This is a genomic window from Alcaligenes sp. Me129, assembly GCF_050487245.1.
In the GTDB taxonomy this organism is placed as follows: domain Bacteria; phylum Pseudomonadota; class Gammaproteobacteria; order Burkholderiales; family Burkholderiaceae_B; genus Alcaligenes; species Alcaligenes phenolicus.
Genome location: NZ_JBKQGX010000001.1, coordinates 57,394 through 168,934 on the forward strand (window position 1 = coordinate 57,394; position 111,541 = coordinate 168,934).

Here is a 111,541-nt window from a genome sequence, read left to right on the forward strand (position 1 = left end):
TTGCTGATCAGTGGTGAACCCATTGATGAGCCCATTGTGGGACACGGCCCCTTCGTCATGAATAGCAAGCAAGAGATTTTGCAGGCTATGGATGACTTCAGCAGTGGCCGCTTTGGTTCGATGGCACCAGGGTCGGCATCGTAGTGCAAGGCCCGCGGGGGCCGCATTCAGGTGGCCCCCGTCTCTCATCCACAGGAGAAACATGATGACTATCCCCAGCAATGTAGCCAATTTCAATGGCGCCGCCCCGGTAATTGATCCTGATGACGCAGTCATGCTGCTGATCGACCACCAAAGCGGTCTGTTCCAGACCGTGAAGGACATGCCCATGACCACCTTGCGTGACCATGCGGCAGCACTGGCCAAAATCGCCACCTTGAGCAAGCTGCCCGTGATTACCACGGCTTCCGTGCCCCAAGGCCCGAACGGTCCTCTGATTCCCGAGATTCACCAGAATGCTCCCCACGCCCAATACGTGGCACGCAAGGGTGAGATCAATGCCTGGCACAACGAGGACTTTGTTGCCGCTGTCAAGGCAACCGGCCGCAAGACTTTGATTATTGCCGGCACCATTACCAGCGTGTGCATGGCTTTCCCTGCGATCAGCGCGGTGGCTGAAGGCTACAAGGTGTTTGTGGTTATTGATGCCTCCGGCACCTACTCCAAGATGGCCGAGGAAATTACCCTGGCTCGCATGATGCAGGTCGGTGTGGTGCCTATCGATACGGGTGCTGTTGCCTCCGAATTACAGAGAACCTGGAACCGCCCTGATGCCCAGGAATGGGCCCAGGTCTACACCAAGATTTTCCCCGCCTATCAGTTGCTGATCGAAAGCTATGCCAAAGCACAGGACGTGCTCAAGAATCAGGAACAGCTGGATTCGCAGCGTTAATCAACGCCGCGCTCTTGCAGTACCGGGTGCAGTCCCGCACCCGCCCCTTTCAATCATCGTTAAGGAAGACTGAGATGACTACGCCTTACAAACGTCTTGATAAAGACCAAGCCGCTGTACTTCTGGTTGATCACCAAACGGGGCTGCTGTCTCTGGTGCGTGACATTGATCCAGACAAGTTCAAGAACAACGTTTTGGCTCTGGCCGATCTGGCCAAGTACTTCAACTTGCCCACCATTCTGACCACCAGCTTTGAAGAAGGCCCTAACGGTCCTTTGGTCCCCGAGCTGAAAGAAACCTTCCCGGATGCGCCTTACATCGCTCGCCCTGGCCAGATCAACGCCTGGGATAACGAAGACTTCGTCAAAGCCATCAAGGCAACGGGCAAGAAGCAGCTGATCATTGCCGGTGTGGTGACTGAAGTGTGCGTGGCTTTCCCGGCCCTGTCGGCTTTGGAAGAAGGCTTTGACGTATTCGTGGTGACGGATGCGTCGGGCACATTCAATGAACTGACGCGTCACTCGGCATGGGATCGCATGTCCTCGGCCGGTGCTCAGCTGATGACCTGGTTTGGCGTGGCTTGCGAACTGCACCGCGACTGGCGTAACGACGTGGAAGGTCTGGGTGCCTTGTTCTCCAACCATATCCCCGACTACCGCAACTTGATCAATAGCCACACCAAGTTCACATCCGGTAAGTAAATCGCTTCGGCGCTGCGCTGGTCACTTGAGTGGCCAGCGCTTTTGGCTGTTTGAAACCCAGCCCCCAGATCTGTTTTCAGGAGTTCGACCCATGAGTACACACAGTTCCGAAGTCTCTTCATCCTTTGATTGTTCCGAAGACATCAACGGCGAAAAACGTGTTCAACGTGTTGCCGGGCGCGGCGCACAAGTGGGTGGGGGCATTACCGTCAGCCGGATTCTGCCTTCCTCGCAACGGCGCATGGTGGGGGCCTGGTGCTTTCTGGATCATGCAGGGCCCGCCGTGTTCACGTCGGGATCCGGCCTGCGTGTGGGCCCTCATCCACATATTGGCCTGCAAACCTTTACCTGGATGATTCAGGGCGAGGTTTTGCACCGTGACAGCCTGGGCCATGTGCAAGTGGTCAAGCCTGGTCAGGTGAACTTGATGACAGCCGGACGCGGTATCAGCCATACCGAGGAGTCTTTGCCCGGCGAGGACAAGCTGCATGCGGTTCAGCTCTGGATTGCCTTGCCGTCCAAGGACGCCACCTGTGAACCCGCTTTTGACCACCATCCTGACTTGCCTCATTGGCGTGAGGGCGAGTGCGACTTTACCCTGCTGGCCGGTACCTATGCACAGCATCAGGCACCCAGCAAAATGTATTCGCCTATGGTGGGGGTGGATTTGAGCAGCTCCAAGGCTGGGGAAGTGGGACTGAATTTGAATCCCGAGTTTGAGTATGGCTTTTTAGTCGTGCAAGGCACCTTGGGTATTCAGTCCGAGCAGTTCGAGGCCAATGAACTGGCCTATGTGGGCCGTGGCCTGACGCAGTTGAGCGTGAGTCTGAGCGCCGGCAGCCGAGTCATTGTGCTGGGTGGCGAGCCGTACACCGAGGAGCTGGTTCTGTGGTGGAATTTTGTTGGTGAAAACAAGGATGTCATCGGCCAGGCACAACGCGATTGGCGTGCGGCCCATGAGCGCTTTGGTGTGGTGCATGGCTATGACGGTGAACCCTTGATTGCGCCGGATCTGCCATGGGAAAGCAACTGATTTTCAGTGACGGCTGCTGGTTCTGATCGTCTATTGCGATGACGCTGGCGGTGGTTTGCTGGCTGCCTGTCCTGGTTTCCGAGCAGGGCTATGGCGCATGTGTATTTCGCCCTTATCCCGTTGTTCAGATGGCCCCTTTCGGGGCCATTGTGTCTGTGTACAGTTTGCCTACCGTGACTGGCGGTCTGCCTGTGATCGGAGTACAAAACAGTGTGCTGGTGCAAGCAAGGCCACAGGAAAAGGTCTGTACGGCTGCGGTCAAGCCCTTTTGTTTGCACAACAGCGTTGAACAATTTCTAAAAGGTAGCTGGAATGCGATTGAAAGATAAAGTGGCCATAGTCACCGGTTCGGCAGCTGGAATTGGTTTGGCAACAGCCAGGAAGTTTGCCCAGGAAGGGGCGATTGTGGTGTTGTGCGATCGTAATGCGGATGCCGTCAATCAAGCAGCGCAGTCTTTAAGTGGTAATGGCGTTACCGCCGTAGGCTACACCGTGGATGTGACGGACCGTGCACAGATTGACGCCATGGTGGCGGATGTGAAGCAAAAGTTTGGCCGCATTGATGTGCTGGTGAACAATGCCGGGATCACCAAGGACGCCAAGCTGGTGCGCATGACCGAGCAGCAATTTGATGATGTGATTGATGTGAACCTGAAAGCGGTTTTCAACTTCACTCAGGCCGTGGCCGCGGTGATGCTGGAGCAGGAAAGCGGTTCCATTCTGAACGCTTCCAGCGTGGTGGGTTTGTACGGCAATTATGGTCAAACCAATTACGCGGCCAGCAAGTTCGGGGTGATAGGCTTTACCAAAACCTGGGCCAGGGAGTTGGGCCCCAAGGGGATACGCGTCAATGCCGTCTGTCCCGGTTTTATCGAGACAGACATTCTGAAAACCATCCCCGAAAAAGTGCTGCAAGGCTTTCGTGATCATTGCTGGCTGCGCCGCATGGGCAAGCCTGAAGAGATCGCCAATGTGTATGCGTTTTTGGCCTCGGATGAAGCCAGCTTCATCAATGGCACGACGCTGGAAGTGTCGGGCGGTTTGACGGTTTAATACCGTGTTCTGAACGATGGCTTGGAGGATTCCTGTTTGAATCCTGAGCCGCCACAAAAAAGCCTGAATCTGACTTGAAGCAGATTCAGGCTTTTTCTACGGGAACAAGCGGTTTGGCGTTGCCGCTGTGAAAGTTGCAGGGGGCGGTTCAGGCCCCCCATCCGACAGCACCTACCCTCTATATAGAGAGGACTGTTTTATTAATCCAGCTCGGGGTGGCGGTCCACCAGACGCTGGCGTTTTTGCTTCAAGGCTTCCAGTTCTTCCTCGGCCTTGGCAATGGCTTCTTCCACATCTTGCACGCTTTGTTCGATGTGGTCATACGCTTCTTGCAGCAGTTCCTTGGCTTCCATGCGGTTGGAGGCGGTAGGTGTATCGCCGCGCAAGGGGCGGTTCGCCGTTTCGGGCAGGAACAGGGCGGTAATCAAGCCGATGACACTGGCAAACATCAAATAGTAGGCAGGCACCAGCAAGTTGTTGGTCTGCTCCACCAGCCAGGCGGCAACCGTAGGCGTCAGGCCCGCCACAATAATGGCGATGTTAAAGGAGGCGGCCAAGGCACTGTAACGTAGCCGGGTCGGGAACAGGGCAGGCAGGGTAGAGGCCATGACCCCGGTCAGGCAGTTCAGTAAAACGGCCAGAATCAGCAGCCCCAGGAAGATCTGCACATTGCTGTCGCTACCAATAAAGTGAAAAGCGGGAATCGCAAAGATCAGCAGGCCCAGACTACCGGCCATCAGAAAGGGTTTGCGACCTATCTTGTCGCTGACAAAACCCACCACCGGTTGCACGAACAGCATCCCTATCATCACCACCACAATAATGAAGACACCATGTTCTTCGGCATAGCCCAGGCTGCTGGACAGATAGGTAGGCATATAGGTCAGCAACATGTAATAGGTGATGTTGGTGACCAGCACCATGCCAATACAAATTAGCAGGGCTTTACGGTACTTGGAGAAGATCTCGCCAAAGGAAACCGTGGGGCGCTCTGTCAGGGCGGCGCGGTCTTCTTTCTCCATCTTTTCCAGTTGCTCGGTAAAGGCGGGAGTCTCTTCAGCGGCATGGCGCAGGTACAAGCCCAAAATACCCAGTGGACCGGCAATCAGGAAAGGAATGCGCCAGCCCCAATCCTGGAAGGTCTCTTCGGTCAGGGACGTTTGCAGCAGCACGACCAAACCGGCGCCCAGAACAAAGCCCGCGATAGAGCCAAAGTCCAGCCAGCTACCCAGGAACCCGCGCTGCCGGTCGGGCGCGTATTCGGCCACAAAAACTGCCGCGCCAGTGTATTCACCGCCTACGGAAAAGCCTTGGGCCAGCTTGCACAGCAGCAGCAAAATGGGTGCCCAGATGCCGATGGATAGATAAGAGGGAATCAGGCCGATCAGGAAGGTGCTGATGGCCATGATGATGATGGTCAGGGAAAGCACTTTCTGACGCCCGAACTTGTCCCCCATCAGCCCGAAGAACACTCCGCCCAGAGGCCGCACCAAAAAGGGCACCGAGAAGGTACCCAGGGCGGCGATGGTTTGTACTGCGGGAGAGGCATCGGGGAAAAAGACTTTACCCAAGGTGGCGGCCACAAAGCCGTAAACGCCAAAGTCAAACCATTCCATGGCGTTGCCCAAGGCAGCGGCGGTTACGGCTTTTTTAAGTTTGCTGTTGTCTACGACGGTAATGTCGTCAATGTGAAGCGGCTTGGCGTTGCTGGATGCCGCGGAGGACTGCGTCATATGGCTTCTCCTGGAGAGCAGGACAATGACCTGCAGGGTCGCCCTGTGTGCGATCGATACCAGAGAAGAAGCACTGGCATGACGGCATTCTGATCAGGCGAGGCTTGAAGGCGATTCTACGTCCGGCTTTGCTGTTCGTCTATCGAAGGGAAAGGGTCGAGCAGTCAGGGCCAAGTCGCGAGAAAAACGGGACGCGACTTGCCGTCCTTATTGTTACTGAGCCCAAGCCTGTCTCCCACCATATTTGCACATGCTTACAGAGCGCGGCATCCAGGCGGTAAAGGAGCTTTTTTCACGTAGGCTCGCACCTCATCGACCAATGCCGCTGCCGCGGGCGTCAAGTCATGTTCTTGGTGAAACATCAGACATAAGGTACGGACCAGCGTGGGGGCCTGCAGCAAGGAGAAGCTCAGACCGGGCATCAAGACCCGTTGTGCAGCCAAGGCAGGCAGCAGGGCAATGGCCAGACCACTTTGCACCAGCGCTGCTTGCGAGGTGGTGCTGGAGGCTTCATAAAACGGGGCCGAGGTTTCGATGGGCAGGTCCGGACGGGACTGCAGCACCGCCATGATCCCGGTTTCGTCTACGACGCCGACCAGTTTGCGTTCATCCAGAGCAGACCAGCTGACCGTGTTGTTGGCATCCGGTTTGATCAGCTTGTCGTCGCTGCGATAGAGCACGCCAAACTGGTCTTCCAGCAAGGGTTGACTGTCCAACCCTTGGACATCCGCCCAGGGACTGGTCAGACCAAAGTCGATCTCCCCGGCCACGATCTGGCGTTGAATGCGTCCCGAGTTGTCATCCCGTAAATACAGACGGACCGCCGGATGCTGCTGGGAGAAATTGGCGGCTGCCGGTGCTATCAAATCCGTAATGGCCGACGGCGCTGCGGCCACACTGACCCGCCCGCTTTTCAATTCCCCATAACGCATGACATCGCTGATGGCGCCATCAAAATCTGCCAGCAGGCGGGTGATGCGCGGCAGGAACTCCTGACCAATAGGCGTCAGGGATACACGCCGACTGGTGCGGTTGAACAAGGTGGTATTCAGGGCAACTTCCAACTGCTGGATCAGGCCCGTGACCGAGGATTGTGTTTGAAAAAGACGACGCGCGGCATGGGTGAAACTGGCCTCCTGGGCCACGGCGACAAACGCGTTCAAGTGCTTGAGCGTGATGTGCTTGGGAAGTCTGTCCATATCATTTTTTGATTAATCAATTAACTTAAACAATTTTTCATATTAATAATACCTTTGGATAATGCGGTCAACTCCCCTATTTGTGGGAGGGTTAGTGGAGACGTAGATGCAGACAGACGACCGCAGGCTGGACGTCAAGATCAGCAATGGCTGGATTATTGATGGCTTGGCCACCCCGCGTTGGCGTGGTGATGTGGGTATTCGAGAAGGACGGATTGTCGCCGTGGGCGACTTGAGCGCCTGGCACGCCGATCAATCGGTGGACGCCAGCGGCCATGTGGTGGCTCCCGGGTTTATTGATACTCACGGCCATGATGATTTGATGTTCATCGAGCGGCCTGTTCTGGACTGGAAAACCAGCCAGGGCATTACGACGGTTGTGGTCGGCAATTGTGGCGTCAGCGCTTTCCCGGCTCCTTTGCCCGGTAACTCGGCAGCGGCTTTGGCCTTGCTGGGCGATTCTCCCTTGTTTGAAGACATGGCACAGTACGTGCAAGCCGTGCGCAAGCTCAAGCCCATGATCAACGTGGCGGCTCTGGTCGGTCACGCGAATTTGCGCATGGCCGTGATGCAGGACCCCTTGTCCCAGCCGAATGCCGATGAACAAAAGGCCATGGAAGCCTTGCTGGCCCAGGCACTGGAAGAAGGCGCCGTGGGCTTTAGCACCGGCCTGGCTTACGAGCCCGGCTGCATGGCCGAGCCGGCCGAACTGGAAGGTCTGGCCCGTGTTGCCGCTTCCAAAGGCTCTTTGCACACCAGTCATATTCGCAATGAAGGCGATACGGTGCAGGAGTCGGTAGAAGAAGTGCTGGCGGTAGGCCGCCAGACGCAGTGCGCCACCCTGGTGTCGCACCACAAGTGCATGATGCCGGCCAACTGGGGCCGCAGCAGCCATACCTTGGCCAATATTGATCGGGCCCGCGCCGATGGCGTTCAGGCCACCCTGGATATTTATCCCTATTCGGGCAGCTCCACGATCCTGATCCCCGAGCGCGCCCACACCATAGACCAGATTCGTATTACCTGGTCCGAGCCTCACCCCGAGTGCAATGGCCTGTATCTGGCCGAGATTGCCGAGCAGTGGGGCTGCGACCGGGAAACTGCCGCACGGCGTTTGCTGCCTGCTGGCGCGATTTATTTTGCGATGGACGAGAAAGAAGTCCAGCGCATTTTCAGCCACCCATGTTGCATGGTGGGCTCGGACGGATTGCCTGCGGATGCGCATCCCCACCCTCGTTTGTGGGGTAGTTTCACGCGCATTTTAGGGCGGTACGTACGCGAAGATGGCCTGATGTCCCTGGAGCAGGCGGTTGCCAAAATGACAGCCATGCCTGCCTCGGTCTTCGGGCTTGAAAACCGCGGCGTGTTGCAAGTCGGCGCCTGGGCGGATCTGGTGGTGTTTAATCCCGAAACGGTGCAAGATTGCGCCACCTGGGAAGAGCCCACCTTACCGTCTCAAGGTGTGCAGACCGTGTTTGTGAATGGCGTACAGGTTCACCCTGTTGCCCCGGAGCAGCGGCCCGGCCAGGTGCTTGATCGCGCCTTTGCCGCTCAGGCACAAAGCCTGGATGCGCCGATTATCCCGCTATAAGCGGCGCGTCGGACAAGAAAACAGTCGCTGTGATCTGGGGCGGTCAACCAGGGCAGGGCGATTGCATCACATGCAGGCCGGTTTTTGAAAACTGGCCAGGAAGGATCGTTAAGGAGACGACATGAGTGTCATTCAGCAACAAATGCCAACGGGCAAGCGCAATGCTGCCATGGTGGTGTTTTTAATTGGCATGGCGATTGCCTTGTACACCCACTTTTACATGCCGGGTGAAAGCTCCCTGTGGGGCTTGACGCCGGTAGTGGTGTTTGCGCTTATCGCCTTGTTGGGTGTGGATATTGTTCTGGCCACGATTGGTGCGATTGTATTGGGCGCCATCATGACCAGTACCACGCCCATTGCCATGGGCAAACTGCTGGCCGAGTCCCTGGGCTCGTTCATTGCCGTGGTGGGTTTGATTATTGTGCTGGGCGCCGGGGTGGGTGAAGTGGCTGCCCGTACGGGTGCCGCCGAGCAATTGGTGCGAGCCATTGTGAAGCGTATTGGCTTGTCCAATCCGGTGCGTGTGCGTCTGGGCATCATGGTGGCCTCCACCTTGATCTGTGGCGCTCTGGGTACGCTGGCTGGCGGTAACGCCATTATTGCTGCGGTGGTGATTCCAATTGCTGCGGCCGTGCGTCTGTCCCCTCCTGCTGTGGCTGCCTTGTTCCAAAGCGCCGGTTCCGCCGGTCTGGTGCTGGGCCCATTCACCCCTAACGTGGTGACCGTGACGGGTCTGACCGGTTTGAGCTACACCGATTACCTGCTGGTTGCCGGTCTGCCCATGGCTGCTGCTACCTTGCTGACGGGCTGGTTCATGTCCGGTCGTATTCAGAAGATGACCAAGGATCATTTCCAGTACGAAGAAGCCTCGCAAGGTCAGGCTGCTTTTGACGTGAATGCCAAGGCCTCCCCCAAGGCCGTTCGTGCTGCCTGGGCTTTCTGCATCACCATCGTGGGTCTGGCTGCAGTGGGTATTGCCTCCAAAGCTGGCTTTGCTTACGCCATTATTGTGATGGTGTCCCTGGGTGCCACCACCGGTCTGGCCGGTGGCATGAACCCACGTGAAATTCTGCAGGCCATGTATGCCGGTGCGGGCAAGCTGATCTGGATTTTCTTCCTGTTCTGGCTGTTCAACCCGGTGCTGGTGGATCAGTTGAACGCCTATCACGCCTTGCTGGATTCGGTGCAGCCCTATCTGGTCGGTATTAGTGGCGCCGTGCTGTGCATGTTGATTGTGGCCTTTAACGTGGTCGGTCACATTCCGGGTGCTGCCGTGGCGCAGATGACTTTCACCGCCAAGATCTTTGGTCCTGTGCTGGCGGCCGCCGGTGTGGGCCCCGCAGCCACTGCCGCCGTGATTCTGGGCAGTTCGCAGATTGACTGGTTTGGTCCTTTCCCTTCTTCAGATATGTTCGGCCAGATGGGCCTGGCGCGTTCCACTCAGCTCAAGTACATGTTGTATAACGGCTGGGCGGTCATGGCGGTCAACTTGTTGATGTTCGTCGGCCTGTTCCTGATTCTGGTCTAAGTATTGAAGGAGTGTTTGTATGTTTACCTTAGGAAGCGAGTTGCTGGATGCGCCACTGGTTCGGGAGCGCCTGCAGGAACGACTGGAGCCTTTGCTGACCCAGGAGTCCGCCCGTATTTCGATGGCGGTCTACGCTACCGACGGTACCTCCTTGTTCGAGTGGCAGGCGCAGCGCGTCATGCCCTCGGCCAGCCTGATCAAAACGCCCATGCTCCTGTGCCTGCTGGAACAGGTGGCACAGGGCAAGCTGTCGCTCGATACGGTTTACCCTCTGCCCGAGGGCGACCGTACCCCTGGCACCGGCATTTTGAGTCAGCTGCCCGGCGTGCCCAGCCTGAGCCTGCGCGAGTTGGCTCTTTTAATGATTATCCTGAGCGATAACGTCGCCACCAATGCCCTGATCGATTTGCTGGGCATGGATAACATCAACGCCTGGAGCGCACAGGCCGGCTTGAAGCACACGGATTTGCAGCGCCACATGATGGACATGAAGGCGCGCGAGGCCGGTAAAGACAACTGGACGACTGTTCAGGATGCCTGCTCGACCTTGCTGTATCTATTGCATTCGCCTGCCCTGCCGGAAAACCTGCGTCAGCAGGGGCTGGACATGCTGGCGGATCAGCGCGAACGAGGTCACTTTGCGGCAATTTTGCCTTCTATCGCCCAACTGGCGCACAAGACCGGCTCCTTGCCCGGCTTGCGTCACGATGCCGGTATCTTGACGATGGGCGAACGCAGTGTGGTGCTGGCTGTGATGGCCGATGGCTTTACCGATGGCCGCACCAGCACCTCTTTATACGGTGGCCAGGGAGCGGGTGTCTTGTCCCGTCTGGCCTTGGAAACGGCCCGCGCCCTGCAGTATTGAGCCGGTCCGAAAGGATAAAAGTATGTCTACGACACGTGTTGCCCTGGTTCAATTGGATAGCGGCCGCGACCGCCAAACCAATCTGGACCAGCTGGAACATTGGGTGCTGGCCGCTGCCAAAGACGGCGCACAACTGATTGTGACTCCCGAGTACAGCGATGTACGTGGTGATACGGAATGGTTGCAGCAAAATGCCACGCCCATTCCGGGTCTGGTGACGGATCACATGGCCAGCCTGGCGCGCCGCACCGGTGCCTGGATTCATCTGGGTTCCATGCACGAGCGCCGTCCTGATGATCATCGCCTGGGCAACACGAGCGTGACGTTTTCACCAGAGGGTGAAATCGTGGCGCAATACCGCAAAGTGCATTTGTACGATGCGGTGGTGAACGGTCTGGAATACCGCGAGTCCGACGATTTCTGCCACGGCCAGCATCTGCAAAATGTGCAGGTCGGGGATCTGAATCTGGGCCTGAGCATTTGCTACGACATGCGCTTTGCCGAGCTGTTCCGTACTTTGCGTGCCCGTGGCGCGAATGTGCTGGTAGTGCCCGCCGCCTTTAATGTGCATACCGGCCGTGACCACTGGGAAGTGCTGTTGCGCGCCCGAGCCATTGAAAATCAGTGTTACGTGCTGGCCGCCGCGCAGATCGGCGGTCCCGGTCCTGCCATGCCGTGCTTGGGTCGCAGCATGATTATTGACCCTTGGGGCACCGTATTGGCCTGTATGCCTGATCATCCAGGCTATATCTGCGCCGATCTGGACCCCGCTCGCGTGCAGCGCATGCGTGAATCACTTCCGGCCTGGCAGCACCGCCGGGGTGATCTGTATCCTATTCCTTCTTGATTGTGTGCTGAAACAGACTGGAGTCTGCCATGACCGTACCTGCTGCCTTTGAGTTTTATCCGGGCACTGCCCCCTTGTTGATTTCCATGCCCCATTCGGGCACCTACGTGCCGTCGGACTTGCTGGCGCGTTTTACGGAGTCAGCGCGTCAGGTGCCGGATACGGATTGGCATATTCCCCGCTTGTATGAATGTGCCCAGAAATTGGGTGCGTCCGTGCTGGTGGCGACGTATTCGCGGTTTGTGGTGGATCAGAACCGCCCGCCGGACAATGCCAGCCTGTATCCCGGTCAAAGCGTCACCAGCCTGTGTCCCGTGGACACGTTTGGCGATGAACCCATTTACCAGCCTGGCCAGGAACCGGACGAGCGTGAGGTTGCTCAGCGTCGCGAGACCATCTGGTTGCCGTATCACCAGAAGCTGGAAGAAGAGCTGACGCGTTTGCTGGCCCTGCATGGCCGTGTGGTCCTGTGGGATGCGCATTCGATTCGTTCGGTCGTGCCGCGCTTTTTTGAAGGCCGTCTGCCGGATCTGAATTTCGGGACTGCCAATGGTCAGAGTTGCGATCCAGCCTTGAGCGAACGTCTGATGAAAACCGCCTCGGCCAACAAAGATTACAGCAGCGTGTTGAATGGTCGTTTCAAAGGTGGTTACATTACTCGCCACTACGGACGTCCCGAGCAGAACATCCATGCTGTGCAGCTGGAAATGGCACAGTGCTGCTATATGGAAGAGCAGTGGCCCTTTGAGTACAAGGAAGAGGCGGCCCGCAACATCCAGCCCCTGATCGAGGCCTTGCTGCGCGACGCGCTGGCTTTTGCGACCGAGTCGTAAATTCATCCTGAGCCCCGGCACAGACAGGCCGGGGCGCTACACTATCGCCTTGGCCACGGTGGCCGTAGAGCGATTCATTCATGTCTGACCTTTCCCCGCCCCTGTTCGAGAAACTGTGCTGTCCTTTGGACGGCTTGCCGCTCTCGTTTGAGGCTCCCAGCTGGCGCTGCCCCTCGGGCCATTGTTTCGATACGGCCAGCCAGGGCTATATCAATCTGCTTCCTGTACAAAACAAGCGCTCACGCGATCCGGGCGACAGCAAGGACATGGTGGCGGCGCGGCGTCGTTATCTGGAGTCCGGGGTATACGAGCCAATCGCCGCCGGCGTGTGGCGTGTCTTGATGGATGGCCTGGAAGGAGAGGCGCCTTATGCCTGTCTGGATGCGGGCTGTGGCGAAGGCTATTACCCGCGTTATTTGCGTCACCAGGATCAGGATGGGCAGTTGGCTCTGATTGGTCTGGATATTTCCAAGTGGGCCGTCATGGCAGCGGCGCGCAGTTCCTCGGACATACGTTGGCTGGTGGGTAGCAATGCGCAATTGCCCGTGCCGGATGGTGCTTTGGATGCCTTGCTGTGCATGTTTGGTTTTGCCGTGCCCGAGGAGTTCTTGCGCGCGCTGAAGCCGGGCGGTATCTGGGTGCAGGTTGAAGCGGGCCCAGACCATTTGCTGGAGCTGCGCCGCATTATTTATCCGACCTTGAAAGCCGATAAGGACGAGACTTTGCAGTCCCCGGTCGGTTTCAGTCTGGAAGCTGTTGAACGTGTTCGTTGTCAGATCAGCCTTGATTCACAAGAGAAAATTGCCGATCTGCTCTTGATGACGCCCCATTTGTTCCGAGCCAGCGCGCAAGGGCTGGAGCAGGCTCGCCAATTGACGAGCCTGGATCTTCAGGTGGATGTGCGTATCAAGGTCTTGCGCCGTCTTTAAACTGATCTGCTCTGAGCGTCGCTGGCGACAGGATCGCAAATTTCTACGCGGTTGCGTCCATTGCGCTTGGCCTTGTAAAGCGCTTCGTCCGCCAGTTTCAACACTGTGCTGTGTTCTCGGGCATGCAAGGGCCAGTGCGCCAGCCCAATGGAAATCGTAATGGGTGAGCCAGTTGGGCTATTGGTTTCGCTGATCAGAATGCGCAGGCGCTCGGCCAGTTGCACGGCCTGGTCTACATCCTGATCGGGCAGGAAAATACAGAACTCTTCACCCCCGACCCGACAGATCAGGTCCGTATCGCGGGTGCAGGCCCGCATGGTGTCGGCCAGAAAGCTCAGCACCAGATCGCCCACATCGTGCCCGTAGGTGTCGTTCACGCGTTTGAAGTGGTCAATATCCACCGTCAGCACGGAAAAGGGGGTGTCCGTTTCCTTCCATTGTTGCAGCACAACAGCCATGCCCCGGCGGTTGTTCAGGCCGGTCAGCGGGTCGGTATTGCGCTCCACATCCATGACGCCCATTTTGCGATTAACACGTTTCAAGCCCAGCAACATGGCCAGCTTGATCTGGCGGGACTCAAAATACCAGGCATGAACTTGTTCGATGCGCGAGCTGGCCTTGGCTGAATCCAGATGCGGAGCCTGGCGAGCCAGTTGTCGCAAGGGTTTGGCGATCAGCATGGCCAACATCCAGATCAGGATCTGCACGGCCAGGAAAAAGGGGATGGAATTGCGCAGTACTTTGCCCAGCAGGACCGTTAATTCATCCAGCACCACTTTGGTGGGGCTTTGCACCACGACTCCCCATTTCACATCGTTGCTGGGCGCGAAACCGGCCAGCATGTCTACGCCCTTCACGTTGCGCAGGGACAGAGCGTCACTCTCGCCCTGGCTGACAGCGTCAATGGCCGGGTTGCCGTGTATGACTTCGCCAATCCGGGCGACGTCACGGTGGAAAATCAGCCGTTTGTGCTGGTCGACTACATAAATGTAAGAACCATCACGGTAAAAGTGCTCGCCCAGCAAGGCGTTCAGGCTATTGGGCTCGTGCAGGTAGATGGAACCACCTACCAGGCCTTTGTAATTGCCTTCTGCATCAAAAATCGGGTGCGACAGAAAGATCAGCAAACGTCCGGTGGCGGACAGATAGGGTGGGCTGACCACGGGTTTCCGGGTTTTCAGTGCCAGTTGCGTGCCTTCCCCCCGCAGTGTCGTGCCAAGCAGGTTGAGCTGTTGGGGAGCATTGGCCAGAACCCGGCCCTCGGTATTCAGAATCAAAACCGAGTTAAAGCTGTTGTTTTGTTCTTTCAGGCGTCTGACTTCGTCACGTAGCATGGGCTCGTTGCCCTGATTCAGGGAACGGGAGAGTTCGTTGGCGCTATAACGAAGTTGCTGTTGCAAATTGGCGATGAAGGCATCGGTGCTGCTGGCCAGTTTCAGCGCGTAGGCGCGGTTCTTTTCCAGAGCTTGCTCGATCAGCAAGGAACGCTCCGCTGAATAGGCTCCATACAAGGTGTAGCCCATGGTCAGCAGACTGCTGGCAGTAGCCAGCAAGAGAATCAGCCGGCGCAGATCAACAAAAAACATGAGGATGGGCGAACGCTCGAAGTAAAGGGAGGGGCGGGGGAGGCCGAACAGACGGGCGTAAGACGCCTAAAACATTATACGTAAAGAATGTTTCCGAGTTTGAGGAGGTGTGACCTAAGGCCACAGGAAGGACGTCGCGCAGGGCAGGGGATTACGCCAGAGTGTAAGATGTGGAATGGTCTAGACCAATAGACAGTTACCACATGTGTATCGCTGGCTGGGTAGATTGGATGGTATCGGCCGGCACTTTTCCATGGAGATCCCGATATGAAAAGCGTAGATAGTTTTAAGGCTTTGCACCAGTTGGATGTCGGCGGGCAGTCCTACGACTACTATCGGTTAGATGCGGTTCGTGGAGATGGCCTGGATGTTGCCAGCCTGCCTTATGGCTTGAAGATCCTGCTGGAAAACTTGCTGCGCACTGAAGATGGTGGCGATGTCACGGCCGATGATATTCGCGCCCTGGCCGCCTGGGACCCTGCTGCCGAGCCCGATCGTGAAATCGCCTTTACCCCCGCACGCGTTGTGCTGCAGGACTTTACCGGCGTGCCAGCCGTTGTGGACCTGGCCGCCATGCGTGAAGCCATGCAGGCCTTGGGTGGTGATCCGCAAAAAATCAACCCCCTGGCACCGGTAGAGCTGGTTATTGACCACTCGGTGATCGTGGACGACTTTGGCAAGCCCAGCTCGTTTGAACGCAACGTGGAAATCGAATACGAGCGCAATATGGAGCGCTACCAGTTCCTGCGCTGGGGCCAAAGTGCTTTTGATAACTTCAAGGTCGTGCCACCGGGCACCGGTATTGTTCACCAGGTGAACCTGGAACATTTGGCCCGCGTGGTCTTTACGCGCGATGAACAAGGCCGTCAGCTGGCGTATCCCGATACCTGTGTGGGCACGGACTCGCACACGCCTATGGTGAACGGTCTGGGCGTGGTGGCCTGGGGCGTAGGCGGTATCGAGGCCGAAGCCGCCATGCTGGGCCAGCCCATTTCCATGCTGATCCCCCGCGTTGTGGGCTTCAAGCTGACGGGTCAAATGCCTGAAGGCACCACGGCTACCGACCTGGTGCTGACGATTACCGATATGCTGCGTCAGCATGGGGTGGTCGGCAAGTTTGTGGAGTTCTACGGCCCCGGCGTCAGCGCTGTGCCGTTGGCCAACCGTGCCACTATCGGCAATATGAGCCCTGAATACGGCTCCACCATCTCCATGTTCCCGATTGACGAGGAAACCCTGCGTTATATGGAGCTGACGGGCCGCAGCAAAGAGCAGATCGAACTGGTGCGTGCCTACGCCAAGGCTCAGGGCCTGTGGCACGATCCGCAGCATGAGCCTCGCTACTCCGAGCGTCTGGAGCTGGATCTGTCCACCGTCGTTCCTTCGATTGCCGGTCCCAAGCGTCCTCAGGACCGCATCGCCCTGTCTTCGTCCAAGCCGGCATTCCGTACTGCGGTGCGTGATTTGTTGGGTGATGATGTGGCCACCTATGACGAAGCCGTCGAAGAGAGCTTTCCTGCCTCGGACGTGCCGTCGCACAAACCGCCAGCACCCCGGAAAGCGGCGGTGGAATTTACGCTGGCCGATGGCAGCCAGTGCACACTGGATCATGGCTCGGTCGTCATTGCCGCGATTACTTCGTGTACCAACACCTCCAACCCCAGCGTCATGATGGCGGCGGGTCTGCTGGCCAAGAAGGCCGTGGAAAAGGGCCTGAGCCGCAAACCTTGGGTGAAAACCAGTCTGGCCCCCGGATCGCGCGTGGTCACGGACTACTACCAGCGCGCAGGTCTGACCCCCTACCTGGACAAGCTGGGTTTTGATCTGGTTGGCTACGGGTGCACCACATGTATTGGTAACTCAGGCCCCTTGATTCCGGAAGTCAGCCAGGCCATTAACCAGAATGATCTGGCTGTAGTGTCCACACTGTCCGGCAACCGCAACTTCGAAGGCCGTATTCACCCCGAAGTAAAGATGAACTATCTGATGTCGCCACCACTGGTGGTGGCGTACGCCCTGGCTGGCACCATGGATATCGACCTGTACCATGAGCCGCTGGGACAGGGCAGCGATGGCAAAGATGTGTTCCTGAAAGACATCTGGCCGTCTGCCGCTGAAGTGCAGGATGTGATCAGCAAGGCCATCGCCTCGGATATGTACCGTGATGGTTATGCCGATGTGTTCGCTGGTGATGAGCGTTGGCGCTCTTTGCCTACCCCCAAAGGGGATCGTTTCGAGTGGCAGGAAGACTCCACCTACGTGCGCAAACCGCCGTATTTCATCGACCTGAAACGCGATCCAAGCCCGGTCTCGGACATTCGTGGTGCCCGCGTGCTGGCCAAGCTGGGTGATTCGGTCACCACCGACCACATCAGCCCGGCTGGTTCGATTGCACGTATGTCGCCTGCCGCCACGTATCTGATGGATCACGAAGTCAAGCCGCAGGATTTCAACTCCTACGGCTCGCGTCGCGGTAACCATGAAGTCATGATTCGCGGCACCTTTGCCAACGTGCGTTTGCGCAACCAGTTGGCCCCAGGCACGGAAGGGGGTTATACACGCGACTTCACGCAAGACGGCGCGCCCGTGGCAACGATTTACGATGCCTCGCGCAATTACTTGAGTGCCGGCGTCCCGCTGGTGATTCTGGCAGGCAAGGAATACGGTTCGGGTTCCTCGCGTGACTGGGCCGCCAAAGGTACGGTGCTCTTGGGTGTGCGTGCGGTGATTGCCGAGTCTTACGAGCGTATTCACCGCAGCAACTTGCTGGGCATGGGCGTGATGCCTTTGCAGTTCCCGGCCGGCCAAAACGCTGAAACTCTGGGTCTGATGGGAGATGAGGTCTTTGATATTGAAGGCATTACCGCCCTGAATCAGGACAAGATCCCCGAGAAGGTCAAAGTGCGTGCGGGCGATATCGAATTCGAGGCCCTGGTCCGAATTGATACGCCTAGCGAAGCGCATTACTACCGTCACGGCGGTATCATGCAGTACGTTTTGCGGGGCTTGTTGAAAGCGTAAGCTCGGCAGCAGGTCAAGGCGTGGTTTGACACGCCAGCAGGTGCGTCAGTGGTGTCATGCCCCTGGCGCACTTGTGTGTTTAGGGGCCGGCTCCTGCGCCGGCTTTTTGCTTGGATACAGAAAAATGGCGAATACCCAAGAAGCTTCTTGGTCCGAATTACTGTCTGGCCGCAATGGCTTGCGTTCGCTGGCGTTGGCCGGTGGCGTGGCGGTTCACGCGATCAACGTGTATGTGGCGACCACGATTTTGCCCTCGGTGGTGGAGGATATTGGCGGGCTGGAGTACTACGCCTGGAACACCACGCTCTTTGTGGTGGCCTCGATCCTGGGCTCGGCCCTGTCGCCACAAGTTCTGGAAAAACTGGGTCTGCGACACAGCTTTCTGGTGTCGCTGCTGTTTTTTGCCATTGGTACAACCTTGTGCGCGGCAGCACCTTCCATGCCTTTTCTGCTTTTTGCCCGCACGATTCAGGGCTTGGGCGGCGGCCTGCTGCTGGGTCTGAGCTATTCCTCGATCCGGCTGGTGTTTGAAGAGCGCCTTTGGCCGCGCGTCATGGCTTTGGTGTCCAGTATGTGGGGCGTGGCCACTTTGTCAGGCCCGGCGATTGGCGGGGTGTTTGCCCAGATGGGGCAGTGGCGTCTGGCCTTCTGGAGCGTCCTGCCGTGTGCCGCTTTGCTGGCGATTCTGGTCTGGACGCAATTGCGCGACGCGCGTGCGCCCGAATCGCGTCAATCGGGCTCCACCCTGGGCAAGGTCTTGCTGCTGACGGCCTCTGTGCTGGTGATGTCGGCAGGGAGCCTGTCGACTTCCTGGATGATCAATCTGGCCGGTGTCGCAGGTGGGGCAATTCTGGTGTATTTGATGGCGCGTGCCGACAGCAAGTCTACCAGCCGTCTGTTTCCGCAGGGCACCTACTCCATCAGGACGGCCTTGGGCAGTCTATATGCCGGTATTGGCCTGGTCAGCGTGGCCGTGGCAACGGAAATCTTCATTCCGTATTTCCTGCAGATCATCCACCACATGAGCCCCCTTAAAGCAGGTTACCTGACGGCCTTGATGTCAGGTGGCTGGACCTTGGGTTCTATTGCCAGTTCCAGCCGGGAGCTGAAAACCGGGGATCGCATGATTATTGCCGGGCCTGTGCTCTCGGGCTTGTCCTTGGTTGCCTTGGGCGTGTTTATTCCATGGGAAGGCTTGAGTGAAGGCACGGATTATTCCTGGGCCTTGTACCTGTCCTTATTGGGAGTCGGGGTGGGGATTGGTCTGGCCTGGCCGCATCTGCTGACGCGGGTGTTTCATTCCGCACCCAAGGGGCAGGAGAATATTGCCTCGGCTGCCATTACCACCTTGCAGCTGTTCACGATGGCATTGGGGGCCGCTCTGGCCGGGATCATCACCACGGCCTCGGGCTTTGTAGACCCCGGTGGGGTGCAGGGCGCGCGCCAGTCGGCGCAGGCTCTGCTGTGGCTGTTTGCCCTGGCGCCCCTTCTTGCCGCCTTCTTGTCCGGCCCTGCAAGACGGGTGCGCCCCAGGGCTTAGTCTTGGACGGTGCTTTTGGGCAGGCGGAACAGTTCTGGATCCGGGCCAAGACGACCGTCGGCCTGGTCCAGACTGGCAATGGCAGCCATATCCTGTTCGCTTAGCTCGAAGCTGAAAATGTCCATATTGTCGCGCTGACGCTTGGGGGAATTGGACTTGGTAATCACCATATTGCCCAGCTGAATCTGCCAGCGCAGCATGATTTGCGCCACCGAACGGCCATGTTCCTTGGCGATCTTGTTCAGCACCGGATTGTCCCACAGCGTACCCAATCCCAGCGGGCTCCAGGCCTGGGTCTGGATGGCGTGGTCTTCATGGTAGTGACGTGACTCGGCCTGCTGAAAGCCGGGGTGCAGTTCGATCTGGTTCAGCACGGGCAGCACGCCCGTTTTGTCCAGCAAGGTTTGCAGGTGCTGGGGCAGGAAATTGCACACACCAATGGATTTCACGCGGCCTTCGTTGCGCAGATTGATCAGTGTTTCCCAGGTCTGGATGTACTGACGGTTCTTGGGCACGGGCCAGTGGATCAGGTACAGATCCACATAATCGAGCTGCAGCTTGTCCATGCTTTCTTCAAAGCCTGCACGGGTGTTGTCGTGGCCATGCATGTCATTCCACAGCTTGGTGGTCACAAACAGTTCTTCGCGTGGCACCTTGGACTGACGAATCCCTTGGCCGACTTCGGCTTCGTTGCCATAAATGGCGGCAGTATCGATCAGGCGGTAGCCCGCTTCGATGCCACTGCACACCACATCGGCCGTTTGCTCGGCAGGTACCTGCCACACGCCCATGCCCAGTTGGGGCGCACGGTTATCGTCGTGGAAGGTGATGGTTGGGGGGGTAGTCGACATAGGTCTCTCCTCGGTAGAGTGCATGGCAAAACAGCCAGGACATGGCTGATGAAACCACCGCGCATTGGGAACGATCGGGCTCTAGAGTACAGGCGATGTCAAAACAAAAGTCCTTAAAAGGACCTGAATCCGCACGGGATGGACACGCGAAGCTTGTACGTAGGCAGGAAATTAGCTTATTGTTTTTTGTCCTGCGGCGATTATAGAGGCGTCGACTGGATTTTTGATTAAGATGTTGCAATCTGCATCATTCATAATCCCATATAAGCTTTTGCTTATGGGGTTCCAGCTGGAGTAAGTATGAGCGTACATACCACGCAGGTTCGCATTAGCGTTCCCGCTCTGACCGCCTATAAGGGCAAACAAAAAATTGCTTCGTTAACAGCCTACATCGCGCCTATTGCACGAATGCTGGACGAGCACATGGACATGATCCTGGTGGGCGACTCGACCGCGATGGTAGGTTATGCCATGCCTGACACCCTGAGCATTACGGTGGATATGTTGGCTGCCCATGCCGCGGCCGTGGTGCGTGCAACTAAACACGCTTGTATTGTCGTGGATATGCCTTTTGGCAGCTATCAGGAATCACCCCAGCAGGCATTTGCCAATGCATCGCGTATGCTCGCGGCCAGCGGCGCCCAGGCGGTGAAGATGGAAGGCGGCCAAGCCATGGCTGAAACCACGCGTTTCCTGGTTGAGCGCGGCGTACCTGTGCTGGCCCACGTGGGCTTGATGCCCCAGTACGTCAACACCATGGGCGGTTACAAAGCTCAGGGCATGACCGATGCCGCCGCCCAGCGCGTGCTGGACGATGCCGTCGCCCATGCTCAGGCAGGTGCCTGGGGCGTGGTGCTGGAAGGAGTGGCCGAAAGCGTAGGCCGCCGGATTACTGAAACCATCGCCATTCCTACCATTGGTATCGGCGCTTCACCTGCATGTGATGGCCAGGTTCTGGTGACAGAAGACATTCTGGGCCTGACAAACGGCAAGATTCCCAAATTCGCCAAACCCTACGCGGATGTGGGTGCCCTGATCTCGCAAGCAGCGGCGCAATATGCGGCCGAGGTGCGTGATGGCTCTTTCCCCACGCTGGATCAATGTTTCGGTGTGAAACGCTAGTCCGCCTAACTATTCCGCATTAGAATATTCCATGTTGATAAATGCGGCATCCACATAGAACGACATGGAAATTCGCCAATTAGAAGCTTTTGCAGCTGTGATGTCCGCAGGCAGCGTTACCGCTGCCGGCCGCTTGCTTGACCGCTCTCAGCCAGTGGTTAGCCGCCAGATCCAGGAGCTTGAGCAGGAGCTGGGGTTCAGACTCTTTACTCGCACCCGTCCGCAAGTCACCCTGACCGAGCAGGGGCGCGAGTTTTATCTGGAAGCCCGGCCTGTGCTGATGAATCTGGAGGTGCTGCAAACCCGCGCTCTGGAAATCGCCCGTGGGGGGCTGCGACCTCTGCGTATCGTGACTACTCACGCCTTGGCGATTGGCCTGGTGCCGCAAGCGCTGGGCATCATGGAGCAGCACGATCCGGCCTTCAAGCAAAAGCTGATTATTGATACGGTGAAACCGGAAGAAGTGGTGCAAGCCATCGACGAAGGACGGGCAGATCTGGCGGTGACCAGTTTGCCGCTGGACATTGATGGCTGCACCTTGCATTGGTCGGGTCAAAGCCCGTGCCTGTTGGGCATGGCCGTGAACCATCCCCTGGCCAAACAGGAACTGGTGCGTCTCAGCGACATTCAGGGCACTCCCCTGATTTCCATCCAGAACCGCCACCGCTTGCGTCATACCCTGGCCACCGCCTTGCTGCGTGCCAGTCCGCAAGCCCCAGAAGATATCCGTCACATCGAGGTTGCCTCGTCTCTGGAAGGCCTGGTTCTGGCCAGCCAAGGGGTAGGCGTGTCCTTGATCGATCCCTTCACCGCCCACGGCCTGCCGCTGCCTAATGTGGTGCTGCGCCCGATTGATATCCACGTGCCTTATATGGTCGGCGTGGTGTCCTTGCGGTCTCGCGAACTGCGCCCCGATGCGCAGCGTCTGGTCGAAGCCATGCGGCAGTACGTGCTGCAATTCATCCCGCGCTTTGTGCTGGGGGATGACACAGGCTTGCCCAGTACGCAGGACCCGTTCGACTCGCTGTAATCCGGCGGGTGCGGCCAGGTTTTGACTGCAGCTTCCCGCCTTTGTCAGCCTCAAGGAATCATGGCGTAAGCTACCACCTCCAGCTTCATGCCCGGCTCCACCAAGGCCGCAACGCCCACACTGGCGCGGTTGGGGAAGGGCGCGGAGAAAAACTCCCTGTACACCTTGTCGATGATGTCCATGTCGGCAACATCGGTCATGTAGATCAGCACCTGGGTGACATTTTCCAGGTTGCCACCCGCCGCTTGCGTGGCCCGCTGCATATTCGCGAAAGTCAGGCGAGCCTGCTGCTCGATACTTCCCGTATCGATGCTGCCGTCCGGCCGAACAGGCCCATTCACCATGAACAGCATTTCTCCTTGGGCTTTGACGGCCCAGGAAAACGCTTGCTTCAGGGGCGGAAGCCCGACGTCGACAACTTGTTTCATCACTTGCTCCGAGTAGAGGTGACCGGCAAGGACGCAACGAGCGCGTGCGTGGCATCGCCCAAGCGGGTGTGGGGACGAGCCTGGTCAAGAATGACATCGAAGTGGTTGCGTGCTGGCACTTCGATGGGGGGCAGATACAGGGCACCCTTTGCGTTCAGCGCATCGGCAAAAGCCTGGCTCTGGCGCTTGAACTCCGAGGTTTCGATTTCTCCCCAACTGATGATGGCGGGCGGAAACCCTGTCAGATCAAGCAGTTGTGGGCTGATCGCTCGCGCACTTGCCACGTCCAGGGACAGTGCCTCATTGATACTGGTGCCAATCAGAGGTTGCAGCTCGTAAATGCCGGAAACCAGCACTGCTGCTGCGGGTGCGCCTGCAGGCAAATCGGCATCATCCTTCCACCCACGCAAGCAGCACATGGCCGCCAGATGCGCCCCGGCAGAACTGCCGGAAATGACGATGCGTTGTGGGTCAAAGCCCAGTTCTTCGCCATGTTGATGCAGCCAGCGCAGAGCCTGGCGGCACTCCAGCACCATGTCGTGGACAGAGGCTTGCGGCGCCAAGGTGTAATCAATAGCGGCAAAGGCGATGCCCGTGTTGGTGCAATCCGGGGCTGAGAACAAAGAGGACGCCTTGGAGAGCTCCTGCCAGTAGCCGCCGTGGATAAACAGCAGCAAGGGCGGAAGCGCCTCCGAATCGCGGGGCTCAGGCAGGAACAGGTCAAGCCGGTGCGCGGCAGCGCTGCCATAGGCATGCTCGGTATGCCGTGATCCGCTTGCCAACGCCGCTGCGCTAAGCGTGGCGTAGTCCTCGATGTAGGGCGCGTAGTTCCCGCCTATACAGGAGCTGGGCGAATATTCGCGCTCGCGCTCCTGCGCGGAGAGGGAGTCGTGGGGAGCCTGCATTACAGCGCGGTCCGAACAGCCCAGATCTCGGGGAACAACACAACATCCAGCATCTTGCGCAGGTAGCTGACGCCGCCTGTGCCACCAGTGCCGCGCTTGAAACCGATAACGCGTTCCACCGTCGTGACATGACGGAAACGCCAAAGACGGAAGGCGTCCTCAATGTCGGTCAGTTTTTCGCCCAGTTGGTACAGATCCCAGTGCGCATACGGGTCACGGTAAACCTGCAACCAGGCGGCTTCGACCTCGGGGCTGGCCACGTAGGGCTGCGTCCAGTCACGGTCCAGATAGTCAGCGGGAATGTGGAAACCCTGGCGGGCCAACAGGCGCAGCGACTCGTCGTACAGCGAAGGCGCTTGGTAGGCAGCTTCCACCTGACGGAGCAGGTCAGGGCGGTGCGCATGCGGCTTGAGCATGGCGGCGTTCTTGTTGCCCAGAGCAAACTCAATGCAGCGATATTGCGCGCTTTGAAAGCCGCTGGAACTGGCCAGATAAGGCCGCATGGCGGTGTATTCCGGCGGGGTCATGGTCGACAGCACAGTCCATGCACTGACCAGTTGCTCCATGATGCGCGAGACACGCGCCAGCATCTTGAAGCTGTCGGCATAGCGGTCGGCGGCGACCGATGCGGTGGCCGCATTCAGTTCGTGCAGCATCAGTTTCATCCAGAGTTCGCTGGTCTGGTGCTGGATGATGAACAGCATTTCGTCGTGGGCAGGCGAGAGCGGGTGTTGGGCGCCCAGCACCTCGTCCAGGTGCAAGTAGTCGCCATAGCTCATGGATTGGCTGAAATCCAACTGCGCTTTTTCTTCCGAAACAATGCGCTCTGTCTCGCCGATTCCCTTGTCAGCCGATGCTTTGGAAGCATTCATTTGTTCTGTTCCCGGTACGTTAATAATGACCTGTGCGACGTGTGGAACAGGTCGCGTGAGTCGATAAAAAACCAAAGTCGCGTTGCGCGCCGAGGGGAGCTTGCAGTGCATCCTGCCCGAAGGTCTCCATCAGCGGCAGGATGCGGTCACCTGAGTAGGCGGGCATAGGGGTAAAGCTGAAATGGGTCTGTGGTTTCATAATTTCATCCCACTTAAATTTATGCGTTGATCTTATGGATTTAAGGGTCTTGCGCCAAGCTGTTTTTTATAGAAGCATAACTTTTTCTGAAAAACTTAAAAAACGGGTTTTTTTATGCAAATAGAACTGGATCAGGTGGATGGCAGTTTGCTGGCCGAGCTGCAAGGAAACGCTAGGCTGACAACAAGCGAGCTGGCGCAAAAAGTGGGTATATCGCAGTCGCCTTGCTGGCGCCGGATTCGACGCATGGAAGAAGCCGGGCTTATTTCAGGCTACCACGCCCGGCTGGATCGGCGTGGCCTGGGTTATGGCGTGGTGGCCTTTGTCAGCATCAGTGTGGACTTTCAAAATGAAGAGCGTTCGGTGCAATTTGTAGAGGCTGTGCGCGATATTCCGGAGGTGGTGATGTGCCACGGCATTGCCGGTCCGGCGGATTTTTTGCTGATGGTCGTGGCCAAGGATCTGGACAGCTATTCGGAATTGTTGCAACGAAAATTGCATCGTTTACCCGGTGTTCGGCAAGCGCAGACCAGTTTTTCCTTGCAGGAATTCAAGGGCCTTAACGCACTGCCAATCCCAGCAATGGCCGGCCCTGCAGCCTGATCAAGTGCTCTGCAAAAGCTGATGCGCGGCTCGCTCACAAAGCGTGTCGAGTCGCTCATCACGAATCAGGTGGCTAAGGGTTAGCTCTGATTTGTTGTCGTAGAAGTCCGTCCTTAGAATTGATCAAAAATCACAAATCTTTGCTCGAATTCACGTTGTGACGGAATTTAATGAAACATTCAGATGCTGCAAGCACAAGCGCTCCGCTCGAAGCTTTTCAACCCATCGTTCGGCAATCCGTCAACGAAGCGGTCTATCAAGCCCTACGTAACAAGCTGATGCACGGTGAGTACCGTGCGGGCCAAGTGCTTGGCATTCAGTACCTGGCCGATGCGCTGGGTACCAGCACCATGCCCGTGCGCGAAGCACTGCGCCGTCTGGTGGCACAGCAGGGGCTGGAGCCTTTGCCTAACGGCACTACCCGTGTTCCTTTGATCACCAAAGCCTGCCTGAGCGATATTCGCCGCGCCCGTGTTTTGATCGAAGGCACCGTCACCGAATGGGCGGGGCCTTTCCTGACTCCGTCCGTGCTGGATCAGCTGGAACAACTGGCGCAAGAAATCACCCAAGAGCGCCGCACGCCCAAAGGCGTGGCCAGCAGTCTGGAAAAAAACCGGATCTTTCATTTCACGATTTACGGAGCCGCTCAGTCTCCCGTCATGCTCGCCATGATCGAGAGCCTGTGGCTGCAGTCGGGCGCTTACTTGCGTGAAACCCGCGAGCAGCTGCACAACGAAGACTCTGCCGATCACCTGCACGAATCCACCGTCAAAGCGCTGCGCGCGGGCAATTTTGCCCAGGCGCGCCAATACATTCAGGAAGATGTTTCCTGGATCTTCGACCGCTTGGACCTGGCCGATTAAGTCGATCTCTCAACTACTCATCACCACCAAAGACCATGCTAAAAAAACATAGATCAAAAGCAGTGACCGAGGGCGTGACTCGCACCCCACACCGAGCCTTTCTGCGTGCAACAGGCCTGGACGATGATGATCTGGATCGTTCGATGGTCGCCATCATTGGAACCGCCGGAGACAACACACCCTGTTCCAAATCGCTGGGCCCACAAGCAGACAGCGTTCGCCTGGGTGTAGCCCAAGGTGGTGGCGTACCCGTCATGATGAACACGATTTCCGTGTCCGATGGCACCTCCATGAACCACGCTGGCATGCGCATGAGCCTGGTCTCGCGCGAGATGATTGCCGACAGCATGGAAATAGCCGTGCGTGGCCATGCCTATGACGCTTTGGTCGGTTTGGGCGGTTGCGACAAGACGCTGCCCGGCACCCTGATGGCCATGGCGCGCCTCAATGTCCCTTCGGTTTTCATTTACGGTGGCTCCATGTTGCCGGGCTACTCGCCCGATGGCACTGAAAACACGGTGCTGACTGCCATTGAGGGTGTGGGTCGTTATCAGACTGGGGCGATTTCCCTGGAGCAACTGCACGGCATTGAGCGCACCTGTGCCATGACCGTGGGCTCCTGTCCGGGTCAGTTCACCGCCAATACCATGGGTATGGTGGCAGAGGCTTTGGGCATGTCCTTCCTGGGTTCGTCGACCACCCCGGCGGTTTACAGCCAGCGGCACGCACTGGCTCGCCGAGCTGGTCGCCGCGTGATGGAGATTCTGGAAAACGGGGGGCCTTTGCCGCGTGATCTCATCACCCGCAAGAGTCTGGAAAATGCCGCAGCGGCTGTTGCAGCGACTGGCGGCTCGACCAACGTGGCCTTGCATATCCCTGCTATTGCGCACGAAGTGGGCATTCGTTTCACCATGGACGATCTGGCCGAAGTGTTCAACCGCACGCCGCTGATTGCCGACCTGCAGCCTGGCGGCCGTTATCTGGCTCGCGATCTGGACGTGATTGGCGGGGTGCCTGTAGTGCTCAAGGCACTGTTGAAAAGCGGCCACCTGCACGGCGATGTATTGACCATTACCGGCGAAACCTTGGCCGAAGCCCTGGAGAGCTTCCCCGATGTGGATGGCCGTATCGTGCGTAGCAGCGATCAGCCCATCCATGCGTCGGGCGGTCTGGTCGTGCTCAAGGGCAATCTGTGCCCCGATGGCGCCTTGCTGAAAATTGCCGGCTTGAAGTCTCTGGTTTTTGAAGGCCGCGCTCGCGTCTTTGAAACCGAGGAAGATTGCATGGCCGTGGTGTCCAAGCAGGCCTACGAGACTGGCGACGTGCTGATTATCCGCAACGAAGGGCCCAAAGGCGGCCCCGGCATGCGCGAGATGTTAAGCGTTACCGCCGCTATTTACGGCCATGGCAATGGCGAGAAAGTGGCACTGCTGACCGATGGCCGTTTCTCCGGCGCGACACGCGGCATGTGTATCGGCTATGCCAGCCCCGAAGCGGCAGCCGGTGGGAACATCGGCTTGGTGCGCGACGGCGACCGTATCACCATCGATGCCACGCAAAGCAGCATGCAGCTGCATGTGTCCGACGAGGAGCTGGCTGCACGCAGAGAGCAATGGAAACCCTTCGTACGAGATCGTTTGGCTGGCGCGCTGGAGAAGTACGCACGCCTGGTTGGACCGACCAATGAGGGGGCAGTGACTCACTCGGGTGCTGCCGAGTGGCCGCAAGAGCAGCTTGAGGACGTATAAGATGAAACTCGGTTTTTGCGGTTTGGGATTGATGGGTGCTGCCATGGTGCAGCGCCTGCTGAAAGCGGGTCACGAGGTCAAAGTCTGGAATCGCTCCAGGGAAAAGGCCGAGCCGCTGGCAGCGCTCGGCGCGCAGATTGTGGGCACGCCACGGGAAGCGGCTGAAGGCACCGACGGCGTCTTGTTATGCCTGTTTGATGCCAAGGCTGCCGAGGCCGTGGTGTTTGGCGCGGACGGGATTGCTCAGGCAGCGGGCCTTAAATGGCTGGTGGATCACTCCAGTATCGACCCCGAGGCCACACGCAAATTGGCCGCTCGTTTGGTGGAGAGCTGCGGAGCGGACTGGATTGATGCCCCGGTGTCTGGCGGTATTCCCGGCGTGGAGGCCGGTACCCTGGCCATCATGACGGGCGGTAGTGAAACCCATATGGCTGAAGCCGAGGCCGCCATGCGTGCCTATGCCGGCAATATTACGCATATGGGGCCTTCCGGTACCGGGCAGGCGACCAAGCTGTGCAACCAGGCCATCGTGGCGACCTCGATTGCGGCGTTGGCCGAAGCCATTGGCTTTGCCCAGCGCAATAACATCAATGTGGACAAGCTGGCCCCGGCGCTGGCGGGCGGCTGGGCGGACTCCAAGCCCTTGCAGATCTTTGCCCCGCGCATGATAGAAGCCCAAGCGAAAAGCATCGGTGCGCTCTCGACCATGCTCAAGGATATCGACACCTTGATCGCCAATGCTCAACACAGCGGTGCGCCTATGCCGGTTGCGGCCAGCGTGCAGCAAATGTTGCGCGTGGCAAGCGCCATGGGTTTGGGTCAGGCCGAAGTGTCTGCCTTGGTCAGCGTTGTGCTGCCTGAGCAGCGTGACGCCTTCCTTAGACAGATAGACGCATAAGACAGGCGGCTCCCATGCAACTATCCGCTAATCTCAGCTGGTTGTATCGGCATCTGGACTGGAGCGAACGTTTCGAGGCTGCAGCGGCTGACGGTTTTCAGGGCGTCGAGATTTTACTGCCCTATGACTATGCACCCGACTGGTACGCCAGTCAGTTGCAATCCGCCAAGCTGGAACTGACACTGATCAATACGCCGATAGGCGAGGGGCAGGGCCGTTTGGGCTGGGCGGCCATTCCCGGCGCACAGGCGCAGTTTCAGGAGGCCTTTGATCGCGCCCGTGCTGTGGCACAGGCTACCGGCTGCCGCCGTATTCATGTGATGGCGGGTGACGTCAGCCCTTTTGCACAGCAAGACTGTCGGGCCGCACTGCTCAGTAATCTGGAACAGGCTTTGGCCCTGGCTGAAGCGGATGATCTGGTGCTGACGTTGGAGGCGCTCAACCGCAGCGATATGGCCGGGTACTTCTATTATTTGCCCGAGCAGGTCATTGAGGTGCTCCAGCATTTCAACTCCGCGCGCCTGCGTCTGCAGTTTGATTACTACCACTGCGTCAAAGAAAGTCTGGATGTCCCGTCCAGCGTGGCAGTCTGTGCTCCCTGGATTGGCTATGTGCAGATCGCGGGTGCCGATGGTCGCTACGAGCCTGATCTTGCACAGCATGATTTGCTGGCAGGCGTAGCCGCTTTGCCCGCCTTGGCTTACGACAGCTGGCTGGGTTGCGAGTATCAGCCTCGCGGCTTGCCTTCAGAAGGTTTGGCTTGGTGCCAGCCCTTGCGTGATCGTGGTGTGCTGGCTGCGCCACGTCAGCGTGATGCTGCTTGCATGCAGGCTGCCGGGAGATAAGCCATGAAGCACGTCTTGATTACCGGCGCCAACGGCTACATCGGTCAAGCGCTTGCTCGTGCGGCGGCCAAACTGCTTGCGGCTAATGAGATTCAAAGCCTGACGCTGACGGATTTGGCTTTTGAAGAGCAAGGCTATCCCCACCTGCCTGGACTGCGTTGCATTAGTGGTGACTTGTCCGATAAAGCCGTGCTGGGGGCGGTGCTAACGCCAGCACCCGACACGGTTTTCCATCTGGCCTCGGTGACCAGTCGGCTGGCTGAAGAGAATTTTGCACTGGGGTTGCGCGTCAATATAGACGGCACGATAGGCTTGTTTGAGCATCTGCGACAGCAAGGCCAGTGTCCCGTTGTGGTGTATGCCAGCAGTATCGGTGTCTTTGGTACGCCACTGCCCCAGCAGGTGGATGACAACACGCCCGTCGCACCCACTTTAAGTTACGGAACGCAGAAGCGGATGGTGGAATTGCTGCTTGCCGATTACAGCCGCCGGGGTTTTCTGGATGGCCGCTCGGTTCGTTTGCCTACTGTGGTTGCCCGCCCCATGACTGCTGAAACGGCCTTGTCTTCATTTGCCAGCTCTTTGATCCATGCCTTGGCTGCTGGAAGCACTTACGAGTGCCCCATCGGCCCGCAAGGCTGGATCTGGCTGCTTTCCTTGCCCGCCTGTGTGCGGCACCTTCTGACAACAGCGAGCCTGGAAGCCGCTCGCTTGCCCGCTGGTCGGGTGTGGAATCTTCCCGCCCAGCGTCTTCAGGTGGCAGACCTGGTACAGGCTGCCAAATCCCGCTATGGCCGGGGGGCCGATGCGGGATTGAGCTTTCAGTCCAACCCTCAGTTTGACCAGCAGTTTGCCCAGTGGCCGCCTTTGACAACGGCAATCGCCACGCAGTTGGGTATGCATCATGACGGCGATGCCGAAACCTTGATTGAGCAGGCCCTTGTCTCCTGACGGGCCTGGCTAACTATACCTATAACGAACTACCACCAAAAAAGGATTTCCCCATGAAGAACCGATGGATTTCTCGCCTGTTGGGTATGGCCTTAACCAGCCTGGCAGTGGCAGCTGGTCCCGCAAAAGCGGACAAGCCTGTGGAGCTGACTTTCTCTGCCTGGATTCCGCAAACGCATGTGCTGGTGGCGAACTTCATGAAGCCCTGGGCCAAAGAGGTGGAGCAGGCCACTGAAGGGCGCGTCAAGATCAACTTTCTGACCAAGGCCGTGACCAACCCGGTAGGGCACCTGGATGCGGTACGCAATGGGATTGTGGATCTGGCCTTTATTTCCTACTCCTATTACCCCGGCAATTTTGATTTGATGAAGTTTGCCATGCTGCCGTTCTCGGGCAATAGCGCCGAGTCTACTTCGCTGGCGGCCTGGGACATTTATAGCAAGTACCTGCAAGATGCCAAAGAGCATCGCGGTATCAAATTGCTAGGCATTTATGGTCACGGCCCAGGCAGCGTCTACACCACTGACAAGCAGGTACAGAACATTGCCGACTTCGAGGGCCTGAAGCTGCGCATTGGTGGTGGCATGCAGGCCGACTTGTCCAAGGCCCTGAAGGTGAACGCGGTTGTGAAGCCCGCCTCCGAATCGTATGAGCTGCTGAGCACCGGCGTGGTGGACGGCGTGCTGTTCCCGCCCGAGTCCGTGGCCTCTTTCCGCCTGGATACGGTGGTCAAGCACGCCACGGTTTTTCCCGGTGGCCTCTATGCGGATCTGCACGGCATCATCATGAACCCGAGCGCCTTTGACCGTTTGTCTGAAAAAGACCGCGAGATTCTGATGAGCCTGTCCGGTGAGCATATTGCTCGCCTGGGCGGCAAGGCCTGGGGGGATGCAGACGTGGCCGCCATGAAGATCCTGGAAGAGCACAAGGTGCAGTTTCATCCTGCCAGCGATGAGCTGATTGCCGCCGTCAAAGAGCGCACAGCGTCCTTCGAGCAGGCATGGCTGGATGCTGCCAAGGCCAAGGGCATAGACGGGCCTGCTGTACTGGCCGAGTTTCGTGCCGACCTGAAGCAGCGGGAAAGCGCGAATTGATCAGCACACGCAGACTGTCTTGAACCTGCTGTGCGCCTCGTGCGCCAGCAGCCCCGGAGCTACAAAGCATGAACTCCATTCTCTCTTTATTAAGAGCGGGTCTTCGACGTTTGACCGAGTTATGCATGGTCTCGCTGGCCTTGCTGACTCTGGCTGATGTATTAGGGCGCTACATTTTCAACGTATCGGTCATGGGGGCGGTAGAGCTGACCGAAATATTGATGGTAGGTGTCATTTTCTGCGGCATCGTGTTTGCCACCATGGAGCGCGAACACGTTGTTGTTGATTTAGTGCCTATTCCGGGTGGGGAGAAGGGTGTCCGTGTCGTCCATGTCACCAGCCACCTGCTGGCTGCTGGAATCAGTGCCTTGCTGGCCATGGTCAGCTGGACACAAGCCGAGTCGGCGGCCGAATACCTGGATCAGACCACTTTGCTGGGGCTGCCATTGGCTCCGGTTGTTTATTTCATGAGCATCATGCTGTTCGTCAACACCATCGTGGAGCTGGCTCAGCTTCGCCGGGATCTGAACGCAGACACCGCCCATCTGGAAGAAGAGGCACAGAATGACTGAAGCACTGATTGGCTTTGCAGCCATGCTCCTCTTGATCTTCCTGCGGGTGCCGGTGGCGTTTTCCATGGCCCTGGTGGGCTTTATTGGCGTTGGCATCATGCGCAATTGGCCTTCTGCCTATGCCATGACCGGCGCAGTCGTGCGTGAAAGCGGATTTCAGTATTTGCTGTCCGTGTTGCCGTTGTTCATCTTGATGGGTAATTTCATTACTCAAGCCAAGTTGTCCAAAGAACTGTATGCCGCGGCGTATGCCTTCCTGGGCCATCGTAAAGGCGGTTTGGCCATGTCTACGGTGGTGGCCTGTGGTGGCTTTGGTGCGGTGTGTGGCTCCAGCCTGGCAACAGCGGCCACCATGTCCAAGGTGGCTTATCCGGAAATGCGCAGACTGGGCTATAGCCGTGCGCTGGCTTCCGGTTCCATCGCTGCCGGTGGCACGCTGGGCATTCTGATTCCGCCCTCTATTGTCATGGTGGTCTATGCCATCTTGACCGAGCAGAGCATAGGCAAGATGTTTGCTGCCGGTATTTTGCCGGGCCTGCTGGCCATTATTTTCTATCTTCTGGCGGTGCGCTGGACGATCTGGCGTGACCCCAATGCGGGCCCTCCCGGCGAGCGCATGAGCTGGAAAGAGCGTTTGCTTGCGTTGCGCGATGTCTGGGGCGTGCTGGTGCTGTTCATCATCGTCATGGGCGGTATTTACGGCGGGATCTTCAGTTCTACCGAAGCGGCGGGGATTGGTGCGTGTGGTGCCTTCCTGTTCGCGCTGTTGCGTGGCCGTTTGACCTGGCAAGTGCTTTCCAACGTGCTGGTCGAGTCGGCGCGTACCACGGGCATGCTGTTCATGGTGCTGATCGGAGCCTTGCTGTTTTCCAGCTTCATCAACTTCACCTCCATGCCTGGCGATTTGCAGGATTGGGTGCAACAGTTCGATATGAGCCCGATCGTGGTGATTCTGCTGATTTGCGCGATTTACATCGTGCTGGGCAGTGTGTTGGAAAGTATGTCCATGGTCTTGCTGACCGTGCCTATTTTCTACCCCTTGGTGCAGCACCTGGGCTTTGACCTGATCTGGTTCGGCATCATCGTGGTGGTGGTTACGGAAATCAGCTTCATCACCCCGCCCGTGGGCATGAACGTGATGGTCCTGAAAAGCCTGCTGCCCGACGTGAAGATGAGCACGCTGTATCGGGGTGTGATTCCCTTCGTGGTAGCCGACGTTTTCCGCCTGGCGGTGCTTTTGGCCTTCCCGGTCATCTCGCTGCTTTTGCCCAAATACCTTGGATAAAAACGGATTCGCAATATGATTATCGACCAAAGAACCTACACCATCCCCACCGGCCTGCTGCGCGATTTCCTGTCCTTGTACGCTACGGAAGGACGTGCCATACAGATCGAACATCTGGGCCCCTGCCACGGCTACTACACCACGGAAGTGGGCGAGTTGAATCAGGTGGTGCACCTGTGGGCATACGAAGATATGGCTGACCGAGAGGCCCGTCGTAATGCCTTGGAGGCTGACCCCCGCTGGTTGGCCTATCGCCGTAAAGCCGCCGCTGCGGGGCATGTCATACGCCAGAGCAACGCACTGTTGAAACAAGTCGATTTCGACGTTTTTACGAGCGAATGATGACCATGAGCCAGAAAATTCTTCAAGCTTGCCCCTTGCCACCACCACTGGCGGGCAAACTGCCCGCCTTGTGCCCGGTCGAAACCCTGAGCGATGCGCCTGATCAAGCGGCGTTCTTGCGTGAGCACGGAGCTGAATTCACGGTGCTGATCACCACCGGAACGCAGGGCGCAGACAAGGCACTGATTGATGCCTTGCCAAACCTGAAAGCGATTTGTAGCCTGGGCGTTGGCTACGATGCCATCGACCTGGATGCCGTCCGTGCGCGTGGGGTGATGCTGAGCAATACGCCGGATGTTCTCAACGATTGCGTGGCCGACTTGGCCATGGGCTTGCTAATCGATACGGTGCGGGGCATTTCTGCTTCTGACCGTCACGTTAGGCGTGGTGACTGGCCGCGTGTCGGTCCCACCATGCCAAGCACGCGGGTCAGCGGCAAGCGTCTGGGCATGTTGGGCATGGGCCGAGTCGGACAGGTGATTGCACGTCGCGCGATCGGCTTTGACCTGGAGATCCGCTATCACACACGTAGCGCCAAACCCGAGTTGCCTTGGCAGCACGAGCCTTCGCTGCTGGCCTTGGCGCAATGGTGCGACTTTCTGATCGTGGCTTGTCCGGGCAGCCCGGAAACCTTCCATCTGGTCTCTGCCGACGTCTTGCAAGCCTTGGGGCCGAATGGCTTTCTCGTCAATGTCGCTCGCGGTTCGGTCGTGGATGAAAAAGCGCTGGTGGCTGCTTTGGAAAGCGGCCAATTGGCGGGTGCCGGGCTGGACGTGTTTGAAAACGAGCCAGAGGTTCCAACTGAGCTCTTGAGTAATGACCGGGTCGTGGTTCTGCCCCATGTAGGCAGTGCAACCCGTGAAACCCGGGCAGCCATGTGCGAACTGGTGCTGAAGAATGTGGAGCGCTTCATCACGGAAGGGAGTCTGGTAACACCGGTGAAGCCAGCAAGGTAACCTGAAACCTATCCTCCTACGCTTTGCCCTCCCCTCCGCAGTAGCACCACCAAGATGGAGCCTTTGTGGTGCTACTGCGGAGGGGAGGGCAAAGGAGCTGCAGCTTACTTTCAAGCTATTTAGCAATAGAAGCCGGTTTTGGTGTTTTGGTTTTATGTTTCGGTGACTATTTTTTCACTGTGGTTTTTTATTTTTTATTGGAGTTTTGGTTTTTAGATTTTTAGGGGTGAAAGTGGGGTGCATGGAAATCTTTTTTGGTGGCCTTTGTGTGGCTGATATCTCAGAGGTTTAATTTATAATTAAATTAGAGTGTTTTTTTATTTTAGGTTGTGTTTTTTTTGGCTTTGGGGTCACCATTCACTCCATGTTTTTTTATTTGATATGGTTTCTATTTTTTTGTCAAATTCCGATAGTAGGCGATCAAAGTTTGTTGTAGGACTGTCGCTGGGGAATCTGCTGTTTTCTGCTGCTCGCGCCTCTCTTCCTAAAACCGCATTTTTTGCGGCCGCTTCAATTTTGTTAAAACACCAATTCCAATCAAAAGTTGGGTTTTTATTGTGATTGTATTTTGGTATTTTATTTTTTAATAATCTTTGTGCTTCATGCCTCGAAAGAGGTTGGTCTAAAGTGGCCTCATGCAATGCTCCCCATACTTCTATGCAGGGATTGGAAATGGCGCATGGAATTCTATGTTCTTTAGCCATTCTAATTGCTTCCATTAGATTTTCATGTGCATCCACGTCAAAGACAGCCCAAATTTCGTCAGTGGTGCCAATCACCGCAGATCGAGATTCCTTTATTATATTTTCTTTTATTTCTATGCATGTTTCTATTATTTTTCTTGGTTCTCCTGCGCCTCTAATAAATTCTCCTGGAACGGCAATTTTTTTCTCCCGACTTCTTATAAACGAATCAATATATTGAGGCTCTGTTAGGCGGCCTTCGAAAACCATATGAATTACTTTATACGGGTTTCTGGTGGCTGGTTTTCTTGTTATTTTTCCGCTTCTTTTGTTACCCATCGTTAGCTCTCCTCTAAAAACATATAGCGAATGTCGCCGATAAATGGGATTGCTCCAAATCTTCCTTGCAAGTAGCCTTTCTCGATGTTTTCTCCTTTACGGACTTTGAAGTCGGTTAAAGGATATACGCATGTTTTCCCATCGCGATCTTTTTCTGCGAACCATATGGAGTCTCGGCGCAAAACACCGCAAGAAAGTAAGTTTGTGTCATGAGTAGAGAAGATTAATTGTGCGTTATTCGGATTCGACTCTTTTGACGAAAATAGATTTATTATTTCTCTTGATAAATTAGTATGCAGTGATGTGGTTATTTCGTCAAGAACAACTAATTTTCCGTACTTTAAAGCTGATATTATAGGAGCTAACAGGGAAAGAAGATGGATAGTTCCGGAACTTTCTCTGGATTTTGGGACTTTAAATGTTGTTCCGTCTGATCTTTTGTGAATAAAGTTCAGGGACCTTGTTTCTTCCGGAAAAGTTGGGCCTTCATCTGTTCCTGTTATGTCTTTAAGGAATTCAGATATTTTTTTTCCTAAATCTTTTTGTTTATCATCTATTTTTTTGGATGTGATCTGTATTGATTCTATTCCAAAATCTGCTTTTGAAAGAATTGTTTCAACTTTTCTTTTTACTTCCGGTGTGCTGAGATCATCTGCTATTAATTCATCAGGTCTATTGTTGCTTCCTGATATTAGGGCAAATTGATTTTCAAAAAAATCTGCAATTGGGCCTAAGGTATCATGTTTAATGGATTTCGCTGCAGATAAAAAAAGATATTTCTTGCTTTCAGCTAATTTTCTAAGCGAAGTATCCTTATGTCCCATACTGCGACCTAAGTTAATTATCGCGTTTTCTTTGTTGGAAAAGTTACGTTCAAATAATACTCGTTTCGGTCCGGCGGTATAGGCGTAAAGCCATTCTTGCTCTATTCCTATGCTAGTGATAGAAAAGCCATAATTATAGTGTGTTCCATTAATTACGATATCGCAGTCGTAACTAGAAGGGCGCTTTTTTCCTTCTCCGTCTACCTCACAGTAAAGATGCGGGAAGTTTTTTCTTCGATTCCATGCATGATAAGAGTCTGAAGCTGCATAGAAAAGGAATCGAAGGGCATCAATCATATTTGACTTTCCGGCTGCATTTGCGCCATACATAGCAATTACAGGTAGAATATCTTGTTCCCCCCCTCTTGCGGTTGTGTGCTTAAGCAGTTCAACAGCATCATCTTTCAAAGCTGGAGCCGCTAGGCAAATCACTTCCTGATAATCACATAGCGATAGGTGATTTTCTGTTCCGTAGCGAATTAACATATAGAAGCCCTATTTTTGTTGAGAGGGTCATTTTTTTGCGTAAAAATTGCAAAAATGGGCTTATTGTAGGGTTTTTAAAGGTTTGACTCAAGTGCAGGGTGACAGAGGCTGATGCTAACCACCAATGTGGTGCATAAAAAAAGGCACTACATCGTATGATGTAGTGCCTTTTTTGCCGTGTATTTGGTGCCGGCTAAAGGAGTTGAACCCTCGACCTTCGCATTACAAGTGCGCTGCTCTACCAACTGAGCTAAGCCGGCGAATTGACGATTATAGCCGGGTTTTTCGCCAAGAAGCAATCACCAGAAAAATATTGCTGTGGCATACGCCACGCCAGCCCAGCCAATAGATAGGTTCTGGTTATAAGGGCATGATGAAAATGTCGTTTTAAATGCCTTTTTCCCTACCCATAATCTGATCTATCCAAGCTGCGCTTATATAGATAGCACGCGATTGAACATCAGTGACGGGCTCCGAAGGCCGCGTCCGGGACCTTTGGGGAACACCATGAAATTGAAGTCTGTTGTTGGCTCTGCCTTGTTGTTGGCGTCTTTGCTGGGTGGCACGGCCAGTGCCCAGGTTTCTTTGCTGAACGCCTCGTTTGACGTGGCGCGCGAGACCTTTGCGGCGATCAACCCCAAGTTTGTTGAACACTGGAAAGCGACGACTGGTGAAGACATCAAAATTGACCAGTCTTTTGCCGGTACCTCCCGTCAAGCCCAGGACATTATCCAGGGCAAGAAAGTAGACACCGTTACTTTCAACCAGGTTACCGATATTGAGTTCCTGGCCGAGCGTGGGGCGGTTGCCAAGGACTGGGCCAGCAAGTTCCCGAACAACAGCTCGCCTTACTACAGCACCATCGCTTTTCTGGTGCGCAAGGGCAATCCCAAGAACATCAAGTCCTGGGACGATCTTGTGCGTGACGATGTGAAGCTGGTGTTCCCGAACCCCAAGACCTCGGGTAATGCCCGCTACACCTATTTGGCGTCCTGGTTGTACGCCAATGAGGCTTTCGGCGGTGACGAAGCCAAGATCAAGGAGTTTGTCGGCAAGGTGCTGGGGAATGTAGAAAGCTTCCCCACAGGTGGTCGTGGTGCGACCGTGGCGTTTGCCCAGAATGGTCAGGGCGACGTTTTGCTGACCTTTGAATCCGAAGTGATCAATATTGCTGCCAGCGACGAGTTCAAGGGCAGCGAGCTGGAAGTGGTGGTGCCCCCTGTCAGCGTATTGGCCGAGTTCCCGGTAGCCGTGGTGGACCGAGTGGTCGACCAGAAAGGCACTCGCAAGGAAGCAACCGAATACTTGAAGTTCCAGTACACCCCCGAGATTCAGCGCCTGCTGGCTGGTTTCAACTACCGTGTGACGGATCCTGCCGTGGCCAAGGAGTTCGAGTCCAAGTACGCGCCAGTCAAGCTGATCAATCCTACTGATGTTCTGGGTTCCTGGACTGAAATCCAGAGCCGCCACTTTGCTGCTAACGGGGTGTTGGACCAGTTGCTGGCCAAGTAATTCATGAGTCGTACTCTTGTGGGCGGGGCGCAGGCTGCGCTAAAGCCCATCTTCTTTCTGCGCCGCCCCGTCATGCCGGGTTTTGGACTGAGCTTTGGCTTTAGCGTCCTATACCTGTCCATTATTGTGCTGCTGCCTTTGTCGGCCTTGTTCATGTACGTCAGTGACATGAGTCTGGCCGATTACTGGCGTGCGGTGACTGATAAACGCGTTGTCAGCAGTTATCAGGTCACGATCAGTGCCGCTTTTTACTCCACTGTGATTGCCAGTGTGGTGGGCTTCATCATTGCCTGGATTATCACGCGCTTTGAGTTTCCGGGGCGCCGTCTGATTGATGCTTTGGTGGACCTGCCGTTTGCCTTGCCAACGTCGGTAGCAGGTTTGACCTTGGCGACGCTATTTGTGCCTGGTGGCTGGTTTGGCCAGTTTCTGCCGGAGGGTTGGAAGGTTGCTTATCAATACCCCGGTATTGTGTTGGCCATGACGTTCACCAGTTTGCCCTTTGTGGTACGTATCGTGCAGCCCGTGATTGAAGAGCTGGGTGCCGAGTATGAAGAGGTTGCCCACACCTTGGGTGCCAGTGGCTGGCAGACCTTTAGCAAGGTGGTGTTCCCACCGCTGATTCCTGCTCTGGTGACTGGAGCGTCTCAAGCTTTTATTCGTAGCCTGGGTGAGTTTGGCGCAGTCATCATGATTGCGGGCAATATTCCCTTCAAAACTGAAGTGTCGTCCCTGATGATTTTTGTGCGGCTGCAAGAGTTCAATTACCCGGCCGCTGCCGCGATTGCCTCGGTGATCTTGATCGCATCCTTGCTGCTCTTGTTCACCTTGCAGATGGTGCAGAATCGTCTATTAGGCTGGCAGCGGAGGGCACCATGAGAAAAACACCTAAAAGCACCGCAGACCGCCTGATTTTGGCCTTGGGCATTGTGTTGGTGCTGGGGCTGCTGGTAGTCCCCTTGGTACTGATTTTCTCCAAAGCCTTGGGCGATGGTTTGCCTGCCTTGTGGAGCAATCTGCAAGAGGACTATATGCTGCATGCCATCGGGTTGACTCTGTTTGTGGCGGTGCTGACGGTGCCCCTGAATATGGTCTTTGGCATCTTGCTGGCCTGGTGTCTGACGCATTACCAGTTCCGTGGTCGTCGTCTGCTAAGTACCTTGGTGGATTTGCCTTACGCGGTCTCTCCGGTGGTGGCGGGCCTGTGTTACCTGGTGGTCTACGGTGTGGAGTCGTCCCTGGGGCAATGGCTAAGCGCGCGTGATATTCAGTTGATGTTCGCCTGGCCGGGTATCTTGATGGTCACTATCTTTGTGACGACGCCTTATGTGGCTCGTATCCTGATTCCCATCATGCAGGCTCAGGGCTCGGATGCACAGGCGGCGGCTTTAAGTCTGGGTGCAAACGGCTGGCAGATCTTCTGGCATGTGACGCTGCCGGATATCAAATGGGCCTTGCTCTATGGCGTGGTGTTGACCAATGCCCGTGCGATTGGGGAGTTTGGGGCCGTGTCCGTGGTGTCGGGCACCATCATGAATCAGACTTTGACCTTGTCCTTGCTGGTGGATCAGCTGAACAACGATAACAAGGCAGCAGCGGCCTTCACAGCGGCTGCGCTGCTGGCGGTGTTCGCGATTGTATCCGTGATGCTCAAGAGCCTGCTGGAGTGGCGTGTGGCGGCTGGGCGTCGCCGTAATCAAGCGGAGGCAGTACAAGGGTAGATGGTAGGCTGGGGGCTTGGGGAGATATTTTCAGTGGCGTTAGGTGGCTGAGTATTCCCTGAGGTGGTTTAAGTAGCTGATACTGATCTGCCAAGCCAAGCCAAGCCAAGCCAAGCCAAGCCAAGCCAAGCCAAGCTAAAGCCAAAGCGTGGGTGAATGCCGCCATGGAGAGCTTCTTTGGCACTCTCAAAGCGGAGTTCTTCCATCTGAAGCGATTCGAGAGCCTTGAGCAGCTACAAACCGGAATACGGCAATACATTCACTACTACAACCATGAGCGTATCAAGCTCAAACTAAAAGGCCTGAGTCCGGTGCAGTACCGGACTCAGGCCTTGGCTACCTAGCAGTTAACCGTCCAACTTCTTGGGGTCAGTTCAATGCGGGGCTCTATTTTTGTCTGCGTCGAACGTGCCTTATTTGACGATCTTCAGGTGCGAGACCTTGTCAGCGTCTTTCTTGGCAGCGGGAGCTTCCGGTGCAGCTTCAGGAGCGGCGTCCGGTGTGTCACCTTCTGCGTAAGGCTCGGACTCCACCACTTCAAAACCCATACCAGCGCCTGTTTCGCGTGCGTAGATGGCTGATACAGCTGCCACGGGTACGAAAATGTCTTCCGTGACGCCGCCAAAGCGGGCCTGGAATTCAATGTAGTCGTTGCCCAAGATCAGGCCATTGGTGGCCAGATGTCCGATATTCAGGGTGATTTGTCCATCCTGAATATGGCCGCGTGGAACAACCGTGTTGGCGTCTACCGTGACCACGATGTGTGGGGTGTATCCGTGGTCGGAACACCATTCATGTAGAGCGCGCAGCAGGTAAGGCTTGGTCGAGGTTTCTTGCATAGTGGATTAGCGACGCATGACTTTTTCGGAAGGAGTCAGTGCTTCAATGTAAGCAGGACGCGAGAACACGCGCTCGGCGTACTTTTGCACAGGAGCAGCGCTCTTGGGCAGTTCGATACCGTAGTGGTCCAGGCGCCAGAGCAGGGGAGCGATCGCCACGTCCAGCATGGAGAATTCTTCACCCAGCATGTACTTGTTCTTGAGCAAGATGGGAGCCAGCTGCGACAAGTGGTTGCGGATTTGCTGACGGGCCAGTTCTTGTGCCTTGGCATCCGCGTTGCGGCGGTCTTCCAGGGCGGCCACGTGTACAAACAGTTCCTTTTCGAAGTTGTACAGGAACAGGCGTGTGCGGGCGCGCATGGTGGGGTCCGCAGGCATCAGCTGAGGATGCGGGAAACGCTCATCAATGTACTCATTGATGATGTTCGATTCGTACAAGATCAGGTCACGTTCTACCAGGATTGGCACCTGTCCGTAGGGGTTCATGACGGCGATATCTTCAGGCTTGTTGTACAAGTCGATGTCGCGGATCTCGAAATCCATGCCTTTTTCAAACAACACGAAACGGCAGCGCTGTGAGAATGGGCAAGTTGTTCCAGAGTAGAGCACCATCATGGTAGGAGATTCCAGTCGTAGAAATAAAAACAAGAGCCTCACGGCTCAGAATTTAAAACCCTGCAAGGGGTTTTAACAATAAAAAGCCGGGCAGGCTAGTTAGGCCTGCCCGTCTAGCATAGCGTTTTACTTGATGTCTTTCCAGAAAACGCTGTTCAGGCGCCATGCAACGGCAAAGAACAAGAGCAGGAACAGGATCACGCCCACGCCAATTTTCTTGCGCTCCAGCTGCACAGGCTCGGCCATCCAGTCCATGAAGTTGGCCAGGTCGGCCACGTCGCTGTCGTATTTGGCAGCAGCCTTGGCGTTAACAGGCTCAAGCTTGACGCTGTCAGTAGCGTGGCCGGTGTAATCGGCCAAAACTTCTTTCTTGACGTCGGAGAAGCCGGCTGGATCGTAGGTGGCTGTGGTCTTGACCCATTCCTTGCTGCCATCGTCCTTGGTTTCCTGGGCCACGGTCGTGCGGTGCAAGGTGACGCCACCTTGGCGCTCCCACATGGCGTGAGGCATACCCACGCTTGGGAAAACCAGGTTATCCCAGCCGGTTGGGCGGGATGCGTCACGGTAGAAAGTGCGCAAGTAGGTGTAGATGTAGTCTGCGCCGCTGGGGCCCAAGTTGGTGGACTTGGCACGCGCAATCACGGACAGGTCCGGAGGAGCAGCACCAAACCACTTCTTGCCCATTTCAGGAGTCATGGCGATCTTCATCAGATCACCCACCTTGTCCGAGGAGAACAGCAAGTTTTTCTTGATGTCCTCTTCGGTCAGGCCGATGTCTGTCAGCTTGTTGTAGCGCATGGAGTTGGCGCTATGACAGTTCAGACAGTAGTTCACAAACAGTTTTGCGCCATTTTGCAACGCCGCCATGTCATTCATGCGGTCGGGCGCGCGCTCCAGGGCATAGCCACCTTCGGCGGCACCAGCCACCGTGCAGGTAAGGGACAAGGCCAGAGCGCCAAGCAGTTTCTTAATCATGGTCATTCCGTTTCGTGTTGGGGGCCTAGTGAGGGCGGAAAGTCACGCGATCAGGTTCGGGTTTGAACGTACCCATGCGGCTCCATACCGGCATCAGCAGGAAGAAGGCCAGGTAGATCACCGTACCGATCTGGCTCAGCAGGTTGAACAAGTCGTTCGGAGCCTGTGTGCCCAGGTAACCCAAGATCAGGAAGTTGATGATGAAAATCGCGTACAGCACTTTGTGCCAGGTAGGACGGTAGCGAATCGACTTCACAGGCGATTTATCCAGCCAAGGCAGGAAGAACAGGATCACGACCGTACCACCCATGGCCACCACGCCCCAGAACTTGGCGTCGATAACACGCAGCAGCACAGCAACAGCGATCAGGACAGCGGGTACGACCAGGCGCCAGATACCGGGCAGCTTGCCTTTGACGAACAGCACCAGAGCACCCAGCACGGAAGCACCGGCCAGAACCCAGGTAAAGTCGGCAGTCGTGGCACGCAGCATGGAGTAGAACGGCGTGAAGTACCAGACAGGAGCAATGTGCGGAGGAGTCTTCAGTGCATCGGCAGGGCTGAAGTTGTTGAACTCCAGGAAGTAGCCGCCCATTTCAGGGGCAAAGAACACAATAGCGGCAAACACAATCAGGAAGCCCGCCACACCCAGGATGTCGTGCACGGTGTAGTAAGGGTGGAAGGGGATGCCATCCAAAGGACGACCTTGAGCGTCTTTGGGGCCTTTCTTGATTTCCACGCCGTCGGGGTTGTTGGAACCCACTTCGTGCAGAGCGATCAGGTGAGCCACAACCAGACCCAGCAGGACCAGAGGCACCGCAATCACGTGCAGAGCAAAGAAGCGGTTCAGGGTGGCGTCGGACACCACGTAGTCACCACGGATGAAAATAGCCAGGTCAGGACCAATGAAAGGAATGGCCGAGAACAGGTTCACAATCACCTGGGCGCCCCAGTAGGACATCTGGCCCCATGGCAGCAGGTAGCCCATGAAGGCTTCAGCCATCAGACAGAGGAAAATGGCAACGCCAAAGATCCAGACCAGTTCACGTGGCTTGCGGTAAGAACCGTAGAACAAGCCGCGCAGCATGTGCAGGTACACCACCACGAAGAACATGGAAGCGCCTGTGGAGTGCATGTAGCGAATGATCCAGCCACCGGGCACTTCACGCATGATGTATTCAACCGACTCAAAGGCCAGCTTGGCATCAGGCTTGTAGTTCATGACCAGGAAAATACCAGTCACGATCTGGATAACCAGCACCAGCAGTGCCAGAGAGCCAAAGAAGTACCAGAAGTTGAAGTTCTTCGGCGCGTAATATTCTGACATGTGCTCTTTGTACATGGATGTCAGGGGGAAACGCCTGTCAATCCATCCCAAGAGTCCTGTCGTTTCGACGGTTTTCTCGCCAGCCATGAAACGGCTCCTTTATCTTTTTAAATAGTACGTATTGGGTTACAGCCGCCTTAGGCCTTGTTGTTTTCGTCTACGCCGATGGTAACCATCGTGCCGTCAGCCGAGAACTCGTAGGGCGGGATTTCCAGATTGTCTGGAGCAGGCTTGTTGCTGTAGACGCGGCCGGCCAGGTCGAACGTGGAGCCGTGGCAGGGGCACAGAAAGCCGCCTTCCCAACCACCGGGCAGACCAGCGCCAGCGCCAGCAGCCAGATGCGGGGTAGGGGAGCAACCCAGGTGGGTGCAGATACCGATACAGATAAAGATTTCAGGGCGACGCGAACGGTATTCGTTCTTGGCGTACGCAGGGGTGTAACCGGGGCGATCCGAGTCAGGGTCGGCCAGCTGGCTGTCCAGCTTGGGCAGTGCGTCCAGCTGCTCTTTGGTGCGGTGCAGAATCCAGACGGGTTTCCCGCGCCATTCCACGGTGCGCATCTGACCGGGGGCGATACCGGAAATATCGACCTCTACGGGAGCGCCGGCCGCTTTCGCTTTCTCGGAAGGAGCAAAGGAGCTGACAAAGGGAACAGCTGTCGCCACACCAGCGACACCACCTAATGCACAGGCGGTGGCGACCCAGGTGCGGCGCGAAGGATCGGGCGGAAGATTGAAATCAACCGCGCCTATGGCATCGGGCTGTGTCGTATTCTGACTCATTCTAGTATCCTTATTCCTGCCCGACTCGGGCAATACCACAATTTACGGATTTGGGCCTGGGTATATTATTCAACCGCACATTATACGCGTTACCCAGCGCAGCATAACTTGATCAAAGGTGAACATATGAACAAGGCTCGAGGTTTCCTGAACGAATTCCGGGAGTTCGCAGTTAAGGGCAACATGATGGACCTTGCGGTCGGTGTCATTATTGGCGCTGCTTTTGGCAAGATTATCGACTCGCTGGTAAAAGACATCGTCATGCCCGTCATCAGTTTCATCCTTGGCGGCGAAGTGGATTTTACCAACCAGTTCACGGTCTTGCGTACACCAGAGGGCTTTACCGGCCCAGAAACCCTGGAAGCTCTGAATGCGGCCGGTGCTGTTGTTTTGTCGTGGGGTAACTTCCTGACCATTTTCATCAACTTCATCTTGCTGGCCTTCGTGGTGTTTTGCATGGTCAAGATGATTAACCGTATGCGTGCCACCGTGGCCAAGGCTGAAGCTGCTGAGGCCGTACCCGAACCAACCCCTGAAGACGTCATCTTGCTGCGCGAGATCAGGGATTCGCTGAAAAAATAAAAGCCCAGACTTATCAAAGCTTTAAGGTGCCTTTCGGCACCTTTTTGTTTATGTAAACCCACCGGCAGGGTCAAGTTTGCCCGCGCCGGATGCCTGATTTTAGCCTTTCAGGGCCTGGGCTTGTCTAGCCTGCGGCGCTTTAAAGCTTGTTCAAGGTCATATGTGCGGGTTTTTGATGAAATCAGATCGGGTTGTCCAGATCGATGAACTCCACTTCTATGCCAAACTGGCGAGCGATTTCTTCGCCCAAAGCCTTGGCCCCATAGCGTTCGGTTGCATGATGGCCGGCTGCCATGAAGGCAATGTTGTTTTCCTGTGCACTGTGAAATGTCTGCTCCGAAGCCTCGCCGCTGATGTAAAGATCGGCCTGCGCGGCGATGGCGCTATCAATAAAGCCCTGTGCCCCTCCTGTGCACCAGGCTATTCGGCGGATTTTCCGTTGTAAATCGCCAACAACCAGTGGCTGCCGTTGTAAATTATTGCAAACTGTCAGGCTGAATGTTTCCAGTGAAACTGGGGTTGGCAGTTCACCCAGCCAGACCAGTCCATCCGGACCACAGGTTTGTGCCACGCCGTCTGCGTCGCGCAGCACCTCGATGCCTAACTGGCGAGCCAACTGGGCGTTATTGCCCAGGACAGGGTGAGCGTCCAGGGGCAGGTGATAGCCCAAGAGGTTAAGCTGATGCGTCAGGACGCGTTCGATACGAGTTTTTCGGGCGCCTACAATGCACGGGTTTTCGTTTTTCCAGAACCAGCCGTGGTGCACCAAAATTGCGTCCGCCTGGCGGGCAATAGCGGCATCAATCAGTGCCAGCGAGGCCGTCACGCCGGTGACGAGTTTGCCAATATAGGGCTTGCCTTCGACCTGAAGCCCATTGGGACAATAGTCCTTGAAACGGGCGACATCCAAGGTGCTATTGAGCCAGCTGGCCAGTTCGGCTGTTGAAACCTGAGTCATGGAAATCCTTATCTGAAAGAGTGCTATGCGTCGATTGTGGCTAGTGTTTGCTCAAGCGGTGACAATTTGTCTGGCGGGCTTTTTTATTGTAGTGACGCTGCGACCGCAGTGGGTGGGCGCGCCCGAGGCTCCCGTCCGCTCCACGAATACGGTGGTTTTGCCTGCACCGGTTCCGTCCCTGATCCCCGCGCCTGCTATGGAGCAGGATGGCCCGCTGTCTTATGCCTCGGCTGTCACTAGCGCCGCGCCGGCGGTCGTTAATGTGTACACCAGCAAGCATTTGGAAGGCAATTCCCCCTTGCTGGAAGATCCTGATCTGCAGCGCCTGTTTCGCGAACTGCCCGACTTGATGGGTCGCCGCTCCACAATCAACCTGGGTTCGGGCGTGATCGTACACGAGCAGGGTTATATCCTGACCAATTACCACGTGATTGAAGCGGCCGATGCCATCGAGGTGGCATTATCGGATGGACGTCAGGCCAAGGCGCGTCTGATTGGCTCGGACCCTGAAAGCGATCTGGCCGTGCTGAAAGTGGATCTGCCCAAGCTGGCTGTGATTCAGACCCAGGAACAGGATCAATTGCAGGTGGGCGATGTGGTGCTGGCCATTGGCAATCCTTTCGGAGTGGGTCAGACCACGACGATGGGCATTGTCTCCGGCTTGGGACGCAATCGCCTGGGCATCAATATTTACGAAAACTTCATTCAGACCGATGCCGCCATTAATCCCGGCAACTCGGGTGGGGCTCTGGTGGATGCGGTTGGCCGTTTGGTGGGAATCAATACCGCTATTTATTCCGAAACAGGGGGTTCGCTGGGTATCGGTTTTGCCATTCCGTCCTCGACTGCGCTGGCCATCATGAACGAAATTATCCGTAATGGTGAAGTGACACGCGGCTGGCTGGGCCTGGAGCCACAGGACATTACCCCGGACCTGATCAAGTCTTTCAAACTAAAGAGTGGTGCAGGTGTGATTATTGCCAGTGTGCAACGTCACGGCCCGGCTGCCGAGGCGCATTTGCAGGTGGGCGATATTGTGTTGCGCTTGAATGGTCAACAAGTGGCCGATTCAATTGGCCTGCTCAATCAGATTGGCCCAGTGCAACCCGGGCAGACCGTGACATTAAGCGTATTGCGCGATGGCAAGGAGCTGGACGTTCCCGTCAAGGTCGGTATGCGACCTCAGGTGCGCAAATAGGGCCAGCAGCTTCTCCTCTTCGCTGGAGTTCACTGAAAGAGCGTAACGGTGCGTTCAAGGCCTTCCAGGCCGTACAGGCTCTTGGGTAGTGTGTGATGCTTGTGTGGTCAGGCGATTTGCATTTGGCTACGCTGTTTTGCAGATCGTAGTGGCGCGAAGGCTTGGCAAGGTATCTAAAAAAAATGGCTCTCTGGGCTACTCCTTTTGGAGCAGGGCAAGAGAGCCATTTTTGGGTCTGCACGCCATGTGACGCGTACAAACAGGTGTTGCTTTGATCGTTTTACAGATCCAGCTCGCGGCCTTCGCTGTTTTCCGCTTCCCGTTTCTTGATCAGGCTGGCGGCCAGAATCCCTAATTCATAAAGCAGGCATAGCGGGGCGGCCAACAAGATCTGGCTGACCACATCGGGCGGGGTCACGATAGCGGCGATTACAAACGCGCCCACAATTACATAACCACGGATTTCGCGCAGTTTGGCTACCGTTACAACGCCTGTTTTCACCAGCAAAATCACGGCGATAGGCACTTCAAAGGTAATGCCAAAGGCCAGGAACATGGTCATGACAAAGCCCAGATAGGCTTCGATGTCCGGTGCTGGTGTAATCGATTGCGGGGCAAACGAGGCGATGAAGTGAAACACGGTGCGGAACACCACGAAATAACAAAACGCCATGCCGGCAATGAACAGCAAGGTGCTGGTCATGATCAGCGGCAGAGCCAGCTTCTTTTCGTGGTTGTACAAACCTGGCGCAATAAAGGCCCATGCCTGGTAGAGCACGATAGGCAAGGCCAATACGAACGATGCCATCAAGGTGACCTTGACCGGCACCATGAAGGGGGTAATCACCCCGGTGGCAATCATGCGCGTACCCTCGGGCAGAGAGCTCATCATGGGCTGGGCCAGCACATCATAAATGGCCGAAGCGCCCGGATACGTAAACAGCACGATAAAAATCCCGACCACGGCAATCACCGCGCGCAGCAGGCGTGTGCGCAGCTCGACCAGGTGGGAGATGAAGGTATCTTCTTGAGGCGCTTCGGTGCTCATGCCGTCGGTCCTTTAGAGGGGTGGGCGGGAGCATCCGTAGGACGGGGAGCGTCGTCACTGGCTGGCGCACTGGGCGCTGGCTGGGCGGCTGCATCCGTATCGGGCTGACTGGCAGCCGATTCTTTCGCGGGGGTGGCGTCGGGGCTCGCCTTGACGCTCTCGGCGGTATCCGAGAAGGCCTTGCGTGCGGACTCCGACGCGTTTTGCAGGGTGTCGCGGGCTTCTGTCAGAGGCTGGCTGATGCTTTTGCCCGTGTCCTCGACCGAACTGCGCACCGAGCGCGCGGCGTCCTCCATCTGGTCTTTGAGCTTGTTCACCTCATCCAGATTGATTTCGCGTTGGATATCGGTCTTGACCTCGTTAACGTAGCGCTGCGCGCGGCCAAGCAAATGGCCGACGGTGCGCGCTACTTTAGGAAGACGTTCGGGACCGATGACGATCAGGGCAACCACTCCAATCAGGAGCAGTTCACTAAAGCTGACATCAAACATTCAGACTCACACAAGAAGGGGATCAGGCGCGATCGGATTTTTCCTTGGCCTGCACGTCGATCGTTTGAGGATCGGCAGCGCGTTGGCTGACGGTTTCGGGTGTTTTTTCTTCTTCACCCACGTCTTTCATGCCTTCTTTGAAACCTTTGACTGCACCGCCCAGATCCGAGCCGATATTACGCAGTTTCTTGGTGCCGAAAACCAGGGCAACGATGACCAGAACGATCAGCCAGTGCCAAATGCTAAAGCTACCCATAATGTATCTCCCTTAAGCAGCCATGGCTGCGCGTTGTTGCCATGGGCGCTCACCGCCCAAGATGTGCATGTGTAAATGGTTGATTTCCTGCCCGCCATCCAAACCGTTGTTGATGACAATGCGGAAACCGCCTTCAGGGCCGGGGCGACAACCAGCCTTTGCGGCCAGGGAAGGTGCCAAAGCCATCATTTTACCCAACCATTCGCTATCCTGGCCCGATACGTCCTGCATGGACACGACGTGTTTCTTGGGGATTACCAGGATATGGATAGGTGCAGCTGGGTTGATGTCGTGAAATGCCAGAAAGTCCTCGTCCTCGTACACTTTTTTGGACGGGATCTGATCGGCAGCAATTTTACAAAACAGACAGTTCTCGCTCATAGCAACCTCGGTAGCGAAGCACTTGCTGGGCAAGTGCCAAAAATCTAGGTATCAGGACAGTGTAGCGCGTCTAAATGACAGAATTACACCTGGTCCTTAGGGCGCGAAGCTTTTTCTTCCAGGCCTGATGTACCTTCGCGGCGCAGCAGTTCTGTCAGGACATCGCGGGGCTCCAGACCGTAGTAAGTCAGGGCCACCAGGCTATGAAACCACAGGTCTGCCGTTTCGTAGACGATGCGCTCGCGTTCTTCATCCTTGGCAGCCATGACCAGCTCGGTCGCTTCTTCCCCGATTTTCTTCAGGAATGCATCCGGTCCCTTGGCCAGCAGCTTGGCGGCGTAGGAAGAGGATGGGTCCCCGCCTTGTGCAGGCAGGCGGGACTTCAGGGTGCGGCCAAGATGATCGAGGATGGTCTCGACAGTAGGTTGTTCGCTCATCGGTAAATATGCTCCGGGTCTTTCAGGACGGGGTCAACCGCTACCCATTGTGCCTGATCGCTCTGGCCTTGCAGCTGGCGATAAAAGCAGCTTTCACGACCCGTATGACAGGCGATCTGGCCAACCTGCTCCACGCTAAGCAAAATAACGTCGCCATCACAGTCCAGGCGCAAGTCACTGACATGCTGCACGTGGCCGGATTCCTCGCCCTTGCGCCACAGGCGCTGGCGGGAACGCGACCAGTACACGGCGCGGCCGGTGCTGACGGTCTCTTGCAGGGACTCCTGGTTCATCCAGGCGACCATCAAGATTTTGCCCGTGGCCTGGTCCTGCGCAATCGCGGGGATCAAGCCTTGTTCATCAAAGCGGATTTCAGCCAGCCAGGCCGGTAAGTCAGCCATTAGCGTCGCACCTGAATACCTTGCGCAGCCATGAAATCCTTGGCTTCGGCAATAGTGTGTTGACCGTAGTGGAAGATGCTGGCGGCCAGTACGGCACTGGCGCCGCCCTTGATCACGCCATCGGCCAGGTCTTGCAGGCCGCCCACTCCCCCAGAGGCGATAACGGGAACGGAAACCGCCTCGGACACGGCACGAGTCAGTTCCAGATCAAAGCCGGATTTGGTGCCGTCGCGGTCCATGCTGGTCAGCAGCAGTTCGCCGGCGCCGTATTCGGCCATGCGAGCTGCCCATTCCACCACGTCCAGGCCGGTTCCACGACGACCGCCGTGGGTAAAGACTTCCCAGCGGGGGGCTTCGTTTTCAGCACTGACACGGCGTGCATCAATGGCGACGACCATGCATTGCTTGCCATGGTGATCGCTGGCAGCACGCACCAGGTCGGGGTTGCTGATGGCGGCGCTGTTAATGGACACCTTGTCCGCACCGGCATTGAGCAGGCGCTGGATGTCGGCTACTTCGCGCACACCACCGCCCACTGTCAGGGGGATGAAAATCTGGCTGGCCACCTGTTCGATGATGGGCAAGATCAGATCACGGTTGTCCGAGGTGGCCGTAATGTCCAGGAAGGTCAGTTCGTCGGCACCCTGGTCGTTGTACTTGCGGGCGATCTCGACCGGGTCTCCGGCATCGACCAGATCCACAAAGTTGATGCCTTTGACCACACGGCCAGCGGTCACGTCCAGACAAGGAATGATGCGGCAGGCTAATTCGTTGGTGACGTCCTGGCTCATGCCTGGTACTCGTCAGCGAAGGTTTGCGCCTCGGCAAAATTCAGGGTGCCTTCGTAAATGCTGCGACCCAAAATCACACCTTCGATGCCTTCGTGCTCTACGGCACACAGGTCTTCAATGTCTTTCAGGTTGGTGACACCGCCGGAGGCGATGACGGGAATCTTCACGTGCTGGGACAGCTTGACGGTGGCTTCGATGTTTACACCAGTCAGCATGCCGTCGCGGCCAATATCGGTGTAGATAATAGACTCGCAGCCGTAGTCTTCAAATTTCTTGGCCAGATCCAGTACGTCGTGGCGGGTCAGCTTGCTCCAGCCGTCGGTGGCGATTTTGCCGTCACGGGCATCCAGGCCAACAATGATGTTGCCAGGAAAGGCGCTGCAGGCGTCTTGCAGGAAACCAGGGCTTTTGACAGCGGCAGTGCCAATAATGACATAGCTCATGCCAGCGTCCAGGTAGCGCTCGATGGTATCCAGGTCGCGGATACCACCGCCGATCTGTACGGGAATTTCACCGTCGATGGCAGCAATAATGGATTTGATGGCTTCGCTGTTCTTGGGCTTACCGGCAAAAGCGCCGTTCAGGTCCACCAGATGCAGGCGCCGGGCCCCTTGTTCCAGCCATTGTGTTGCTATTTTGGCCGGATCATCCGAGAAAATAGTGGCGTCGTCCAGGTCACCCTGGCGAAGGCGCACACAACGCCCGTCTTTGAGGTCGATGGCGGGAATCAAAAGCATGGTCTTTAGCCGTAAAAAACGTAAGAAATACTGGGTCGGAAAAAGTCAGAACAACGCCGGGAAGCTTGCTTGAAAAATCATGGCTTCCAGTTGGCGAAATTCCGGAACAGTTGCAGGCCGTTGTCTGCGCTTTTCTCAGGATGGCATTGCAACGCAAAAATATTAGCGTTTGCTATCGCCGAGGTAAAGCGTTGGCCATAGTGCGTCGAACCACAAGTTTGATCTATATGCAGCGGATCGACAAAGTAGCTATGAACAAAGTAAAAGAACGCGCCATCCTCAATGCCAGCCCATAAGGGATGATCCTGAGTCTGGTGTACGCGGTTCCAGCCAATATGGGGCACTTTCAGCCCGGGGCCGGAGGCGTGGTCGCTGCTTTTGTAGTTCGGGCCCTCAAAACGGCGCACTTGGCCGGGAATCAGACCTAAACAGGGGACATTGCCTTCCTGACTGGAATCGAACAGCATTTGTTCGCCTACGCAGATGCCCAATAGGGGCTTGTTGCGGGCGGCTGTCAGCAAGGCATCGCGCAAACCGGATTGGTCCAGGTGGGCCATGCAATCGGGCATGGCACCCTGGCCGGGTAAGACAACCCGGTCCGCATCCAGAATGGCTTGAGGGGTTTGAGCAAGAACGATGCGCGCATCAGGTGCGGCGGCATGCAGTGCTCGGGCAACCGAGAAAATGTTGCCCGAACCGTAATCGACAATAGCGATAGTGGTCACGATGTGTGTCCGAAGGACGTTTACAGAACCCCTTTGGTCGAAGGCACCACGCCTTCGCTACGTGGGTCCAGCTCCAGAGCCATACGCAATGCTCGGCCAAAGGCTTTGAACACGGTTTCGCACTGGTGGTGTGCGTTTTCGCCGCGCAGGTTATCGATGTGCATAGAAACCAGGGCGTGATTGACAAAACCCTGGAAAAACTCGCGTGCCAAGTCTACATCGAACTGGCCGATTCGTGCGCGGGTAAAGGGCACAAAATAAAACAGGCCGGGGCGACCGGAGAAGTCCACCACTACGCGCGACAGTGACTCGTCCAAAGGCACATAGGCATGGCCGTAGCGGCGCAGACCGGCTTTGCTGCCTACGGCCTTGGCAAAAGCCTGGCCCAGTGCAATGCCGATATCCTCGACAGTGTGGTGATCATCGATGTGGGTGTCGCCCTCACAGTGCACGTCCAGGTCAATCAGACCATGGCGGGCGATCTGGTCCAGCATGTGGTCCAGAAAGGGCACGCCGCTGTTGAGCGAGTGACGGCCGGTGCCGTCCAGGTTAACGGCCACGCGGATGCGGGTTTCATTGGTATTGCGGGTAATCTCGGCGGTACGCATATCAGTGCCGGCGGCAAGGCCGGTATCAGGATTGGTTCAATCGGAATTGCGCGCTGGCAGCGTGGGCGTACAGGCCCTCGCCTTGTGCCAGCGTAGCGGCTATGGGTCCCAATGTTTGGGCGCCTGATTCTGAAACCTGAATAATGCTGCTGCGTTTCTGGAAATCGTAGACGCCCAAAGGTGACGAGAAACGCGCAGTGCGTGCCGTCGGCAGGACATGGTTAGGCCCGGCACAGTAATCGCCCAGCGATTCGGAGCTGTAGGGGCCCAGGAAAATGGCGCCAGCATGGCGGATTTTGCCCAACAAGTCCTGGGCGTTACGGGTAGAGACTTCCAGGTGTTCCGGCGCGATATGGTTGCTGATCTTACAGGCCTCGTCCAGATCGCGGACGTGGATCAGGGCACCGCGACCAGACAGGCTGCGACGGATGATGTCCGCGCGTGGCATGGTGGGGAGCAGACGTTCGATGGCCGCTTCAACCTGGTCCAGGAAGTCCGCATCGGGACACAGCAAGATGGCCTGGGCCAGCTCGTCGTGTTCAGCCTGGGAGAACAGGTCCATCGCCACCCAGTCAGCAGGAGCACTGCCGTCGCTGATGATCAGGATTTCGGAGGGGCCGGCAATCATGTCGATGCCAACGACGCCAAAGACGCGGCGTTTGGCAGCGGCGACATAGGCGTTGCCGGGGCCGACAATCTTGTCTACCGGCGGGATGGTGTCCGTACCGTAAGCCAAAGCGCCTACAGCCTGCGCGCCACCAATAGTGAACACGCGATCGACACCGCCCAGGGCGGCAGCCGCCAGCACGATGGGGTTGCGCACGCCATCGGGTGTAGGCGTGACCATGATCAGTTCTGGAACACCAGCCACTTTGGCAGGAATGGCGTTCATCAGAACCGAGGAGGGGTAAGCGGCCTTGCCACCGGGGACATACAGTCCCACACGGTCCAAGGGAGTAACTTGCTGACCCAGCACGGTGCCATCGGCTTCCGTGTAGGTCCAGGTTTCAGTGCGCTGATGCTCGTGGTAACGACGCACACGCTCGGCGGCCTGTTCCAGTGCCTTGCGCTGATCGGCAGGCAGGCTGTCCAGAGCCGTAAACAGTTCTTCTTTGGAGATTTCCAGTGCCGAGGCCTGTTCAACAGCCAGTCGGTCAAAGCGCTGGGTGTAATCCAATAAGGCCGTGTCCCCCTCATGCTGGATACGATGCAGAATTTCGGCACAAGCGTGCTCGATAGACGCGTCTTCGGACGCTTCGTAAGCCAGTAGAGTGCGCAGTTCGGCATCGAACTGGGCGGATTGGGAGGTCAGGCGATGGATCAGTGACATGTCGCTATAGGAAAAAGCTAAGGTTCAAGGGCCAGTGTATAACATTTCGCTTAGGCAAAAGGCGGTCTGCGCCTTTTGCGCAAGCAGGATTGTCACGCTGTTTATCCCCCGCCCGTGGCAGGGGAAGTTTTACTCGTCTACCGAAGCGCGAGAGAAAGCGTCGATCAGGGGTTGCAACTGGGCACCACGGTTCTTCATGGCAGCCTGATTGACGATCAAGCGCGAGGAAATGGGGGTGATGTCTTCCACTTCTACCAGCTTGTTGGCACGCAAGGTGCCGCCGCTGGAGACCAGGTCCACAATGGCGTCGGCCAGACCGACCAGCGGAGCCAGTTCCATGGAGCCATACAGCTTGATCAAGTCCACATATACGCCTTTGCTGGCGAAGTGTTCGCGGGCAGCGCGGGTGTATTTGGTGGCGATACGCAGGCGCGAACCTTGCTTGACGGCCGAATGGTAGTCAAAGCCTTCGGCCACGGCTACACACAGGCGGCAACGGGCAATGTTCAGGTCCACGGGCTGGTACAGACCGCCGGGGTGCTGTTCCATGTGCTCGTACAGCACATCCTTGCCGGCAATTCCGATATGGGCGGCACCGTATTGCACGTAGGTTGGCACGTCGGTGGCACGCACAATAATCAGACGCAGGTCCGGGTTATTGGTGGGCAGGATCAGTTTGCGCGACGTTTCGGGGCTTTCCAGCACCTTGATGCCTGCCTCTTCCAGCAAGGGCAGGGTTTCGTCAAAAATCCGGCCTTTGGACAAGGCCAGCGTCAGAGGTTGATTTAAACCGGCGGGACTCATTGGGTTTCCTTGCTGCTGATTCGCTCGATGTTGGCGCCTACGGCTTGAAGCTTGGCTTCCATGCGGTCGTAGCCACGGTCCAGATGGTAGATGCGTTCGACGGTAGTGTCACCCCGAGCCGCCAGGCCTGCAATGACCAGGCTGGCCGACGCACGCAGGTCGGTTGCCATGACGGTGGCGCCAGTCAGGTAAGGAGCGCCGGTAACGACGGCCATATGGCCTTCGATATCGATCTGTGCACCCAGTCGGTTCAGTTCCTGTACGTGCATGTAGCGATTTTCAAAGATGGTTTCCACGACCGAGGCGGTGCCGTCGGCAATGGTGTTCAGTGCCATCAATTGAGCCTGCATGTCCGTGGGGAAGCCGGGGTATTCGCTGGTACGGAAGCTGACCGCCTTGGGGCGACCATTCATGCTGGCCTTGATCCAGTCCGAGCCGGTTTCAATCTGCAGTCCGGCTTCGCGCAGCTTGTCCAGCGTGGCGCCCATGGCGTTAGCATCGGTATTGCGCAAGGTCAGTTCGCCACCGGTAGCGGCAACGGCGCACAGGAACGTACCGGCTTCAATACGGTCGGGGCAGATGGTGTGTTTGGCACCGTGCAGGCGTTCGACACCGTCAATGACGATACGGTCGGTACCGTGGCCCTGGATCTTGGCACCCATTTTGATCAGCAGCTCGGCCAGATCAATAATTTCCGGTTCACGGGCTGCGTTTTCCAGAATGGTTTGGCCTTCAGCCAGAACGGCGGCCATCATCAGGTTTTCGGTGCCGGTCACCGTCACCATATCCGTGCGCACCACGGCACCGCGCAAGCGTTTGGCGCGGGCATTCACAAAGCCGTGCTCGACATGGATTTCTGCACCCATGGCCGCCAGACCCTTGATGTGTTGATCCACAGGGCGTTGGCCAATAGCACAACCACCGGGCAGGCTGACGCGGGCCTCGCCAAAGCGGGCCAGCAGGGGGCCCAGCACCAGAATGGAGGCGCGCATGGTTTTCACCAGTTCGTAGGGCGCTTCCAGATTGGTGATGTTGCCTGCATTCAGCTCCAGCGTGCCATTGCGCTCCTGGGTGACACCCAACTGACCCAACAGCTTCAGGGTGGTGTCGATGTCACGCAGACGCGGGACATTGTCCAGGTACACCGTGTCGGCAGTCAGCAGACTGGCGCACAGAATGGGCAGGGCAGCGTTTTTGGCGCCAGAGACAGTGATCTCGCCATTCAGGCGTTGTCCGCCCGTGATGCGTAATTTATCCATTCGGATTGGCCTTGTATTCGTCGGGGGTAAGCGTGCGCATGGACAGGGCGTGGATTTCGGCTTTCATCCGGTCGCCCAGGGCTTTGTAAACCAGTTGGTGACGCGCAATCAGGCGTTTGCCTTCAAAGGCGGTGCTGACGATCAGGGCCTCAAAGTGCGAACCATCGCCTTGCACTTGCAAGTGTTCACAGGGCAGGTTGTCGGCAATGTATTGGTGAACTTGTTCGGGGGTCGGCAACATGAAATCAATTCCGTAATTTATAGCCTGAGGCAAGCAGGCGTAGCGAAATCAGACACAGCGCAACAAAGACGCTGGCGACAACGGTCAGGCTGAACCAGGGAGAAATATCCGAGGCGGCAAAAAAACCGTAGCGGAACCCGTCAATGGTATAGAGCAACGGATTCCAGTGTGAAACAGTTTGCCAAAACGGCGGCAGGCTATGAATCGAATAGAACACGCCCGACAGGAACGTCGCAGGCATGATCAGAAAGTTCTGGAACGCGGCCAGTTGGTCAAACTTTTCAGACCACAGTCCGGCGATCAGACCCAAGGTGCCCATGATGCCGCAAGACATGACGGCAAACACCAATACCCATAAGGGCTTGGCTACAGGCAGGGACACGAAGAACAGCGACACCAGCCACACACAGAGGCCCACACAGACACCGCGGGCGATGGACGCCAGCAGATAGGCGGCGAAAATCTCGCGGTGCGACAGCGGTGGCAGCAGGATAAAGACCAGATTGCCAGTGATGCGGCTTTGAATCAGTGATGAGGACGGGTTCGCAAAAGCGTTTTGCAACATGCTCATCATCATCAGGCCCGGAATCAGGAAGGCGGTGTAGGGCACGGAGTCGTATACCGTGACGCGGCCTTCAAGGACGTGGGCGAAAATCAGCAAATACATCAGCGCCGTCAGTACGGGCGCAGCAATGGTCTGAAAGCCCACTTTCCAGAAACGCATCAGCTCTTTGCGTAGCAGCGTAGGAAAGCCCGAGCCCATCTTGGGCTGAGGGGGCAGGCTCAGGGTGCCGATCTTGGCAGCGGGGGCGTCCGTGTTTTGAGGCACGCCCCAGTGTTTGGGAGAATTGTTCTGGTTCACAGTGCGACTCCCATTTTTCCTTCGTTGTGCATGATGCGCACAAATGCATCCTCCAGATCGTGGCCGCCTGCGCGCTCCATAATGGCTTGCGTGGTATCCAGGGCGACGATCTTGCCACTTTTAAGCATGGCCAGGCGACCACAGAGGGCCTGGGCTTCTTCCAGATAGTGGGTGGTCAGCAAGATGGTGTGACCTTGTTGATTCAGGCGAATGATGAACTCCCACAGCGTGCGGCGCAGGTCCACGTCCACACCGGCAGTGGGTTCATCCAGAATAATGACAGGGGGGCGGTGCACCAGCGCCTGGGCGACCAGAACGCGGCGCTTCATGCCGCCGGACAAGGCGCGCATGTTCACATCGGCCTTGTCGCTCAGGGCCAGATTGGCCAGAATCTCGTCGATCCAGTCGTCATTGTTTTTCAGGCCAAAGTAGCCCGATTGCAGACGCAAGGTTTCACGGACGGTGAAAAAGGGATCGTAAACAATTTCCTGTGGCACCACGCCCAGCGATTGGCGGGCTTTTTGATACTGGGTGCGCACATCGTAACCACAGACACTGACCTGGCCGCTGGTGGGACGGGTCAGGCCGGCCAACATGGAAATCAGGGTTGTTTTGCCGGCGCCGTTAGGGCCGAGCAAGCCGAAAAATTCACCATGTTCGATAGTCAGGCTGACCTGATCGACGGCCAGAAAACCGGCATCGGAACGGGGAGGGGAAAACAGGCTTTTGAGTCCCCGGCTTTGGGGAGCGAAGCGTTTACTGACGTTATCGAGTTTGAAGGCGGACATGGCAATTTGGGTTGGCCTGACGCGGGTGTGGCGGTGTAAGTCGTCGCTGTAGCGTCTTTGTTAACTAAACAGGCCTACGCATGGGCGTAGACCTGTTTGGGGGTGATCAGGCTCTTTATTATAGAGTACGACTCTGGTCTGCTTAAGAATGCCCGACCAAAGCGCCCGTGCTTGCCACGGCCTGTCTTAGCTGTTTTGCTTGTTCAGCGCCTGAATCAGGCCATCAATGCCACCTTGCTCAATTTGCTGGGCAAACTGGTTGCGGTAGTTTTGAATCAGCCAGATGCCTTCCACGTTCAAGTCGTAGATTTTCCAGCCTTCCGGTGTTTTTTCCAGACGGTAATCCACGCCAACCGGGCCACCGTTGGATTGAGTCAGCGAGGAGCGCACCACCACGTCGTCTGCATTGGCATCGCCACGGAACGGCAGGATGGTCAGCTGTGTCTTGTCATCCACGCGGGACAAGGCTCCGCTGTAGGTACGCACCAAGGTGCCCTTGAACGCTTCGACCAGCTTCTGACGCTGTTCGGGGCTGGCTTGACGCCAGTAGCGGCCAGCGGACAGACGCGTCGTCTTTTCCAGGTTCACGTAGGGCATGATGTTTTCGTTCACGGCAGCCAGAATGGCAGCGCGGTCACCCTTGCGGATGGCGTCGCTTTCCTTGACCACTTGCAATGCTTGATTACCGACCGATTCAACAAACTTGTTGGGCTCCCCTTTGGGATCTGCAACTTGTGCCTGGGCTGCGACGGCGTGCAAACACAGAGCCAGGGCCGCACAGACGGTCAGGATCCAGGAAATCAGGCGAGAGGGGGAGGACTGCAAAGCAGTCCCGCCCAAGGCGGGACGGGAAATCATAAAAAACTCCAGAAGAATGTTCTGCGGGCAGCGCGTTTTTATTCGTCTGCGTCCGAGTAGTCAGGCAGGTCCTGGCTGGTGTCGCCACCGGTGCGGCGGGCTTGCACCATCGCATGGCGTCGTTGCAGGTAAGCGTCGCGTATGAAGCTGTAGCGGTCAAGGGCGATGTCGTTAACAAGTTTTTCTGCATCCAGCACGCCAGCACGGGCATCCAAGGCCCACAAACCCAGGATGCTGTTGCGTACCGGTACATCCTTGATCGCCATGATCGGACCCGTGGAGGAGAAGCCTTCCAGGAAGCTGGTGCCACGTGCCACACCGTCGCGAACGGTGCTGGGGCCAAAGAAGGGCAGAACCACGTAAGGGCCAGACTTGACGCCCCATACGCCCAGCGTCACGCCAAAGTCGTTGGGGATGCGCTTGGAGCCGTTCATGGTGGCAACGTCAATACAACCGCCCAGGCCCATGGTCGAGTTGAACAGGACTCGGCCCAGGGTGTTGAAGAAGTCAACGTGCTCGCCTTGCAGGAAGCTGTTGACGGCCGACCAGGCATCGCCCAGGTTGTTGAAAATGTTACTAATACATGTGCGTGCAGGCTGCGGCGTCAGGGCGTTGTAGCCTTCTGCAATCGGTTTGATCAGCGCGCCGTCCACGGTTTCGTTAAAGGCGTAGATGCCACGGTTCATGCCTTCCCAGGGGTCCTGGGGGTTGGGGTTGGGCACACTGGCGCAACCGGCCACAAGCGCAGCACTGGCACCGATCAGGCTCAAACGGACTCCACGAGGCAGGGAGTAAGAGCGGCGAGTTGTTGTATTCATGGTTGTGTCGTCTGTAATGAGCATGAACGGGCGGGTTTGCTTACTCCGATTTGGAGCCGCCGTCCTTGGAGGCCGTGTTGTAGAGGAACTTGCTGATCAGTTCTTCCAGCACAACCGCGCTTTGAGTATAGGTAATGGTGCTGCCACCTTGCAGGTCCTTGTCGTCGCCACCCGCAGTCAGGCCAATGTACTGTTCGCCCAGCAGGCCTGACGTCAGGATGGAGGCCGAGGTGTCGACAGGAAACTTGTAGTGCTCGTCCATATCCAGGGTGACCACGGCTTTGAAGTCCTGGTTGTCAAAACCAATGGAGCCAACCCGGCCAACGACCACACCGCTGGCCTTGATGGGAGCGCGTGGTTTCAGGCCACCCAGATTATCGAACTTGGCCGATACCTGGTAGGTCTTGGCAAAGGAAAAAGAACTGAGGTTACCCGCACGCAGGGCCAGGAATGCCAGTGCGACCAGCCCCAGCAAAACAAACAGGCCAACCCAGAAATCGGTTTTCTCGCGATTCATAGCTGAGCAATTCCTAAATAGTTAACTGAACATAAGGGCGGTGAGCAGGAAGTCCGTGCCCAATACCGCCAAAGCGCCGCTGACGACCGTGCGTGTGGTCGCGCGAGAAACGCCTTCGGGCGTGGCCTTGGCATGCCAGCCCATATACAGCGCAATCAAGGTCACGATCAGGCCAAACACCAGGCTTTTGATCACTCCGTTGAGTACGTCATCAATGACATCGACACCGTTTTGCATTTGCGACCAGAAGGCGCCCGCATCAATGCCGATCATCTGCACGCCGACGACATAGCCGCCCAGAATGCCGACCATGGAGAACACGGCGGCCAGAATGGGCATGGCAATAATGCCACCCCAAAAGCGCGGTACCAGCAGGCGGCGCAAGGGGTCTACCGCCATGACTTCCATGGCGGCAATCTGTTCACCGGCCTTCATCAAGCCGATTTCGGCGGTTAATGATGTTCCGGCTCGGCCTGCAAACAGCAGGGCGGTGACGACCGGCCCCAGTTCACGTACCAGAGACAGGGCGACCAGCAGGCCCAAGGCCTCTTCGGAACCATAGCGGTTCAGTGTGTAATAACCTTGCAAGCCCAGCACAAAACCCACGAACAGCCCGGAAACGGCAATGATCAGCAGCGAATAGTTGCCAATAAAGTGGATTTGCTGGGAAACCAGACGGGGGCGACGCCACAGCAGGGAAGACCGGGCCAGCAAGGCCACGAACAGGCGGCTGAAGGCACCCAGGCCGTAGATGCTATTGCGTATCGCAGCGCCTAGCGCGCTAATCGGGGCGGTGATGAAATTCATGAGCGCGTCGTCCGATTCTGGAGCCAGGCTTCAAAAGCCGGGGTGACGGGATAGTTAAAGGCGATAGGGCCGTCGGGTTCACCACGCAGGAACTGCTGCACGTAAGGATCCTTGGAAGCGCGCAGCTCGGTGGGCGTGCCCTGGGTCAGCAAACGTCCCTGGCCAACAATATAAACCTGGTCGGCAATCGCAAAGGATTCGGCCACATCGTGCGTAATCAATACTGAAGCGCAGTTCAGGCGGTCGGTCAGGTCGCGAATCAGCCGCGCGGTAATGCCCATGGAAATAGGGTCCAGGCCGGCAAAGGGTTCGTCGTACAGAATCAGCTCGGGCTCCAGCACAATGGCACGGGCCAGGGCAACTCGGCGGGCCATACCGCCGGAAATTTCATTGATGCCCAAATGGGCAGCCGCGCGCAGGCCAACGGCGTCCAGCTTGTCCAGTACACGGTCCTGAATGGCGGCTTCGGAGTCGTTTGTCAGCTCCCGCAGGGGAAACGCCACGTTTTCAAACACGTTCAGGTCAGTAAACAGGGCACCCTGCTGAAACAGCACACCCATGCGTTGACGCGTCTGGCGCAGAGCCTCGCCGTCCAGCTTGGCCAAGTCCTGGCCAAAAACCGTAACAGTCCCTTTCTGAGCACGAATTTGTCCGGTCGCAGCACGCAGAAGTGTTGTTTTTCCGGAACCTGACCCCCCCATCATGGCGACGACCTGACCTTTCTGAACGGTCATGGACACGTCCGCGAGCACGGTAAAGGCACCGTAGCCCAGCGAGGCGGAGTCCAGATTTAGTACGGCTCGGTCAGTATTTACAACCATGTCGCGGGCAAAAGGGGATAAAAGGACCTGCCATTGTACCGCTTGCAGCTCTGGCGTCTCAATGTCTTGCGCGCGATGGGGGCGGGATCGTGGCGCTTTTATGAGCCATTTTGTGGCTCTTGATACAGCCACTTACTTCAAACCGGCTTTGGTGGTGAAGTCGCCCTTTTTTGTGTCGAATTTGTTTTAGATAGCGGGTTGTATCAAGGCGAACAGCAATCCGCCGCCTGCCAGCAACCATAAAGGGTTGATGCGACTTAGCAGCAAAATGGCTGTACAGGCCAGAGCCGTGCCCCAGGCCCACAGTCCGCCTTGGGCCGCTTTCAGAATTGTGCCGCTGGCGGCCAGGATCATGCCGGCGGCGATGGGCAGCAGACCAATTTCAATGGCGCGGATGATGCGTGTGCCTTCATAGCGCTTCCAGATTGTTGCCAGGTAATAGATCAGCAGGGCAGAGGGCAGGAAAATGGCGACGGATGCGGCCAGGGCACCGGCCCAGCCAGCCGCCTTCCAGCCCACCAGGGTGACAAGCAAGGATTTCGGGCCGGGTGTCAGGCGCGACAGGGCGAACAGATCCAGAAATTCCTGATTGCTGAGCCAGCCATGGATTTCTACCGATTGCCGGTGAATCTCCGGGATGATGCTTTGCCCGCCCCCTATGGTCAGAAAAGACAGGGGCGCAAAGACGCGCATGAGCTGGAGCAAAACCGTGATCATGATTGCTCCACCGCTTTGTCTCCAAGTTGCAGCCAGGCATACCAGACGGACAGCGGTGCACAGATCAGAATAACGGGGATCAGGCTCCATTCCATGACGAAAATGCCGACAAAAACGGCCAACATGAGGGCAATGGGCACTATTCCGGTGGCGGCGCTGCGCGCCGAGCGTACGCCCATTTCAAGAGACAGGCCAATAGCGGCGGCGGCAATTCCGGCCATGACTTGAGGCACCAGGGTAGAGCCCGTCAGTTGTTCCAGACCAATCAGCATCAAAATGGCCAGCAGTAGCGGGGGAAGCACCATGCCCAGCGTGGCAACTAACGCCCCAGGCCCGGGCAGCAGACGATAACCAATCCATATAGAGAGGTTCACCACATTGATGCCGGGCAGTGCTTGGGACAGCGCCAGACCGCTAAGAAAATCCGCCTGGCTCATCAGGCGCCGCTGAACAACAAACTCACGCATTAACCAGCCACTCAAGCCCCCACCAAAGCTGGTCAGGCCAATGCGGGCAAAGATCAGAAATAGAGCGCTTAAGGATAAAGGGGCAGCTTCTTGAGACCGGGTCATAGAGCAATGAAGGCGGATAGGGCTCGTCAAAAGTGGAAGTTTGAACATTCTGGCATACAAATTAAGCCGTTTTTTCCCTCTTGTGCGCTCGGGTGGCGGCCTGATCCTTCTTGCTGGGGGTGCGGCGTGGCCTTTATTGGCAAGAAAACGGCTGTCGGGCAGCGGTCGTTCAAATTTTTTTCTACCCTCAAGCGCTGCTTATTTGTTTGAAATATTTAAAGATAAAAATTAATTAAAGTAGGTGCAAAAATTAAATAAAAAATGAATTGAAATAAATAAGAAAAGAATTAAAAAAATAACTTGAAACCATGTGTGATGCCCGCTTGAGGGGACTGGGGCTTCCGGCGGCTAATGAAGGGTGTAATGAGCTTTTTATGGGTTCAATCTGTTGAAATAAAAGAGATTGAAACGATCGTTTTAATTTATGGTGGCTTGCTGGAGCGGCTGATCAGCCCGATCCGGATCCAAACATGGACAGTTTCATGAAGATGGATTTGATCTATACCCATCTTTGATTGAAAATAAAAAAGACTTTATGGTCGTAAAAGCGGTTGTGCGTGTACGATTATTCGATTGCCTCGCATCGTAGAGCGTCCGTTTGGGACCTTATGCTGCGTGGGGTTTCAGTTTCCTGGAGACAAACCTATGACATCTAGTTCAGCCAGTGCAGTGACGGGCAGTGCCCGTACCTTGCGTCGGGTCGCCGTGTGCGGTGCCGGCGTCATGGGCGCGCAAATTGCCGCCCATTGCGTGAATGCAGGCATACCAGTAGTTCTGTTTGATCTGCCCGCCCGCGAGGGGCCCAAAAATGGCATCGCCCTGCGTGCCATTGCCAATCTGCGCAAAATGAATCCCGCTCCTTTGGGTACGCCAGACCTGGCCGACCTGATCGAGCCCGCCAACTACGACGACAATCTGGACCGTCTGGCCGATTGCGATCTGGTGATCGAAGCCATTGCCGAGCGTCTGGACTGGAAACAGGATCTGTACCGCAAGATCGGGCCAGCACTGAACCCTAATGCCATCATCGCCAGCAACACGTCCGGCCTGTCCATCACTTCCCTGGCAGATGTTTTGCCGGAAGCGCTGCGCCCACGTTTTTGCGGCGTGCACTTTTTTAATCCGCCACGCTACATGAGCCTGGTGGAGCTGATCCCCACGAAATACACCCAGCCAGAGCTGCTGGATGTTCTGGAAACCTTCCTGGTATCGCAACTGGGCAAGGGCGTGGTTCGCGCCAAAGATACCCCCAATTTCATCGGTAACCGCATTGGTGTTTTTGGCATTCTGTCCGTGTTCGAGCAGGCTCGTCGTTTCTCCCTGACTTACGAGCAGGTTGATGAATTGACGGGTACACGTCTGGGTCGAGCCAAATCGGGTACTTACCGTACCGCTGACGTGGTTGGCCTGGACACTCTGGCACACGTGATCCGCACCATGCAGGATCAGCTGCCCGATGACAGCTTCAAAGCACACTTTGGCCTGCCACCAGAAGTGCAGGGCCTGATTGATGCAGGTGCTTTGGGTCAAAAGACCGGTGCCGGTTTCTTCCGCAAGAAGGGCCGTGAAATCCAGCGTTTCGATGCTCAACAGCGCGATTACGTGGCTGCTGACCAGAAAATCGATCCTGATGTCGCCGCCATTCTGGCTGTACGTGACCCGGCTGAGCGCCTGCGCCAGCTGCGCGAGTCCGACAAGCCTCAGGCTCAATTCGTGTGGGCCGTACTGCGCGACACCTTCCACTACAGTGCCATTCATCTGCAAGACATTGCCGACAACGCCCGTCAGCTGGATCTGGCCTTGAAATGGGGCTTTGGTCACAAGCAAGGCCCGTTCGAGATCTGGCAGGCTGCCGGATGGCGTCAGGTGGCCGACTGGATCAACCAGGATATTCAAGACGGCAAGACACTGAGCAGCCAGCCGCTGCCAGACTGGGCGACTCGTGGTCCTGTGTGGGAAGCGCAAGGCGTGCATACCGCTGCCGGTTCCTGGAATCCGTCGCAAAGCCGCTTTGAAGGCCGTAGCGATCTGCCTGTTTACCTGCGCCACATTGGCACACCTTTGCTGGTGGGCGAGGTCGAGTCTCTGGAAACCACCACGGTTTTCGAAGATGAATCGGTACGCTGCTGGACGCTGCCTGCGCCGCACCCACAAGACGTGCTAATCGTGTCCTTCAAGACCAAGATGCACACGCTGAGCCCTGGTGTGGTCAATGGCATGTTCAAGGCGATTGAGCTGGCTGAAGCCTCGTATCAGGCTCTGGTGGTGGCCCAGGATGGTGATCCATTCTCCGCAGGCGCTGACCTGAAAGCCATTTTGCCCGTGTTCGAGAAAGAAGGCGTGGCCGGTGTTGAGCCTGTAGAGCGCGCCATGCAGGACATGGTTCTGCGTATCCGCTACGCCCAGGTGCCTGTGGTGGCTGCGGTTGCCGGTCTGGCTCTGGGTGGTGGTTGCGAACTGGCTGTGCATTGCGCGCACCGCGTCGCTCACTTCGAGTCCTACATTGGTCTGGTTGAAGTGGGTGTGGGTCTGGTTCCAGGCGCAGGTGGTCTGGCTTACTCGGCTCGTCGCTCGGCTGAACTGCAAGCCATGGGTGCACCTGATGCCCCGCTGCTGGCCTACCTGAAGCGTTTTGCTCTGGCTATCGCCAGTGCACAGGTGTCGCGCTCCGCTCTGGATGCGCGTCAGCTTGGCTTCCTGAAAGAGTCCGACACCATCGTCATGAACCGTCAGGAACTGGTTTACGTGGCCGTTCGTCAGGCACAGGCTCTGGCCAGCGCCGGTTGGCGTGCTCCATTGCCACGTCGCTTCCCGGTTGCCGGTCGCGATGGCATCGCCACGTTGAAAGCTCAACTGGTGAACATGAAAGAAGGTGGTTTCATCTCGGAGTATGACTTCCATATTGCCGAGAAGGTCGTAACCGTGATCTGCGGGGGCGATGTGGATCCAGGCTCGCTGGTGGATGAAGCCTGGATGATGGCGCAAGAGCGGCAGGCCTTCCTGGAACTGCTCAATTCCCCCAAGACCCAGGAACGTATTACTGGGATGCTGACCACTGGCAAGCCAGTGCGTAACTAGAGCGGATCAAGGAGTAGACATGACTGTACAACAAGCTTATATCGTCGCTGCCAAGCGTACGCCCATCGGAAAAGCGCCTCGCGGTGTGTTTTCGTCCTACCGCCCTGACGAGCTCTTGGCGGAAGCCATTCGCGGCATGCTGGCCGATGTACCGAAACTGGACCCTGCCGCCATCGAAGAAGTGGTAGCCGGTTGCGCTCTGCCTGAAGGCCCACAAGGCTTTAACGTGGCGCGTATTTCTGCCTTGCTGGCAGGCCTGCCGCATACCGTGGCCGGGATGACCGTCAACCGCTTCTGCGCCTCGGGTTTGAGCGCCATTGCGATTGCTGCTGACCGTATCCGTACGGGCCAGGCAGACATCATCGTGGCTTCGGGTGTGGAATCCATGAGTCAGGTGCCGGTGATGGGCGTGAATACCACGTTCAGCCCCGAGATTTTCACTTCGGACGAGAACTACGGGATCGCTTACGGCATGGGTCTGACCGCTGAAGAAGTAGCGCGTCAGTGGAAAGTCTCCCGTGAAGATCAGGACGCGTTTGCCCTGGCCTCGCACCAGAAAGCCGTCAAGGCGTGGGAATCGGGCGAGTTCACGGGCGAAGTTCTGCCTGTGACGGTGACACGTCGTCAACCCAACCTGAGCACGCAGGAAATCTCCGTCAAAACTCAAGTGGTTGATCGTGACGAGGGTCCACGCCCTGATACCAGCCTGGAAGTGCTGGGCAAGCTGCGCCCCGTATTTGCGGCGCGTGGCTCGGTCACGGCCGGCAACAGTTCGCAGACTTCGGACGGGGCAGGTGCCTTGCTGGTTGTTTCCGAACGCGCCTTGCGCGAGCACAATCTGACTCCGCTGGCCCGTTTCGTGACTTTCTCGGTCCGTGGTGTGCCGCCAGCAATCATGGGTATCGGTCCTAAAGAAGCCGTGCCTCATGCGCTGGCCTTGGCTGGCCTGAAGCAAGACCAGATGGACTGGATCGAGCTGAACGAAGCCTTTGCTGCTCAATCTCTGGCGGTGATTCGTGATTTGGGCCTGGACCCCGAGCGCGTCAATCCGCTGGGTGGTGCTATTGCCATGGGTCACCCTCTGGGTGCGACTGGTGCCATGCGTGCCGCCACCGTGGTTCATGCCTTGCAGCGTCGTCAGCTGAAGTACGGCATGCTCACCATGTGTATCGGTACAGGCATGGGAGCCGCCGGGATTTTCGAGCGGACATAATTTCCGATCTGCTGCTGTTTCTATCGTTGCTGGACAAAGCCGCCTTCGGGCGGCTTTTTTATTGGGGCGTCCCCCGCATCGGTGGGCAATAGCACAATACGTGTAAGCAAATTTGCTTAAAACCCGCTAAATGTCAAAAAAGTAAAGTTTTGTTGTTGTCATAGAGTAGACATGGGCTCGGGCCATAGTCCTTTTCATTGTGTTGAACAGCTCACACGGAGGATGTATGGGATTGCCCTCGCGCATGGTGTCCAGCCTGCACGTTCCCCCCATGTTCTGGCAGGGACGGGTCAAGGCTCGTCTGGAGTCGGGGCAGTTTGAAGTCGACTGCGGCGAGCGCTGCTGGATTGTGCCGCAGGCCGTCAGTTGCCTGGTGCAGCCGCAAGAGGGCGACAAGGTCTGGGTAGGCGGTGCCGATGGCGAGCAGGCCTATGTGTTCGCCGTGCTGGAGCGACCCCAGGGCGGGGCTTTGCATCTGATCGCCGAGCAGGGCTTGCATGTGCAGGCGGCCCAGGGTGGGGTACATATCCAGTCCGAGGCGGACCTGACTTTGCAGGCAGGTGGCCATTTGCGCCAGTCTGGCCGGGAGATGAGCCTGACCGCAGGCACGCTGCGGATTTTGTCGCGCGTGCAGGAAACCGTGGCGGATCGCCTGTCCCAAGTGTGCAATCACGTATTTCGTCTGACTGAAAAAGAGGAGCGTTGGCGTGGGGGCCGCATGGATGTGCAGGCCCAGCATCAAATGCGTTTGCATGCCCGCCATACCTTGATGACTGCGCGCGAGCTGGTCAAAGTCGACGCTGACCAAATCCATATGGGGTAAGCATGCTGACAGAACGCCTTGTACAAGTGCATAGCCCGTTGGGGCCGGAAGTCTTGCTATTTCAGGCTCTGCAAGGTCGGGAAGCCTTGTCCCAGCCTTTTGAATTGCAGGTGGATGTGGTCTGCAATACCCCCTTGCTGGATTTGCGCAGCTTGCTGGGCGAGTCCCTGAGCCTGGAAATCAAAACACCTTTTGCAGTGCCGCGCTTTCTGGATGGTCGTATCAGCGCATTTCGCCTGATGGGTAAAACCGGCCGCAGCGACCGCTTCTACACGTATCGGGCCACCTTGCGCCCCTGGCTCTGGTTCTTGAGCCAGAACATGGACAGCCGGATCTTTCAGGAAAAGACCGTGCCCGAGGTTTTGCAGGATGTGCTGGGCCGCTACCCCTTTGCCTGGGAGTCGCGCCTGACGCAGGACTACCCGCGTCAAACCTATTGCGTTCAGTATCAGGAAAGCGACTTTCAGTTTGTTAGCCGCTTGATGGAGCGCGAGGGGATTTACTACTGGTTTGAGCACCGTAATGGCGCCCATACCCTGGTGATGGCCGACGATGTGGGTCAACATGCGGCTGCGCCCTGGCTTTCTGAGCTGCCCTTTGTTTCCCCCGATCGGGTAGCGCATCCTGATGTTGAGCATATCCATGCCTGGCACCCGTATGAGCAAGTCACTCCGGGTCGCTACGCGACCGCTGACTACGACTATTGCAAGCCGGGAGCCAGCCTGGACGCCACGCGCAGCAACCCAGCTGAACACGCCTTGGGTGATCTGGAAGTCTACGAATGGGCGGGTGGCTACACCGAGCCTCAACATGGTGAACATTACTCCCGCTTGCGGCTGGAAGCCTTGCAGGCAGTACGTAGCCAGGCTCAAGCCCAGACTAATGCGCGTGGTGTCGCGCCGGGTTATTTGCTGTCCGTACGCAATCATCCGCGCCCCGAGGACAACCGCGACTATCTGGTGACGCAGGTCGATTACGACTTTCTGGATGTAGGCCATACCGGCGAGAGCGGCATGGCCAGCCACTACTTCATCGATTTTCTGGTGATCCCGTCCAGCCAGCCGTATCGCCCGTTGCGACGTACACCTATTCCGCGTACCTACGGCCCGCAAACCGCCAAGGTGGTGGGCAAGAGCGGCGAGCAACTGTGGACCGATCAATATGGTCGCATCAAGGTTCAGTTTTTGTGGGATCGCTACGGGCAGGCCAATGAAAACAGCTCCTGCTGGCTGCGAGTCTCCAGCCCGTGGGCAGGTGGCGGCTTTGGTGGCATTCAGCTGCCCCGAGTGGGCGACGAAGTGATTGTGGATTTTCTGGGGGGCGACCCGGACCGGCCCATTGCCGTCGGTCGCGTGTATAACGCCAGTAATATGCCGCCCTGGAACCTTCCGGACAATGCCACACAAAGCGGCTTTCTAAGCCGTTCCAAAGACGGTGATCCCAGCAACGCCAACGCCTTCATGTTCGAGGACAGAGCCGGGCAGGAGCGTATCTGGCTGCATGCCGAGCGCAATCTGGATACGGAAGTCGAGGGTGATGAAACCCATACCGTCGACGGTAACCGGACTACTGTGGTCACAGGCCACGATACCTTGAGCGTCATGGCAACCCGCACGACAACGGTGCAGGATCTGGAAACCGAGACATTTAATAGCGGCGTCGTACGTACGGTCATCGGGGATCTGGTTGAAACCATAGAAGGCGAGCAGACCCGAACTCATACCGGTGATGTGACGCGTACCGTGACGGGCAATGTCACCGACACCTTGACCGGCGATTTGACCCGAACCATCACCGGCGAGGTCACTCATACGGTCACGGGCGATGTCACGGATTCCATCACCGGCACTTGCAACTCCACCCAAACCGGCGATTACACCCGCACGATTACCGGCGCGGTGGATTACACCGTGACTGGCGATGTCAAAGAAACCATTACAGGTGATGTGGACCTGACCACCACCGGCAATATCACTGACACCCTGACTGGCAATCTGACCAAAAGCATTTCCGGTCCTGTGGACATTACCGCCGCAGCGGGCGTGAACATCACCACGCCTACCTGGAAGGTGAATGTCACAGGTATTGAAAAATGGTGGATTCCGCATACCGAAAAAGTGACGGGGTTCCGCCTGAACGGCACGATTTCCTCGCTGGATGCCTGGGGTATTCGGGCGCAGGGCTATCTGGTCAATTTCCAGGCTGCCGTCATGAAGATGGACCACTCGGCCTTCAAGGACGAGAAAGCCTACGCCGCGATCAAGACCAGTGCGGTGTATCTGGGCAAGCAGGCGGTGCGCGTCGGCAGTTCGGCTCTGCGTTTGGCCAAGTCCGGCTTGCACATCTTTTTTTAAGGACGTCCGCGACGATGCTGGGACAGATTATATGGATGGCTTTCAGCGCTTTGATGGGAGCCATCATGATTTCGATTGGTATTGCTCTGGAGTGGCGGGATTGGCTGCCTTATCTGGTCATCTTGCCCATGTTGATCGCAGTGGGTGGTTTTGTGGCTGGGTATAGGGGTTTTACGCGCTATTGGCGTGCTCGTCCTGAAGAGCTCTTGTATCAGCGTCTGCATCGTGCCGAAGTCGTCCCCCAACAGGCAATGATCGTCTCTCAGGACGAGCTGCTGCCAGAAGTCTTCAAATCTGCTTATCCGCTAGTGCGCCTGGGCCTGGACGTGGATGGTCAGAAAACCCATGTGGATGTGCTGGTGCAGCCCGAACTGAACAAGCGATTCAAACCGGGTAATTGGGTCAGCGTACTGTGCGATCCGGCCAATGATCAGCTGTGTGCTCTGAACCGTGAACAGGTGACCTTGCAGCTGAAACCCGCCGCCAACTCCTATGGGGATTGATTGATGGTGGCGCTGGCTTCGCAGTTGATCGGGGATGACGCACACGCGGGTCCGGAGCAGTCAGGCAGTGCTCCTGCTCCAAGTCAGTCCTGCTCGTGCTCTCCCAAAGGACAAGTCCCATGCGCATCGTAAAGCCCTTGCGCTTGGGTGTTTTGGCACGCCCCTGGAGCTGGCGCGGACAACACGCGCTAAGCGTGTCGGTACAGGCCTGGTGTTCCATGGATGCCCCGCATGTCTTGAGCACCGATGCACGTATGTGGCAAAGCGTATCCGGCCTGATGCAGGACGACGATGTGCTGGATCTGGCCTTGCCCAAACCTTGTGCAGAGTTTCTGGTCTCTGGCCATGCCTGCGCTCCTGGTGGTGAGCCGGTATCCCAACTGGCCGTACAAGCGCGTGTCGGCCCGATAGAAAAGCAGCTGGCTGTATTTGGGCAACGTCAGTGGCGGCAAGGCAGACCGGGGGAGGCAGAGCCTTTTACCCGCGTGCCTTTGGATGGCAGCCGTAGCTGGGGCGGGCCGCAGTATCCCGATAATCCCGCCGGCATGGGAATGGAAGCAGCCAGTCCGGGCGAACCGCTTTGCTTGCCGCAGGTAGAGCCTTGGGAAGGGCGCTTGCACCGTTCTGGCCAGCAGGGCCGTCCAGCGGGTTTGGGGCCGGTATCGCCTTTGCGACCACGTCGCTTTCGTTTGGCGGGCCGTTATGACCCCGCCTGGCAGCAAGGCGATCCAGGCATGATGCTGGACAGCCTGGACCCACATTTTTTCAATGCTGCTGAACCGGACCAGTGGTGGCGTGAGCAAGGTCATTGGCCCGCAGACAGTTCTTGGGAACTACACCATCTGCACGCTCAGCGACCCCGGTGGAGTGGCAGCTTGCCGCAGTGGGAGGCGATCTGCTGGTATCAGGATCGTCGTCTACCTGGTCTGCAAAAGCTGGACCTGCGGCACACCACCGTTTGGTTCTTTCCTGATTTGGGCCACATGCTCTTGCTGTACCAAGGAAGCGTGCCGGTTCAGGACGCGCAGGCGCAAGATGTGAACTTATTAATGCCTGCCCTGGAGCCCTTGGGCCAAGCGCGTGGCCAGGATCATTACGAGCAAGTGCTGCGCTTGCGTAGCGAAGGCGATCAGGCCGGATTATTTGCCTTGCGCGACCAGGATTTGCTACCCGCTGACTGCTGCGCACCTTTGGATGATTTTCAGACTAGCGCAGACGACCCTTTGTCCCTGACCATGCGGATGCGCCTGGAGCGCTGGGCGCAGGACGCGGCACAGGAACACCCGGCTTGGCAGAACGAGCTGTTTTGCTTGGCGCAGGCAGGGCCTCCCAAACCTCTGGATGTGGGCCGAACGGATTGGGTGCAGGAAGTGCGCCAAGCCAATCGCCAGCAATGGGATGCGCGTCAGCAGATGGAAGAGGGCATGGCGAAAGTGCAGGACTTGCAGCGTGAATCTCCCTTTCAGGATCAGGCCAGCACTCGTGTGACGGCTCGTGATACACAGCGCATGTTGTGCGAGCTGGATGCAGCGGCCAGCGACCAGGCGCCTGTGTCCGGCTTGCTATCCAAACCCATGGAGCAGGCCAGACGTGCGATGCAAGCTTATGCCCCTGCACCGCCTGTTGCCTCTGATCTGCGTCAGCAGCGTTTGCGCAGGCGAGTGGAGTTGATTCTGGCCGGAACTCGCAATCTGTCTGGCCTGGACTTGAGCGGTTTGCATTTGCAGGACTTCGATTTCTCCGGGGTGCGCTGTGTTGGCACCTGCTTTAACGATGCGGTTCTACGGCAAGGCACGTTTGCAGGAGCTGATTGCTCGGGAGCCACATTTGTGCGGGCGCGATTGGAGCAGGTTCAATTCAATCAGTCCCAATTGGATGATGTGGATTTCAGTGCGGCAGTACTGCAATCCGTACAGTTTCGTCAGGTGCAGGCGGCCCGATGGCAGCCGCGCGAGTCCAGTTGGCAGGATGTCTTGTTCCAGCAGTCGAACCTTCAGGAGCAGGAGTGGCTGGATGTGGACTTGCTGCGCTGCACCTTCGAGACCTCGCAGTTAAGTGGCGTGCAATATTTGATGCGCTCGCGCTTGTCCGAATTGTCTTATCTGGATTGCCAGTTGCAGCAATGCGCTTGGCTGGACTGTGATCTGCGGGACCTGTCCTTGAGGGGCTCCAGCCTGGAGGACACGTCCTGGCTGCTGGGTCTGTTGGACGGTGTGCTCGATTGCCGTGACAGCCGCTGGCGTCAAAGCGTGGTGTCCGGCGTGGACATGCCGGGGTCAGACTGGCGCGGTGCCCGCTTGGAAGAAAGCAATTTGCGTGGGCTGGATTTGTCGCAATCCTGTTTTGAACAGGCCCAACTGATTCGCTGTGATTTATCCGGTGCCAATCTCCAGGGGTCGCAATGGACACAGGCCCGCCTAAGTGACTGCATTCTGATCGAGACTGACTTTAGCCAAGCCATCATGAACAAGGTGGATATGAGCAATAGCCTGGCCGGGGGCGCGAAGGTTCAAGGCACGATGCTGGATACCGTGAACTTCTTCCGCGCTGATTTGATGGGTTTGCAAACGGATGCGCGTACCCGCAGCCGCAATCTGTATTTACGCACGGCACGTCGCGATCCTGCCGGGGGGCAAGTCTGATGGACGCACATGCTTTGCGTTTGCGCATTCGGCAAGGCGAGCCTTTGCTGGGACTGGACATCAGCGATCTGTATTTGCCACCGGGCGATTATTCAGGAGCGGTGTTCATCGCTTGCCGCCTGCCGCGTGTGCAAGCCTTGGGCGTCAATCTGGCGGGTAGCCGCTTTCATCAATGTGACTTGAGCGGAGCAGTACTGGATGCCAGTGTGCTGGATGGCTGCGCCTTTATGGAATGCGTGTTGATCGGCTTGTCCTGCAAGCATGTCCAGGCCAGGGAGGTAATGTGGCAGGACTGTGATTTACAGGGCGCTATCTGGCAAGGCGGAGCCTGGAGCGACACTCACTGGGCGCAATGCATCTTGCAATCGGGCAACTTCGACCAAGCTCTTTTGCAGCGTTGCACTTGGACTGGCTGCCGCGCAGGGGGCTTGTCCTTGCAGTCGACCCGTCTGGAAGATGTGGTGGTCACCGAAATGGATTGGCGGGGCAGCACTCTGGCCGGTAGTCGCTGGCACAGGGTGACGGCCAAAACCTGCAATTTCCAGGGCATGGACCTGTCGGGGCTGGATTTCAGCGGCAGTGTCTTGATGGAGTCCGACTTTACTCAAGCGGATCTAAGCCACGCTCGTCTTTGCGGCACCAATTTCAAGTCTGCCATCTTGAATCAGGCCGTGCTGAACAAGGTCCAAGCCAAGCAGGCTTTATTTGTTCAGGCACAGGCTCAAGGACTGCAGATTCGGGAGGCGGATCTGACACAAAGTCTGTGGGCTCAAGCCCACGCTCCCGAGGCAGATTTTCGGGCTTCCTTTTTACAGCAAGCCTACTTCGCGCAAGCGGTGCTGGAGCAGGCCCGTTTCGAGCATAGCCAACTGCGCTATGCGGATTTCTCGTATGCAGATTGCCGCCGTGCCCGTTGGGATGGCGCGCATTTTGAACGCACCCAGTTTCATCGCTGTCTGCTGGACAAGGCCGGACAAGAACAGGCCGCAGGCTGCCTGCCCAATGACCCGGCCTTGCACGAGTCTGAGAGCTGGACCGCGCGTCACATGAGTCTTGAATAAGGAGCCCTGATGTTTGCCAATTGCCAACGGGGCGGCATGGATATTGCCTTCCCCGACATCTGCAAGACACCACCGGCTCTGTTGCCGATTCCTTACCCGAATTTTGCGACGGGCCTGATGGGTATTCCCAATGCCTGGAACATCCTGTTGCAGGGTGGGCCTGCCCATAACTTGCTCACAACGATACCCTTGAGTAATGGTGACAATCCGGGTGTGGCTTTGGGCTTGATCTCGCAAACCGTGATGTCGCGTTCGCGCTCCATTACCTGTGTGCCTAATGTGCTGTGGAAGGGAATCCCGGCGACCCGTCTGACTAGCTTGAGCATGCAGAACACGGTGAATACGGTGGGCATGCGGGTAGTGCCCAGCCAGTTCAAAGTGCTGTTGTTAGGTGGCGGTGGTGCCGGGGGCGGCGCCGGTAAAGGCGGCAAGGGTGTGTCGGGCAGTGGGCCGGATGCGGCACGCAAGGCAGCGGCACGCGAAGCCAAGCGGGCACAGCTGAAACGCAACCGGCGTCGGGGTGCGCAGCGAGAGCGCGAGGTCGAGGCCGAGCTGAAGCAGGAAGGCCACGAGGTCATGGGCACGCAGGTGTCTGCAAAAACCCCATTGACCCGCCGTGTGATCGATATACTGATCAAGGACAAGAACACGGGCAAAATCCGGGCGGTCGAAGTCAAGAGCGGGGGAGCGCGCCGCTCCGCAACCCAGAAGGCCAAGGACAAGGCAATGGAGAGCAAGGGCGCAGAGTTGATTGGCAAGAATGCACCCAAGCAGCCACTTCCCAAGAACATACGCATACCTACGGAGGTACGACATTGAAAACGCACACTGATCCCGTTAAATATGACGCTGTGGACTGGCATGTGGGCGGGGACTACCCCTCTGATCTGGGCCCGCAAGGTGGTCGCACGCACATCGGCATGTATCTGGCCTGGCTGGTGGAAAAAGGCCTGCTGGCCAATGCTTTTATGGACCGCTACCCCAACGAGGTGCGCCAGTGCCGTGATCACATGATCAAAGGCTCGCAACTGCTGCAAGAGTGTTGCGACGATGTGCTGGTCAGCGAAGACATGTCCGAGCAGGGCAAAGCCTTTAGCGATTTTTACTACGACGAGCTGTATCTGGATGATTACGTGGATACGCTGGACGACGAGGTTTTGCCATCCATCTATCACGTGCCTGACGATTGGGACAGCTACGAAACCTTGCGGCCGGTTCTGGAGCAACGCTACCAGCACTGGCGACAGGAGCAGGGGTTGGACGACTAGCTTCTCGCCAATTTTTTTCCTTTGAAAAGCGCTGCCTGCGGGCGGCGCTTTTTCTTTATTTGCTTCAAAAAGAGCGTAAATACATCCATTTTGCAAAATAAGTAAGGAAAAATTTTCGTCAAAAAGGTGTCACCTTCAGTTCCTAGACTGGCTCCGTGATCAGTTATCCGAGACGACAGCTATGGTCGAAGGAATACAGGAGCAGTGGCAGCCAGCCTGGATTTTGGCTCCCGAAAACGCCCACTACGGCGAGAACCTGGAATACGAGGCAGACTTTCTGGCCTTGATGCAGGCTTTGCAAGTACAGGGCGAGCAGCAGTTTGGCCAAACCATTATCCCGGCTCAGGTTCCGGAATGGACGCGCATCGTGCGCCTGGTGCAGGACTTGCTGGACCGCTCGGCAGATATTCGCTTGCTGGTGGTACTGGCCCAGGCGCGTTTGCAGACAGGCGGGTTGCCCGCCTTGGTGGAGGTGTGCGATTGGCTATTGAGCGCCCTGCAACAAGGCTGGGAGCACGTTCATCCGCGTCTGCACGACGATGGCGAGCTGGACCCCTTGCCGCGCGTCAATGCGCTGGCCGGGCTGTCGGCTATTGATGGTCTGGGTCGCCTGATGCGTGAGGCTCCCGTGGTCAGCCTGGGGCATCGTCAACTGAATTTACGTGAAGTCGGCTATGTGCTGGATGGCAGCCAGAAAGATAGCGGCCTGCCGGGTCGTGACCGTCTGGTTGAAGAGCTGCGCCGTGCCTTTGCCGCCGGCCAAAGCCAGACCGTGGCCTTGAGTCGTTTGCGTCAGTTCCGCCAGGAGCTGGAGGCCCTGGTGCATCGCCATCTGGATGCCGAGTGGTCCGTGCGTCTGGACGGAGCCTGGGACACCGTGGAAGCCGCCTGCGCAGTGCTGGACGCGGCAACCTCACTATCTGCTCCTTCCGCTCCCGAGCCTGTGCAGGCAAGCGACCCCACCATTCCTGTGCCCCCGCAACCTGCTCATCAGGTCGCTCCGGTGATGGGCTTGGCGAGTTGGCAAAACCTGCATGTTTCATCCCGCGAAGAGGTGGTGTTGTTGCTGGACAAGCTGGTGGCGTATTTCGAACAGCACGAACCCAGCCATCCTGCCCCTTTGCTGCTGCGTCGCGCCCAGCAACTGGTGCCCATGGGTTTTCACGAGCTGATTCGTGACCTGGCTCCCGGTGCCTGGGATCAGATCCAGGTTTTCATGCCTCGATCCGAAGTGGCGACAGCCGCTTCTTAATTCCATAAATCAACTGGAGAAGACCTGATGTCTGTGAAATCCAATTCTGGCAGCGGCCAGAAATTCCTTGGGCGCAATCGGGCTCCGCGTGTGCAAATTGAGTACGACGTTGAACTGTACGGCGCCGAGCATCGTGTGCAACTGCCTTTCGTGATGGGTGTGCTGGCGGATCTGGCCGGGCACAACACGGAGAGCCAGCCGGAGCTGGGCGAGCGCAAGTTTATGGAAATCGACGTGGACAACTTCGATGACCGCATGAAGTCCATCGCACCCAAGCTGAACATGCAGGTTCCCAACAGCCTGAAGGGCGATGGCGTGCTGGGTGTGGAAGTGTCTTTTGACTCCATGGACAGCTTTTCCCCGGCTGAACTGGCCCGTCAGATCGAACCTCTGGCCCGCCTGCTGGAAGCTCGTACCCAGCTGGCGAATTTGCTGACTTATATGGATGGCAAAAGCGGAGCGGAAGAACTCTTGTCCCGTCTCCTGCAGCAGCCCGAACTCTTGCGCGCCCTGGCTGGCCGCCCGCCCCAGGCCCTGACGATGGACGAGTCCCAGCCCGATCAGGACAACGAGCCCAAAGCATAAGGAGCCCATCCCATGACTTCCACCCAGACCTTGACCGCCACTCGCGACACGGCCCAATTGGATGAACTGTCCAGCCTGTTGCAGCAGGAGTTTCGTCCCAAAACCGAGCAGGCCCAGCAGGCGGTTGAATTTGCCGTCACCACGCTGGCCGAGCAGGCGTTGGACCAGTCCGTGACCTTGAGCGACGACGCTTATCAAACCATTCAGGCAGTGATTGCCCAGATCGATCAGAAGATGACCGAGCAGATCAATCACATCCTGCATCACCCCGAATTTCAGCGCCTGGAAGGAGCATGGCGTGGCCTGCACCATCTGGTCAGCAATACCGAAACTGATGAGCTGCTGCGTATCCGTGTGATGCCTGCCACCAAGAAGGAATTGGCGCGCAACCTGAAGCGCTACAAAGGCGTGGCTTGGGATCAAAGTCCCTTGTTCAAGAAAGTGTACGAACAGGAATACGGCCAGTTTGGTGGCGAACCCTTTGGTTGCCTGGTGGGGGACTATCACTTCGACCACAGCCCGCCTGATGTGGAAATGCTGGGTGAGCTGGCTCGTATCGGCGCTGCCGCGCATAGCCCCTTTATCGCCGGTGCTGCGCCGTCCGTGATGCAGATGGAATCCTGGCAGGAGTTGGCCAATCCGCGTGATCTGACCAAGATTTTTTCCAATACCGAGTACGCCGCCTGGCAAAGCCTGCGCGAATCTGATGATGCCCGTTATCTGGGCCTGGCCATGCCGCGTTTTCTGGCGCGCTTGCCCTATGGCGCACGTACCAACCCGGTTGATGAGTTCGACTTCGAGGAAGATACCGACGGAGCCAGCCACGACCGCTATACCTGGGCCAACTCGGCCTATGCCATGGCGGTGAATATCAACCGATCGTTCAAGCATTTTGGCTGGTGCACGGCAATTCGCGGTGTGGAGTCGGGCGGTGCGGTCGAGAACCTGCCTTGCCATACCTTTCCCACGGACGATGGCGGTGTGGACATCAAATGTCCCACGGAAATTGCCATCAGCGACCGCCGCGAGGCCGAGCTGGCCAAGAACGGATTCATGCCCTTGGTACACCGCAAAAACTCCGATTTTGCGGCCTTTATCGGCGCCCAGTCCTTGCAGAAGCCCCAGGAATATTACGACGCAGACGCTACCGCCAATGCCCGTCTGGCCGCGCGCTTGCCCTATCTGTTTGCCTGCTGCCGTTTTGCGCATTACCTGAAATGCATTGTGCGCGACAAGATCGGTTCCTTTCGCGAGCGCGACGATATGGAACGCTGGCTAAACAGCTGGATCATGAATTACGTGGATGGCGACCCGACCAACTCCTCGCAGGAAACCAAGGCACGCAAGCCTTTGGCTGCCGCCGAAGTCTCGGTGCAGGAAGTGCCGGACAACCCGGGCTATTACGCCGCCAAGTTCTTTTTACGACCGCACTACCAGCTGGAAGGCCTGACGGTTTCCCTGCGCCTGGTGTCCCGCTTGCCTTCGCTCAAAGGCGAGCAGAACTGATTCCCACCCTGGCCTTTTGATGGCCTTATTCGACCTCCAAGGAGAAAAGCGTGTCTGTTGATATGTTCATGAAAATTGAAGGCGCCAATGGCGAATCCAAAGACTCCAACCACAAGGATTGGACCGATATCCAGTCCTTTTCGTGGGGTGCCTCGCAACCGGGTAGCATGAGCTCGGGCGGTGGCGGTGGCCAGGGCAAGGCCAATTTCAACGATCTGCATGTGGTCGCCCGCATCGACAAGGCTGCGCCTGCCGTGATGAAGCACTGCGCCAGCGGCAAGCACCTGGGCAAGGTGGAGCTGTCGGTGTGCAAGGCCGGTGGCGAGCAGGTGGAATACTCCAAAATCACCCTGGAAGAAGTGCTGGTGACTTCGGTTCAGCTCAATGCCGAGCGCGATGTGGAAAGCGTAATGGTCAATTACTCCTTCCAGGCCGCACGCGTTAAACAGCAGTACTGGGAACAGTCCGACCGCGGCAGCAAAGGTGCTGAAACGCTGGTGGCCTGGGACATCAAGCAGAACAAAGAAGCCTGATCGGGCTTGGGTTTTCAGGCAGGGCCGCTATGGACCGCTTTCGCTTACCGGGACGCCGCGGGGCCGCGCTGATGCGCGGCCAGGCGGATCGCTTGCAACCTTGTCTGCTGGACAGGCTGACCGACGAGCGGCCCGATCAAACCTGGGAGCCTCCTCAGCCCATGAGCCAGTACCAGATGCGTCAGGCGGTATTGCGCGATCTGGGTCATTTGCTCAATACACCCAATCAGGGCGCTACTCCCTTGATGCAGGCCTTGGCTCATGTGCGCCGCTCCTGCCTGAACTACGGCATGAGCCCGCTGGCAGGCAAGACCATGAGCGAGGTGGAGTGGCTGGATGTGGAAGAAGCGCTGCGTACCGCCATCCTGCATTTCGAGCCTCGCATTTTGCCCGATACCTTACAAGTGCATTGTCTGGATCACAGGGCTCAGCGCGATTTGCATAACGTCTTGAGCCTGCGTATTCAGGGCCATGTCTGGTGCGAGCCGTATCCGCAGGAATTCTTGCTGCGCACCAGTATTGATCTGGAAAGCGGGCAGTTGGACCTTGAAGAGAGTTACGCGTCGGGATGAATCCGGAGCTGCTGCATTACTACAACCGTGAATTGGCTTACCTGCGCGAGCTGGGAGCCGAGTTTGCGCAAGCCTACCCCAAAGTGGCGGCCCGTCTGGGCGTGCACGATACGGCGGTGGCTGACCCGTATGTCGAGCGTCTGCTGGAAGGATTCAGCTTTCTGACGGCTCGCATTCAGATGAAGATGGACGCGGAATTTCCCCGTCTTAGCCAGCAGTTGCTGGATGTGATTCAGCCTTCCTGGTTGATGCCCACCCCCAGCATGGGACTGGTGCAGTTTCGTCCCAGCATGAGCGAAGGTGCTCTGGCCAAAGGCTTTACCATGCCGCGCCACACCGCCTTGCGCTCCCGTATTCCGGCCGGAGAACAAACCGCCTGCGAGTTTTCTACTTGCCATGCCGTGGACTTGTGGCCCATGAGCTTGTCGCAGGTACGTTTAGGCGATGTAGCAGCTGATCTGCCCCTGGCGGCTTTAGGTAGCCGGCAGGCCGCGCAAGCTCGTTCGGCCTTGAAACTGGACTTCACGGTGCATGGCGGTTTGACACTGGAGGAGCTGGCTCTGGATGAGCTTAGCCTGCATCTGGACGGCCCGGAATCTGACAGCAGCTTGCTGCTGGATGCCTTGCTGCGGCAGGCGTTGGGGGTGTTCATCCAAATGGAGGACGAGGCCCCACAATTCCTGGCTACGTCTGCTTGTCTGACACACGATGGCCTGGAAGATGATCAAGCCATCTTGCCCATGGTGTCTCACGAGTTCTCCGGCCATCGCTTGCTGCGGGAGTATTTCGCCTTGCCGGGCCGTTTTGCTTTTGTACGGCTGCGTGGTCTGCAAGCAGCTATCGCCAGAGGACGTGCGCAGGAGCGAAAAAGCCGCCGCTGGAGCCTGCATATTGTCCTTAAGCAGGCTTGGCCCGATCTGGCGGCACGCGTTGGCCCTGGCCATGTGCGTTTGTATTGCACGCCTGTCGTGAATTTATTTCGTCGACGCAGTGAACGCATGGCCTTGCGCCCACAGGCAACAGATCATCATGTGGTCATGGACAGAACGCGTCCCATGGACTTTGAAGTTTGCTTGATGGAGCAAGTGCAAGGACATGGCCGACAAGGAACAGACGATGTGCTGTTTCGACCCTTGTATGCCAGCACGGCGCAGGATGCAGGACGCTATGGCAGTTACTACACTGTGCGACGCGAACCGCGTGTCGTGTCTGATACCCAGAAACGCTGGGGTGGCCGCAGCAGTTATGGCGGTAGCGAAGTGTATTTATCGCTGGTGAATCAGCACGAGCAGTCCGAGTTTTTCGGCATGAGTCAGATCAGTGTCACAGCCTGGTGCAGCAACCGTGATTTGCCCTTGCTGCTGCCGCGCTCGCCCGAGTCTGACTTCAGCCTGCAAGTCTCGGCGCCCGTGGCCGGTGTCAGTTTATTGGGAGGGTTGACCCGTCCGCGAGCCGCATCAACCGGCGGCCGTCAGGCCTGGGACTTGATTTCGCAGATGAGTCTGGCCCAGTTGGGTGTGGCCCAGTCCGACCCTAAGCAGGCAGCAGGTCGCTGGCGTGCCTTGCTGGCCCCGCATGTGGACAGCGCGGATGCCGGTGCCTTGCGTCAATTGGCCTCCATTGTGGCGGTGCAGGCGCGGCCTGTGCAGAGGGCCATGCCGGTGCCAGGGCCCTTGGTGATGGCGCGTGGCGTGCATTTTGAGGTCACGCTGGACCAAAGCGGTTTTCCCGGCGGTCGTCCTTTTGTTCTGGCCGCCGTGCTCAGTCGTTATCTGGCTCGTCATGTCAGCCTGAACAGTTTTGTCTCTACCCAGTTTCGTTCCGAGACAGGGGTGGAACTGGGAGCGTGGGGGCCGCAAGCAGGTACGCGGGCGGTGCTGTGAACCGGGCCGAGCAGGAACAGCTAAAGCCCCAGGCTTCTTTGGAAGAGCTGGGCCGTATCATTCAGCAATGGCCTTATGGCCATGATCTGTTTCGGGTTTTGCGGGCCGTCGATGCCTTGCAAGCCGCCCAGGGCCAACCTCGTTTGGGAACCGCGCCTACGCCTCGCCAAGAAAATGTGCGGGTAGGCCAGCCGCCTAGTTTGGCTTTTGCGGCCTCCAGTGTGCAAACCGCTCGTTGGGACGATGAACAACTGCATCTGGATGTGCAGGGCTTTGGTTTGTGGGGGCCCAATGGCCCTTTGCCGCTGCACATGACGGAGTACTTTTTTCAGCGTAGTCGCAACTTTGGTGACCGTGCTGGTGTGGCCTTTCTGGACCAGTTTCACCACCGTCTTTTTTTACTGTTTTTCAGAGCCTGGGCACAAGCGCAAGCGGTTTGTGATCTGGAACATGATCAGGATGGTTTTACGCGCTGGCTGGCCAGCCTGGTCGGAGTCGGGAGCCCGAGCGAATCGGCTCCCATGAGCGACCATGCGGTCCATTTTCAGGCACCCGCGCTGGCGTCTCAAACCCGTAGTGCGCCTGCTCTGCAATCGCTTCTGGCCAGCTATTTCCAATTGCCCGTCAGCATTCAGCAGAACGTGCCTGTGTGGGTGTCGCTAGATGATCAAACCCAGGTCAGCCTGGGTCGCAGTTGTTCGGGGCTAGGGAAAAATTCCGTTCTGGGTGCACGTATTCTGGACGTGCAGCAAACCATACGAATACGGATTGGCCCTTTGAGTCGGCAGGACTATGGCCGCTTCTTGCCAGGTCGTCCGGCCTGGCGGCAATTGCGCTATTGCCTGGCTTTGTATCTGGGCTTGGAGTGGTCGGTTCAGTTGCAACTGGTGCTGCAAGCCAGCGAACAGCCTGATCTGGGTTTGGGGGCGGGCTTGGGCCTGGGTCAGGAAACCTGGCTGGGCCGGCCCGGCACACAGGACAAAGCGGATCTGTGCCTGTTTCTGGACAGCCGTCCAGATTGGCAAGATCCGCGCAGCTAAGGCTTAGGCCTGACGCATTCCCTGCAAAAGATCGAACTCATTTTCCTTATCGGACAAGGTGCTGACCCACTCCGGGGCGCGACCCAACTCTGGCTGCCAACTGGCTGCCGGAATGGTGCTGTCGGTGCTGGGTGAGCTGGCTGGTTTGGCTGCTGTATCGAAGGGGTGCTTGTCCGAGGGCGCAGGCATGGGACCACCGACCGGGACCATGCCGGGAACATGCAGATCTGCGAAAGGATCGGCCGCCGGCGCAGCTGCCAAAGGCGTTTCATCCTGTGTGACGGGGCTGACTCCCGATTCCACCCGGTAGTGCATTTCCCCCAAGGTCAGGCGGTCCCCATTCTGCAAGGTCTTGACCTGTGCCAGTGCCAACTCGATGCCATTCACGGCGACCTGACCGTCTGCGCTAGCTCGTTGAATCGTCAGCACATCGTGCTGGCGACGCAGGTAAGACAGCACGGGCGGCGTCTGATTGTTATCGGGCAAAACCAGATCAGCCTGAGTCCAGGAACCGCAGACCAGACCGGGTTCAGGAACAGGGCGCGGGGCTCCGCCGGACTCTGCTTGCAAACGCCAATCTACAGCTGTGCTCATGGCTGTGCTCCTGCCACTTTTTCATACACCGGGCCCCAGGTGGGGTGACCGCGCTCGGCCTGGGCCAGGGTAAAGCCAGGGTCTACAGCCCGTGCCTGCTTGAAACGCTCTTCACACAAAAAAGTGTAGTCGCGTACGCAAAAGCTGAAGGCCTGCAGTTTCAAGGCTTCGCTGTATTGATTGGGTGCGGCAGCAGGCAGGGTGCTGGAGCGGCCCACTTGCCGGATCACGGTGCTGTAGTCGCCTTCATTAAAGGCAGAGCGTATTTGCTCCAGTTCAGCTTCGGCAGTTGGGCTGAAAACAGCCACTGGCTTGTTCTGGGTTTGGGCGCAGGCTGTCAGTAAAAGGGCCAGAGCCGGAACGATCAGGCGGGCAGGTAAATACATGGCAGGAAAAAGAAAAGTTGTACTTGCCCTCAAGACTAGGAAAGGAAAAAGACAGCCACATGACATGACGCGGACGGTTTTGTAAGAGTTGTTGCGCAAGGGTAAGCACCGAAACACCCCGTGTCCTTAACAAAGTTGTCGCATTCATGCTTTTAGATGGGGCGCATTGCCATTCAAGGAGACATCGTGACCGTTCGCCGATTGCTTCGTGTGTGTTCGCTGCTGATGCTGGGTTTGCTGGCCTCGTGTGCGTCCACCTCCAGTCGCATGGCCGTGCCCTACGAGATTGTTCTGACTGCGGATGAACAGCTCAACCCGGATGCCACGGGTCGGCCCTCCCCGGTACAGGTGTTTGTGTTCGAGCTGCGCTCGGGCAGCACCTTTGAATCCCGGGACTTCTTTGCCTTGCAGTCTGACCCGCAACAAGCCTTGCAGGCGGATCTGCTCAATGTGGAGCAGATCGTGCTGCGCCCCGGCCAGACTCATACCTTCAAAAGGCCAGGCGATTTGCAAGCCACTGCTGTTGGCGTGGTCGTAGGGTATCGCGAGCTGGATGCCAGTGTGTGGCGTGTCCTCTTGCCGCTGCCCGAGTCGCGCACCACCAATATCTACAAGTTCTGGCAGTCGGCCCCGGACGCCGTCCAGGTCAGTCTGCAATTACGCAAGAACGCCATTCATGTCGTTAATTGATGGGCGTGGAACGGATTATTTCAATGGATAAAGTCATTTGGACCGAAGGGCTGTTTTTACGGCCTCAGCATTTTCAGCAGATGGAGCGCTATCTGGAGCACTATGCCCACGCCGGAAGGCGGGCTGCGCAGCCGTTTTGCTGGGGCTTTGAAACCTTGAGTCTGGACGAACAGGCCCTGAGTATGGGCAGTGTCGCATTGCGCGAAGCGCGCGGTTTGTTGCCGGATGGCACGCCCTTTGATTGCAGGCCGGGAGCGATGCAGATTGTGGCCTGGACAGCCCCCGAAGTGGTGCGTCCCGAGCGTCTGATGCTGGTGCTGCCTCGTCGTCAGGCCGGGCGGGCAGAGATTCAGTTTGATGGGCACAGCTCGCGTCGTTCGCGTTATGTGGTCAGCGAGCAGGATCTGTATGACAGCAGTGGTTTGTCACCTGAACCCTGCCTGTCGCAGCTGGGGCGTTTGCAGCCTGTTTTGCTGCCCGAATCCGAGGTGTATGAAGACAGTGTTGCCATGCCCGTGGCCCGCATTCTGGAGCGCGGACCCGACCGATCGCTGGTGTTGGACCCGGATTTCATTCCCCCTATCTTGTCCATTCAGGCCCATGCCCGGCTAAGTGCTCTAAGCGCGGATGTACAGGCGTTATTGCAGGCCCGTGCCCAAGCTTTGGCAGAACGTCTGGGGCCGGGAGGGCGCGGGCAGGGCGATGTAGCCGACTTCATGATGCTGGAGCTGGTCAATCGCTATCGGGCTGCCTTGTGGGCCATGGAGCAGCGCGTACACGTACATCCTGGCGAGCTGTATCAGGCCTGGATGGAATTACATGGTGCTTTGGCTACCTACACCCAGGACGGGCGTCAGCCGCTGATCTGGCCTTCCTATCAGCATGACGATCTGGCCCAGTCCTTTTTGCCGCTGGTGCTGGAGTTGCGCCGTGCCTTGTCCGTGGTCCTGGAGCAGCAGGCCGTGTCGATTGCGCTGGAGGACAAGGGGCAGGGCGTACGTCTGGCCCAGATTGCGGATCGTGCGCTCTTGCGGCAGGCGGGTTTTGTGTTGGCCGTGCAGGCCGATTTGCCCGCCCAAACCGTGCGGCAGCATTTTGCGGCACAGGTGAAATTGGGGCCGGTAGAACGCATCCGCGATCTGGTGCATCTGCAATTGCCGGGCATCGGTTTGCAGCCTTTGTCTGTCGCGCCACGAGCCTTGCCGTATCACGCAGGATTCACCTACTTCGAGCTGGAAAAAGGCGGCGAGCTGTGGCGTCAGCTGGAGCAGAACGGCGCATTAGCCCTGCATTTGGCCGGAGACTTTCCTGGCCTGCAACTTGAGTTTTGGGCGATACGCCGCTGATCCGGAGCATGGCTATGAATGAGACAGTTTCCTGGAGTAACGGCCCGGTCCCGGACGAGCGCCGATCGCGGGCGGATGCGCCGCGCTTTGTTCCGCAGGGGGCCAATCCCCTGTTGGAGGCCGCCAACCCTTTGCTGGTGATGGTGTCCGATATACGCCGCAGCGCCCGACATGCAGACCCGGCAGGTCTGCGTGCCAAGCTGGTGGCTGAAATCCGTCAATTTGAGTTGCGCGCACAGGCCGTGCCCGTGGCCAATGAAACCATTTTGGCGGCTCGTTATTGCCTGTGCACGACCTTGGATGAGGCGGCTGCGCTAACCCCTTGGGGGCAGGCTGGAGTCTGGTCCTCGCACACCTTGCTGGTCACTTTTCATAATGAAACCTGGGGCGGGGAGAAGTTCTTTCAGCTTCTGGACAAGTTGATGCAAAGCCCGGCGGCGCATTTGCAGTTGCTGGAGCTGATGTACTTTTGCCTGGCTTTGGGTTTTCAAGGCCGCTATCGCGTGCATGAGCAGGGCGCCAGCCAGCTGGAAACCGTGCGCCAACGGCTGTACATGAGCTTGCGCCAGTATGGGCAGACGGTACCAGCCGCTCTGTCCCCGCATTGGCGCGACAACCCGGCGCAGAAAGTTGGCAAGCCTTTGCCTGTGCCTATCTGGGTGGCCGTTTGTGTGGCCTTGCTGCTGTGCTTGTTGATGTATCTGGGTACCAGTCTGTTGCTGAACCGGCAGTCTGATCGGGCTTTCGAGGACATTGTGGCTTTGCGCCTGCCGGCCTTGCAGACACAGGGCCAGCCGCCGTCCAGTGGCGTTGCGCCGCAGGCACCCTTGGCCTTGGCAGAGCTGCTGGCCCCCGAGGTGGCCGAGGGCCTGCTGACCGTCCGAGATCAGGCCGATCGCAGCGTCATTATCTTGCGAGGCGACGGTCTGTTCGACTCAGGAGCCGACCAGATCCGTGCGCCGCTGCTCCCTGTCATTGCTCGTATTGCGGATGCCGTTGAAGCTGCACCGGGCCTGGTACTGGTGGATGGCTATACCGATAACGTCCCCATACGCAGTGTGCGCTTTCCTTCCAATTTTCATCTCTCGCAGGCTCGTGCCGATTCAGTCAAGGCCGTCTTGCAGGAGCGCTTGAGTCAGCCTGAACGTGTGCGTGCCCAAGGCCGGGCCGATGCTGCACCTGTGGCCGATAACGGTACTGCTCAAGGTCGGGCACAAAACCGTCGGGTAGAAATCACGATTGTGCCCTTGAGCAAGGAGGCCGGGCAATGACACGTCTTTTGAGTCTGGTCTTCAGCCGCAGCGTCTGGACCTTTGTGGGTGTGCTGATCCTGCTGGTGCTGATCTGGTTGCTGGGGCCTTTGTTGGCGATTGGCCAAACCCGGCCATTGGAAACCGAGCTGTCGCGCTGGATTGCGATGGCTGTGGTGGTGGTGTTCTGGTTGCTGCGCTTGTTGTGGCGCAGCTGGCGTGAAGGCCGCTTGAACGCGCAGTTGCTAGGCCAATTAAGCCGCCCGGCGCAGAAGGCATCAGCATCGAGCAATACGGCTACGCCGCATCCTTTGCAAAGCCAGTTTGATGAGGCCATCGAACTGCTCAAGCGGATTCGCTTTGGTTCGCATATGGGCGGACGTTTGCGCTCCTTGCTGTCGCGCCAGTACGTGTATCAATTGCCCTGGTATGTCTTTATCGGGGCACCCGGAGCGGGCAAAACCACGGCGCTGGTCAATTCCGGCTTGCAGTTTCCCTTGTCGGAGCGCTACGGAAAAACGTCGCTGCGAGGTGTAGGGGGCACGCGCAATTGCGACTGGTGGTTTACTGACGAAGCCGTCCTGCTGGATACGGCAGGACGCTACACCACGCATGAAAGTGATCCGGTAGGAGATGAGCAGGAATGGCGTGGTTTCCTGGGCCTGCTCAAGCGCTATCGCCGCAGGCAGCCGATAAATGGCACTTTGCTGACTATCAGCGTGCCAGATTTGTTGTCCAGCACGGCCGCGCAACGTCACGATCATGCGCAGGTCTTGCGCCAGCGCCTGGCCGAATTGCGCGAGCGTTTGGGGATTCAGTTTCCTATCTATGTGCTGGTCACCAAAATGGATTTGCTCCAGGGCTTTCAGGAGTATTTCGACCATTGTGATCGTCAGGAGCTGGAGCAGGTCTGGGGCTTCACCTTGCCTTATGAAAGCTCGCGCGAAGCGGGATTTTCCTTGTCGCATACCTATGGGCGCGAGTATGAGGCCTTGCATCAACGCCTGGAGCGTGGTCTGGCGGCCGTGATGGCCGAGCAGCCCAACGAAAGCGTGCGTGCCGAAGCCTATCTGCTGCCACAACAGTTTGCTCGCCTGGGGCCGGTGCTGGAGGAGTTTCTGGAACAGGTGTTTAGCCAGTCCCGCTTCGAGGCACCACTGTTGCTGCGCGGCGTGTACTTCACCAGTGGTCGGCAAGGAGGTGTGCGTCTGGATCAGGTGCGGGACTCCATGCGCGAGTATCTGGAAGTGGATGTGCAGGCGGATCAAGCGCAGCCGGTGGCCGGTCAGGGCCGCAGCTATTTTCTGACCCAGCTGCTGAAAGAGCTGATCTTTCAGGAGGCCGGTGTTGCAGGCCGCGACGAGCGCTGGGAGCGCCGCGTGCGCTTGCGTCATTTTCTGGTCTACGGTCTGGTGGCGGTGGGTGTGTTGCTACTGGGGCTGGCCTGGAGTCGCAGCTTTCTGTTGAACCGCAGCTATGTGGAGCAGGTTGAAGGACGTGTTCCGCAGGCTCAGCAACAGGCGGACCAAACACAGGTGCTGGATACCACACCGGCGGTCGGCTTGCTGCCTTTGCTGGATATGTTGTCGCTGCTACCGCAAAGCGATCAGTTTCCCTTGGATGCGCCCGGTCTGGAGCGGCGCATAGGCCTGTATCAGGGCGACAAGATGAAGGCCGCCGCCGATACCGTTTATCAACACGCCTTAGAAAAACTGCTGGCCCCCTTGCTGGCGCGTCGTATCGAAACCGTGTTGCGCAGCGAGCAGGCGCAGGACCTGGAGTACGGCTACGAGGCCCTTCGCGCCTATCTGATGTTGTACGACACGCGACGTTATGACGCGGCCCATTTGCAGACCTGGCTGCTGGGCAGTTTGAAGCAGGACTTGCCGGCAGGCTTTACCCAGTCGCAATACGACAGGCTGGAGAGCCATGTTCGTGCCGTGACACAGGCGGGCTTGTTGCTCAATCCCTTCCCGCGCAATGAAGCCCTGATTGAACAAAGCCGGGAGCGTCTGGCGCGTATCAGCCTGGAGCAACGCACATACAGTCGCATGCGCCGCATTCTGGCGGCCACACCTGGACTGATGCCCATGTCTGTTGCAGGCATGGCCGGGCCGTACGCGGCCTCTGTGTTCAAGCGTGAAAGCGGTAAACCGCTAACCGAAGGGGTAGACGGTCTGTACACCTACGAGGGTTACTGGACCGTGGTTGAGCCACGCATCGACAGCGAGTTGCAGCAGATGCGTGAGGATGATCGCTGGATTCTGGGGCTGGATACGGGAGCCGGACAGTCCGAGGCGGCGCGTCGTGCGGCAAGCCAGGAGCTGCGTCGTCTGTATCTGCTGGATTATGTGCGTGTGTGGGATGAGTATCTGGCTGACTTGCGCCTGTTGCAAGGCGGCAGCTTGCTGGAAAACATTCAGCTGGCCCGCACCCTGTCCATGGCCGATTCTCCCTTGAAGCAGTTGGTCCAGCAGGTGGCTTTGCAAACTCGTCTGTTGCGAGAGGATGCGCAGCAGGGGGCCTCTTTGGGGGCACAAGCCAAAGTGCGGCTGGACGATACCCGGCAGGCGCTGGAGCAGATGTTTGGCCCGGTCGGGTTGGAGGGTAGTCGTCGTAATGAGCCTCAGGCCAAGCAGGTAGAGGCCATCGTGGATCAGCACTTCGAGCCTTATCACCGCCTGGCTTCCAGTAGTGGCGGGGCACCAGCGCCTATTGATGGCACCCTGGAGTTGCTGGATGAGTTCTATGCTTTTTTGACCTCCTCGGATGCTGCTCTGCGCAGCGCGGGTACACCGCCGCAGTCCAATGTCTTGACCAAGTTGCAGGCAGAGGCAGGTCGGTTGCCTGGGCCTTTACGTGATGCGCTGGATCAGTTTTCGGTAGGTGCTTCTGCTGAGATCGCGTCGCGGACTCAAGCCAGTTTGGGGCAGTTGGTAAACGCCACTATTGGTCAGTTTTGCCGTAGTGCGATTGCGGGGCGTTATCCCTTCGCCGCTCAATCCAGGCAGGATGTCGCACCTAACGATTTTGCCCGCATGTTTGCGCCGGGTGGCTTGATGGATGCCTTTTTTCAAGAGCATCTGATGCACCAGGTGGATATGTCAGGTGGGCGCTGGCGTTTCAAACCGGGCATAGATGGGCAGGCAGCGGCCAACTTCCGTTATCTGGATGCGTTTCAGCGTGCGGCTGTGATTCGGGATGTGTTCTTCCCGGCAGGCAGTAATCAACCGCGTATTGATATGGCGTTCACCCCGGTTCAGCTGGATGCAGAACTGTCGCAAGTGCTGCTGGATGTGGATGGCCAGGTGCTGCGTTATGCCCATGGCCCGCAGGTCGCCATGGGGGTGCAGTGGCCGGGGCCGCGCGGGGGGCGTCAGGTCAGTCTGGAGGCACAGCCACAATCCGAAGGGTCAGGGATGAGGGCGACAGGTGCCTGGGCGTTGTTGCGATTGCTGGACAAGGCACAGCCTGTATCGGGTGCGTCTGCTGGGGCACAGCGCTTGTCTTTTGCTTTGGGGAGTAGTCAGTTTGTGGTGGATGTGGTGGCCAATAGCTCCAGGAATCCGTGGCGTTTGGCGGAGATGAGAGGGTTTAGCTGCCCGGGGAGCCATTGAGATGCGCCAGGATGATTTCGACTCCAGCCCGGAGGTGATGTGGTACGGCAAGATTCCGGCCATGGGGGACTTTGTGCGCAGACGTATGCCCGAGCCGATTTTGTTGCCGTGGGAGCGCTGGTTCAGCAGTGGTGTCAGCCAGATTCGTTCGCCCAGCAAGACGGCTGGAGCCAATATGCCCAGCTCGCCCGTCCATGCCTGGGGATTTCTGATGTCCTTGCCGCATGGGGGTGTGCAAGCAGGGGCGGTCATGCCCAGTCAGGACCGGGTTGGGCGCGAGTATCTGGTGTGCGCTTTGGTGCCTTTGAATGCCGAGCAATGTCGGCGTGTCCGTCTGCCTGTACTGGCCAATATGGTTGAGCAATTGGGCCTGTCCTTGCAGCAAGGGGTGCGGTTTTGCTGGGCGGCAACCCAGTTGGATCAGACTTTGTGTAGTGCCGTGCCTTATGCCGGTTTGCTGGCGGAGAGTGCCGCCGCCCAGTCCGAGCAGCGTGATGCCGGGCAGGACATTCTGGATGTTTTGTACGGCTCTCGTGCGCCGTCTGTGCCACAAGACCCGTGGGCTGTCCTGCAGCCTTGTCTGGAGCCCGGCTCCCACCGTAGTTACTGGTGGTGCCTGGGCATGAACAATCCTAGCTGGCGTAGCGTGACACACAGTGGCGAGCTAAGTCTGGCCCTGTTTCGGCGCTTGTTCGTGTCGGCAACAGCGGCAGATGCAGCAAACCGCGCCTATCAACCATGGTGAGATCCCTCATGAAACGTACAAACTCTGCCAAGGATATTCAAGGTCGCCCTTTGGGGCAGATTCTGGACTCTTTGCTGCTGGACCAACGGCTGGTGATTCTGGATCAATTGGCTTTGCAACTGGCCGAGCTGCATGAGAGCCAGGAATGGTATGGCGCGCTGGGGATGGATACGGTGGTTTTGAGTGATGAAGGTCTGGTTCAGTTATTGCCGCTGGAGCAGAACATGCACAAGCGCAGTCTGGCACAGGCGCGTGCTCAGGGTATGGCCTTTGATGAGCCTTGCGCGGCCCCCGAGCAATATGTGGATGATCCTGTGCGGCCTGCCGGTCCCTGGACGGATGTCTACGCTTATGCGGCCTTGCGCTGGCAACTGACAACGGGCTTTCCTCTGATGGCCGCCCCTTGGCGGCAGTTGAAAGATCCTGTGGTGATGGACGAGGACGCGGACGGTCCGACGCAGGCCATGTTGCAGGGGCTGGCCCTTGACTGGGTGCAGCGGCCTCAGTCCATGGCTTCTTACCGAAGGCTGGAACGATTGGGGCAAGTGCCAGAGCCTGTGCCCGCACATGCTCCCGCTGCGCAAACTGTGCTGCCGATTACGCCTGAACGCCGGCCTTCCTTGCCATTGTGGCTGGCGGGCTTGGCAGTAGTCGTTCTGGCAGGGCTGGGGGCGGCGTATTGGAGCGGTGATGGCGATACTTCCGGGCCTGCTGTTGCTTCGTCTGATGCCAATCGTCCGGCGGTGGTGGGCGACACGCCTGAGGAGTCCACATCAAGGCCGGGACCGGGGTCAATCACGTCGGAGTTGCAGGGCGGGCTGGTGGCGGCTGGGGAGTCCAAGCCGAATGATGTAGCTGTTTTGGGGGCAGGGGGGGCGTCTGCACCTCAATCGGGGCAGCCTTTGGAGGCAGGATCAGATCAGCTTGGGTCGCAGTCGACAGGTGCACAAAATGACTTGGTGGCAGGGCAGCAATTAGCCCAGGCTTCGAGCTCGCAAGCCGCGACAACACCGGAGTTGAAACTGCTGGTCGAGTCGGGAGCTTTGCAGCCTGCTTTGCCAGTTCAAACACAAAACACATCGGATGATGCAGCTCGCCTGGTTTTGGCCGATCATGCTGCCGGAACAGCCGGAACAGCCGGAACAGCCGGAACAGCCGGAACAGCCGGAACAGCCGGAACAGCCGGAGCCGCTGGAGGGGGAGCAGCAATAACAGGCGCCTCCGGAGTTAATGAAACTACCGGGGCTGCGGGAAGTGCCGGAGCAATGGGAATTACCGGGACTGCTACGGCCACTGCATCAGGGGTGGCCGCAAGCACGCAAACTGACTCCTCTGAGCCTTCCGCGCAAGTCGATCATGTGGAACAACTGGAGCCGGTCGCTGCCAAGCCTGCGCCACCTGCCAAGGGCACAATCGCCCTGGATATACGGCCTTGGGGGGAGGTCTATGTGAATGGCCGAAAGCAAGGTGTCAGCCCGCCTTTGAAGTCCTTGTCACTGGCGCCAGGCTCGCACCGCATTGTTGTCAAGAATGCGGGATTGCCAGAGTTCAGCACAACAATTCGAGTGCGCTCAGGAAAGACGGCCAGCGTCAGTCACGAGTTCAAATAGGCTGCGAGAACCGAGAACCGAGAACCGAGAACCGAGAACCGAGAACCGAGAACCGAGAACCGAGAACCGAGAACCGAGAACGAAGACGCTCGAAGGCGGCGTAACTGACTTACGCCGCCTTGTGCTTGCCGATCAGCCCAGTGGCCAGCAAGGTGCCAAACAGAACGGTACTCATACCGATCAGCATCTGCGCAGTCAGGGCCTCGTCCAGCAGCAAGGCACCCCACAACACTCCAAAAGGTGGCACCAAAAAGGTCACTGTAATGGTTTTGGAGGGGCCAACATTGGACAGCAGGCGGTAAAAAATCAGGTAGGCGACCGCTGTACACAGCAAGGATAAGGACAGCGCAGCACCCCAGGCATGCAGGCCCGGAAACTGTGCGGGCCACCAGTAAATGGCTGCTGGCAACAGAATCAATGTTGCGCTGACCATGCTGCCTGCTGCTACCGCCTGGGGCTGTACGCCGCGCAGATAGCGGGCGGTAAAGTTGGCAGCAATACCGTAAAACACCGTGGCCAGCAAAGACGCCAGCACGGCCCAGCCCTCGGCCCCTTTATTGAAGCTGAGCTTGTCGTATACCAGAATCAGAATGCCCAGGAAGCCCAAACACAGGCCCAGAATGCGGCTGGGTGTCAGGCGCTCTTTTAGCCAGACGCGGGCAACCAGTGCACCGAACAAGGGAGCCATGGCATTCAGGACGGCCAGCAAGCCCGACTCCAGTCGCAAGGCTGCGAAGGCGTATAAGGAGAAGGGCACGGCGGCATTCAGAATGCCCAGGGCAAAGATGGGTTTCCAGTTCGCCAGAAAGATGGGTAAGCGTCCGGTGACGGTGATGTAGCTCATCAAGGCCAGGGCGCTGACACCGACCCGTATGGCGGTCAGGGGAAAGGGGCCAAAGTCGGGGACCGCTTGCAGCGTAAATAAAAACGAGCCGCCCCAGATGGCGGCCAGCAGGAATAAATCGCGTAAGTCTTTGGGGGACATGGGAATGGGATCGGTGGCGGCGGTCCGCATGGGCCGCATAACAGAGCCGATTGTAATCCTCTGGCCGCGACCAGGACACCGATGTGGGACGTTCAAGCGGAAGGTCTGAAATTCCTTGATGCTTTAAACAGACAACTCTTTGTTCAGAGCCCGTTTCAGGACGCTGAAGACGCGTTTGTCCCCGCAGTGAGCGACGTTGAAACGCAGAAACTGGGCAGCATCAGGGGCTTGGCTAAAAACAGGGCCAGGGGCCAGCACGATGCCATGGGGTAGACAGGCGCGTGTCAACGTCAAGGCATCATGTCCGGCCGGCAGACGGACCCAGAGAAACATGCCCTCGCGGGGGCGCAGCCATGGCGTCAGGCCAAGTTGCTCCAGCTGTGTCACGGCATGATCCATGGCTTTGGAGAGCCGGTATCGAACTCGTTCCAGATGTTTGCGATAGCCGCTGTCGCCAAGCGCGCTGTTCAGAATATGTGAGGCCAGGCGGTTGCTGCTGAAACTGGTGGCGGTACGCAAGTCGACCAGGCTCTCGATCCATGGAGTCTGGGCTGCGATATAACCGCAGCGCAAGGCGGCCGACAGCGTTTTGGAGAAACTGCCTATCTGCACTACGCGGGACAGGCCATCCAGCGCGGCCAGCCGGGTGGCGGGTCGGGTTTCCAGATCCCCGAAAATATCGTCCTCAATAATGTAGAGGTCGGCACGTTGCGCCATGGCCAGCACGCTATGGGCGGTCATGGCCGAAAGACGTGCGCCGGTTGGATTGTGTATGCCTGAATTGGTGATGTACAGGCGGGGTTTGTGTTCTTTAACGGCAGCCTCAAAGGCCGCCAGATCAGGGCCCTGACGGGTGTAGGGCACGCTGGCGATTTTGGCCCGATGCGCTCGCAGCAGAGCATGGAAATTGAAGTAGCAGGGGTCGTCTACCAAAACTGTATCGCCCGGCTCCAGAAAGAAGCGACAAAGCAGGTCAATAGCTTGGGTGCCCGAGTCGGTCAGCATGATGTGATGCGGGGCAGCATCTATTTCGGACTGCACGAGACGACGGGCCAGCATTTGTCGCAAGGGCTCCAGACCCAGAGGTGAGCCATAGTCCGTCAAGTCCGCGCTGGGGCTACGGGCCGCCTTGCGTAAACCGCGGCGCACTCCTTGGGCATACATCCAGTCCGAGGGCAGCCAGCCGCAGCCGGGCATCAAGACATCGGCCTCGGCTTCCAGAGATTGGCGCGAGATCCATAAAGGATCGATATCCTTTTCCAGAGCTGGTTCCAGGGCGGCCAAGCTGAGTGGAGCCAAAGGAGCCGTCACATAAAAGCCGGAACCCGCGCGAGCCTCGATCAGACCTTCGGCGGCCAGCCTGCCATAGGCTTCGACAATTGTGGACACCGACATGCCTGCTGATTTTGCTTGTGCGCGTACGGACGGCAGGCGGGTGCCGGGCGGGTAGGTCCGTGCCGCGATGCGTTCACGTACGGATTGCATGATGTGGTCGATACGGGTCAAAGCAGACATGGGGCGGGCTCGGGCACGGTGTACGGGTCTGGTAAGCAGTACAGTTTTTTAAAACTGTACTGGACTGTGCCTGTGTATGCTGGCATAGCTGTGTTGTACTGACAAGCATCTTTGTTGGAGAGTGAATGATGGATAGCAAGGCAGTCAGCTGGCTAAATGGCTTTATAGGCGTAGCAATCTTTGCCGGATCTCTGCCGGCTACGCGTGTTGCTGTGCTGGGTATGGATCCTTTTTTCCTGACTGGCGCGCGAGCGGTAGTCGCTGCCTTGTTGGCAGCGGTCTGGTTGCTGATCGGGCGTGTGGCACGGCCAAAGCGATCAGACTTGTTACCCCTGGCCGTGGTTGGTTTTGGTGTCGTGCTGGGATTTCCCTTGTTGACGGCGCTGGCTTTGCAGTACATCACTTCGGCGCATTCTATTGTGTATGTCGCCTTGTTGCCTTTGTGCACAGCCCTCTTTGGGGTGGTTTTGGCCGGAGAGCGGCATAAGCCCGTGTTCTGGCTGTGCTCTGTTTTAGGCTGCTTGCTGGTGATGGCCTATGCCGCGCGAGAAGGTCTGGATGCGGCCTGGCAAGGGGACCTGTATATGCTGGCCGCCGTGGTGGTGTGTGGCTTGGGTTATGCCGAAGGTGGACGCCTGTCGCGTCGTCTGGGTGGCTGGCAAGTTATTTGCTGGGCCCTGGTGCTCTCCTCGTCTTTCATGTTCGCCATGATGCTGTGGTTCTGGCCGCAAACATTCAGCAATGTGAATACAGCAGCCTGGTTAGGTTTCGGCTATGTGTCAGTGTTCAGCATGTTCCTGGGGTTCGTGTTCTGGTATCGGGGTTTGGCGCAGGGCGGGATTGCCGCAGTGGGGCAACTGCAGTTGTTGCAGCCTTTTATGGGCTTGGGACTGGCTGCCGCCTTGCTGGGTGAGTCCGTCAATGCCAGCATGATCTGGGTGACTTTAGGCGCTGCCTTATGCGTAGCCGGTGCGCGGCGCTTCGCCTCGTGATGGCAGAAGCCGGGCGATAAAAACCGGCCTGTCTTTCTGTAAGAGACAGGCCGGTTTCAAGACAAGCTGAGCAAGCGCTTTAGGCTTCTGCGTGCTTGGCTGCTTCTACCGCTGCATGCGTATCTTCTTTAGCACCATTAAAGAACAAGTTCAGCAGAACGGCAGCAATCGAGGTCAGCAAGATGCCCGATTCGATCAGCGGGTGAATGGCGTGAGGCATCCACTGCATGTAGTTGGGCGCAACCAGCGGAATCATGCCGACGCCAATGGAGATGGCCACAATCATGGAGTTGTTGCGGTTGGTCTTGTAATCCACGCCAGACAGAATGCGGATACCGGTGGCGGTCACCATACCGAACATCACAATCCCGGCGCCGCCCAGCACCACTGTTGGCAGGGACTCAACCAGGGCAGCCATTTTGGGCAGCAGGCCCAGAATGATCAAAATCACACCCCCGGCCACGCAGACAAAGCGGCTACGCACGCCAGTCACGGCAACCAGGCCCACGTTTTGCGAGAAGCTGGAGTAGGGGAAGGTGTTGAAGATACCGCCCAGCAAGGTGCCCAGACCGTCGGTGCGCAGGCCGCGTGCCAGATCTTTCTGATCCACTTTCTTGCCTGTCATGTCGCTAAGAGCCAGGAACATCCCGGTAGACTCAATCAGCACCACAATCATGACCAGTGTCATGGTTGCAATGTGCAGGATATTGAACTTGGGCATCCCGAAGTGGAAGGGCAGAACCAGATCAACCCAAGCGGCATTGGCGACTTTCTCGTAGGTCATGATGCCCATGGCCGAGGCCACAACGGCGCCAATGACGATACCCAGCAATACGGCCACGTTAGCCAGAAAACCTTTTGCAAATTTAGCAATCAGCAGGATCGAGGTCAGCACGATGGCGGCAATGCCCAGGCCAGTCAGGTTGGCGTAGCGCGGATTCGGTACCGTTGCTTTCAAGGCCAGACCTTCTGGAGGTGGGGGCAAGGCAGAGCCGGGCATGGCCGCGGCCGATTGTGCGTGCTGAATCCAGGCCAGGTGGTCGGGGTTGATGACCGTGGGGGCGGTAGGGCCGACAGGGTTACCGAAAATCCAGTTGATCCCCACGCGCATCAGCGTGATGCCGATCATGGCAATAATGGTGCCGGTGACCACAGGCGGGAAAAAGCGCAGCATGCGGCTGACGGCAGGGGCGATGATCATGGTGATGGCCCCCGCCCCGATGACCGTGCCAAAGAGCAACTGGGCTCCTTCCTGGCCGGGGTTGGCCTGTGCCATGGAGACCATGGGGCCGACAGCGGCAAAGGTCACGCCCATCATGACGGGCAGCTTGATACCAAAATACTGCGTAAAGCCCATCGATTGGATGATGGACACGATGCCGCAGACAAACAGGTCAGCAGCAATCAGGATCGATACTTCTTCAGACGTCAGGTTTAATGCCCGGCCCACAATTAGTGGAACCGCGACGGCACCGGCGTACATTACCAGAACGTGCTGCAAGCCCAGCGCAGCCAGCCTGCCGTTCGGTAATCGTTCGTCGACGGGTGCGGTGGTCGCGTTCGTACCCATGAAATGTCTCCAGAGTGGATTAATTATTAGATGAAGCCATTTCAATGTAACGGCGTGCGACAGCCATGCCATAAGACATTTCGTATAGAGCCTAGGTGGACCTGGCTATAGATGAGGGATAACCCCCAAAAAAAAACGCCCTGATTCGGGCGTTTTGGATGCGGCTAAGGGAAAACACTGCTTTGGTGGCACATGGTCAGGCCATGAGGGAAGGCCGTTGTATACCGGCACCAACAACGGGTTTGCGCCCGTCGCGCATTGACGAGTTCGATGCAGGCCTTTTTGGTATTTCCTCTTGCGAAGCTGCCTGGTTGGCTCCTCAACAGCGCTTGTTACTGGATCTGTTCTGGAAGTTCATGGAAAGTGTGGGCGTTTTGTCATCCACCATGGCCGGTAGTGACTGTGCGGTTGAGGTTGGTATTTCAGGTCTTGATTACGGCATGCTCAGGTTAGATGATTTGTTCAGCCTGACTGCCCACATGATGACCGGCAGTACCATGAGTATTACGGCCAATCGCCTGTCTTATATCTATGAGTTGCACGGACCGTTCATGGCGATGGTGTAATGACCCAGCGAAAACCTGCTCAAGTGATAATTGAGGAAATCGCCATGAGTTTGCAGATGATGGGCGAAGACTTCAAACGCTAGACGGCCAAGCGTAAAAGTGCCCTGGTGCTGGACATCATTTAAGGCAAGATGGCCGTCGCTGAGGGGAGTCGAGTATACGACCTAGCCCCTTTGAAAGCCGAGAAATGGCATGATGATGTGAGAAAAGGAACGGAGAACGCACTAAGTGAATCGGCTACACCTTTATAGACAGTTCGTTGTCTCAGAAAAGTGCTGCTGTTCGTAGTTTACCGACGAAAGGTTTGCGACATGGCCGCGGCGTCGAATTGGGTTGTAGAACATTTCGATGTAATCGAGAAGGTTCTGGCGTGCCAGTTTTCGCGTGTTGTAGATTTTGCGTTTAATGCGTTCGCGTTTAAGCAATTGGAAAAAGCTGTCAGCAACAGCACTGTCGTGACAGTTGCCTCGCCGGCTCATGCTAGGTTGTAAGTTATGAGCGGCAAGAAATGCCGCCCATTCGTAGCTTGTAAATTGGTTGCCCTGGTCCGAATGAGCCATGACATTTGGCGTGGGCTTGCGTGGCTATCCTGATATTAACAAGACCTGTAAAACCAAGTCTTTATTTATGCGCGAATTCATCGACCAACCTACCAGTTGGTGAGAAAACAAGTTCACAACGACAGTCAAACATAAGCTGCGTTCATGCGTGCGGATATAGGTGATATCGGTTATCCACTCCATGTTCGGCGCCGGTACTCAACCTGAGCACGCCAGTCTTGGTCACGTATGAAACGCGTCGTACGATGACGCCTGCATGTTTCGCTCAAAACGCGCCAACCATGATGAGCCTTGCAAATCAATAGGGTTTGACCAGGACCAGTAACCGTTGGTCTTCATAGTGTCGTTGGCTATGGGGGCGTAGCCAGGCGTAGTACCCACCAACGTGAATCTCGAGCACCTGGCAGAGTTGGCGCACTACATAATGAGTCGAAAGCTGCTGGATAAACGCGTACTTCAGCTTGACTCTTTGGCAAAGTGCGCAGCAGCTTTTTGTAAATATCTCGCACCTCGGTCAGGCATTTGATCTTGGCGCGTAACCGACGCAATTTGGCCGTTTCATTCGACTCTTGCTGACGTTGTTCGACAGGCCTACCGTAGCGCCTGAACCAGACATACATGCAGTGGGTCGACACGCTCAAGCGTTGGGCTACCTTGGCCGCTGGTCGCTTGTATTTGGTCACCTGCTTGACCGCTTCGAATTTGAATTTTTCCGTGAATCGGACTGTGCTCATAATCATCTCCTGGGTATGAGGCTAAGAAGTGTCTAATAAACCCTGGCCGATTCAAAGCAAGAGCAACTAAAGTGCGATGATTTACAACAGGAGCTAGAGCGTTTGCTAGCTGTACATAGGGCACGTGGAGGCAGAGCAAATACAAAACCTTAGAAACCAGATTCAGACCTTGGCTGCTCAGTAACCCGCTCTGGAGGTAAAGGTAGCGGATTTGTTGAACCAACAAACAAAAAGCCAGGCCGAGGAACTGCTGCGCGTGTATTTTGAGTAAATGCAAATTATCAAGGATCAAGCGAAAGAGCTGCCAGCTCAACAGCCTGCTCTTGGAACTGCTGTTGTCGCCTTGATGAAGCAGCAAACGGAGAGGGCAATCCAAATAGCAAACTGACGAGTTGTTGCGAGTGCGTCGCTACCTTGAGAATCTGATTAAGAGCAATAGTGCCAATATAACTCGTCAGGTTCAGTCTTTTATTAGCATGCAGGAGTATTTGGCTACGGGTAGCCTACCGGTCTTTAATAGCCAAAGTCATAGTTTGCTTGTCTCTTCAGACTTTGCCTTGTGTTTGATGTAATGTGTTGCGCTCGAGCAATACGGTTTGATCGCGGAGTTTGGCTCCGGTATGTCTACTATTTTGCTAGAAAAAAAGTTGGCTACAGCTGCAGAACGAACGGGGAGCAAACCTCCTCGTTTTGTGCCTTTTGATCATCTGGAGTGCGATTACAACTAAACTAAGGATCATTTGGTTCAAGCGAGGCTTGGTGACTCTGTCAATTTAGTTTTAGCACCTCTGGCGGAGTGGAAAGGACGGTGCGACACAAGTTTCTTGCGGCTACCGCAAAAAAATTAAGCGATCTGGCTCGTAGCAAGAGTTCGTTCTTCAAACGCATTTTGGTCATTGTCGATGGGCCTCCTGCTTCGACAGGACCGCATACGCGCTATCGAGCTGGACCGATTGTCGCTGATAGCTTTCCTAGGGTTCATATTGATTTTGTTCTGGATGACTATCTCCGTGAGGATGAAAAAGAAACGGTGCAGCGTTGACTCTCTGAGTTGAAACTGACTGAAGTGCCGGGGGCTCTGACGGAATGCAAGTTCGAGAAATGCGCCTGTTTGATAACTGTTTACCCTAAAGACACAAAGTAATTTTATGAAGATTTTGACTGTGTTTGGAACACGGCCAGAAGCCATCAAAATGGCTCCGGTCGTAAAGGCATTGGCTGCCGACTCTGCGTTTGTTGCGCGTGTTTGCGTGACGGGCCAACACCGCCAAATGTTGGATCAGGTTTTGGATATTTTTTCCATCAAACCTGATTTTGACTTGAACTTGATGAAGCCAGGCCAGGATTTGTATGACATCACCAGTAATGTGTTGTTGGGTATGCGCGATGTATACAAACAATGGCAACCAGACATGATTTTGGTGCATGGCGATACGACTACCACCATGGCCGCAGCGTTGTCAGCTTATTACGCCAGGATTAAGGTCGGACATGTGGAAGCGGGCTTGCGCACGCATAACAAGTACTCCCCTTGGCCGGAAGAAATGAACCGCCGCCAAGCAGGCGTACTGGCTGATGTGCACTTTGCTCCGACCGAGCAATCACAAACGCATTTGTTGCGTGAGGGCGTGGATCCCAAGACGGTACACATCACGGGCAATACCGTCATTGATGCGCTGCTGGATGTAGCCGCACGCGTTCGCCAGGACTCGGAACTGCGTAGCCGTTTTGAGGCTCAGTTCTCTTTTATTAATTCAGCTAAACGCTTAGTTTTAGTGACGGGGCATCGTCGCGAAAACTTTGGTTCTGGCTTTGAAAATATCTGCTTGGCCTTACGTCAGATTGCCTCCCGTGGTGATGTGCAGGTGGTGTATCCAGTGCACTTGAATCCAAATGTTCAGGAACCAGTACGTCGTATCTTATCCGACGTTTCCGATGTTCACTTGATCGAACCACTGGATTATTTGCCCTTTGTTTACCTAATGGATCGTTGTGACCTTTTGATCACTGACTCCGGCGGTATTCAGGAAGAAGCGCCTTCTTTGGGCAAACCGGTATTGGTGATGCGTGACACGACCGAGCGCCCGGAAGCCGTGGATGCAGGAACTGTGCGTTTGGTAGGAACAGACACACACGCCGTTGTTAGCGCTGCCACGCAACTGCTGGATGACGCTGAGGAATATGAACGTATGGCGCGGGCGCACAACCCTTATGGGGATGGCAAGGCCGCCACCCGCATTAGTGAGATTTTAAAAACCTTGATCTCTTGATTCGGAAGACCAGAATGTTTAAAACTGTATTCATGATCGGTCTGGGCTATATCGGACTGCTTACTGCAACATTATTTGCCTCACATGGCAAAAAGGTAATTGACGTTGATGTGAACGTTTACGCGGTTGACACGATCAATCAAGGCCGGATTCATATTGTTGAACCTGAGCTGGATATGCTGGTGCAGGCTGCCCAGACCTGAGTTTTCCTCAGCAAGTGGGTGATGAGGCTGATATTCGGGTGACCTACTGCCCAGAGCGAGTTTTTCCTGGTCACATGGTGATGAACTGGTCAGTAATGACCGAGTGATGGGTGACATGAGCCAAAAAGCAACCGAGATGGCTATAGAACTGTACCGGATTTTTGTGAAAGGCGCCCTTGTGCCAACCAATGCTCGCACCGCAGAACTGTGCAAACTGACCGTGGTCAGCAATGCCAAGTTCAAGGCTTTGCGTGAAGCCTTTGTATTTCAGGATTACGAGTATTTTACGGATGCGATCCGTCATCCTCGGCTCTACATTCCTTTTCTGGGGTGGGGGAAGTTCTTTTTGGCGGCAGCGGGTTTTATTGCCGCTCTGACAATTGGTTTATGGCTGGAGCCCGTACCCGCTATGCGTGCTGCCTGGACAGCTCAATGGGGAGCCTTGGCTTTGCTTGCTGTGCTGAGTTTGGGCTTGCTGCTGTGGGGTAATAGTGCGCGTTTGATGGTGCAGATTGCACCGGAGCAGGATGTGCAGGCCTTGGGGCTGTTAGCCAGCTTCTGGCGTTACTGGCAGCAAGGGCGAGAGCTCCCCAGTTTGTCCTCCCCTTTTGAAAGTGTTGCTCCAACGTCTGCACCTGTTTTGTCCGATGCGAACTCCTTGTCCGATCTGCCTCATCTCGTTTCTGTGCAAAGCGAGTCTTTCTTTGATGCCCGGCGAATTTCTGACGGGATTCGACCAGAAATTCTGGCGGAGTTTGACCGCTTCAAAGCCGAAGCGGTTGTCAGCGGATACTTGCAGGTCCCCGCTTGGGGCGCGAACACCGTGCGCTCAGAGTTTTCCTTCTTGAGCGGTATTGAAAACAGTACTTTGGGTGTGCATCGCTTCAACCCCTATCGCGCAGTATGCGCGGGATGGTCGGTGGCGACCTTGGCCTCCTGGTTGAAACAGCAGGGCTACCGCACGATCTGCATTCATCCTTATCCCGCCAGCTTTTACCAGCGTAATCGCGTATTCCCACTATTTGGGTTTGACGAGTTTCTGGACATCAAGGTCTTTGCTGATGTGGAACGTACCGGCCCTTATATTGGTGATCTGGCGGTGGCGGTTAAAGTCGCCAGCGTGCTGGAGCAGGCTACAGGGCCGGTATTCATTCATGTGATTACGATGGAGAATCACGGGCCTTTGCACCTGGAAAAGGTCGCAGCGGCTGATGTCGAGGCCTTGTATCATCAGCCACCTCCGCAAGGTTGTGAAGACCTGACGATTTACTTGCGTCACATCCGCAATGCCGATGCCATGCTGACACGTCTGCGCGGGGCTTTGAGCTCTTCGGATAGGCCAGCCAGCTTGTGCTGGTATGGCGACCATGTCCCCATCATGCCTTCAGTCTACGCGGCGCTGGGTACTCCTTGTGGGGATGTGGATTACTTTATCTGGAACTCCGCAGGGAGCCAGACAAAAACGCCGCATCGGGATGCGGCGATTCATGACCTGGCGCGGGAGTGGATGTGTTTTAGTGGATTGATGAGCCAGTAGACGCTTTGTCTACTGTAGTCCTAGTACCAATCAACAACATTGTTTGCCAGGGCGTTATGCATTCCCGCATCGCTGGACACCAAGATGGCCCCTATTGAATGGGCATGGGCTGCAATCAACATGTCCATATACGAGAGCGAGCGACCTTTGGCTTCTATGGCTACACGGAAAGCCGGATAAACATCGGAAACGGAATCATCCCAGTCCAGCACAGTCATCGTGCTTAGCAGGGCTTCTGTTGTCGCCTGCAAGGTAGGTCTGGACTTTTTGGCAAACCCATACATCAGCTCAGCGAGCACAATATTAGATACAAAAATATTGCTGGGACTGTGTCCCAGCATAGTTTCTCTTACTTTGCCCCTGTTCATGGCAGCATTGGAAACAGCATTGGTATCTAGCATGTAGATCATTCTTCCCACCCTGCGAAATGATCTTTCTCGGGGGCGGGGTCTTGATCTCTGTTCAGATCTTCCAGGAAACCTTCGAATTCAGCAGGGTCATTATTAGCGGCAACATTAAGGAAGTGATCCCAGCCTCTTGGCTTTGAGGACAGAATGACATCACCAGACTCTTGGTCTCGTCGTATGAAGACTCTTTTCCCTTCGAATCGAAAACCTTCAGGTAGACGAACCGCTTGACTATTTCCACTCATGAACACGCTTGTTGTCTTGCTGGTGGGGTGAACTTTCTTGGCGGGTAGTTTTACGTTTGTACGCATAGTTACCTCCATGGATTTGGTATATACGGATAGTATACACGTGGAGGCTGATGAGAAAATAGTGCCCTAGGTCTTTGATAGATAATGAGATTGGGCAGGGGCAGCTAAGTGGGCAGCCTTAGTTCTTGAAAACGTCTATCCAATGCCGAGTAGACGCATCATGCTCAGCAGAGGCTTTTTTCTCTCCCGACAGCTCCTGCAAAATCCCGTTCGCCAGTACTTTCCCGTATTCCACCCCCCATTGATCGAAGGGATTGATCCCCCAGATCAAGGCCTGCACAAAAATCTTGTGCTCGTACAAGGCCAGCAAGGCGCCTAGCGAGAAGGGGTTCAGGCGAGGTAACACAATCAGGGTGTTAGGGCGGCCGCCCGAGTGCACGCGATGGTGGGCAAGTTCGGCAGCCTGCTCGCCCAGACCTTGTTGTTCGCACTCGGCCAGGGCCTGCTCGTAGGTTTTGCCGCGCATCAAGGCTTCGCGCTGTGCCAGGCAGTTCGCCAGCAGCAGGTTATGGTGCTCGACCTGATTGTGATCCGCCTGCTGGCACACAATAAAGTCCACAGGAGCGCCATCGCTGCCCTGGTGTAGCCACTGATAGAAGGTGTGTTGTGCATCTGTTCCGGCCAGTCCCCAGACGGCTGCGCCGGTAGCGATTCCAACCGGTTCGCCGCTGGTGGTGACGGACTTGCCCAACGACTCCATATCCAGTTGCTGAATGTAGGGCACCAGATTGCCCAGGCGGAAGTCGTAGGGGGAAATGTTTAGTGAGCCATAACCCAGCACACTGCGGTTGACCACGCCAGCCAGTGCCATTTGCACGGGCACGTTGGACGCGATGGGGGCTTCCTGAAAATGCTGGTCCATGGCTGCAGCGCCTGACAACATTCCGGCCACCACGTCACTGCTAACCGCTAAGGCCGTGGTTAAGCTGACTGCCGACCACAGGGAGAAGCGGCCACCTACCCAGTCCCAGAACTGGAAGACATTTTTTTGTGGAACCCCCCAGTTGGAGGCCGTTTCAGGGCGGGCGGTGACCGCAACGATTTGTTCGTAGGGGTTGGCAACGCCAGCGGCTTGCAGCCATTCCAGGGCCCGCTGTCCGTTCTTGAGAGTCTCGGTCGTGGTGAAGGATTTGGAGGCGATCACGATCAGGGTGTCGTGAGGGTCCATACCCGACAGTGCATGCTCCAGCGCATGGCCGTCGATATTGGCCAGAAAGCGTACGTTGCGCCAGCTGTGGCGATAGCCAAAGGCCGCCAGGGACAGGCGCACGCCCCAGTCGCTGCCACCAATACCAATATGGATTATGTTGCGCCAGCGGCGCTCGGAGTCGGCGACGCGCACGAATTCGTTCATGCGCTCGCGTTCCTTGGCGACTTCCGCCATGGGGGCGGGGGCGCGCAGGGCGCTGTGCCAGGCGGCGCGTTGTTCGGTGCCGTTGACGATGCCGCCGTTTAGCAACTGCTTGCGTGCCGTGTTGAAATGGCGGGCTGCTAAAAGAGCGGCTCCGGCTGCTTGAAGTTCCGGCGAATGCCGCTGTCCACTCAAGTCCACTTGCAAGCCTGCGGCTTTCAGGCAATGCAGGTCCAACGCGTATCGATCAGACTGGTGTGCTGCCTCGCAAAACCCGGTCCATTCTGGCAGACCGGGTAAAGGGGCGGCAGAGGGAAGGGTTTCAGCGTTCAGGGGCATGGGGTTTTGGCCTGCAGTAGACGAAACCGTCATTGTACGAGGCTTTATCGGGCTTGAGCGTCTGCCGGTAAGCGGGTTTGTCTTGGTGTTTACGAGTGCATCCGTACTAGCTGATCACCATCGTAGGGCAGCACCCATGCCTGCAAACCAGGATCGCCAGCCAGTACCCGAGCTATCTCTAGTGGCGACATCCAGGAAAAGGCTGTGGACAGGGCGTCGGCAATGGTGGCATTTCCGGCCACGACAGAGACACTGCGATACAAAGGACGGGCCTGACCATTGGCGGGGTTGAACAGATGGGTGACGGAGCCATCCCGGCTAAGTGCTGTGCCTGCTCCTGACGAGGTGCTGACTGCCTGATTGTGTACATCCAGATTCAACAAGCTGGCTGGTTCTGCTTGATCGCCTGCCAGACCGACGCGCCAGGGACGATTTCCCGGAGCCGTGCCCAGGCTGCGTATCTCGCCCATATCGACCAAAGCGTGCTCCAGGCCCGCCTGTTTCAGCTGTTCAGTGATGCGATCGGTGATGTAGCCCTGAGCAATCCCGTTCAGGGTCAGGGCCATGCCGGGGTGTTGTAGCAGGACTGTGTCACCTTGAATGTGGATGGCTTGATAGCCGACTTGCTGCAGCGTTTGGCTAATCTCGGCGGCATCAGGGATGGAAGCTTTAGCGCTGCGTTGGGCTGCCTGGCTATACAGCTCCCAGAGCACCTGCACGGTTGGATCAAAGGCCCCGTTCGTTAATTCACTCAGGCGCTGTGATTCCAGCAGCAGCCGCGTCAAATCGCCGGGGGCTTGCTTCAGATAGCCATCGCGATTCAGGCGTCGCAAGGCGCTGTCTTGTTCATACAGACTGAATATTCGCTCCAGCCGTCGCACTTCGGACAGGGCCTGATCGATCAGGGTTTGTGCGAAAACCGGGTCGGGATGGTGAATATGCAGTTGTGCGTCCGCACCTAAAGCCACCCCTTGCCAGGAGCTGAGTGGGGTAGTGGCTGCTTGCATCGCTTTGACGGCCCAGGGCACGCAAGTCAGGGCGCTGGTCGCGGCCACGATACCGATAAAACGACGGCGGGAAACAGGAGTAGAAGTCATGGCAAATACCTGGGATCAGGAAGATAAGCGTTTCAAGGCAGCGCGACCGCACCAAAGATGTAGTTCTCCGGCATCTCGGCAAAACGAACCACTTTGCCGCCATGCTGTTGCTGGAAATCCTTGGCGGCCTGCTCCTGGCTAAAAGGCAGGGCATCGATGGTGCCCATGCCACCGGTGTAGCGGCTGTAGATCAGATACCAGGCATCTTGTGCCGGTATCCAGGCTTTTTCGGGGAACTGGCCGTCCTGATTGCGTTGGGCCATGTCTTGCACATAGGTGGCGGCAATGGCCTTGGATTCTTCAGGCAGCATGGTGTAGGCAAAGACCTCGCGTATGGTAGTGAACCAGAGCGGCGCTTCGCGTTCGCGCAGAAGGATTTGCCCTTTGGGGCCTTGATGCTCGAACAGGTACATGCCGCAGTAGTGGCCTACAGCCGTTTGTGGGATCTGGACGACGGGAGGCGGCGGGGCTTGCACCTGTTCCGGTTGGCCGCAGGCAGCCAGTATCAGACCCAGGCACAGCAACAGAAGAGTGCGTAGTTTTTTCATAGTGCTTTTCTTTTGAATACCAGGCTTGCCAGACCAAAAGGCACGGCGATCCACAGCAGCAGAACGCTCATCAACACACTGGCGGGCAGACGAGCCTGTTCGCTTAAACCGGCCATACCAGCAAACATGGCGACATTCTCGTAGCCGGTCAGATTCAGCAGGCGGTACACGTCGGTGGGGTTGAACAGCAGGATGATGTTCAGCCAGGAAGCGGTGATCATGGCACCTTGGTCAGCGACCAGAATACCCAGCAGAGCCATGTCATAAATCACCACGAAAAACAGCCAGATACCGATGGCCAGTCCGGCCGCAGTGGCACGCTCTCTGACCAGGGTGCTGATGAAATAGCCCATGGACAGGAAGCTGGCGCCGAGCAGAACGCTGGCACCCATCATGGCCAGAAAGGGCGTCCAGACGCTGAAGTCCAGGCCGCCATGTGCCACTTGCAAGGTAACGCCTGCCAAGCCGTAGCCCACCACGGTAGATAAGCTCAGGATCAGGGCATGGCCCAGGAATTTACCGACCAGAACTTGCCAGCGATGGACGGGGTAACTGAGCAGCAAGGACATGGTGCCGCGCTCTATTTCACCCACAATGGCGTCGTAGGACAGCAGCATGGCTATTAGCGGGATCAGGAAAATAGACAGGCTGGACAGGCTGACAACCGTGACTGTCAAAGGATCTACCTTGACGCTGCCGGTGGGGGCGCTGCCCAGAAAACCCAAGGACAAAGCCAGTGCGGCCAGCAGGAGGGTGACGGCCAGTACCCAACGATTGCGCAATCCGTCGCGCACTTCCTTTTGGATGATGATCAGGACAGGGTTCATGGCTTAGTAATCCTCGCGCTTCAAAAAGTGCGCATACAACTCGTCCAGACCGGGGGATTCCAGCTCCAGGTCGGTCAATCCGGGGATGGCATGCGCTTCGCGCAGAATCTGGATTTTTTCGGCTTCGGTGCAATGACGTTCCAGACGATTGGTGCCGATGACATTCCAGTGCTGTGGAACAGAGTCGGGGATCTGCTCCACGGTCAGGCGAATACGTACCGGCAAGCCAGCGTGTTGGCGCAATTCGGACAAGGTGCCATCGGCAATCTTGCGTCCTTGTTGCATCACGATGATGCGGTCTGCCAGACGTTCCATCTCCGCCAGAGCGTGGGTACTGAGCAGGATGGTGGCCCCGGCATCGCGCAGTTCTTGGACGATTTCGTAGAACAGCAGACGGGAGGCTGGGTCCAGTCCAGTGGTGGGCTCATCCAGTAACAGCACACGAGGTTTGCCCAATAGGGTTTGAGCCAGTGCCAAGCGTTGGCGCATGCCTTTGGAATAGGTACCCACGCGCTTGTGAGCCGCTTGTGCAATGCCGACACGTGCCAGCAAGGCCTGGTTGTCACGGGTCGGCAGCCCTTTCAGACGAGCGTAAAAAGCCAGTGTTTCGGTGCCGGTCAAGGCGGGGTGCAGGGCGACGGTTTCGGGCAAGTAACCGATATGGGCCCGTAGTCGGGCAGCCTGGGATGAACCAGCGTCATGATCCAGCAACGTGACCTTGCCTTCGTCGGCGCGGATCAGGCCCAGAATCAGTTTGATGACAGTACTTTTGCCTGCGCCATTGTGGCCAGCCAGTACCGTGCATTGACCAGGGTAAAGCTCGAAGTTCACCGCGTTGGCGGCACGCTGCTGGCCATACAGCTTGCTGACATTGGCCAGCGCGACAGGGGCCGTGCAGTTATTGGATGGAGTCATGATTGGCCTTGTAGCGCTCCCAGACGGGATTGTCGGGCGCACGCATCAGCGGTGCGCTATCGATGATGCCGCCGGGCAAAATGGCAGGAAATTGGGTTTGCGCCCAGCGCACAATGGAAACGGCGGGGCTGTTCAAGAGCACGCGGGCCGAAGGGGCTCGCCACACCAGTTGTTCAATCAGGCCATTGGGGCGATAAGCGGTGTCACCAATGCCGTCACCGTTCAGGTCAAAAGCGCT

Annotated in this window: 111 protein-coding genes, 1 tRNA gene and 2 pseudogenes (2 of these 114 running past the window's edge); 60 read left to right on the forward strand and 54 right to left on the reverse strand. The window is 57.0% G+C overall.

Going from position 1 to position 111,541, the window contains the following annotated elements; translation table 11 throughout:
- From ACLPGZ_RS00260 to fabG, 5 genes are all read left to right on the forward strand, one after another.
- Positions 1-144, forward strand: partial view of a pirin family protein gene (locus ACLPGZ_RS00260; RefSeq protein WP_429640910.1) — the 3' portion only. Its footprint begins 735 nt before the window's first position; 144 of the gene's 879 nt are visible here — the last part of the coding sequence; its start codon lies off the left edge, out of view; its stop codon occupies positions 142-144.
- A 61-nt stretch (positions 145-205) separates the two neighbouring features.
- The gene (locus tag ACLPGZ_RS00265; RefSeq protein ID WP_429640966.1) at positions 206-892 is read left to right on the forward strand and encodes a hydrolase; all 687 of its coding nucleotides are present in this window, start codon (positions 206-208) and stop codon (positions 890-892) included.
- Positions 893-966: 74 nt separating this feature from the next.
- Positions 967-1,593, forward strand: coding sequence for an isochorismate family cysteine hydrolase YcaC (gene ycaC, locus ACLPGZ_RS00270; protein ID WP_026483600.1), 627 nt, complete (start codon positions 967-969; stop codon positions 1,591-1,593).
- Between the two features lie 91 nt (positions 1,594-1,684).
- Complete coding sequence (locus ACLPGZ_RS00275) at positions 1,685-2,626, forward strand: pirin family protein (protein WP_429640911.1); 942 nt, start codon at positions 1,685-1,687, stop codon at positions 2,624-2,626.
- Positions 2,627-2,938: 312 nt separating this feature from the next.
- The gene (gene fabG / locus ACLPGZ_RS00280) at positions 2,939-3,679 is read left to right on the forward strand and encodes a 3-oxoacyl-ACP reductase FabG (protein WP_009456856.1); all 741 of its coding nucleotides are present in this window, start codon (positions 2,939-2,941) and stop codon (positions 3,677-3,679) included.
- A 200-nt stretch (positions 3,680-3,879) separates the two neighbouring features.
- Here the strand turns inward: fabG and proP are convergent, their stop codons facing one another.
- Both proP and ACLPGZ_RS00290 read right to left on the reverse strand, forming a co-directional pair.
- A complete protein-coding gene (gene proP, locus ACLPGZ_RS00285; protein ID WP_115634556.1) occupies positions 3,880-5,412 on the reverse strand; it encodes a glycine betaine/L-proline transporter ProP in 1,533 nt (510 codons plus the stop codon).
- 254 nt (positions 5,413-5,666) lie between these two features.
- Positions 5,667-6,611 carry a LysR family transcriptional regulator gene (locus ACLPGZ_RS00290; protein WP_035269784.1) on the reverse strand — a complete coding sequence of 315 codons (945 nt, stop codon included), beginning with the start codon at positions 6,609-6,611 and terminating at the stop codon, positions 5,667-5,669.
- Positions 6,612-6,717: 106 nt separating this feature from the next.
- Here ACLPGZ_RS00290 and ACLPGZ_RS00295 point away from each other — a divergent pair, with 106 nt between their 5' ends.
- The 6 genes from ACLPGZ_RS00295 to ACLPGZ_RS00320 all read left to right on the forward strand — a co-directional run bounded on the left by ACLPGZ_RS00295 (position 6,718) and on the right by ACLPGZ_RS00320 (position 13,204).
- The gene (locus tag ACLPGZ_RS00295) at positions 6,718-8,202 is read left to right on the forward strand and encodes an N-acyl-D-amino-acid deacylase family protein (RefSeq protein WP_083054943.1); all 1,485 of its coding nucleotides are present in this window, start codon (positions 6,718-6,720) and stop codon (positions 8,200-8,202) included.
- A 121-nt stretch (positions 8,203-8,323) separates the two neighbouring features.
- Entirely contained in the window at positions 8,324-9,730 is a 1,407-nt protein-coding gene (locus tag ACLPGZ_RS00300) for a gluconate:proton symporter (protein WP_429640912.1), read from the forward strand.
- Between the two features lie 19 nt (positions 9,731-9,749).
- The gene (locus tag ACLPGZ_RS00305; protein WP_035269792.1) at positions 9,750-10,595 is read left to right on the forward strand and encodes a serine hydrolase; all 846 of its coding nucleotides are present in this window, start codon (positions 9,750-9,752) and stop codon (positions 10,593-10,595) included.
- Between the two features lie 22 nt (positions 10,596-10,617).
- Positions 10,618-11,442 carry a carbon-nitrogen hydrolase family protein gene (locus tag ACLPGZ_RS00310; RefSeq protein ID WP_026483610.1) on the forward strand — a complete coding sequence of 275 codons (825 nt, stop codon included), beginning with the start codon at positions 10,618-10,620 and terminating at the stop codon, positions 11,440-11,442.
- A gap of 29 nt (positions 11,443-11,471) precedes the next feature.
- Positions 11,472-12,275 carry an N-formylglutamate deformylase gene (gene hutG, locus ACLPGZ_RS00315; protein WP_009456846.1) on the forward strand — a complete coding sequence of 268 codons (804 nt, stop codon included), beginning with the start codon at positions 11,472-11,474 and terminating at the stop codon, positions 12,273-12,275.
- Positions 12,276-12,355: 80 nt separating this feature from the next.
- Positions 12,356-13,204 (forward strand): putative RNA methyltransferase, encoded by an 849-nt coding sequence (locus ACLPGZ_RS00320; protein WP_429640913.1) that lies wholly within the window; start codon positions 12,356-12,358, stop codon positions 13,202-13,204.
- Here the strand turns inward: ACLPGZ_RS00320 and ACLPGZ_RS00325 are convergent.
- Complete coding sequence (locus tag ACLPGZ_RS00325; RefSeq protein ID WP_429640914.1) at positions 13,201-14,790, reverse strand: sensor domain-containing diguanylate cyclase; 1,590 nt, start codon at positions 14,788-14,790, stop codon at positions 13,201-13,203. The genes ACLPGZ_RS00320 and ACLPGZ_RS00325 overlap by 4 nt on opposite strands.
- A gap of 267 nt (positions 14,791-15,057) precedes the next feature.
- Between ACLPGZ_RS00325 and acnA the strand changes: the two genes are divergently transcribed.
- Together acnA and ACLPGZ_RS00335 are read left to right on the forward strand one after the other, a co-directional pair.
- Positions 15,058-17,811, forward strand: a complete 2,754-nt coding sequence (gene acnA, locus ACLPGZ_RS00330) for an aconitate hydratase AcnA (protein WP_042485630.1) — start codon at positions 15,058-15,060, stop codon at positions 17,809-17,811.
- A 124-nt stretch (positions 17,812-17,935) separates the two neighbouring features.
- On the forward strand, positions 17,936-19,351 hold the full coding sequence (locus tag ACLPGZ_RS00335) for an MFS transporter (RefSeq protein ID WP_429640915.1): 1,416 nt from the start codon (positions 17,936-17,938) through the stop codon (positions 19,349-19,351).
- Here ACLPGZ_RS00335 and ACLPGZ_RS00340 read toward each other — a convergent pair.
- Entirely contained in the window at positions 19,348-20,202 is an 855-nt protein-coding gene (locus ACLPGZ_RS00340; RefSeq protein ID WP_045929447.1) for an aldo/keto reductase, read from the reverse strand. The two genes, ACLPGZ_RS00335 and ACLPGZ_RS00340, sit on opposite strands and share 4 nt — an antisense overlap.
- A gap of 300 nt (positions 20,203-20,502) precedes the next feature.
- Here ACLPGZ_RS00340 and panB point away from each other — a divergent pair, with 300 nt between their 5' ends.
- Both panB and ACLPGZ_RS00350 read left to right on the forward strand, forming a co-directional pair.
- Positions 20,503-21,324, forward strand: coding sequence for a 3-methyl-2-oxobutanoate hydroxymethyltransferase (gene panB, locus ACLPGZ_RS00345; protein ID WP_042485639.1), 822 nt, complete (start codon positions 20,503-20,505; stop codon positions 21,322-21,324).
- A gap of 64 nt (positions 21,325-21,388) precedes the next feature.
- Entirely contained in the window at positions 21,389-22,354 is a 966-nt protein-coding gene (locus ACLPGZ_RS00350) for a LysR family transcriptional regulator (RefSeq protein WP_149721077.1), read from the forward strand.
- A gap of 50 nt (positions 22,355-22,404) precedes the next feature.
- Here the strand turns inward: ACLPGZ_RS00350 and ACLPGZ_RS00355 are convergent, their stop codons facing one another.
- From ACLPGZ_RS00355 to ACLPGZ_RS00370, 4 genes are read right to left on the reverse strand one after another with little or no spacing between them, the layout of a single operon-like run.
- Positions 22,405-22,782: a RidA family protein gene (locus ACLPGZ_RS00355; protein WP_429640916.1), complete on the reverse strand. Its 378-nt coding sequence runs from the start codon at positions 22,780-22,782 to the stop codon at positions 22,405-22,407.
- On the reverse strand, positions 22,782-23,687 hold the full coding sequence (locus ACLPGZ_RS00360) for an alpha/beta hydrolase (RefSeq protein ID WP_429640917.1): 906 nt from the start codon (positions 23,685-23,687) through the stop codon (positions 22,782-22,784). The genes ACLPGZ_RS00355 and ACLPGZ_RS00360 overlap by 1 nt, the downstream gene beginning before the upstream one ends.
- Positions 23,687-24,559 (reverse strand): tryptophan 2,3-dioxygenase, encoded by an 873-nt coding sequence (kynA, locus tag ACLPGZ_RS00365; protein WP_429640918.1) that lies wholly within the window; start codon positions 24,557-24,559, stop codon positions 23,687-23,689. The genes ACLPGZ_RS00360 and kynA overlap by 1 nt, the downstream gene beginning before the upstream one ends.
- A 19-nt stretch (positions 24,560-24,578) precedes the next feature.
- Positions 24,579-24,758 (reverse strand): hypothetical protein, encoded by a 180-nt coding sequence (locus ACLPGZ_RS00370; RefSeq protein ID WP_429640919.1) that lies wholly within the window; start codon positions 24,756-24,758, stop codon positions 24,579-24,581.
- A gap of 114 nt (positions 24,759-24,872) precedes the next feature.
- On the opposite strand from ACLPGZ_RS00370, the gene ACLPGZ_RS00375 reads away from it, so the two are divergent.
- The 11 genes from ACLPGZ_RS00375 to ACLPGZ_RS00425 all read left to right on the forward strand — a co-directional run bounded on the left by ACLPGZ_RS00375 (position 24,873) and on the right by ACLPGZ_RS00425 (position 34,915).
- Positions 24,873-25,361 (forward strand): Lrp/AsnC family transcriptional regulator, encoded by a 489-nt coding sequence (locus tag ACLPGZ_RS00375; RefSeq protein ID WP_035269814.1) that lies wholly within the window; start codon positions 24,873-24,875, stop codon positions 25,359-25,361.
- Positions 25,362-25,531: 170 nt separating this feature from the next.
- Positions 25,532-26,224: a GntR family transcriptional regulator gene (locus ACLPGZ_RS00380; protein WP_009455428.1), complete on the forward strand. Its 693-nt coding sequence runs from the start codon at positions 25,532-25,534 to the stop codon at positions 26,222-26,224.
- A gap of 35 nt (positions 26,225-26,259) precedes the next feature.
- Complete coding sequence (gene ilvD / locus ACLPGZ_RS00385) at positions 26,260-27,972, forward strand: dihydroxy-acid dehydratase (protein WP_031232959.1); 1,713 nt, start codon at positions 26,260-26,262, stop codon at positions 27,970-27,972.
- 1 nt (position 27,973) lies between these two features.
- Entirely contained in the window at positions 27,974-28,870 is an 897-nt protein-coding gene (locus ACLPGZ_RS00390) for an NAD(P)-dependent oxidoreductase (RefSeq protein WP_251205013.1), read from the forward strand.
- Between the two features lie 14 nt (positions 28,871-28,884).
- Complete coding sequence (locus ACLPGZ_RS00395) at positions 28,885-29,715, forward strand: hydroxypyruvate isomerase family protein (protein WP_251196684.1); 831 nt, start codon at positions 28,885-28,887, stop codon at positions 29,713-29,715.
- A 3-nt stretch (positions 29,716-29,718) separates the two neighbouring features.
- The gene (locus ACLPGZ_RS00400) at positions 29,719-30,666 is read left to right on the forward strand and encodes an NAD-dependent epimerase/dehydratase family protein (RefSeq protein WP_203145353.1); all 948 of its coding nucleotides are present in this window, start codon (positions 29,719-29,721) and stop codon (positions 30,664-30,666) included.
- 53 nt (positions 30,667-30,719) lie between these two features.
- Complete coding sequence (locus ACLPGZ_RS00405) at positions 30,720-31,760, forward strand: TRAP transporter substrate-binding protein (protein ID WP_021447249.1); 1,041 nt, start codon at positions 30,720-30,722, stop codon at positions 31,758-31,760.
- 68 nt (positions 31,761-31,828) lie between these two features.
- Complete coding sequence (locus tag ACLPGZ_RS00410) at positions 31,829-32,332, forward strand: TRAP transporter small permease (protein WP_235332453.1); 504 nt, start codon at positions 31,829-31,831, stop codon at positions 32,330-32,332.
- On the forward strand, positions 32,325-33,617 hold the full coding sequence (locus ACLPGZ_RS00415; protein ID WP_035269825.1) for a TRAP transporter large permease: 1,293 nt from the start codon (positions 32,325-32,327) through the stop codon (positions 33,615-33,617). The genes ACLPGZ_RS00410 and ACLPGZ_RS00415 overlap by 8 nt, the downstream gene beginning before the upstream one ends.
- 15 nt (positions 33,618-33,632) lie before the next feature.
- Positions 33,633-33,959 (forward strand): NIPSNAP family protein, encoded by a 327-nt coding sequence (locus tag ACLPGZ_RS00420; RefSeq protein WP_035269826.1) that lies wholly within the window; start codon positions 33,633-33,635, stop codon positions 33,957-33,959.
- Positions 33,959-34,915: a 2-hydroxyacid dehydrogenase gene (locus ACLPGZ_RS00425; RefSeq protein ID WP_429640967.1), complete on the forward strand. Its 957-nt coding sequence runs from the start codon at positions 33,959-33,961 to the stop codon at positions 34,913-34,915. The genes ACLPGZ_RS00420 and ACLPGZ_RS00425 overlap by 1 nt, the downstream gene beginning before the upstream one ends.
- A 350-nt stretch (positions 34,916-35,265) precedes the next feature.
- On the opposite strand, the gene ACLPGZ_RS00430 is transcribed toward ACLPGZ_RS00425, so the two are convergent.
- The 3 genes from ACLPGZ_RS00430 to ACLPGZ_RS00440 form a co-directional block, all read right to left on the reverse strand.
- Positions 35,266-35,937: an RloB family protein gene (locus ACLPGZ_RS00430; RefSeq protein WP_429640920.1), complete on the reverse strand. Its 672-nt coding sequence runs from the start codon at positions 35,935-35,937 to the stop codon at positions 35,266-35,268.
- A 2-nt stretch (positions 35,938-35,939) separates the two neighbouring features.
- The gene (locus ACLPGZ_RS00435) at positions 35,940-37,247 is read right to left on the reverse strand and encodes an AAA family ATPase (RefSeq protein WP_429640921.1); all 1,308 of its coding nucleotides are present in this window, start codon (positions 37,245-37,247) and stop codon (positions 35,940-35,942) included.
- A 184-nt stretch (positions 37,248-37,431) separates the two neighbouring features.
- Positions 37,432-37,507 (reverse strand) — tRNA-Thr (locus ACLPGZ_RS00440).
- Between the two features lie 247 nt (positions 37,508-37,754).
- Here ACLPGZ_RS00440 and cysP point away from each other — a divergent pair.
- The 4 genes and pseudogenes from cysP to ACLPGZ_RS00460 form a co-directional block, all read left to right on the forward strand.
- On the forward strand, positions 37,755-38,759 hold the full coding sequence (gene cysP, locus ACLPGZ_RS00445; protein ID WP_429640922.1) for a thiosulfate ABC transporter substrate-binding protein CysP: 1,005 nt from the start codon (positions 37,755-37,757) through the stop codon (positions 38,757-38,759).
- A gap of 3 nt (positions 38,760-38,762) precedes the next feature.
- Positions 38,763-39,638 (forward strand): sulfate ABC transporter permease subunit CysT, encoded by an 876-nt coding sequence (cysT, locus tag ACLPGZ_RS00450; RefSeq protein ID WP_429640923.1) that lies wholly within the window; start codon positions 38,763-38,765, stop codon positions 39,636-39,638.
- Positions 39,635-40,480 (forward strand): sulfate ABC transporter permease subunit CysW, encoded by an 846-nt coding sequence (gene cysW / locus ACLPGZ_RS00455; RefSeq protein WP_051316283.1) that lies wholly within the window; start codon positions 39,635-39,637, stop codon positions 40,478-40,480. Before cysT ends, cysW begins: the two co-directional genes overlap by 4 nt.
- 155 nt (positions 40,481-40,635) lie before the next feature.
- Positions 40,636-40,824, forward strand: a pseudogene (locus tag ACLPGZ_RS00460) (IS3 family transposase); the annotation flags it as partial.
- Between the two features lie 69 nt (positions 40,825-40,893).
- Here ACLPGZ_RS00460 and ACLPGZ_RS00465 read toward each other — a convergent pair.
- The 5 genes from ACLPGZ_RS00465 to petA form a co-directional block, all read right to left on the reverse strand.
- Complete coding sequence (locus tag ACLPGZ_RS00465; protein WP_009455465.1) at positions 40,894-41,319, reverse strand: ClpXP protease specificity-enhancing factor; 426 nt, start codon at positions 41,317-41,319, stop codon at positions 40,894-40,896.
- Positions 41,320-41,325: 6 nt separating this feature from the next.
- Entirely contained in the window at positions 41,326-41,934 is a 609-nt protein-coding gene (locus tag ACLPGZ_RS00470) for a glutathione S-transferase N-terminal domain-containing protein (protein ID WP_009455466.1), read from the reverse strand.
- Between the two features lie 126 nt (positions 41,935-42,060).
- Complete coding sequence (locus ACLPGZ_RS00475) at positions 42,061-42,915, reverse strand: cytochrome c1 (RefSeq protein WP_429640924.1); 855 nt, start codon at positions 42,913-42,915, stop codon at positions 42,061-42,063.
- A 19-nt stretch (positions 42,916-42,934) separates the two neighbouring features.
- Positions 42,935-44,323 carry a cytochrome b gene (locus ACLPGZ_RS00480; RefSeq protein WP_009455468.1) on the reverse strand — a complete coding sequence of 463 codons (1,389 nt, stop codon included), beginning with the start codon at positions 44,321-44,323 and terminating at the stop codon, positions 42,935-42,937.
- A gap of 50 nt (positions 44,324-44,373) precedes the next feature.
- Positions 44,374-45,018 (reverse strand): ubiquinol-cytochrome c reductase iron-sulfur subunit, encoded by a 645-nt coding sequence (gene petA, locus ACLPGZ_RS00485; RefSeq protein WP_035269839.1) that lies wholly within the window; start codon positions 45,016-45,018, stop codon positions 44,374-44,376.
- Between the two features lie 126 nt (positions 45,019-45,144).
- Between petA and mscL the strand changes: the two genes are divergently transcribed.
- Entirely contained in the window at positions 45,145-45,600 is a 456-nt protein-coding gene (gene mscL, locus ACLPGZ_RS00490; RefSeq protein WP_009455470.1) for a large conductance mechanosensitive channel protein MscL, read from the forward strand.
- A 181-nt stretch (positions 45,601-45,781) separates the two neighbouring features.
- Here mscL and ACLPGZ_RS00495 read toward each other — a convergent pair whose 3' ends face one another.
- Entirely contained in the window at positions 45,782-46,558 is a 777-nt protein-coding gene (locus ACLPGZ_RS00495; RefSeq protein ID WP_009455471.1) for a Nif3-like dinuclear metal center hexameric protein, read from the reverse strand.
- Positions 46,559-46,583: 25 nt separating this feature from the next.
- Between ACLPGZ_RS00495 and ACLPGZ_RS00500 the strand changes: the two genes are divergently transcribed.
- On the forward strand, positions 46,584-47,756 hold the full coding sequence (locus tag ACLPGZ_RS00500) for a S1C family serine protease (protein ID WP_226348227.1): 1,173 nt from the start codon (positions 46,584-46,586) through the stop codon (positions 47,754-47,756).
- A 280-nt stretch (positions 47,757-48,036) separates the two neighbouring features.
- Here ACLPGZ_RS00500 and tatC read toward each other — a convergent pair whose 3' ends face one another.
- The 23 genes from tatC to ACLPGZ_RS00615 all read right to left on the reverse strand — a co-directional run bounded on the left by tatC (position 48,037) and on the right by ACLPGZ_RS00615 (position 64,025).
- Positions 48,037-48,804 carry a twin-arginine translocase subunit TatC gene (gene tatC / locus ACLPGZ_RS00505; protein ID WP_009455473.1) on the reverse strand — a complete coding sequence of 256 codons (768 nt, stop codon included), beginning with the start codon at positions 48,802-48,804 and terminating at the stop codon, positions 48,037-48,039.
- A complete protein-coding gene (tatB, locus tag ACLPGZ_RS00510) occupies positions 48,801-49,295 on the reverse strand; it encodes a Sec-independent protein translocase protein TatB (RefSeq protein ID WP_254002401.1) in 495 nt (164 codons plus the stop codon). Before tatB ends, tatC begins: the two co-directional genes overlap by 4 nt.
- Positions 49,296-49,317: 22 nt before the next feature.
- Positions 49,318-49,551 (reverse strand): Sec-independent protein translocase subunit TatA, encoded by a 234-nt coding sequence (gene tatA, locus ACLPGZ_RS00515; RefSeq protein WP_021447245.1) that lies wholly within the window; start codon positions 49,549-49,551, stop codon positions 49,318-49,320.
- A gap of 12 nt (positions 49,552-49,563) precedes the next feature.
- Positions 49,564-49,932, reverse strand: a complete 369-nt coding sequence (locus tag ACLPGZ_RS00520) for a histidine triad nucleotide-binding protein (RefSeq protein ID WP_026483636.1) — start codon at positions 49,930-49,932, stop codon at positions 49,564-49,566.
- An 83-nt stretch (positions 49,933-50,015) separates the two neighbouring features.
- The gene (locus tag ACLPGZ_RS00525) at positions 50,016-50,369 is read right to left on the reverse strand and encodes a phosphoribosyl-ATP diphosphatase (protein ID WP_021447244.1); all 354 of its coding nucleotides are present in this window, start codon (positions 50,367-50,369) and stop codon (positions 50,016-50,018) included.
- Entirely contained in the window at positions 50,366-50,770 is a 405-nt protein-coding gene (gene hisI / locus ACLPGZ_RS00530) for a phosphoribosyl-AMP cyclohydrolase (RefSeq protein ID WP_009455478.1), read from the reverse strand. The genes ACLPGZ_RS00525 and hisI overlap by 4 nt, the downstream gene beginning before the upstream one ends.
- Complete coding sequence (hisF, locus tag ACLPGZ_RS00535) at positions 50,770-51,561, reverse strand: imidazole glycerol phosphate synthase subunit HisF (RefSeq protein WP_035269852.1); 792 nt, start codon at positions 51,559-51,561, stop codon at positions 50,770-50,772. The genes hisI and hisF overlap by 1 nt, the downstream gene beginning before the upstream one ends.
- Complete coding sequence (gene hisA / locus ACLPGZ_RS00540; protein ID WP_009455480.1) at positions 51,558-52,298, reverse strand: 1-(5-phosphoribosyl)-5-[(5-phosphoribosylamino)methylideneamino]imidazole-4-carboxamide isomerase; 741 nt, start codon at positions 52,296-52,298, stop codon at positions 51,558-51,560. The genes hisF and hisA overlap by 4 nt, the downstream gene beginning before the upstream one ends.
- A 77-nt stretch (positions 52,299-52,375) precedes the next feature.
- Positions 52,376-53,023, reverse strand: a complete 648-nt coding sequence (hisH, locus tag ACLPGZ_RS00545; RefSeq protein WP_009455481.1) for an imidazole glycerol phosphate synthase subunit HisH — start codon at positions 53,021-53,023, stop codon at positions 52,376-52,378.
- Between the two features lie 20 nt (positions 53,024-53,043).
- A complete protein-coding gene (hisB, locus tag ACLPGZ_RS00550) occupies positions 53,044-53,631 on the reverse strand; it encodes an imidazoleglycerol-phosphate dehydratase HisB (RefSeq protein ID WP_009455482.1) in 588 nt (195 codons plus the stop codon).
- Positions 53,632-53,656: 25 nt separating this feature from the next.
- On the reverse strand, positions 53,657-54,961 hold the full coding sequence (hisD, locus tag ACLPGZ_RS00555) for a histidinol dehydrogenase (protein WP_115634543.1): 1,305 nt from the start codon (positions 54,959-54,961) through the stop codon (positions 53,657-53,659).
- Between the two features lie 129 nt (positions 54,962-55,090).
- Positions 55,091-55,765, reverse strand: coding sequence for an ATP phosphoribosyltransferase (gene hisG, locus ACLPGZ_RS00560; RefSeq protein ID WP_009455485.1), 675 nt, complete (start codon positions 55,763-55,765; stop codon positions 55,091-55,093).
- Complete coding sequence (gene murA, locus ACLPGZ_RS00565) at positions 55,762-57,024, reverse strand: UDP-N-acetylglucosamine 1-carboxyvinyltransferase (RefSeq protein ID WP_115634542.1); 1,263 nt, start codon at positions 57,022-57,024, stop codon at positions 55,762-55,764. Before murA ends, hisG begins: the two co-directional genes overlap by 4 nt.
- Positions 57,017-57,265, reverse strand: a complete 249-nt coding sequence (locus ACLPGZ_RS00570) for a BolA family protein (RefSeq protein ID WP_009455487.1) — start codon at positions 57,263-57,265, stop codon at positions 57,017-57,019. The genes murA and ACLPGZ_RS00570 overlap by 8 nt, the downstream gene beginning before the upstream one ends.
- Positions 57,266-57,269: 4 nt before the next feature.
- The gene (locus ACLPGZ_RS00575; protein WP_042486095.1) at positions 57,270-58,028 is read right to left on the reverse strand and encodes an ABC transporter permease; all 759 of its coding nucleotides are present in this window, start codon (positions 58,026-58,028) and stop codon (positions 57,270-57,272) included.
- Between the two features lie 95 nt (positions 58,029-58,123).
- Positions 58,124-58,915: an ABC transporter ATP-binding protein gene (locus tag ACLPGZ_RS00580; protein WP_009455490.1), complete on the reverse strand. Its 792-nt coding sequence runs from the start codon at positions 58,913-58,915 to the stop codon at positions 58,124-58,126.
- A gap of 186 nt (positions 58,916-59,101) precedes the next feature.
- Complete coding sequence (locus ACLPGZ_RS00585; protein WP_035269860.1) at positions 59,102-59,773, reverse strand: MlaC/ttg2D family ABC transporter substrate-binding protein; 672 nt, start codon at positions 59,771-59,773, stop codon at positions 59,102-59,104.
- A gap of 38 nt (positions 59,774-59,811) precedes the next feature.
- Positions 59,812-60,591 carry an MlaA family lipoprotein gene (locus ACLPGZ_RS00590; protein WP_051359147.1) on the reverse strand — a complete coding sequence of 260 codons (780 nt, stop codon included), beginning with the start codon at positions 60,589-60,591 and terminating at the stop codon, positions 59,812-59,814.
- Positions 60,592-60,631: 40 nt separating this feature from the next.
- The gene (gene mlaD / locus ACLPGZ_RS00595; protein ID WP_009455494.1) at positions 60,632-61,108 is read right to left on the reverse strand and encodes an outer membrane lipid asymmetry maintenance protein MlaD; all 477 of its coding nucleotides are present in this window, start codon (positions 61,106-61,108) and stop codon (positions 60,632-60,634) included.
- A 21-nt stretch (positions 61,109-61,129) separates the two neighbouring features.
- On the reverse strand, positions 61,130-61,915 hold the full coding sequence (mlaE, locus tag ACLPGZ_RS00600) for a lipid asymmetry maintenance ABC transporter permease subunit MlaE (RefSeq protein ID WP_009455496.1): 786 nt from the start codon (positions 61,913-61,915) through the stop codon (positions 61,130-61,132).
- Positions 61,912-62,736: an ABC transporter ATP-binding protein gene (locus ACLPGZ_RS00605; protein WP_115634541.1), complete on the reverse strand. Its 825-nt coding sequence runs from the start codon at positions 62,734-62,736 to the stop codon at positions 61,912-61,914. Before ACLPGZ_RS00605 ends, mlaE begins: the two co-directional genes overlap by 4 nt.
- 186 nt (positions 62,737-62,922) lie before the next feature.
- A complete protein-coding gene (locus ACLPGZ_RS00610; RefSeq protein ID WP_021447240.1) occupies positions 62,923-63,453 on the reverse strand; it encodes a chromate transporter in 531 nt (176 codons plus the stop codon).
- A complete protein-coding gene (locus ACLPGZ_RS00615) occupies positions 63,450-64,025 on the reverse strand; it encodes a chromate transporter (RefSeq protein ID WP_115634540.1) in 576 nt (191 codons plus the stop codon). Before ACLPGZ_RS00615 ends, ACLPGZ_RS00610 begins: the two co-directional genes overlap by 4 nt.
- A gap of 645 nt (positions 64,026-64,670) precedes the next feature.
- Here ACLPGZ_RS00615 and ACLPGZ_RS00620 point away from each other — a divergent pair.
- The 16 genes from ACLPGZ_RS00620 to tssG all read left to right on the forward strand — a co-directional run bounded on the left by ACLPGZ_RS00620 (position 64,671) and on the right by tssG (position 84,338).
- The gene (locus ACLPGZ_RS00620; RefSeq protein ID WP_021447239.1) at positions 64,671-67,103 is read left to right on the forward strand and encodes a 3-hydroxyacyl-CoA dehydrogenase/enoyl-CoA hydratase family protein; all 2,433 of its coding nucleotides are present in this window, start codon (positions 64,671-64,673) and stop codon (positions 67,101-67,103) included.
- Between the two features lie 19 nt (positions 67,104-67,122).
- Positions 67,123-68,316 carry an acetyl-CoA C-acyltransferase gene (locus ACLPGZ_RS00625; RefSeq protein WP_009455514.1) on the forward strand — a complete coding sequence of 398 codons (1,194 nt, stop codon included), beginning with the start codon at positions 67,123-67,125 and terminating at the stop codon, positions 68,314-68,316.
- A gap of 226 nt (positions 68,317-68,542) precedes the next feature.
- On the forward strand, positions 68,543-69,139 hold the full coding sequence (locus tag ACLPGZ_RS00630; protein ID WP_115634539.1) for a DUF3540 domain-containing protein: 597 nt from the start codon (positions 68,543-68,545) through the stop codon (positions 69,137-69,139).
- 2 nt (positions 69,140-69,141) lie between these two features.
- Positions 69,142-71,493 (forward strand): type VI secretion system Vgr family protein, encoded by a 2,352-nt coding sequence (locus tag ACLPGZ_RS00635; RefSeq protein WP_429640925.1) that lies wholly within the window; start codon positions 69,142-69,144, stop codon positions 71,491-71,493.
- 35 nt (positions 71,494-71,528) lie between these two features.
- A complete protein-coding gene (locus ACLPGZ_RS00640) occupies positions 71,529-71,996 on the forward strand; it encodes a hypothetical protein (RefSeq protein WP_226348231.1) in 468 nt (155 codons plus the stop codon).
- A 119-nt stretch (positions 71,997-72,115) separates the two neighbouring features.
- Positions 72,116-74,638 carry a DUF2169 family type VI secretion system accessory protein gene (locus ACLPGZ_RS00645; RefSeq protein ID WP_115634537.1) on the forward strand — a complete coding sequence of 841 codons (2,523 nt, stop codon included), beginning with the start codon at positions 72,116-72,118 and terminating at the stop codon, positions 74,636-74,638.
- Entirely contained in the window at positions 74,638-75,699 is a 1,062-nt protein-coding gene (locus ACLPGZ_RS00650) for a pentapeptide repeat-containing protein (protein ID WP_115634536.1), read from the forward strand. The genes ACLPGZ_RS00645 and ACLPGZ_RS00650 overlap by 1 nt, the downstream gene beginning before the upstream one ends.
- Positions 75,700-75,708: 9 nt before the next feature.
- Complete coding sequence (locus tag ACLPGZ_RS00655; protein ID WP_009455523.1) at positions 75,709-76,518, forward strand: DUF4150 domain-containing protein; 810 nt, start codon at positions 75,709-75,711, stop codon at positions 76,516-76,518.
- Positions 76,515-76,967: a DUF7832 domain-containing protein gene (locus ACLPGZ_RS00660; RefSeq protein WP_009455524.1), complete on the forward strand. Its 453-nt coding sequence runs from the start codon at positions 76,515-76,517 to the stop codon at positions 76,965-76,967. The genes ACLPGZ_RS00655 and ACLPGZ_RS00660 overlap by 4 nt, the downstream gene beginning before the upstream one ends.
- A gap of 181 nt (positions 76,968-77,148) precedes the next feature.
- On the forward strand, positions 77,149-78,219 hold the full coding sequence (gene tssA, locus ACLPGZ_RS00665) for a type VI secretion system protein TssA (RefSeq protein WP_115634535.1): 1,071 nt from the start codon (positions 77,149-77,151) through the stop codon (positions 78,217-78,219).
- A gap of 27 nt (positions 78,220-78,246) precedes the next feature.
- Complete coding sequence (gene tssB, locus ACLPGZ_RS00670) at positions 78,247-78,804, forward strand: type VI secretion system contractile sheath small subunit (protein ID WP_086061191.1); 558 nt, start codon at positions 78,247-78,249, stop codon at positions 78,802-78,804.
- A 12-nt stretch (positions 78,805-78,816) separates the two neighbouring features.
- Positions 78,817-80,310 carry a type VI secretion system contractile sheath large subunit gene (tssC, locus tag ACLPGZ_RS00675; RefSeq protein WP_009455530.1) on the forward strand — a complete coding sequence of 498 codons (1,494 nt, stop codon included), beginning with the start codon at positions 78,817-78,819 and terminating at the stop codon, positions 80,308-80,310.
- A gap of 50 nt (positions 80,311-80,360) precedes the next feature.
- Positions 80,361-80,843, forward strand: coding sequence for an Hcp family type VI secretion system effector (locus tag ACLPGZ_RS00680; protein WP_035270090.1), 483 nt, complete (start codon positions 80,361-80,363; stop codon positions 80,841-80,843).
- A 29-nt stretch (positions 80,844-80,872) separates the two neighbouring features.
- Positions 80,873-81,415 carry a type VI secretion system baseplate subunit TssE gene (gene tssE, locus ACLPGZ_RS00685; RefSeq protein ID WP_021447237.1) on the forward strand — a complete coding sequence of 181 codons (543 nt, stop codon included), beginning with the start codon at positions 80,873-80,875 and terminating at the stop codon, positions 81,413-81,415.
- Entirely contained in the window at positions 81,412-83,298 is a 1,887-nt protein-coding gene (gene tssF, locus ACLPGZ_RS00690; protein ID WP_115634534.1) for a type VI secretion system baseplate subunit TssF, read from the forward strand. The genes tssE and tssF overlap by 4 nt, the downstream gene beginning before the upstream one ends.
- Positions 83,295-84,338: a type VI secretion system baseplate subunit TssG gene (gene tssG, locus ACLPGZ_RS00695; protein ID WP_115634533.1), complete on the forward strand. Its 1,044-nt coding sequence runs from the start codon at positions 83,295-83,297 to the stop codon at positions 84,336-84,338. Before tssF ends, tssG begins: the two co-directional genes overlap by 4 nt.
- Positions 84,339-84,341: 3 nt before the next feature.
- On the opposite strand, the gene ACLPGZ_RS00700 is transcribed toward tssG, so the two are convergent.
- On the reverse strand, positions 84,342-84,932 hold the full coding sequence (locus ACLPGZ_RS00700) for an FHA domain-containing protein (protein WP_115634532.1): 591 nt from the start codon (positions 84,930-84,932) through the stop codon (positions 84,342-84,344).
- Positions 84,929-85,318: a TssQ family T6SS-associated lipoprotein gene (locus ACLPGZ_RS00705; RefSeq protein ID WP_060185441.1), complete on the reverse strand. Its 390-nt coding sequence runs from the start codon at positions 85,316-85,318 to the stop codon at positions 84,929-84,931. Before ACLPGZ_RS00705 ends, ACLPGZ_RS00700 begins: the two co-directional genes overlap by 4 nt.
- 186 nt (positions 85,319-85,504) lie before the next feature.
- Between ACLPGZ_RS00705 and tssJ the strand changes: the two genes are divergently transcribed.
- From tssJ to ACLPGZ_RS00735, 6 genes are read left to right on the forward strand one after another with little or no spacing between them, the layout of a single operon-like run.
- Entirely contained in the window at positions 85,505-86,008 is a 504-nt protein-coding gene (tssJ, locus tag ACLPGZ_RS00710) for a type VI secretion system lipoprotein TssJ (RefSeq protein WP_226348237.1), read from the forward strand.
- Positions 86,009-86,031: 23 nt separating this feature from the next.
- Positions 86,032-87,354 carry a type VI secretion system baseplate subunit TssK gene (gene tssK / locus ACLPGZ_RS00715; RefSeq protein ID WP_115634588.1) on the forward strand — a complete coding sequence of 441 codons (1,323 nt, stop codon included), beginning with the start codon at positions 86,032-86,034 and terminating at the stop codon, positions 87,352-87,354.
- A 14-nt stretch (positions 87,355-87,368) separates the two neighbouring features.
- Positions 87,369-88,625 (forward strand): DotU family type VI secretion system protein, encoded by a 1,257-nt coding sequence (locus ACLPGZ_RS00720; protein WP_429640926.1) that lies wholly within the window; start codon positions 87,369-87,371, stop codon positions 88,623-88,625.
- Positions 88,622-92,221, forward strand: a complete 3,600-nt coding sequence (tssM, locus tag ACLPGZ_RS00725) for a type VI secretion system membrane subunit TssM (RefSeq protein WP_429640927.1) — start codon at positions 88,622-88,624, stop codon at positions 92,219-92,221. Before ACLPGZ_RS00720 ends, tssM begins: the two co-directional genes overlap by 4 nt.
- 1 nt (position 92,222) lies before the next feature.
- Complete coding sequence (gene tagF, locus ACLPGZ_RS00730) at positions 92,223-92,966, forward strand: type VI secretion system-associated protein TagF (protein ID WP_115634528.1); 744 nt, start codon at positions 92,223-92,225, stop codon at positions 92,964-92,966.
- Positions 92,967-92,974: 8 nt separating this feature from the next.
- Positions 92,975-94,576: a PEGA domain-containing protein gene (locus ACLPGZ_RS00735; protein WP_429640928.1), complete on the forward strand. Its 1,602-nt coding sequence runs from the start codon at positions 92,975-92,977 to the stop codon at positions 94,574-94,576.
- Between the two features lie 109 nt (positions 94,577-94,685).
- Here the strand turns inward: ACLPGZ_RS00735 and ACLPGZ_RS00740 are convergent, their stop codons facing one another.
- Both ACLPGZ_RS00740 and ACLPGZ_RS00745 read right to left on the reverse strand, forming a co-directional pair.
- Positions 94,686-95,591 (reverse strand): DMT family transporter, encoded by a 906-nt coding sequence (locus ACLPGZ_RS00740; RefSeq protein WP_429640929.1) that lies wholly within the window; start codon positions 95,589-95,591, stop codon positions 94,686-94,688.
- A gap of 93 nt (positions 95,592-95,684) precedes the next feature.
- The gene (locus tag ACLPGZ_RS00745; RefSeq protein WP_239054823.1) at positions 95,685-97,076 is read right to left on the reverse strand and encodes an aminotransferase-like domain-containing protein; all 1,392 of its coding nucleotides are present in this window, start codon (positions 97,074-97,076) and stop codon (positions 95,685-95,687) included.
- Between the two features lie 128 nt (positions 97,077-97,204).
- Between ACLPGZ_RS00745 and ACLPGZ_RS00750 the strand changes: the two genes are divergently transcribed.
- A complete protein-coding gene (locus ACLPGZ_RS00750) occupies positions 97,205-98,068 on the forward strand; it encodes a DMT family transporter (RefSeq protein WP_239055708.1) in 864 nt (287 codons plus the stop codon).
- A gap of 79 nt (positions 98,069-98,147) precedes the next feature.
- On the opposite strand, the gene ACLPGZ_RS00755 is transcribed toward ACLPGZ_RS00750, so the two are convergent.
- On the reverse strand, positions 98,148-99,638 hold the full coding sequence (locus ACLPGZ_RS00755) for a nucleobase:cation symporter-2 family protein (RefSeq protein WP_060185435.1): 1,491 nt from the start codon (positions 99,636-99,638) through the stop codon (positions 98,148-98,150).
- A gap of 143 nt (positions 99,639-99,781) precedes the next feature.
- On the opposite strand from ACLPGZ_RS00755, the gene ACLPGZ_RS00760 reads away from it, so the two are divergent.
- A complete protein-coding gene (locus tag ACLPGZ_RS00760; RefSeq protein WP_429640968.1) occupies positions 99,782-100,204 on the forward strand; it encodes a beta-ketoacyl synthase N-terminal-like domain-containing protein in 423 nt (140 codons plus the stop codon).
- 245 nt (positions 100,205-100,449) lie between these two features.
- Here the strand turns inward: ACLPGZ_RS00760 and ACLPGZ_RS00765 are convergent.
- A pseudogene (locus ACLPGZ_RS00765) lies at positions 100,450-101,498 on the reverse strand (IS3 family transposase).
- Positions 101,499-102,306: 808 nt separating this feature from the next.
- Between ACLPGZ_RS00765 and ACLPGZ_RS00770 the strand changes: the two are divergent.
- The 4 genes from ACLPGZ_RS00770 (at position 102,307) to ACLPGZ_RS00785 (ending at position 105,508) form a co-directional block, all read left to right on the forward strand.
- Entirely contained in the window at positions 102,307-102,540 is a 234-nt protein-coding gene (locus ACLPGZ_RS00770; protein WP_155624314.1) for a hypothetical protein, read from the forward strand.
- Positions 102,541-102,646: 106 nt separating this feature from the next.
- Positions 102,647-103,768 (forward strand): non-hydrolyzing UDP-N-acetylglucosamine 2-epimerase, encoded by a 1,122-nt coding sequence (wecB, locus tag ACLPGZ_RS00775; protein WP_060185432.1) that lies wholly within the window; start codon positions 102,647-102,649, stop codon positions 103,766-103,768.
- A 14-nt stretch (positions 103,769-103,782) separates the two neighbouring features.
- Entirely contained in the window at positions 103,783-103,971 is a 189-nt protein-coding gene (locus ACLPGZ_RS00780; protein ID WP_060185431.1) for a hypothetical protein, read from the forward strand.
- Positions 103,972-104,086: 115 nt separating this feature from the next.
- A complete protein-coding gene (locus tag ACLPGZ_RS00785) occupies positions 104,087-105,508 on the forward strand; it encodes an LTA synthase family protein (RefSeq protein WP_428993895.1) in 1,422 nt (473 codons plus the stop codon).
- A 20-nt stretch (positions 105,509-105,528) separates the two neighbouring features.
- Here the strand turns inward: ACLPGZ_RS00785 and ACLPGZ_RS00790 are convergent, their stop codons facing one another.
- The 8 genes from ACLPGZ_RS00790 to ACLPGZ_RS00825 form a co-directional block, all read right to left on the reverse strand.
- Positions 105,529-105,909, reverse strand: coding sequence for a PIN domain-containing protein (locus ACLPGZ_RS00790; protein ID WP_239054822.1), 381 nt, complete (start codon positions 105,907-105,909; stop codon positions 105,529-105,531).
- A gap of 5 nt (positions 105,910-105,914) precedes the next feature.
- A complete protein-coding gene (locus tag ACLPGZ_RS00795; protein ID WP_060185429.1) occupies positions 105,915-106,226 on the reverse strand; it encodes an antitoxin in 312 nt (103 codons plus the stop codon).
- Positions 106,227-106,344: 118 nt separating this feature from the next.
- Positions 106,345-107,916: a glucose-6-phosphate isomerase gene (gene pgi / locus ACLPGZ_RS00800; protein WP_239054821.1), complete on the reverse strand. Its 1,572-nt coding sequence runs from the start codon at positions 107,914-107,916 to the stop codon at positions 106,345-106,347.
- Positions 107,917-108,005: 89 nt separating this feature from the next.
- Entirely contained in the window at positions 108,006-109,013 is a 1,008-nt protein-coding gene (locus tag ACLPGZ_RS00805; RefSeq protein WP_239054820.1) for an FAD:protein FMN transferase, read from the reverse strand.
- Between the two features lie 32 nt (positions 109,014-109,045).
- The gene (locus ACLPGZ_RS00810; protein WP_083054847.1) at positions 109,046-109,561 is read right to left on the reverse strand and encodes a nitrous oxide reductase accessory protein NosL; all 516 of its coding nucleotides are present in this window, start codon (positions 109,559-109,561) and stop codon (positions 109,046-109,048) included.
- On the reverse strand, positions 109,558-110,388 hold the full coding sequence (locus ACLPGZ_RS00815) for an ABC transporter permease (protein ID WP_009463485.1): 831 nt from the start codon (positions 110,386-110,388) through the stop codon (positions 109,558-109,560). The genes ACLPGZ_RS00810 and ACLPGZ_RS00815 overlap by 4 nt, the downstream gene beginning before the upstream one ends.
- Positions 110,389-110,391: 3 nt before the next feature.
- On the reverse strand, positions 110,392-111,303 hold the full coding sequence (locus ACLPGZ_RS00820; protein WP_060185425.1) for an ABC transporter ATP-binding protein: 912 nt from the start codon (positions 111,301-111,303) through the stop codon (positions 110,392-110,394).
- On the reverse strand, positions 111,287-111,541 hold the 3' end of the coding sequence (locus ACLPGZ_RS00825; protein WP_239054819.1) for a nitrous oxide reductase family maturation protein NosD. It continues 1,086 nt past the right edge of the window; the window shows 255 of its 1,341 coding nt (coding positions 1,087-1,341); its start codon lies beyond the right edge, outside the window; its stop codon occupies positions 111,287-111,289. The genes ACLPGZ_RS00820 and ACLPGZ_RS00825 overlap by 17 nt, the downstream gene beginning before the upstream one ends.

Excerpts from the sequence above, each read along its gene's own strand:
- ACLPGZ_RS00470 (WP_009455466.1), bottom strand. The coding sequence starts at position 41,934 with ATGATGGTGCTCTACTCTGGAACAACTTGCCCATTCTCACAGCGCTGC.
- ACLPGZ_RS00375 (WP_035269814.1), top strand. The coding sequence starts at position 24,873 with ATGCAAATAGAACTGGATCAGGTGGATGGCAGTTTGCTGGCCGAGCTG.
- ACLPGZ_RS00615 (WP_115634540.1), bottom strand. The coding sequence starts at position 64,025 with ATGACCCGGTCTCAAGAAGCTGCCCCTTTATCCTTAAGCGCTCTATTT.
- ACLPGZ_RS00435 (WP_429640921.1), bottom strand. The coding sequence starts at position 37,247 with ATGTTAATTCGCTACGGAACAGAAAATCACCTATCGCTATGTGATTAT.
- ACLPGZ_RS00340 (WP_045929447.1), bottom strand. The coding sequence starts at position 20,202 with ATGTCGACTACCCCCCCAACCATCACCTTCCACGACGATAACCGTGCG.
- ACLPGZ_RS00300 (WP_429640912.1), top strand. The coding sequence starts at position 8,324 with ATGAGTGTCATTCAGCAACAAATGCCAACGGGCAAGCGCAATGCTGCC.
- ACLPGZ_RS00655 (WP_009455523.1), top strand. The coding sequence starts at position 75,709 with ATGTTTGCCAATTGCCAACGGGGCGGCATGGATATTGCCTTCCCCGAC.
- ACLPGZ_RS00495 (WP_009455471.1), bottom strand. The coding sequence starts at position 46,558 with ATGACTCAGGTTTCAACAGCCGAACTGGCCAGCTGGCTCAATAGCACC.
- ACLPGZ_RS00705 (WP_060185441.1), bottom strand. The coding sequence starts at position 85,318 with ATGTATTTACCTGCCCGCCTGATCGTTCCGGCTCTGGCCCTTTTACTG.
- ACLPGZ_RS00815 (WP_009463485.1), bottom strand. The coding sequence starts at position 110,388 with ATGAACCCTGTCCTGATCATCATCCAAAAGGAAGTGCGCGACGGATTG.
- ACLPGZ_RS00790 (WP_239054822.1), bottom strand. The coding sequence starts at position 105,909 with ATGCTAGATACCAATGCTGTTTCCAATGCTGCCATGAACAGGGGCAAA.
- ACLPGZ_RS00350 (WP_149721077.1), top strand. The coding sequence starts at position 21,389 with ATGGAAATTCGCCAATTAGAAGCTTTTGCAGCTGTGATGTCCGCAGGC.
- cysP (WP_429640922.1), top strand. The coding sequence starts at position 37,755 with ATGAAATTGAAGTCTGTTGTTGGCTCTGCCTTGTTGTTGGCGTCTTTG.
- ACLPGZ_RS00700 (WP_115634532.1), bottom strand. The coding sequence starts at position 84,932 with ATGAGCACAGCTGTAGATTGGCGTTTGCAAGCAGAGTCCGGCGGAGCC.
- ACLPGZ_RS00425 (WP_429640967.1), top strand. The coding sequence starts at position 33,959 with ATGACCATGAGCCAGAAAATTCTTCAAGCTTGCCCCTTGCCACCACCA.
- acnA (WP_042485630.1), top strand. The coding sequence starts at position 15,058 with ATGAAAAGCGTAGATAGTTTTAAGGCTTTGCACCAGTTGGATGTCGGC.
- mscL (WP_009455470.1), top strand. The coding sequence starts at position 45,145 with ATGAACAAGGCTCGAGGTTTCCTGAACGAATTCCGGGAGTTCGCAGTT.
- ACLPGZ_RS00750 (WP_239055708.1), top strand. The coding sequence starts at position 97,205 with ATGGATAGCAAGGCAGTCAGCTGGCTAAATGGCTTTATAGGCGTAGCA.
- mlaD (WP_009455494.1), bottom strand. The coding sequence starts at position 61,108 with ATGAATCGCGAGAAAACCGATTTCTGGGTTGGCCTGTTTGTTTTGCTG.
- ACLPGZ_RS00590 (WP_051359147.1), bottom strand. The coding sequence starts at position 60,591 with ATGAATACAACAACTCGCCGCTCTTACTCCCTGCCTCGTGGAGTCCGT.
- ACLPGZ_RS00410 (WP_235332453.1), top strand. The coding sequence starts at position 31,829 with ATGAACTCCATTCTCTCTTTATTAAGAGCGGGTCTTCGACGTTTGACC.
- tssC (WP_009455530.1), top strand. The coding sequence starts at position 78,817 with ATGACTTCCACCCAGACCTTGACCGCCACTCGCGACACGGCCCAATTG.
- tssA (WP_115634535.1), top strand. The coding sequence starts at position 77,149 with ATGGTCGAAGGAATACAGGAGCAGTGGCAGCCAGCCTGGATTTTGGCT.
- hisD (WP_115634543.1), bottom strand. The coding sequence starts at position 54,961 with ATGTCACTGATCCATCGCCTGACCTCCCAATCCGCCCAGTTCGATGCC.
- cysW (WP_051316283.1), top strand. The coding sequence starts at position 39,635 with ATGAGAAAAACACCTAAAAGCACCGCAGACCGCCTGATTTTGGCCTTG.
- ACLPGZ_RS00580 (WP_009455490.1), bottom strand. The coding sequence starts at position 58,915 with ATGTCCGCCTTCAAACTCGATAACGTCAGTAAACGCTTCGCTCCCCAA.
- ACLPGZ_RS00525 (WP_021447244.1), bottom strand. The coding sequence starts at position 50,369 with ATGAGCGAACAACCTACTGTCGAGACCATCCTCGATCATCTTGGCCGC.
- ACLPGZ_RS00570 (WP_009455487.1), bottom strand. The coding sequence starts at position 57,265 with ATGTTGCCGACCCCCGAACAAGTTCACCAATACATTGCCGACAACCTG.
- ACLPGZ_RS00625 (WP_009455514.1), top strand. The coding sequence starts at position 67,123 with ATGACTGTACAACAAGCTTATATCGTCGCTGCCAAGCGTACGCCCATC.
- ACLPGZ_RS00430 (WP_429640920.1), bottom strand. The coding sequence starts at position 35,937 with ATGGGTAACAAAAGAAGCGGAAAAATAACAAGAAAACCAGCCACCAGA.
- ACLPGZ_RS00630 (WP_115634539.1), top strand. The coding sequence starts at position 68,543 with ATGGGATTGCCCTCGCGCATGGTGTCCAGCCTGCACGTTCCCCCCATG.
- ACLPGZ_RS00635 (WP_429640925.1), top strand. The coding sequence starts at position 69,142 with ATGCTGACAGAACGCCTTGTACAAGTGCATAGCCCGTTGGGGCCGGAA.
- mlaE (WP_009455496.1), bottom strand. The coding sequence starts at position 61,915 with ATGAATTTCATCACCGCCCCGATTAGCGCGCTAGGCGCTGCGATACGC.
- proP (WP_115634556.1), bottom strand. The coding sequence starts at position 5,412 with ATGACGCAGTCCTCCGCGGCATCCAGCAACGCCAAGCCGCTTCACATT.
- ACLPGZ_RS00390 (WP_251205013.1), top strand. The coding sequence starts at position 27,974 with ATGAAACTCGGTTTTTGCGGTTTGGGATTGATGGGTGCTGCCATGGTG.
- ACLPGZ_RS00325 (WP_429640914.1), bottom strand. The coding sequence starts at position 14,790 with ATGTTTTTTGTTGATCTGCGCCGGCTGATTCTCTTGCTGGCTACTGCC.
- wecB (WP_060185432.1), top strand. The coding sequence starts at position 102,647 with ATGAAGATTTTGACTGTGTTTGGAACACGGCCAGAAGCCATCAAAATG.
- tssB (WP_086061191.1), top strand. The coding sequence starts at position 78,247 with ATGTCTGTGAAATCCAATTCTGGCAGCGGCCAGAAATTCCTTGGGCGC.
- ACLPGZ_RS00780 (WP_060185431.1), top strand. The coding sequence starts at position 103,783 with ATGTTTAAAACTGTATTCATGATCGGTCTGGGCTATATCGGACTGCTT.
- ACLPGZ_RS00465 (WP_009455465.1), bottom strand. The coding sequence starts at position 41,319 with ATGCAAGAAACCTCGACCAAGCCTTACCTGCTGCGCGCTCTACATGAA.
- ACLPGZ_RS00650 (WP_115634536.1), top strand. The coding sequence starts at position 74,638 with ATGGACGCACATGCTTTGCGTTTGCGCATTCGGCAAGGCGAGCCTTTG.
- ACLPGZ_RS00360 (WP_429640917.1), bottom strand. The coding sequence starts at position 23,687 with ATGCAGGCTCCCCACGACTCCCTCTCCGCGCAGGAGCGCGAGCGCGAA.
- ACLPGZ_RS00295 (WP_083054943.1), top strand. The coding sequence starts at position 6,718 with ATGCAGACAGACGACCGCAGGCTGGACGTCAAGATCAGCAATGGCTGG.
- hutG (WP_009456846.1), top strand. The coding sequence starts at position 11,472 with ATGACCGTACCTGCTGCCTTTGAGTTTTATCCGGGCACTGCCCCCTTG.
- tssM (WP_429640927.1), top strand. The coding sequence starts at position 88,622 with ATGACACGTCTTTTGAGTCTGGTCTTCAGCCGCAGCGTCTGGACCTTT.
- ACLPGZ_RS00355 (WP_429640916.1), bottom strand. The coding sequence starts at position 22,782 with ATGAAACAAGTTGTCGACGTCGGGCTTCCGCCCCTGAAGCAAGCGTTT.
- murA (WP_115634542.1), bottom strand. The coding sequence starts at position 57,024 with ATGGATAAATTACGCATCACGGGCGGACAACGCCTGAATGGCGAGATC.
- ACLPGZ_RS00740 (WP_429640929.1), bottom strand. The coding sequence starts at position 95,591 with ATGCGGACCGCCGCCACCGATCCCATTCCCATGTCCCCCAAAGACTTA.
- ACLPGZ_RS00645 (WP_115634537.1), top strand. The coding sequence starts at position 72,116 with ATGCGCATCGTAAAGCCCTTGCGCTTGGGTGTTTTGGCACGCCCCTGG.
- ACLPGZ_RS00820 (WP_060185425.1), bottom strand. The coding sequence starts at position 111,303 with ATGACTCCATCCAATAACTGCACGGCCCCTGTCGCGCTGGCCAATGTC.
- ycaC (WP_026483600.1), top strand. The coding sequence starts at position 967 with ATGACTACGCCTTACAAACGTCTTGATAAAGACCAAGCCGCTGTACTT.
- tatC (WP_009455473.1), bottom strand. The coding sequence starts at position 48,804 with ATGAGCACCGAAGCGCCTCAAGAAGATACCTTCATCTCCCACCTGGTC.
- ACLPGZ_RS00640 (WP_226348231.1), top strand. The coding sequence starts at position 71,529 with ATGGCTTTCAGCGCTTTGATGGGAGCCATCATGATTTCGATTGGTATT.
- ACLPGZ_RS00605 (WP_115634541.1), bottom strand. The coding sequence starts at position 62,736 with ATGGTTGTAAATACTGACCGAGCCGTACTAAATCTGGACTCCGCCTCG.
- ACLPGZ_RS00575 (WP_042486095.1), bottom strand. The coding sequence starts at position 58,028 with ATGGGCTCGGGCTTTCCTACGCTGCTACGCAAAGAGCTGATGCGTTTC.
- petA (WP_035269839.1), bottom strand. The coding sequence starts at position 45,018 with ATGAGTCAGAATACGACACAGCCCGATGCCATAGGCGCGGTTGATTTC.
- ACLPGZ_RS00480 (WP_009455468.1), bottom strand. The coding sequence starts at position 44,323 with ATGGCTGGCGAGAAAACCGTCGAAACGACAGGACTCTTGGGATGGATT.
- ACLPGZ_RS00305 (WP_035269792.1), top strand. The coding sequence starts at position 9,750 with ATGTTTACCTTAGGAAGCGAGTTGCTGGATGCGCCACTGGTTCGGGAG.
- ACLPGZ_RS00500 (WP_226348227.1), top strand. The coding sequence starts at position 46,584 with ATGCGTCGATTGTGGCTAGTGTTTGCTCAAGCGGTGACAATTTGTCTG.
- ACLPGZ_RS00405 (WP_021447249.1), top strand. The coding sequence starts at position 30,720 with ATGAAGAACCGATGGATTTCTCGCCTGTTGGGTATGGCCTTAACCAGC.
- ACLPGZ_RS00275 (WP_429640911.1), top strand. The coding sequence starts at position 1,685 with ATGAGTACACACAGTTCCGAAGTCTCTTCATCCTTTGATTGTTCCGAA.
- pgi (WP_239054821.1), bottom strand. The coding sequence starts at position 107,916 with ATGCCCCTGAACGCTGAAACCCTTCCCTCTGCCGCCCCTTTACCCGGT.
- tssK (WP_115634588.1), top strand. The coding sequence starts at position 86,032 with ATGGATAAAGTCATTTGGACCGAAGGGCTGTTTTTACGGCCTCAGCAT.
- ACLPGZ_RS00420 (WP_035269826.1), top strand. The coding sequence starts at position 33,633 with ATGATTATCGACCAAAGAACCTACACCATCCCCACCGGCCTGCTGCGC.
- ACLPGZ_RS00585 (WP_035269860.1), bottom strand. The coding sequence starts at position 59,773 with ATGATTTCCCGTCCCGCCTTGGGCGGGACTGCTTTGCAGTCCTCCCCC.
- hisG (WP_009455485.1), bottom strand. The coding sequence starts at position 55,765 with ATGAGTCCCGCCGGTTTAAATCAACCTCTGACGCTGGCCTTGTCCAAA.
- ACLPGZ_RS00810 (WP_083054847.1), bottom strand. The coding sequence starts at position 109,561 with ATGAAAAAACTACGCACTCTTCTGTTGCTGTGCCTGGGTCTGATACTG.
- fabG (WP_009456856.1), top strand. The coding sequence starts at position 2,939 with ATGCGATTGAAAGATAAAGTGGCCATAGTCACCGGTTCGGCAGCTGGA.
- ACLPGZ_RS00395 (WP_251196684.1), top strand. The coding sequence starts at position 28,885 with ATGCAACTATCCGCTAATCTCAGCTGGTTGTATCGGCATCTGGACTGG.
- ACLPGZ_RS00380 (WP_009455428.1), top strand. The coding sequence starts at position 25,532 with ATGAAACATTCAGATGCTGCAAGCACAAGCGCTCCGCTCGAAGCTTTT.
- hisB (WP_009455482.1), bottom strand. The coding sequence starts at position 53,631 with ATGCGTACCGCCGAGATTACCCGCAATACCAATGAAACCCGCATCCGC.
- ACLPGZ_RS00805 (WP_239054820.1), bottom strand. The coding sequence starts at position 109,013 with ATGACTTCTACTCCTGTTTCCCGCCGTCGTTTTATCGGTATCGTGGCC.
- ACLPGZ_RS00310 (WP_026483610.1), top strand. The coding sequence starts at position 10,618 with ATGTCTACGACACGTGTTGCCCTGGTTCAATTGGATAGCGGCCGCGAC.
- ACLPGZ_RS00745 (WP_239054823.1), bottom strand. The coding sequence starts at position 97,076 with ATGTCTGCTTTGACCCGTATCGACCACATCATGCAATCCGTACGTGAA.
- ACLPGZ_RS00520 (WP_026483636.1), bottom strand. The coding sequence starts at position 49,932 with ATGAGCGAGAACTGTCTGTTTTGTAAAATTGCTGCCGATCAGATCCCG.
- ACLPGZ_RS00415 (WP_035269825.1), top strand. The coding sequence starts at position 32,325 with ATGACTGAAGCACTGATTGGCTTTGCAGCCATGCTCCTCTTGATCTTC.
- hisF (WP_035269852.1), bottom strand. The coding sequence starts at position 51,561 with ATGAGCCAGGACGTCACCAACGAATTAGCCTGCCGCATCATTCCTTGT.
- tatB (WP_254002401.1), bottom strand. The coding sequence starts at position 49,295 with ATGTTTGATGTCAGCTTTAGTGAACTGCTCCTGATTGGAGTGGTTGCC.
- ACLPGZ_RS00785 (WP_428993895.1), top strand. The coding sequence starts at position 104,087 with ATGAGCCAAAAAGCAACCGAGATGGCTATAGAACTGTACCGGATTTTT.
- tssE (WP_021447237.1), top strand. The coding sequence starts at position 80,873 with ATGGACCGCTTTCGCTTACCGGGACGCCGCGGGGCCGCGCTGATGCGC.
- panB (WP_042485639.1), top strand. The coding sequence starts at position 20,503 with ATGAGCGTACATACCACGCAGGTTCGCATTAGCGTTCCCGCTCTGACC.
- ACLPGZ_RS00335 (WP_429640915.1), top strand. The coding sequence starts at position 17,936 with ATGGCGAATACCCAAGAAGCTTCTTGGTCCGAATTACTGTCTGGCCGC.
- hisA (WP_009455480.1), bottom strand. The coding sequence starts at position 52,298 with ATGCTTTTGATTCCCGCCATCGACCTCAAAGACGGGCGTTGTGTGCGC.
- cysT (WP_429640923.1), top strand. The coding sequence starts at position 38,763 with ATGAGTCGTACTCTTGTGGGCGGGGCGCAGGCTGCGCTAAAGCCCATC.
- ACLPGZ_RS00620 (WP_021447239.1), top strand. The coding sequence starts at position 64,671 with ATGACATCTAGTTCAGCCAGTGCAGTGACGGGCAGTGCCCGTACCTTG.
- hisI (WP_009455478.1), bottom strand. The coding sequence starts at position 50,770 with ATGGCTGACTTACCGGCCTGGCTGGCTGAAATCCGCTTTGATGAACAA.
- ACLPGZ_RS00475 (WP_429640924.1), bottom strand. The coding sequence starts at position 42,915 with ATGACCATGATTAAGAAACTGCTTGGCGCTCTGGCCTTGTCCCTTACC.
- ilvD (WP_031232959.1), top strand. The coding sequence starts at position 26,260 with ATGCTAAAAAAACATAGATCAAAAGCAGTGACCGAGGGCGTGACTCGC.
- tssF (WP_115634534.1), top strand. The coding sequence starts at position 81,412 with ATGAATCCGGAGCTGCTGCATTACTACAACCGTGAATTGGCTTACCTG.
- tagF (WP_115634528.1), top strand. The coding sequence starts at position 92,223 with ATGCGCCAGGATGATTTCGACTCCAGCCCGGAGGTGATGTGGTACGGC.
- ACLPGZ_RS00400 (WP_203145353.1), top strand. The coding sequence starts at position 29,719 with ATGAAGCACGTCTTGATTACCGGCGCCAACGGCTACATCGGTCAAGCG.
- ACLPGZ_RS00795 (WP_060185429.1), bottom strand. The coding sequence starts at position 106,226 with ATGCGTACAAACGTAAAACTACCCGCCAAGAAAGTTCACCCCACCAGC.
- ACLPGZ_RS00720 (WP_429640926.1), top strand. The coding sequence starts at position 87,369 with ATGAATGAGACAGTTTCCTGGAGTAACGGCCCGGTCCCGGACGAGCGC.
- ACLPGZ_RS00320 (WP_429640913.1), top strand. The coding sequence starts at position 12,356 with ATGTCTGACCTTTCCCCGCCCCTGTTCGAGAAACTGTGCTGTCCTTTG.
- ACLPGZ_RS00755 (WP_060185435.1), bottom strand. The coding sequence starts at position 99,638 with ATGGGTACGAACGCGACCACCGCACCCGTCGACGAACGATTACCGAAC.
- ACLPGZ_RS00735 (WP_429640928.1), top strand. The coding sequence starts at position 92,975 with ATGAAACGTACAAACTCTGCCAAGGATATTCAAGGTCGCCCTTTGGGG.
- ACLPGZ_RS00290 (WP_035269784.1), bottom strand. The coding sequence starts at position 6,611 with ATGGACAGACTTCCCAAGCACATCACGCTCAAGCACTTGAACGCGTTT.
- ACLPGZ_RS00370 (WP_429640919.1), bottom strand. The coding sequence starts at position 24,758 with ATGAAACCACAGACCCATTTCAGCTTTACCCCTATGCCCGCCTACTCA.
- kynA (WP_429640918.1), bottom strand. The coding sequence starts at position 24,559 with ATGAATGCTTCCAAAGCATCGGCTGACAAGGGAATCGGCGAGACAGAG.
- ACLPGZ_RS00610 (WP_021447240.1), bottom strand. The coding sequence starts at position 63,453 with ATGATCACGGTTTTGCTCCAGCTCATGCGCGTCTTTGCGCCCCTGTCT.
- tatA (WP_021447245.1), bottom strand. The coding sequence starts at position 49,551 with ATGGGTAGCTTTAGCATTTGGCACTGGCTGATCGTTCTGGTCATCGTT.
- ACLPGZ_RS00265 (WP_429640966.1), top strand. The coding sequence starts at position 206 with ATGACTATCCCCAGCAATGTAGCCAATTTCAATGGCGCCGCCCCGGTA.